A 101,958-nucleotide genomic window follows, 5' to 3' on the forward strand; every position below is an offset into this window, starting at 1 on the left:
GGCCGGCCGATCGCGCCCCCGGCCCCCTCTAACTCGGTGCCGCTCGGCTGGCTGGTCACGCCCGCGTTCCCGTGGCTCGCCTGGCGCCGCGGGCACCGGGTGCCCCGCCGGCGCCGGGACGTCCCGGCCGGCGCCGTCGCTACACTGCCCCGGTGATCGGTCCTCGGCAGGTGCCCGGCTGGTGGCACCGGCTCGACGTCACGGTCCGGGATCTGCCGCTCGGGCTGCTGCTCCTGGCCGGATCGTTCCTGCCTGCCCTGCACGGCAAGGGGACCCAGGTCGGGGACCTGCCGACCCGCCCCTTCGACGCGCTGACCGTCGCGGTGCTCGGCCTGGAGTGCCTGCCGCTGGCCGTGCGCAGGCGGTGGCCGGCTGTCTCGCTCGCCCTGGTCTGCCTCGGCTTCGCCGTCGACCAGCTGCGCGGCTACCACTCGGTCGCGGGCACCGCGCTGCCGCTCGCCCTGATCAGCACCGGCGTCCATCTGGAACGGCACCGGCGGGCCACCGCGCTCGTGTTCTCCGCGGCCTACGTGCCGTTGGCGGTCGCGCTGCACCGGCTGGGCTCGGGGGGCGAGACGCCGGGCGGGTTCATGACGTTCTATCTGGTGCTGGTCCTCGCGTGGGGCATCGGGGCATGGCTGCGCTCCACCCGGGCCGCGGAGGCCGAACACCGGCGGCGGGTCGCCGAGGACACCCGCACCGCCGAGCGCACCCGTATCGCCCGCGAGCTGCACGACGTGGTGACCCACCATGTGACGGCGATGGTTGTGCAGGCGGAGGCGGCCCGGTATCTGACCGCCGCGCCGGAGCGTCTCGACCAGACGCTCACCGCGGTCACCGACACCGGGCGGCGGGCCATCTCCGACCTGCGTCATCTGCTCGACCTGCTCAATCCCGACCACGGCACCGGTGCCGGTACCGGTACCGGTACCGGTACGGGTGGTACGGGGGTCAGGGCGCCGGTCGCCGGCCGGCTGGTCACGCTGGTGGAGCAGACGCGGCGGGCCGGGCAGCCGGTGGAGTTCACCGAGGAGGGCACGCCGACCCCGTCGGCCGGCAGCGCCGACCTGGTGGCCTACCGGGTGGTGCAGGAAGCCCTCACCAACGCCCTCAAGTACGCCCACGGCAGCCGCACTTCGGTGCGGGTGCGCCATGGCGAGAAGGAGATCACCGTGGAGGTCGGCACGGACGGGCCCGGTGCGGCCCCTGCGTCCCGGGGACCCGGCGGGAGCGGGCGCGGGCTCGCCGGTCTGCGGGAGCGGGTGGCCCTGCTGGGCGGCGAGTTCAGCGCGGGCCGGCAGGCGGACGGCGGGTTCGTCGTCCGGGCCCTGATACCCCTGGGGAACCCGGCGTGACCGCCTCGGGCGAGGCGGCACCGATCCGGGTCCTGGTCTGCGACGACCAGGTGCTGATCCGCACCGGCCTTGCGACGATCATCGACGCCCAGCCCGACCTGGAGGTGGCGGGCGAGTGCGGGGACGGGCAGGCCGCGGTCGACCTCGCCGGCCGGCTGCGCCCGGACGTCGTGGTGATGGACGTCCGGATGCCGGTCCTGGACGGCATCGAGGCCACCCGGCTGCTCGCCGGTGCCGGGGTGCCGCATCCGGTGAAGGTGCTCGTGGTGACGACGTTCAACCTGGACGAGTACGTCTACGAGGCGCTGCGCGCGGGCGCCAGCGGCTTCCTGCTCAAGGACGCGCCGCCGGACCGGCTGCTGCACGGCATCCGGACCGTGGCCACCGGCGCGGCCCTGCTGGACCCGGAGGTGACCCGGCAGCTCGTGGGCCGCTATGCCGCCCGCATCCGCCCCGTCGACGGCTCCACTCCGCAGGGCGTTCCGCTGACCCCGCGCGAGCTGGAGGTGCTGCGGCTGATCGCGGACGGCCTCTCCAACGGCGAGATCGCCGCGGCCCTGGTGCTCAGCCCGGAGACCGTCAAGACCTTCGTGTCCCGCATCCTCGCCAAGCTGGGTCTGCGCGACCGCGTCCAGGCCGTCGTCTACGCCTACCGCCAGGGCCTGGTGACCTGACCCGCCGCTACAGCACCCCGCCGGCCTCGTCCTGGAACAGCTCCGTCCAGTAGTGCCAGTCGGCGTCCGTCGTCGCGGGCGTGGGGTCGATGGTCGCGAGGGTGTGGAGCATGGTCGCGGCGAGCTGGTCGTAGGCCTCCGTGGTGAGTTCGTGGTGCAGGTGCTCGTCGATGGTGCGCTCGTGGTGCAGGAGCCAGAGGGTGTAGGCGAGCGTGGAGATGTCCGTGTTGAGGGGGTAGAGGGTCGCCTCGGGCTCGGAGAAGTTGAGGATCGCGCCCGTGGTGCCGTCCACGACGAGGCTGTTGTCCTCGACCAGGTGACCGAGGCGTATGAGCCGGTCGGCGTGGGCCGGGAGGTCGTCCAGGGGGAAGCCGCCCGGGTGGATGTCGGTGAAGTACTCCCGGAGCGTGGGCAGCGGGGCGTCCGGGTCGAGGTGGAAGAGGACCGCGTCCTCCGGGAGGCCGGTCTCACGCAGGAAGCGGCGGGTCGGCTGGTGGGTGAGCGTGGGCGGGAAGTCGACCTCCTCGAAGCGGGCCACCCGGCCCTGCCCGAACTCCTGGTCCAGAAGCCGGGCCGGCAGGTCGACGGCCAGCCCGGAGCCCGTGCCGGGGCCCGCGACCAGGCTGAGCGGGCGGATCAGGGCCGTCGCCTTCCAGTACGGCGGGACGTGGCCGGCCGTGCCCTCCTCGAAGAGCTCCAGGAGCTTGCGGGTCGCCTCGGTCGCCGCCTTGGTGCCGTGAGTCCCGGCGAGGGAGGCGAAACGGCCGCGCAGGCCGGTCAGTTCCTCGGTGACCGCGGCGAAGCGCAGCAGCGTCTCCAGCGAGGGTGCCAGCGGGCGCGGGTCGGTGGGGTCGATCAGGTAGGCCGAGGTGATCTCGCCGGTACCGCCGTCGAGGAGGATCGACTCGGTGTCCAGGCCGACCGGGGCCAGCAGCTCCCCGATCACCAGGCGGTCCCGGAGCTCCTCCGCGAGCCGGGACGGGCCGTCCGTGACGTCCGCCAGGGTGCGCAGGCCGACGGTGCGCAGCGGCTCGAACGTCAGCAGGCCGCCGCTGTCGGGCAGTCCGGGGCCGGTGAGCCAGCTGCGGGTAGGTTCGTGCGTGATGTAGCGGTCCATTTCAGCCTCGGTCAGCGTGATCGTCGCCGCACCGCTGCCGGTCGTGCCGGTCGTGCTGATCGTGCTCATCGCTGCCCCCGCGATCAAAGAGTTCAAGCCGTGCAAGTGGATCAAATGGGTCAGGTGGGTCAGGTGGGTCAAGTGATGCGTCGTGCGTGGAAGTCAGCAGGGCATGGCGGGTTGTCCGGGCTTCCCCTCCGGAACGGCCGTCCCCACTGCCCAGAACACTACGCCGCGGCACTGACAACGCCCCGCAGAAGAGACGTCAGGCGACCCTCGTCCGTTCCGTCCCGGTGAGAATCGCCTCCACCGTCTGTGCCACGGTGAGTGCCGAGGTGTCCAGCCACAGTCCCAACGGCTCGGTGCGCAGGCGTAGTTCCGCGTCCAGGTCGGCGATCGTCCACCCGGCCCCGTAACCGGTCTTCGACCGCCCCGCCTCCCGCCGCGCCACCGCCTCGGGGCTCGGTGCGAGGACGACGACGTGCAGCGGGCGGGTGCGGATCCGCTCGACGTACGACGCCAGCTCCGGCCCGATCAGCACGTCCTGGACGATCGCCGTGAAGCCGGCCTCGGCGTACGCGTCCGCGGTGGCCGCCGACAGCCGGTAGCGGAGGTGGAGCTGGGCCGTGGCCTCCTCGGCGGCGTCGGGGGTGTAGTCCTGGCGCCCCGAGACGATCATGCGGCGGAAGACGTCGCCGCGGACGTGCGCGGCCCGGGGCAGCCGCTCGGCCAGCGCCTGCGCGACCGTGGACTTCCCCGCCGCCATCACTCCGGCGATCACCACGACCCCGGAGAGGCTCACTGGCCGGTGACGACCGCCGCCTGCGGGCGGATCGGGAGGCGGTTGACCGGGCGGCCGGTGGCCGCGCGGACGGCGGAGGCGACGGCCGCCGGGGACGTCACCACCGGCACCGCGCTGACCGACTTGGCGCCGAAGGGGGCGACCACGTCCCGTTCCTCGACGAGCTTGACGATCCGGATGTCGGGCGCGTCGAGGGCGGTCGGCAGGGCGTACCCGGTGAGGTCGGGGTGGCGGATCAGACCGCGCGGAGTGCGCAGGTTCTCCGTCAGGGCGATGCCCACGCCCTGCGTGACCCCGGCCTCGATACGGGCGTTGAGCTGCGCCGGGTTGAGGATCCGGCCGACGTCCTGGGCGACGGCCAGCTCCACCACCCGCACCGACCCCAGCTCGATGTCCACGTCCACCACCGCGCGGATGGCGCAGAAGGCGAGGCCCACGAAGGCGTCGCCCTGGCCGTCGGCGTTCAGCGGCTCGGTCGGATGCGGGCGGCACTGGGCCGTGGCCCACAGCTCCTTGCCGTCCAGCGCCTCGGTGACGGTGGTCGACAGGACGCCGTCGTACGACGTGATCTTGCCGTCGGTGATCTGGAGCAGCTCGGTCGACATGCCGAACTTGTGCGCCAGGGGCTGCAGGAGCTGGGTGCGGACCATCTTGGCGGCGCGTTCGACGGCGCCGCCGGAGACCCAGGTGTGGCGGCCGCGGCAGCCGGCGCCGGCCGGCGGCTGGTCGGTGTCGACGGGCGCGACATGCACCTCGTCGATGCCGAGGGTCTCCTGGACGATCTGGCGGGCCAGCGTGGTGAAGCCCTGGCCGGTCTCCACGGCCGCGCAGAGCACGGTCGCGATGCCGTCGTGGACCTTGACGGTGGCCGTCGAGACCTCGTCGGCGCCCTCCGCGCCGAGCATGTGCACCATGCCGAGGCCGTAGCCGACACCGCGGCGCACCGCGCCCGGCTCGCCCGCGCCCTCGGGGCCGCCGGGCAGCAGCCACTCGTCCTCGGGCGAGTCCTTGGGCAGCGCGGGGAGCGGGAAGTCCCGTACCGCCTGGAGGAGTTCGGCCACCGGGGCCGGGCAGGTCACGGTCTGGCCGATGGGGAGCACGTCCCCGGTGGCGAGGGCGTTGCGCAGGCGGATCTCGGCCGGGTCGAGGCCGAGCTTCTTCGCCAGCTTGTCCATCTGCGCCTCGTAGGCGGCGCACACCTGCATGGCGCCCTCGCCGCGGACGTGGCCGGAGGGCGGGTTGTTGGTGCGGACCACCCAGCCCTCGATGAAGGCGTTCGGGACGACGTACGGCCCGCAGGCGAAGGAGACGGCGGCGGCCAGGGACTCGGCGGAGGTGTCGGCGTACGCGCCCGCGTCGAGCAGGATCTGCGCCTCGACCTTGACCAGCTTGCCCTCGGCGTCGGCGTGGTGCCGGTAGCGGAGCAGGGTGGGGTGGCGGTGCGCGTGGCCCAGGAACGACTCCTCGCGGGTCGCCGTGAGCTTGACGGGGCAGCCGGTCTTCAGGGCGAGCAGGCCGAGCGGCAGCTGGAAGCCCTGGTCCTCGCGGTCGGCGGTGGCGCCGGGCACCCCGGTGACGACGATCTTCACCTGTTCGAGGGACAGGCCGTAGCAGGCGGCGGCCGTGTTGCGGTCGGTGTGCGGGTCGGTGGAGGCCAGGTACAGCTCGACCCCGCCGTCCGGGCGGGGCACGGCGAGTCCGGCCTCGGCGCCGATGGGGGCGGGGTCGGCGCGGCCGATGCGGTACTGGCCCTCGACCACGATCTCGCCGGTCGCGTCCGGGTCGCCGTGCTGGAGCGGGATGTGCCGGATCAGGTTGCCGTCGGGGTGCAGCGGCTCGGCCTCGAAGGACTGCTCGGGGTCGATGACCGGGTCCAGCACCTCGTACTCGACGATGACGGCGGCGGCGGCCATGCGCGCGGTGTCCGGGTGGTCGGCGGCGACGGCCGCGATGGGCTCGCCGTGGTGCCGTACGACCTCGGAGGCGAAGACCGGGCGGTCCGGGGTGCCCCGGCCGTGGCGCGGGGTGCCGGGGACGTCCTCGTGGGTGACGACGGCCCGTACGCCGGGCATCTCGCGCGCGTGGCTGGTGTCGATGGACACGATGCGCGCGTGCGGGTGCGGGGAGCGCAGCACGGCCGCCCACAGCAGGCCCTCGGCCCACAGGTCGGCCGCGTACGGGAAGGTGCCCTCGGTCTTCGCGCCCGCGTCGGCGGCCGGCAGCGACACGCCGAGGCCGTGCGGCAGCGGCTCGGGGGCGGGGACGGGCGTCTCCGCGGCGGTGGTCGTGGTGACGGTCTCGTTGGTCACGCCTGGCCTCCGTCCGGGCCGTAGGGCTGGTCGTCGTAGCTCTGGCTCTGGTCGTCGAACGTCTGGTTTCCGCCGAACGTCTGGTTCCCGCCGTAAGACTGGTCGCCGCCGAACGACTGGTTGCCACCGAACGTCTGGTTCCCGCCGTAAGACTGGTCGCCGCCGAACGACTGGTTGCCACCGTACGACTGGTCGTACGACTGCTCGTGCGGGACCCGGATTCCGGCCCCGAAGGTGCCCGGGGAGTCGAACGCCGACGCGTTGACGCCGCCGGCGCCCGGTCCCGCCTGATGCGGAATACGTGCCTCGTCGCCGTCCGTCTCAGCGTCGGCGGCGGAGTGTGCCTCGCGTTCGGCGACGACCTCGTTGACGGCGTCCAGGACGCCCCGGTAGCCGGAGCAGCGGCAGAGGTTGCCGCACAGGGCCTGGCGGGCCTCCAGTTCGGTGGGGGCCGGGTTGCCCGCCAGCAGGTCGTGGACGGTCATCGCCATGCCGGGGACGCAGAAGCCGCACTGGACGGCTCCGCAGCGGGCCAGCGCGCGCTGGACGTCCGAGGGGCGGCCGTCCTGGGCCAGGCCCTCGACCGTACGGACCTCGCTGCCGGCCGCGGTCACCGCCGGGACCAGGCAGGAGGCCACGAGCCTGCCGTCGACCTGGACGTTGCAGGCGCCGCATTCGCCCTGCGAGCAGCCGTCCTTGGCACCGGCGAGGCCGAGGCGTTCACGGAGGACGTACAGGAGGGACTCGCCGATCCAGGCGTCGGTGACGGGGCGGTCCGCGCCGTTGACGCGCAGGACGTAGGAGGCGAGGGGGTGGTCGTCGACCGCCTCGGCCTCGCCTTCGGCGTGTTGGTTCCCGTCCGCATCGCCCGTGACGGTTTCGTCGTCGGGTGCGGGTGGCCCCTGTGGGGCGGATTCACCGTCGGCGGTCTGCGGGCGGGCCGCCTCGTGGGCCGGGTCGGCTGCGCCGGTATCGAACGCCTCGCCCTCTTCGCCCCTTTCGCCCCCCGTCGGCGCGTCGGCCACAGGCGGCACACCGGCGGCCCCGGAGGCGAGACCGGGGGCTCGCGTGTCGCCGCGGCCCGCGGGGGGCTCAGCGGGCGATCCAGGGGCCTTCGCGGGGTGCTCCCACGCGGGAGCCTCGGTCGCCCAGGGCGCGGACGCCCCGCCCGGCAGGGTCGACGGCGGCGCGCCGCCCCACTGCTCCATGAGCGCGGATGTGGTGAACTCGCCCGATTCGTCCGGAGCGTCGCCGGTCGCGACGGGGATCGACCACTGGCCGGTCACCTCGTGACCGGGCGCGGGCGGCGGCTCCTCGTAGGTCCACTGCTGCGTCGAGGCCGGGTTGTACGTGAACCGGTCGTCGGCGGGCTGCTCCTGCGGGACCGCGTTCGGGTCGGGCCACCGGGTGCCGTCGGCCGGCGCGCCCCAGCCGTCGGTGCCGGGCGCGGCCGTTATCTGCGGCGGCACATAACCGTGCCCGGGCGCGGCCAGGGGGCTGTCGGCGGACAGCAGGGCCTCGATGCCGCCCTCGGGGAGCTTCACGAACGCGGTCGCGCCGTCGTCGTAGTCGCCCTGGGGCAGCGGGTTCCAGCGGCCGCCGCCGCTTGCGGGCGCGCCCTCTCCGTGCTGGTCGTCGGTCATGACAGCGCCCTCCCCAGTGCTCGTCGGGCCAGCGCGGCGACGGTGCGCCGCAGGTGCAGTACGGCGGGCGGAAGCGGCGGCACCGAGCCGTCGGGCTCGGGGGCCGGGTCCGGGATGCAGGCGGCCGCGACGTACTCGCCGAAGGCGCTCAGCGCCTCGGGGACGAGCGCGCGGTCGTTGTCCCAGTCGATCAGCCGGGCCACCCACTGCTCGGCGTCCAGCGGCCTGAGCGGCATCGGCGCTATGGCGCCGACGGCGCATCTGACGCCGCGCCGCGCGGGGTCGAGGACGAGCGCCACGGAGGCCACCGAGCGGCCCGGTCCGGTGCGGCCGGTCGCCTTCAGGAAGACCTGCGGGGCGTGCAGCAGCGGCACCCGCACAAAGCCGATCAGCTCGCCCGCGCGGAGCATCTCCACGCCGGCCAGCAGATGCGACACCGGGATCTCCCGGCGGGATCCGCCCGGCCCCGCGATGATCAGCGTCGCCTCCAGGGCGGCGAGGACCGGCAGCGCATCGCCCGTCGGCGCGGCGGTGGCGATGTTGCCGCCCAGGGTGCCGGCGTTGCGGATGTGCGGGGGGCCGGCGGCGCGGGCGGCGGCGGCGAGCGCCGGGATCAGGGCCGCGAAGTCGGGGCGGCCCATGCGGGCGTGCGTGAGGCCGGCGCCGAGCAGGGCGTTGCCGTCCTGGTACTGCCAGCCGCGGATCTCGCTGATCCGGCCGAGGCCGACCAGGGCGGCGGGCCTGAGCTGTCCGGAGTTGACGGCAGCCATCAAGTCGGTGCCGCCGGCCACCGGGACCGCGGCGGGCATGGCGGTGAGGGCCGCCACGGCTTCGTTCAGCGTCGTGGGCAGCGTGACGGACTGCGCCGCCTGCGGTGCGTGCGTGGTCAAAACCGGCTGCCCCTTCCCGCTGCCCCACCTGGTCCCACCTGTGTGGCCGTACGGTACGTGCTCACAGGGCGGACGTGGCAACTCTGGCACATCTTCGCAAGCCTCGAACGCACGGGTCCGCTAGGAGGCATTCGCCCACCTGATCGGCCACTTGGTCCGTTTCCGCCCGCTATCACCTGTGCACGTCGATTGACACTCTTCGGTGACTCCTGGGGCCTTTTCCCACTACGCGTTCGGAGCGAGGAGAACGACCCGGGAGAGCCCGAAGAGCCCGACCGGAACGACACCGACCAGAGGGCGGACCGAACCGGCGAAAGGCGCGAACGAAACCGACAAAACGCCCGACTCGACCCGAGCCGCCGGGAGGCCAGGGCCGAACCGGCGGAGGACCGGCGCCGAACCGGCGGAACACCAAGGCCGGGCCGACCGAACACCGAAGCCGGACCGGCCAAGGACCCGAGCCGGACAACGACCGAAGACCGAAGCCGAGCAGGTGCAAGGCCGGAGCGGGACCGGCGCAAGGCCAGGGCACGGACCGGCGAAACACCGGAACCGCGCCCGCCCAACACCGAAGCCGAACCGGCCCAACACCGAAGCCTGACCGGCCAAGGACCGAAGTCGAACCGGCAAAGGACCGGAGCCGGGCCGGTCAGGGGGTGGTTGGGGGTCAGCGGTTCGGGGGTGGGCCGGGGAGGGGGCGGCCGGGGACGTCGGGGCGTTGTTGCCAGGGGAGGGGGCCGGTCGGGGGGCGGTAGGCGACGCCCAGGGCGTCGAGTCGCCGGTAGTGCGTGGTCATGCGGCGCTCGAAAGCGGCGAAGTCCCGCTCGCCCGGGGCCGGGAGGGCGCTCCAGGCGACCTCGGCGAAGGCGGCCAGCCGGGGGAAGGCCTGGTAGTCCACGCGCGCGTGGTCCTCCATCACCTCGGTCCAGACGTTGGCCTGGGTGCCCAGGATCCGCTCCGCCTGGGATTCGTCCAGTTCCGGTGGAACGGGCTCGAACCGGTACACGTCCTCCAGGGTGCGGACGTAACCGATCGGCACCGGCTCGTCCGCACCGTCGGCCTGACGGTGATCCAGGTACACGTACTGCTCGGGGCACATGACGACGTCGTGTCCGGCCCGCGCGGCCGCGATCCCGCCGCCGTAACCGCGCCACGACGAGACCGCCGCGCCCTCGGCGATCCCGCCCTCCAGGATCTCGTCCCAGCCGATCAGTCTGCGCCCGCGCGCGGAAAGCCACTTCGCGAAGTGGCCGACGAACCACGCCTGCAACTCGTCCCCGTCGGCGAGCCCGAGTTCCTTGATGCGCGCCTGCGCGGCCGGCGAGACCCGCCACTGGTCCTTGCGGCATTCGTCGCCGCCGATGTGAATGAACTCCGACGGGAAGAGACCGAGCACCTCCTCGAACACCCCCTCGTAGAAGCGCAGGGTGTTGTCGGTGGGGGCGAGTACGTTCGGAGAGATCCCCCAGGAGTCCCAGACGGAGAGGGCTGTGGTGTCGATGACGTCGGTGTTGCCGAGTTCCGGATACGCGGCGATGGCGGCCTGCGAGTGTCCCGGTACGTCGATTTCGGGGACGACCGTGATATGGCGCTCGGCCGCGTAGGCGACGATCTCCCGGATGTCGTCCTGGGTGTAGAAGCCACCGTGCGGCTTCTCCTCCCACAGCGGTGAGGCCCGGTGACCGAATTTCGTACGGGTCCGCCAGGAGCCGACCTCGGTGAGCCGGGGGTGGCGCTCGATGCGGATGCGCCACCCTTGGTCGTCCGTCAGGTGGAAGTGGAAGACGTTCAGTTTGTGCGCCGCCATGAGATCCAGGTAGCGCAGGACGCCTTCCTTCGGCATGAAGTGCCGGGCCACGTCGAGCATGAGGCCGCGCCAGGCGAATCGGGGCGAGTCCTGGATGTGGCTGAGCGGCAGCCGCCAGGAACGGCCGGGCAGCGGGGCACGCCGATACGCGTCCGGACCGAGCAGCTGACGCAGCGTCTGGGCGCCCCAGAAAAGCCCGGCGGGTCCGCCGCCCACCAGATGCACCCCGGTGGGCATGACCGCGAGGCGGTAGCCCTCCGCACCGAGATCCTCGGTGACCGACGCGTCGACGGTCAGCCGGATGACATTGCCGTCCGCGCCTCCGCCGGGCGGCAGCGGCAGGCCGGTGGCCGCCCCCAGGGTGGCCCGCAGCCAGCGCTCCGTACGCTCCGCGCCCTCCCCCGCCGCCAGTTCGGTGTCCGCGCCCAGTTCGAAGAAACCGCCCCCGTAGGACGCCACGTACCGGGGCTCGGGAATCACATCCGCCATGTCAGTCCTTAACCGCTCCGCCCAGTCCCGAGACCAGGCGTCGCTGTACGAGTACGAAGAACACCAGCACCGGAATCGTCATCACCGTGGAGGCCGCCATCACACCGCCCCAGTCGGGGTCGTCGGGCTTGAAGAACACCAGCAGCGCCATCGGCAGCGTGGACTGCGAAGTGTCGCTGATGATGAAGGACTTGGCGAAGAGGAAGTCGTTCCAGGCGGAGATGAAGGAAAACACGCTCGTGGCCACCAGGCCCGGCAGGACGAGCGGGAAAAGGATCTGCCAGAGAAAGCGCGACCGGCTCGCCCCGTCGATGTACGCGGCCTCCTCCAGCGCCTCAGGCACCCCTTTCACGAACCCCCGCAGCATCCAGATCGCGAAGGGCAGCGAGAAGGCGATGTGGGGCAGGATCAGCGAGCCCAGCGTGTTCAGCAGACCGAAGTCCCGCATCTGGAAGAAGAGCGGGATGGTGAGGGCCTCCACGGGCACCATCTGGGCCACCAGAAACATGATCAACAGGGTGGTACGGAAGCGGAACCGGAATCGGGTCACGGCGGTCGCGGCGAGAAAGGCGATCAGCGCCGAGACGATGACCACACTGCCCGCGACGACCAGACTGTTGACGAAGTAACGGCCGAATTCCTGCTGCCCGAACACCCGCCGGAAGGAGTCCAGAGAGGGCGAGAGGGTCCACGGCCGGGGCCGGTCCGACTCGATCTCCCCGGCCGGTTTGAAGGCGCCCAGCACCATCCAGTAGAGCGGGAAGGCGACCAGTACGGCGATCGCCAGCGCCGCCCCCTCGGCGGCCAGCCGCCCCGGCCGCCGTACGAAACCGCGCACAGGATTCACGACGGTCACAGCTCCTCCCCCTGCCGGCGCAGCAGCCGCAGGTAGACCAGGGTGACGGCGAGCAGGACCAGCAGCGTGACGACACCGATGGCGGCGCCAAGACCGTACTGCGAGGAGGCGAAGGCCTGCTGGTAGGCGTACACGTTGAGCACCAGGTTCTGCCCGGCGATCCCGCCCCCGCCGGTCATCACGTAGATCTGCGTGAAGATCTTGAAGTCCCAGATCACCGACTGGACGGTGACGACCGTCAGGATCGGCCGGAGCATCGGCGCCAGCACCGACCGCCAGATCCGCCACTGCGAGGCCCCGTCCAGCGCGGCGGCCTCCAGCACCTCGGACGGTACGGCGCGGATCCCGGCGTACACGGTGACCATGACGAACGGGAAGGAGCACCACACCACTTCGAGCAGCACCAGGAAGAAGGCTGAGTAGCGCCCGTACGTCCAGGAGTGGTCGCCGAGGCCGAGCAGCCGGTTCACCGGCCCGAAGTCCGGGTCGAAGAGGAACAGCCAGACGGTCGACCCGGTCACCGCAGGGGTCGCCCACGCCCCCAGCGCGGCCAGCATCAACGCCAGCCGCGGCAGCGCCCGCACCCGCGTCAGCAGCACGGCGAGCGCACAGCCGACGGCGAGCGTCGACACCACACAGGCGGCGGCGAAGCCGAGGGTGGCCAGCAGCACCGACCAGAACTGGTCGTCGGAGAAGACGTCCGAGTAGTTGCCGAGTCCGACGAAGGCAGTGGGTTCTCCGCCGCTGACCTGAGCCTGGGTGTACCGGAAGACGGAGATCAGCCCGAGTTGGTAGATGGGGTAGACGAGCAGCCCCCCGAGGACCACGAGAGCAGGGGCGAGATACAGCCAAGGGCTCCATCCAGCGCCTCCGAAGGGGCGCTGGGCTGTATTGACTTTGCGGCTACCGCCGCGCGGGCGCGACCAGCCCCCACGCACCCGCAGCCGCGCACGAACCGCGACCCCCGCCCCATTGGGCGTCATCCGGCGGAACCAAACGCCGCGTCCATCTTCTTCGCCGCCTCCTCCGAAGCAGCCGCCACGCTCTTTTTCCCGCTGATGACCTCCTGGAACATCGTCGGCAGCACCAGCGACGAATCGATCTGCGACCACCCGGCAGAGGCCGGCACGAACTTCGTCCCGGCGGACAGGGTCTGTACGAACGGCTTCACGAACGGCTCCTTCGCGGCCGCCTGGTCACGGATGTCCTTGAACGTCGGCAGAAAACCCATCGCGTCGAACATCGCCGCCTGCGTCTTCTTGGAGGTCAGCTCCTCCATCAGCTGGACGGCCAGCGTCCGGTGCGTCGTGCTCTTCAGCACCCCGATGTTGTTGCCGCCCGCGAAGGCCGGCGCGACCGAGCCGGCCGTGGCCCCCGGCAGCGGCACCACCGCGTACTTGCCCTTGACGCTCCCCGCCTCCACGGCCGCATGGCTGAAGTCGCCCCCGATCGCCATGGCCGCCTTGCCGGCCGCGAACGCGGTGACCGTGTCGTTGCCGCCGAAGCCCGCGCACTTGGCGGCCGGGCAGTTGTCGTCGCCGAAGAGGGACGTGTACGCCTTGATGCCCTTCTGCGCGGCCGCGCTGTCGATCGCCGAGGTATACGAGCCGCCCTCGGCGGTGGCCAGTTCGCCGCCGTCGGCCCAGATGAAGGGCATCGCGCCGTAGGTGTAGGCGCCGCCGACGACCAGGCCGTACAGGCCGGGCTTCGCCTTGTGGACGGCGCGGGCGGTGGAGGCCAGTTCCGCCATGGTCGTCGGCGGCTTCAGGCCGAGTTCCCGGAAGACGTCCGTGCGGTAGTAGAGGGCGCGGACGCCGACGTAGAAGGGGGCGCCGTAGACCTTGCCGGCGACGGTGACCGACTGCCTGGCCGTCGGGTCGGTGTCCTTGGCCGCGGGCCAGGCCGCGAACTCCCTGGTGATGTCGAGGAGACCGCCATCGTGGACGTAACCGGCGGTGTCGGTGTTGCCGTACTCCATGACGTCGGGGGCCGAGGCCGGGTCGTTGAAGGCGGCCTTGACGCGCTGCGCGCGCGTGTCGACCGGGATGTACTCCACGTCGACCTTGGTACCGGTGTGCGCCTTCTCGAATGCGGCGACGACCGAGTCGACGACCTTCTGCTTCGGGTGGTTGCCGACCTCCTGGAAGAGCCACACCCGCAGGGTGCCGCTCTTGTCGTCCTTGTCGGAGGCGGAGTTGGAGGAGGTCTGCGGGGCGCAGGCGGCGGCCAGGAACAGGGCGCCGACGAGGAGTGCGGGGACGGGGAGCTTCATGGAGTGACCCTCCGGGAGCGCGCTCAAGCACGGGGTCGTTGCAAGGTATGCAACGGCTGTTTCGCTCTGCACAACATCACGGAGGCTAGGGACTACATGAACACGTCGACAAGAGGTCTCAACCACTCTGTGACCGCGGGACGCACTCCGTGCAACGCGCGGGTACGACAAAGGCCCCGGAGCACGCCAAAGCGTGCCCGGGGCCTCCAAGAGCCGAGCTGTCGGACGGGTGGGTTACTTGTCCTTGCCCTTGCCGTCGCCGTCGCCGCCGGCGCCCATGGACTCGTAGATCTCCTTGCACATGGGACACACGGGGTACTTCTTCGGGTCGCGGCCGGGCACCCACACCTTGCCGCAGAGCGCCACGACGGGGGTGCCGTCGAGCGCGCTCGCCATGATCTTGTCCTTCTGGACGTAGTGGGCGAAGCGCTCGTGGTCGCCGTCGCCGTGGGACACCTGCGGTGTCGGTTCTACGAGGGTCCCCGTACCAGTCCCGCGCTCGGGCTCAAGAGTGCTCATAAATGCCAAGGGTACTGAAGCGTCCGGGCAACGGTTGAGAGAAGGCCCGGCGTCAGTTGAGCGAGGGGTCGTCCGGGTAGGTGGCGACCATCGCGAGCTCGTTGCGCTGGCGGCGCAGCACCGCGCGCCAGAGTCTCTCCGGGGACGGGGAGGAGACGTCGCCGGGTTCGGACTCGACGACGTACCAGGCACCCTCGACCAGTTCGTCCTCCAGTTGGCCGGGGCCCCATCCGGCGTAACCGGCGAAGATTCTCAGGGATCCGAGGGCCGAGGCGAGCAGTTCCGGCGGGGCCTCCAGGTCGACCAGGCCGATCGCGCCGTGCACCCGGCGCCAGCCGAGCGGGGCGCGGTCGCCGTTCGTGCCGCCGGGGATGACCGCCACGCCGAGCGCGGAGTCCAGGGACACCGGGCCGCCCTGGAAGACGACCCCCGGCTCGCCTGCGAGGGAGGCCCAGCCCTCCAGGATGTCGCCGACGTCCACGGGGGTGGGGCGGTTGAGGACGACACCGAGGGAGCCCTCCTCGTCGTGGTCGAGAAGGAGCACCACCGCGCGGTCGAAGTTCGGGTCCGCCAGGGCGGGCGTGGCCACGAGCAGCCGCCCTGTGAGCGAGGACACCTCGGTCATGGCAGACATGATCCCGCATCTTCCCGTCCCGTGGGGAGCCAATCAGGGTGTGGGAGTGAATGCAGCTCAGGGCGGAAGGGAGCGCCCCCGGCGCACGGTGACCGGCGGTGACCCCATGTGCCCGATTAGGCACCGTTCGTGTTGTGACACAGCTATGACGTAGCTGGGTGGTCCTCGGGCTTACGGGAGTGGGCCGATGGGCGATTACTCTGTCTTTCCTGCCCTGCCCAACTCCATGGAACGCGAGATTCATGACCGTCAACGACGATGTCCTGCTTGTCCACGGCGGCACCCCGCTGGAGGGCGAGATCCGGGTCCGCGGTGCGAAGAACCTCGTACCGAAGGCCATGGTCGCCGCCCTGCTGGGCAGTGCACCCAGTCGGCTGCGCAACGTTCCGGACATCCGTGACGTGCGGGTGGTGCGCGGCCTGCTGCAGCTGCACGGGGTGACGGTGCGTCCGGGCGAGGAGCCCGGTGAGCTGGTGCTCGATCCGACGTACGTGGAGAGCGCGAACGTCGCTGACATCGATGCCCACGCGGGGTCCAGCCGGATCCCGATCCTCTTCTGCGGCCCGCTGCTGCACCGGCTCGGCCACGCCTTCATCCCCGGCCTGGGCGGCTGCGACATCGGCGGCCGGCCGATCGACTTCCACTTCGACGTGCTGCGGCAGTTCGGCGCGACCATCGAGAAGCGGGCGGACGGCCAGTACCTGGAGGCGCCGAAGGGGCTGCGCGGCACGAAGATCCGGCTGCCGTACCCGTCCGTCGGCGCGACCGAGCAGGTGCTGCTGACGGCCGTACTCGCCGAGGGTGTCACGGAGTTGTCGAACGCGGCCGTCGAGCCGGAGATCGAGGACCTCATCTGCGTGCTGCAGAAGATGGGCGCGATCATCGCGATCGACACCGACCGCACGATCAGCATCACCGGGGTGGACAAGCTCGGCGGCTACACCCACCGGGCCCTGTCGGACCGTCTGGAGGCCGCGTCCTGGGCGTCGGCGGCGCTGGCGACGGAGGGCAACATCTACGTCCGGGGCGCCCAGCAGCGCTCGATGATGACGTTCCTGAACACCTACCGGAAGGTGGGCGGTGCCTTCGAGATCGACGACGAGGGCATCCGCTTCTGGCATCCGGGCGGCCAGCTGAAGTCCATCGCCCTGGAGACGGACGTGCACCCGGGCTTCCAGACCGACTGGCAGCAGCCGCTCGTCGTGGCCCTCACCCAGGCCACGGGCCTCTCGATCGTCCACGAGACGGTCTACGAGTCCCGCCTCGGCTTCACCTCCGCGCTGAACCAGATGGGTGCTCACATCCAGCTCTACCGCGAGTGCCTGGGCGGCTCGGCCTGCCGCTTCGGCCAGCGCAACTTCCTGCACTCGGCGGTCGTCTCCGGCCCCACCCGGCTCCAGGGCGCCGACCTGGTCATCCCCGACCTCCGAGGCGGCTTCTCCTACCTGATCGCCGCCCTCGCGGCCCAGGGCACCTCCCGCGTCCACGGCATCGACCTCATCAACCGCGGCTACGAGAACTTCATGGAGAAGCTCGTCGAGCTGGGCGCGAAGGTGGAACTGCCGGGCAAGGCCCTCGGCTGACGCCTGGAGGAGACGGTACGACGATGGGGCGGCCCCTGGTGGAGGGGCCGCCCCATCGTCATTTTCGGCGGCATCGGCGAACGCGTCCCGAAGGGGCGCGGGGAACTGCGCGGCCAGCCACGACGGGCCCGCAGTCACCCACGGCGCTCAAGCGAAGCGCCTCGGGCCTACTTGCCCTTGGCGGATTCCTTCAGCTTCGAGCCCGCGGAGACCTTCACGCTGTACCCGGCGGGGATGTTGATCGGCTCGCCGGTCTGGGGGTTGCGCGCGGTGCGAGCGGCACGGTGAGTGCGCTCGAAGGTCAGGAAGCCGGGGATGGTGACCTTCTCGTCGCCCTTGGAGACGATGTCGCCGACGACGTCGGCGAAAGCGGCCAGCACGGCGTCGGCGTCCTTGCGAGTCACCTCGGCACGGTCGGCCAGCGCGGCCACCAGCTCACTGCGGTTCATGTTGTTACTCCCGTGTTCTTCTTGCCATTGAGGCGTGCCACGCGGCGGAGCCGCATGTTGGGCCGGGACGCATCCTGCCCCCACCTGCGGCGGGAACGCCAATCCGGGTGCCGCCAATACCCTACGGGTGGGCCGAAGGGGGGGTTTCACGACGCGCCGGTCGGATGGCGTGGCAAGTTTCACAAACGTTTGCCTGGGGGCTGCTGCCCCCAGACCCCCGCATCATGCGGGTGGGCGTCGTGTTTCGGGTGCCGGCCGGTGGGGGCTGGTCGCGCAGTTCCCCGCGCCCCTGACGGGGCGCTTCCGGCAAGGGCGCTCGTCAGGCGCCCTTCGCGGCCTCCCTGACCGCGCCCGCCACCGCTCCCGCGACCTTCTCGTTGAAGACGCTCGGGATGATGTAGTTCGGGTTCAGCTCGTCCTCCGTGACCACGTCGGCGAGGGCCTTCGCGGCCGCGAGCATCATGTCCGTGTTCACGGTGCGGGACTGCGCGTCCAGGAGGCCTCGGAAGACACCCGGGAAGACCAGCACGTTGTTGATCTGGTTCGGGAAGTCGGAGCGGCCGGTGGCCACCACGGTGGCCGTCTGGCGGGCGATCGCCGGCTCCACCTCGGGGTCGGGGTTCGCGAGTGCGAACACGATCGCGCCCTCGGCCATGGCGGCCACGTCGTCGCCGTCGAGGAGGTTCGGGGCGGAGACGCCGATGAACACGTCGGCGCCGCGCACGGCCTCCTTGAGGGTGCCGGTCAGGTTCTCGTGGTTGGTGTTGTCGGCGATCCAGCGCAGCGGCGAGTCCGCCGGGGCGTCCACCAGGTCCTCGCGGGCGGAGTGCACGACACCGTGGATGTCGGCGACGACGGCGTTCTTCACGCCGGCCGCGAGGAGCAGCTTGAGGATGGCCGTACCGGCCGCGCCGGCGCCGGACATGACGACCCGGATGTTCTCAATCGCCTTGCCGGTGACGCGAAGTGCGTTGGTCAGGGCGGCGAGGACGACGATCGCGGTGCCGTGCTGGTCGTCGTGGAAGACGGGGATGTCGAGGGCCTCGCGGAGGCGGGCCTCGATCTCGAAGCAGCGGGGGGCGGAGATGTCCTCGAGGTTGATGCCGGCGAACCCGGGGGCGATCGCCTTGACGATCTCGACGATCGCGTCGGTGTCCTGGGTGTCGAGGCAGAGGGGCCAGGCGTCGATGCCGGCGAAGCGCTTGAAGAGGGCCGCCTTGCCCTCCATGACGGGCAGCGCGGCCTTCGGGCCGATGTTGCCGAGGCCCAGGACCGCGGAGCCGTCCGTCACGACCGCAACGGAGTTGCGCTTGATGGTGAGGCGGCGCGCGTCCTCGGGGTTCTCCGCGATCGCCATGCACACGCGGGCCACGCCCGGGGTGTAGATCATGGAGAGGTCGTCACGGTTGCGGATGGGGTGCTTGGACTGCATCTCGATCTTGCCGCCGAGGTGCATGAGGAACGTACGGTCCGAGACCTTGCCGAGGGTGACGCCCTCGATGCCGCGCAGCTGCTGGACGATCTGGTCGGCGTGCGCGGTCGAGCTGGCCGCGATGGTGACGTCGATACGGAGCTTCTCGTGGCCGGACGCGGTGACGTCGAGGCCGGTGACCGAGCCTCCGGAGGACTCCACGGCGGAGGTGAGCTGCGAGACGGAGGTTCCGCTCGCGGGCACCTCCAGCCGGATGGTCATCGAGTAGGAGACGCTGGGCGCCGTTGCCATGGCCGACTTCCTTCGTTGTTTCACCGTGTCGCTGGTTTTGCCGTCCGATCGTCGCACCTACCGTCGGGTAGGCGTTAGCCGGGCCTGATTGCGTACGTATTGTTCGCGCAGAAAAGAGGCCCACATCACACGGTGACGTGGGCCTCTTCCTACGTTCATGACACCGACCCGCCATGCTCGCCTCGCGGCAAGTGGTCGCTCGCAGCGACGAAGGTTGGGCCCGGGGGCTTGGATCGGGCCGGTGTCACGACAAGGCTAACAAACGGATCCCGCGCGGCCATTCCCGTCCGCGGACTTCACAGGAAACCTCCGCCGAACGGGCCTGCCGCGGCCGCCGGCACCGGCCCCGCGGTCAGTCCCGGTCAGTCCCCGGTCAGTCCCCCGTCGGTCCCCGCGGTCAGTCCCTGAGCAGGTCCGGGACCCCCGCCGGGTCCGGCTCGTCCCGTTCCCCGGAGACCACCGTCAGCTGCTGGGTCGCCCGGGTGAGGGCCACGTACAGCACCCGCAGCCCGGCCGGGGACTCGTCGGCGATCTCCGCGGGCGAGACGACGACCGTGGCGTCGTACTCCAGACCCTTGGCCTCCAGGCTGCCGAGGGCCACCACCCGGTCGCCGAGCCCGGCGAGCCAGCGGGCGGCCTCGGCGCGCCGGTCCATGGCGACGACCACGCCGACCGTGCCGTCGACCAGGTCAAGGAGCCGCTCGGCCTCGGCGCGCACGGTCTTCTCCAGCGAGTCGCGCACGACGGAGAAACGCGGTTCGACGCCGGTGGAGCGGACGGCCGAGGGGGCCTTGGAGCCGGGCATGGCGAGGGCCAGCACCTTCGCGGCCAGTTCGGCGATCTCGGACGGGTTTCGGTAGTTCACGGTGAGCTCGAAGCGGCGGCGCGGGCGGCTGCCCAGGGCCTCGTCGCGGGCCTCGGCCGCCTCGTCCGGGTCGGACCAGGAGGACTGGGCCGGGTCGCCGACGACCGTCCAGGTGGCGTGCCGGCCGCGGCGGCCGACCATCCGCCACTGCATCGGGGTGAGGTCCTGCGCCTCGTCGACGATGACGTGGGCGTACTCCACCCGCTCCTGGGCGAGCCGCTCGGCGCGCTCGCGCTGCGACTCCTCGCGCACCGGCATCAGCTCCTCCAGGCCGGTGAACTGGTCCAGCGGGTCCGCCTCGCGCTTCTTCCGCGGGCGGGCGGGGGTGCCGAGGATGGCCTGGAGCTCGTCCAGCATGGCGATGTCGTGCACGGTGTGGCCGTCCCGCTTCAGGGAGCGGGCCACCCGGCGGATCTCGCCGGGGTTGAGGACGCGGCGGGCCCAGCGGCCGAGGCGTCTCTCGTCGGTCATGGCCGTGAGCACTGTCCGCGGGGTCAGCTCGGGCCACCAGGCGTCGAGGAACTCGATGAAGGAGTCCTCGGTGACGATGTCCTCGTCGAAGGAGGAGCGCAGCTCGGCGGCGAGCTCCGGGTCGGTGTGCCGGCCGGCCGCGCCGGAGCGGGCCCACAGGGCGTCCAGCAGGAGCTTGCGGGCGCGGGGGCGCAGCAGGTTGACCGGGGCGGTGCCGCCGAGCGCGTTGTGCCGGATCCGGTCCAGCTCCTCGGCCTCCAGCTCGATACGGCGGTTGAAGGCGACGACCCGGAGCCGGGTCGGTGAATCGTTCAGCTCCAGGGCTCCGCGGGCGGCCTTGCGCAGCACCCGGAGCATCCGGGAGGAGCCCTTGGCGCGGGCGGTGGCCGGGGTGTCGTACAGGGTGGCCTCGGCGCCTTCGGCGAGGGAGCCGATGGCGCGGATGGCGACCTGGCCCTCCTCGCCGAGGGACGGCAGCACGCCCTCGGTGTACGCGACAAGGAGCGGGGTCGGGGAGACGATCAGGATGCCGCCCGCGTACCGGCGCCGGTCCTGGTAGAGCAGGTAGGCGGCCCGGTGCAGGGCGACGGCCGTCTTGCCGGTCCCCGGGCCGCCCTCGACGTAGGTCACGGAGGCGGCGGGGGCGCGGATGACCAGGTCCTGCTCGGCCTGGATGGAGGCGACGATGTCCCGCATGGTGTGGCTGCGGGCCTGGCCGAGGGCGGCCATCAGGGCGCCGTCGCCGATGACGGGCAGGGTGTCGCCGTCGAGGAAGGCGGTCAGCTCGGGGCGCATCAGGTCGTCCTCGACCCCGAGGACCCGGCGGCCCTTGGAGCGGATGACCCGGCGTCGTACGACACGCCCGGGATCCACCGGAGTGGACCGGTAGAAGGGCGCGGCGGCCGGGGCCCGCCAGTCGATGACCAGCGGGGCGTAGTCCTGGTCGAGGACGCCGATCCGGCCGATGTGCAGGGTCTCGGCGATGTCGGCGGTGTTGTCGGCGCGGACCGCGCCCTCGGCGGGTTCCACGGCGGTGTAGGCGCCGTCGGGGCCCTTCTTGCCGTCCTTGCCGAGGAGCAGGTCGATACGGCCGAAGAGGAAGTCCTCGAACTCGTTGTTGAGCCGGTTCAGGTGGACGCCCGCCCGGAAGACCTGCGCGTCCCGCTCGGCGAGCGCGCCGGGTGTGCCCACCTGGCCGCGTTTGGCCGCGTCGTTCATCAGGAACTCCGCCTCGTGGATCTTCTCCTCGAGGCGGCGGTACACCCGGTCGAGGTGTACCTGTTCGACGCTGATCTCACGGTCTCGAACGGAGTCCTGGACAAAGTCCTGTGCGGAGTCCTGTACGGCGTCCCGGACGGAGTCCTGTGCGGAACTCCGTTCGGAGCCGTGCGAGCCGACCGCGGATTGCTGAGCCTGAGCGGCCACCGGGCCCCCTTCTGACGTGCTGGGCAGCCGTCAACCGTACGCGAAGGGGGCCCGCCGAAGCTACGCGCTGACCGAGACGAGCTTCTTCCCGTCGAAGGTCATGACTTCGAAGTGGTCGATCTGGTTGGGAGTGAAGGCGGCCCCGCCGTTGACGTAGAGAGGCTCCTTGGCCTTCTCCGTCTTGGCGTCCGCGATGCCGTAACCCCAGGTCGGGACGGACCACGAGGACACCGTCTCGCGCTCGCCGTTCTTGCCCACGGCGATCAGCGAGCACTTCTGCGGGCCGGTGACGTTCTTGAGCTGGAGGACCGCGTGGGTGCCCCAGTCCTTCTTCTCCAGGGCGACGGTCGCCGTGACGTGGCTCGTCGGGTCGGTGGCCGACTTCTTGTCGGTGATGGTCTGGAAGGCGGCCGCGGCCTGCGGGGCCGCCGTCGCCGTGTTCGACGTGTTGTCCGAGCCGCCGCTCGTCGCGAGGACCGCCAGCGGGCCGCCGACGATCAGCGCGATCGAGGCCGCCAGCGCGAAGAGGTTGCGCCGACTGCGGACCTTCCGCTTCTCGGCGACCTCGACGACGAGCTTCTCCACCATCCGCGGACTGGGCTTGGCGGACAGCGACTCACCGATGGACGGTGTGGATCCGGTGCCCGGCAGGTCCGCCAGGGCGGCCAGCATGGGCTCGATTCCGGCCAGCTCGTCGAGCTGCTGGGCGCACCATTCGCACCCGGCCAGATGGGCCTCGAAAGCGGTTGCCTCGGCATCGTCGAGAATCCCAAGCGCATACGCGCCGACGGTCTCGTGCTCATTGGGCACCGGAGATTCCTGCATGGCACCAGACATACCCGACCCACCTGTGCCGAATCCGCCGTGCCCCCCGTACACACTCATCACGCCGTCACCCCCCGCTCCTCCAGAGCCAGCTTCATCGACCTGAGGGCATAGAACACCCGCGAACGCACGGTGCCGCTGGGTATACCCAGCGTTTCGGCAGCCTCGTTGACGGTACGCCCCTTGAAGTACGTCTCGACGAGCACCTCCCGGTGAGCCGGGGTCAGGTCGTCGAGCGCGTCAGACAGCGTCATCAGCCACAGCGCCTTGTCGATCTCGTCCTCCGCGGGGATGACCTCCAGCGGCGACGGATCGACCTCCTGCGGCCGGGCCTGCCGGCTGCGGTGACCGTCGATGACGATGCGGCGAGCGACCGTCACCAGCCAGGGGCGTACCGATCCGGTAGCTCGATTGAGCTGTCCGGCGTTCTTCCAGGCACGGATGAGTGTCTCTTGCACGACGTCCTCGGCGCGTTGCCGATCACCGGCGACCAGCCGAAGGACATACGCAAGGAGAGGTCCGGCGTGCTCTCGGTAGAGGGCACGCATCAGCTCCTCATCAGGCTCCGAGGGCTGGGACATGCGATGTCGGGCCCTCGATCCACGTTCATTGGCCACGGCCGCATCCTTGCGCACGCCCACCTCCGGTGTCCGGGGGTTCCCCCAGTCGGTCGCTCCCCCACCGGTACGGAAGTGACTCGCGGTGTGTTCAACAAGACCCCACATTTTTCCGCGAGGTGACATGACGAGCGGGACATGACCCCACATTCCCACCGCGTGATCTTTACATTTCCGACACAACGTCGAGGGCGGCCGGGCTGCCCCTACTCGCCCGTCACCAAACGGAGTGTTGTCGAAATCACTTTCGCGGAGCTTCGATGAAGATCCGGCAGAAGCCGCGAATGCGACGGAAGTTGGAGTGCGGAGTGACGGCGGTCACACGAGGGTCACACGCGTTCACGCGGGTTCAAGCGCGGGCGAGTGCGGCTCGGCGCCGGTGCCGGGCCACGCGTTCGCGGTTCCCGCAGACCTCGCTGGAGCACCAGCGGCGCCTGCGGCCCCGGGAGGTGTCCAGGTACACGAGGGGGCAGTTGTCGCCCTCGCACTCCCGGATCGCCGCCCGCGCGACCGGGTCGGTGAGCAACTCCACGGTGTCCCGGGCGACGGCGGCGAGCAGCGCGGCGCACTCCGGCGGTCCGGCCAACTCCCGCACGAGGAGTCCGTCTTCGCCGGGTACGGCACGTGGCGCCGGGGGTGCGGCGGCGCGCGCGAGGTCGTTGACGCGGACGAGTGCGAGGTCGTACGGCCGGATTCCCGGGGCGTTCCGGTTGCCCACCAACTGCCCTACGTGTCCCCGCAGTTCGCGGAAGCCGACGAGCCAGCCGGTGTCGGCGTGGGCCAGCGGGGTGCCCGGCGGGACGAGTCCGGATCCGGTGATCCAGGCCCGCAACGGTTCGAGTCCGTCGAGCCGTTCGCCGGGATGCGTGGTCGCGAGCAGATCGAGGCAGATCCGCCCGGCGTCGAAGCGCAGCTCGTACGGGGCCGCGGCCGTACCCAGTGCCATGTGCCTGTCACCGCCTAGGACAGGAGAACCGTTCTGTTCACAGTGCCCGGTGCGACGGGCGGCCGGAAGTCCTCGTACCGGTGTTCCGGTGTTCTGCCCTTCCGCCGTTCCGCTGTTCCGCTGTTCCGCCGTTCCGCTGTTTCGCCGTTCCGCGGGGTTCCCGTGCGACCCCGCGCCGGGCGGGGCCGCCGGAGCCCGGGGCGCGGGCCGTCCCCGTTCGGTCCGGATACCCCGGCAGGCCTCGCCGCCCCCGCTCCGGGCCGTGACCCTGTGTCCTGCGAACGCACAGCGAGCCGCCCCAGGGGGGGGACCCGCGAGGGACGGCGGTTCAGAAAGGACACGTTCATGAGCATGCGCACCCGGGTCGTCGCGATGGCGACGGCCGTACTGCTGGGCGCCGGTGGCCTGGCCCTGGCACCGGCCGCGACCGCCGCCGCGCCGTACCACGGCATCGACGGCGGCGGCTCGGTCCTCGACGACTGGCAGGACGAGGAGAACCTAGGGGTCGACGACTACGCCACGAGCAACGCGACGGCCCTGTGGGAGACCGTCCTGTGGGCCGACGGCGCCGTGTGGCAGGACGACGACGGCGACTCGCACACCTTCAAGAAGAGCCAGATCGACGGCTCGTTCGGGCCCGAGACCGAGTCGGCCACCCAGTGGTGGCAGGAGCACATCGCCGGCCTGGCGGACAACGACGGCGTGGTCGACGAACAGAGCTGGACGTTCGCCCAGCGCCGGCTCACCGGCCCGGCCTCGGGCGGCGTCGTGACCTACCTCGGCTCCGCGCACAACGCCACCCTCAAGCGGGTCAGCGGCAAGTACAAGGTGCGGATCAAGGGCACGGGTTCCTGGAAGATCGCGTACTACGAGCAACTGGGCTGAGCGCGACCCGGGGGCGGGCGGCCGTCCGGTCGTCCGCCCGGACGGGCGCTCGGCCGTCCGCCCTGCGGGGCAGCGCCCACAGCAGTCCGGCGGCCAGCAGCACGGCGAGGGCGGACGCGGCGAGGGCGGCGGCCCGCCACCGCCGCTGCCCTGTCGCGGACCCGGTCGACTCGGCTGTCTCAGCGGGCGCGGCGGGCTCGACCGCCGCCTCCGCCGCCGGCTCCGAGGCGCTCTGCGGCCAGACCTGTTCGGCCAGTTCCCACAGTGCCAGCAGCCGCGCCTGGTCCCCGCCGGCCAGTCGGCACAGCGCCTGCGCGGCCGCCCGCGGCGGCAGTCTGTCTCCGCTCAGATAGCGCTGCCAGGACGACTTGCTGTACGCGGTACGCCGGGCCAGTCCGGCGAGGCTGAGGCCGGTACGGCCCTTCAGGGACCGCAGTTGCTCGACCAGGTGCCGGGCCTCCCGCGGCAGCGTGGTCGGCAAGGGCTGCCAGCGTGTCATGTTCCGTCCCCGTCCCCCGTGTGCCGTGGTCCGGCATGAGCGTGCCGCCCACCCGCCGGGATCCGGCAGAGCGCACACCCGCGGAGCGGGGCACGGACCGTCGCACGTGCGCGGCCGCGCGGAACGCCCGGCGCGCCCGGGAAGGAACGGACCGAAGTGGCGGGCCGGGAGCCGCCCGCTACGGCCCGTTGCCGGGCGGCGCTCCCCAGAACGTCGTACGCCGGTCAGCCGGTCCGCTCGTCGCCGCTGGCGAAGAACCGCCGCACGTACTCCCCCGCCGGCAGCCCGCTCTCCCGCATGAGGGAGAAGACCTCGGCGCCCTCACCCGGCGTGCCGTCGATGCGGAACGTCGTCCAGGCCCATCGGGGAGACCCTCCGTTCAGCCCTCCGGCAGGTCTTCCGGACGGTTCTGGTCTGCTGCGGCGGACCGCGGCCCGTGTGCAGGTGCGAGGGGCAACGGTGGGAGCAGCGCTCGGCGGCGTCGGCGGCTGCGGGTCAAGCTCGGGTCAATCCGCCGGGCGGCCGTACCTCCCTGGCATGTCCCGTGGAAAACTTGCCCAGTTGCGGAAGTTAAACGAGTGGATCGGCCGACGGGGAGTGGATGCTGTGAGCGCGCGGCAAGTACGGAAGATGTTCCAGCTGATGGCCAGTGGCGAGCCCGTCGAGCTCACCAATGCCTGGGCCTCCGTGAAGAAGCTCGCCCGGCTTGCCTTCTTCGCCCAGCAGTTCGGGTACGAGTACGCCGACGCCCGCCACACCGGCTCCCGCAACAACGTCCTCAAGCTGCTGATCGTGCCCGACCACAGCCCGCAGGGGCGGGCGCGCGCCGCGCAGAACTGGGCGCAGTACCCGAACGCCGCCGACGGCGTCTCCCTGCCTCCTCTCGTCCCCGACGCCGTCGAACTCCTCAAGGCCCGCATCCAGTTCGACCTCACCGGCAAGAACGCCGAGAAGCGGATGCTGCTCGGGGCCGGTGGTCTCACCCTCGGGCTGGTGCTGGCCGCGGCGCGGGCCGGCGGGAGCGCCGGTGCCTTCCTCGTCTCCGGTGTCGTGTGGGTCGTCCTGATGGCGGTCCTGGGGCTCGGCTTCTTCGTCACGCGCGGGCGCAACGCCAAGTTCGCGCAGCGGCTCCAGGCCGCCGGGTTCGTGCCGGTGACGGACCAGAGCGGGCGGGTGCGGTACCTGCCACCGGGCGCGCCCATGCCGATGCCCGCGCCCACGCCCATGTCCACGCCCGCGCCGATGCCCGCTCCGGCCCAGCAGCCCTGGCCGCAGCAGCCCGGTCCCTACGGAGCCGGTTACGGATCCGGTTACGGCGCCGGTTACGGTCAGCAGCCGCCCGCGCCCTACGCCCCCGGCCCCTACGCCCCGCCCCAGCAGCCCGCCGGTCCGTACACCGCCCCTCAGCAGCCCGCCGGTCCCTACGCCCCGGGCCCCTACCAGCAGCAGCCCCACCAGCAGTCCCAGCAGCCGCCGTACCCCTCCCGCTGACCCGGGCCCGTCCCCCGACCTCTCACCCGCCCTTCCCCGGGGGTGAGAGCAACGTTCCTTTCCGGTCACCCACAGCCACAGCGCGGAAACGACGCCTCCCTACCTTCGTGGCCTAGTCACTCGTAGCAGACCGAGCACGCGGAGCACCGTGGAGGCGTCATGACAGCCCCAGCCCCTACCTCACGTAGTCGCTGGATCAAGGAGTGGGATCCGGAGGACGAGGCGTTCTGGAACGCGACCGGCGAGAAGGTCGCCCGGCGGAACCTGGTCTTCTCGGTCCTCTCCGAGCACATCGGGTTCTCGATCTGGACCATGTGGTCCGTGCTGGTGCTGTTCATGGGCCCGGAGTACGGGCTCACTCCCGCCGACAAGTTCCTGCTGACCTCGATGGTCACGCTGGTCGGCGCGGTCGTCCGGGTGCCGTACACCTTCGCCGTCGCGATCTTCGGCGGCCGGAACTGGACGATCATCAGCGCCGGGCTGCTGCTCATCCCGACCGTCGCGACGTTCGCCGTGATGAAGCCGGGGACGTCCTTCGACACCTTCCTGCTGGTGGGGCTGCTGGCCGGTATCGGCGGCGGGAACTTCGCCAGCAGCATGACCAACATCAACGCCTTCTTCCCGATGAAGAAGAAGGGGTGGGCGCTCGGGCTCAACGCGGGCGGCGGCAACATCGGCGTGCCCGTCATCCAGCTGGTCGCCCTCGCGATCATCGGGGCGAGCGGCGGGCCGCGGGTGCTGCTCGGCATCTACATCCCGCTGATCGTCGTCGCCGCCGTCCTCGCCGCGCTCTTCATGGACAACCTCGCCACCGTGAAGAACGACACCGGCGCCGCGATCGACGCCGCGAAGGACGCCCACACCTGGATCATGTCCTTCCTCTACGTCGGGACGTTCGGGTCGTTCATCGGGTACGCCTTCGCCTTCGGGCAGGTGCTCCAGGTCCAGTTCGGCCGTACGCCGCTCCAGGCCGCCTACCTCACCTTCATCGGCCCGCTGCTCGGCTCCCTCATCCGGCCCGTCGGCGGCTGGCTCGCCGACCGGTACGGCGGGGCGCGGATCACCCTCTGGAACTACGTGGGCATGGCCGCCGCCACCGCCCTCCTCGTCGTCGCCAGCATGCAGAAGTCGCTCCCCCTCTTCGTCACCGTCTTCGTCGTGCTGTTCGCGCTCAGCGGGCTGGGCAACGGCTCGACGTACAAGATGATCCCCGGCATCTTCCAGGCCAAGGCCCTCGCCAAGGGGCTCACCGGTGACGAGGCCGCGGCCTACGGGCGGCGGCTGTCCGGGGCCTCCATGGGGCTCATCGGTGCGGTCGGCGCACTCGGCGGCGTCGGCATCAACCTTGCCTTCCGGCAGTCGTACCTCTCCTACGGCAGCGGCACCGGGGCCTTCGTCGCCTTCCTGGTCTTCTACGGCCTGTGCTTCGCCGTCACCTGGGCCGTATACCTTCGCCGGCCGGCCGTGCGGGAGCAGGCCACGGCCGCCACCGAGGCAAAGGCGCAGCTCAGCTACGCCAAGGTGTGACGTAACACCGGTGACATCAACCCGAACCGAGCCTGTCACGCACCGTTGACAGGCTCGTTCGGCATGCGGGTCAGCTAGGAGAGCAGCCATGGACGAGGAACAGCAGCAGCGACCGGAGCCCGGTAGGCACGGCCCTCTCGCGGGGTTCACCGTGGGGGTCACGGCCGCGCGCCGCGCCGACGAGCTCGGGGCCCTGCTCCAGCGGCGCGGTGCCGCCGTGCTGCACGCCCCCGCCCTGCGCATCGTGCCGCTCGCCGACGACGGCGAGCTGCTCTCCGCCACCAAGGAGATCATCGACCAGGCGCCGGACGTGGTCGTCGCGACCACCGCGATCGGCTTCCGGGGCTGGATCGAGGCCGCCGACGGATGGGGCTTCGGCGAGCAGCTGCTCGGGCGGCTGCGGGGCGTGGAGCTGCTGGCCCGTGGGCCCAAGGTGAAGGGGGCCATCCGGGCCGCCGGGCTGACCGAGGAGTGGTCGCCGTCCTCCGAGTCCATGGCCGAGGTCCTCGACCGGCTCCTGGAGGAGGGCGTCGACGGCCGCCGGATCGCCGTACAGCTGCACGGGGAGCCGCTGCCGGGGTTCGTGGAGTCGCTGCGGGTGGCGGGCGCGGAGGTGCTGCCGGTGCCGGTGTACCGGTGGATGCCGCCGGAGGACCTCGGGCCGGTGGACCGGCTCCTGGACGCCGTCGTCTCCCGCTCGGTCGACGCGATCACCTTCACCAGCGCGCCCGCCGCGGCCTCGCTGATCTCCCGCGCCGAGCACCGCGGGCTGCTCGCCGACCTGCTCGCCGCCCTCGGTCACGACGTCGTCCCCGCCTGCGTCGGACCGGTGACGGCCCTGCCGCTCCAGGCCCTCGGCGTCGACACGGTCCAGCCGGAACGCTTCCGGCTCGGCCCCCTCGTACAGCTGCTCTGCCAGGAACTCCCGTCCCGGGCGCGGGCGTTGCCCATCGCCGGGCACCGCGTCGAGATCCGGGGGCACGCGGTCCTCGTCGACGGCGCGCTGAAGCCGGTACCGCCGGCCGGGATGTCCCTGCTGCGTGCGCTCTCCCGCCGCCCGGGCTGGGTGGTCGCCCGCGCCGAACTCCTCCGCGCCCTGCCGGGCGCCGGCCGCGACGAACACGCGGTGGAGACGGCGATGGCCCGCCTGCGTACGGCCCTGGGCGCACCGAAGCTGATCCAGACCGTGGTCAAGCGGGGGTACCGGCTGGCGCTGGACCCGGCGGCGGACACGAAGTACGCGGACGCGTGAGAAACCGGCCGGGTCGACCGACCTGGCCGGACCCGCCGACCTGTCTCTCGACTCTCTCGACCTCGGCGACCGGTAGCTTCCCCCGGAGCCGGACCAGCTGGAGTACACCGGGGGCCTCCTCTCGGTGACTCGTGATCGGGCAGCCGTCCCCGTTTGACCTTGACACGGTGACAAGGTCTTCACTGCTTCCCGAGGAGGTGGTCCCGATGACCATGACGGGGCAGGACAGGGATGCGGCACGAGCGCTCCAGGGGCTGGAGGACACGCGTTCGTCCGTGCGGCTGCGGGCGGCTCTGGCGGTCGGGACAGCACCTGACCCGTGCTTCGTCGACAAGCTCGTCGAGCGATGCGCGATCGAGCCCGAGTTCTTCGTCCGGGACATGCTGACCTGGGCGCTCACCCGCCACCCGATGTCCCTGACGCTCCCCGAGCTGCTCCGCGAAGTCCGTTCGGAGTGTGCGCAGGCACGCAGCCAGGCGCTGCACACGCTGTCCAAGATCGGGGACCGGCAGGCATGGCCGGCGATCACCCGGGCACTGTTGTCCGACGCCGACGACGAGGTGGCGAGGAGCGCCTGGCGGGCCGCGGTCGTGCTCGTGCCGGGCGGCGAGGAGTCCGCCTTGGCCGCGGTGCTGGCAACGCAACTCGGGCGCGGAGAGCGGGAGACACAGCTGAGTCTGAGCCAGGCGCTGGTCGCGCTGGGCGAAGTGATCGTGCCGGCGCTGCGTGCCGCGACGACGGTCTCCGACCCGCGTGTACGTGCGCACGCGCTCGCCACACAAAGGCTGCTGCGCGACCCGGACGCCGGGTTCGAGTCGGCGATCGAGGAGGCCAAGCGCGTCGTGGCCCTCACCGGGGCCCCCAAGACAGACGATGAGAACTGTGCTGATCGGTGAGGTGTCGAGACGGTCCGGGGTCAGTGCCCGCATGCTCCGGCACTACGAATTTCTCGGCCTGTTGCGGCCCTCGGGGCGTACGGGATCCGGTTATCGGGAGTACTCCGCGGACGACGTCCGGAGGATCTTCCACGTCGAGAGCCTGCGGTCGCTGGGCCTGTCGCTGCGTGAGATCGGGCGCGCGCTGGACGATCCCGGTTTCACGCCCTCGGCGCTCGTCGGCGACCTCATCCGTCAGACGCGCGACCGCATCGCGGCCGAGACCGAGCTGCTCACGCAGCTCGGCCGGATCCATGCCGCGGACCCCGTCGGCTGGGAGGACGTGCTCCAGATCGTCGCCCTCCTCCAGGCACTGGGGTCGAAGAGCGCCGACGTGCGTCAGCGCGCGGTCCTCTCCTCCGGCGACGAGGTGCCGGTGGAGGCTCTGGTCGAGGCGGCGCTCAGCGAGACGGAGCCGAACGTCGCAGGGGCCCTGCGATGGGCGCTCGCGCGATCGGACAACGGCGCCCAGGCGCTGCTGGCGGAGGGCCTCGGCTCACCCGTGGCCGCGGTGCGGGAACGTGCCGTTCAAGCCCTCGTCGAGATGCCTGGCGATGAAGCTGTCGCCCAGCTGCGGGATGCCCTTGCGAACCCCGACGCCGTGGTCCGCGGGTATGCGGCTCTGGCGCTCGGTACACGTGGTGTGGCCGACGCGGTCCCGGCGCTCATCGACATGGTCGTGGAGGGAAGGAACGACACCGACGCAGCCGATGCACTGGGCGTGCTGGCGTGCGACACCGCAACGGCGGATCAGCTCGCGACCAGGCTCGTCGACCGCCTTGCCGACAGCGCCACCAAGGCACCTGCACGCGGGCGGCTGACCCAGGCACTGGCGGACATTCCGGGGACGACGGCATCACGTGCCCTCGTGGCACTGTCACATGACGAGGACCGCGCGGTTGCGCTGACTGCCGCATACCTTCTTCAACTCCGCGACGCACGGTGACGAATCCCTCCTCGGCCACCCCGCACGAGGCTGGTTCCGGCCGTGACGCCGTGAACTGCCCACTCGACGAGGGACCGCTCCCGCCGTCCTGGAGGGCAGCGGCCGACGCACGCCTGCTCCTGCCGGTTGGCCCGGGCTCAGCCTTGCTGAAGGTGCTCGCTGTACTCGTCTTCGGCGTCTATCTCCTGGTCGGGTCGATCGTCGTGTCCCAGGTGGGATGGATCCTTCCCCCGGGTGTCACCACCCTGGTGGCTGTCTTCGCCATCGGATTCAGTTGGATGCCGCCGGCCGTGACCCCGTGGGAAGAGCTGGGATTGGGAGGCGTTGTCGGAGACCGCTTCACTCACATCGTCCCTTGAACTCCCGCAACCCGAACTGACGGGTTCGCCGGTACGCCGAAGGCGTCGGCGCCTCTTGGCAAGTCGCCTGAAGGGCTGTGCACCACACCGCTCAACGGCCACGCCTCCGTGCCTCCGCGACGGTCACTTCCAGTGCAGCGACTTGGTGACCGCCTCGAACAGATCGACCATGGCGTCGGCGAACATGTCCAGGGGCGTCGAGAAGGTGAGCAGAAGAACGGCTTCGGTACCGGGGACGCCGACGGCGTAGTCGACCACGGTCACGGGTAGTTGGTCACCGGAGGAGTCATCGGCATCCGGGACCGTACGGGTGCGTCGCATGGTCGCCGGGCCGACGAAGGGGAGTTCGACGGTGGCGATCTGCTGAGAACGGCCTCGGGCGTCCAGACGGAAATCCTGCTCTGGAGGGACGACGGTGACCAGGAGCGAGGAGGACAGAGGTACCGGCCCGATGGAAGTCGTAGAGATGTAGAGCTCGACACCACCATTCTCGTAACCCTCTTCGGCACGAGCGAGAAGCGCTTTGCTGAATTCTCGCTTGAGCAGTACGGCGTCGTCCCGACCGTCAAATACCCGTTCGGTCAGTGCTCTGATCGGTCCTTTCCAGCCGTCGGGCTCGAGCGGAATCCGGAACCAGCCGTCCGGAACGACGAGGCCGTAGTCGGCAGGCGGGACGAGTTCGCCATCGGTGAGTCCGCGGGCGACGGCGTCTGGCATTCCTCAGCCTTCCTTGACCTCGGCGAGCTCCAGCGACTCGGCCAGCGTCTGGGCCAGCTCCAGCAATGCTTCACCGAAGACGAGATTCGTCCACGACATGCGGAATACAATGATGTTGTCGGCCTGCGGCGGAATCACCGCGTAAGTAACCGTCTCCATCATCGTCTTCTTCTTGAAGAGCGAGCCGGTCACGACCGAGAGAAGCTCCTGGACACGTACACCGTGACCGGCCGGTAGATTCACCTCGGTCACGCTGCGCCGCTCAGGAGACGTGGGCAGAACATCGCCCAGGAGGTCGGGGAGTCGGTCCACGGAGCGGTACCCGTCCCCGTCGTAGTCATGAACCTCGTAGACGGCGGTCAGCGCTTTGGCCGCGTCGATCACGTAGGCATAGGCGAAGGTGGGGTCGCCCAGGTCAGCCGTCTCCGCCACACGTGCCAGCACCGCGGCCAGTTCGCGAATCTCGCTCCGCGGAGCATCTGCGCCCAGGTATTGCCGGGCGGCCTGCTTGGCCCAGTCCCCGAACTCCGCACTCTCTCCCACGGGAAGTCTGATACTGCCCTCGGGCTCGGAGATCAGGCACTGCCACATCACGTCGTCACTCACTGGGAATTCCTCCTGGCCGTCACGAACCCACCGTCCAAGCGGTCTTCCACTTGTTGTACGGATTATCCCATTCCGTGAGGCCGTGGAGCTTGTCATTCCCGTCGATGACGGTCGCCGCGGCGGTGTAACCGAGCCACCTCTGGCCTGCGGATCGCACATAGTCGGTGAACTTCACACCGCCCATGCTTTCGAACTTGCCGAGGATCGGGACCTCTTTGAGTGCCTTGCTGGACTCGACCCACTCCGGATTACCGAAGGGCCGGGCCCCCCGCCAAGCATCCCTTCCGAAGAGCTTCCCCACGTCTTTGAAGTCCTTGAGGCCCTTCACGGCGTCCACTGTGTCACGGTAGATCACCTGGGGATTCAGGACGTGCTGGAACTCCCGCAGTTTCCCGAAGGCCCCGGGCAAATCCCCAGCGAGTCTCTGCGACGCCTCCTGGGCGGCCTGATTGGCGATCTTGGTGGACTTGCCCTTCAACGTGTTGGCGGCCTTCGCCGATCTACCGGCCAGTGAGTTGGCGGCGAGGAAGTCGGCGCGGGCCGAGCGGCTCGCCGTCTGCACGCCCCGCACGCCCGCCGCAGCCGCCTTGCCGGCGCTCAGCGCGGCGCGCCCCAGCCCGAGCGTGAGCAGGGCCACGCCGTCCAGGACCAGGTCGGCGATGCTCGCGTCTCCTGAGAAGACGAGCACCAAGTGACAGGCAAGGGACACCACCGTTGCGAGCAGAGCGATCGCGTCCAGTACACCCGCCAGCGCCCAGCCGATCACTGGGATCCAGCCCACCAACAGGGAAGCAAGGGCGCAGGCTGTCGCCACCCAGCCCGCGATGTCCGCGATGCTCTTGAGCGCTCCCTTGATGTTCTCCCAGGTGGAGTCTTTCAGTTTGTCGTGGTCGATGAGCGCCTCAAGGGCCCGGGCCGCCTTCTCCCCGGCCCGGTTGCGGGCGTTCTTGGCGGCGTGCACCCGCTGGATGGCGTCCTTGACCCGACCGTCGGCCTCGTCTCGCTTCGAGGTCAGGTCGTGCTTCTTCTGCTCGTAGTCGCCCGCGGACTTGTCCAGGGCGTCGAGCGACTTGTCGAGACGGTCTCGCTCCTCGCAGTCGCGCTCGGCGTCGTTACGGGCCTTGTCCGCCGCCTGCTGGGAGGACGCCAGGACCGAGGCGTACTTCTCATCCGGCAGGTCCGTCTGCTCGCCCAGGAGATCGGCAGCCGTCTCGAAGCGGTCCAGGACCTTCTTCAGCCGTCCAACGGTCCCCTCGGCCGTCTTGCGGAACTCGTCAGCTGCGTCGCTCTGCCAGCCGTCCACTCCACAGAGGGCTTCGATGTTGCCCGTCTGTCTTCTGATGGCATCGGCCACCGAGCGGAATCGCCGGCCCAGCTTCGCCACGGCCTCGGGGTCCCCGGACACCGGATCGGAGTCCAGCTCGACCGGTGACCAGTCCTTCGGTCGGGACATCATCACCCTTAACTCTTGGGCTTCTTCTCCTGCTTGCGGACCGCGTTGGCGAGATCGGTGTCTATCTGCTCGTAGGCCTGTGCCGCTGCCTTCGTGATGGCCGCGAGCTTGGTCAACTCCCCTTCGAGCTTTCCCCGCTTGTAGTCCCAGTTGTCAGCGAAGTCGTTGAGCCGGTCCGTGAGCTCCTCATGGCCGACGACCTCTCGGCTCCAGCCGTACTTGTCCTTGTCATCGAGCCCCTGCAGTTCCTCGACGATCTTCTGGATGCCCGTGGAAACGCTCTTGAGGATGTCGAGATCGTCGATCCTGGTCCTGTCACCCACGGCGCCTCCTACGGCCGGAAAGCTCCGGCCGACTCATCGCTCACCTGTTGACGGACTGGATCTCCTGCACGGTGACATCCTGAGTGGCCCCGAAGGTCCCGTCATCCAGGGGTCCGCCCGTTCCTCCCGTGCCCGTCCAGCTGATCTTCCAGGTGATCGTGGCCTTGAGCGGGTACGAGCCCGTGCCCGAGGACCGCAGGTACTTCACCCCACAGGGTGGCGTCTCGCCGGCCTTCCCCTGGGCGTAGGCCTCACCGATACTGCCGTTCTTGAACTCGCAGACGCCCGAGGCGGGATACGTCACCGCATCCGAGGTCCCAGGATCGATCTTGAGGGAGTACGGGGTGGCGGTGGTCGTGGCACTGATACCCAGCACGGGAACGGACGCAGTGACGGAGACCGGCTTGAACTCGGCACCATCCAGCCAGGCCCAGGTGGGAAGGTTGACCTTCGTCTCGTTCGCCGGGGCCAGGGTCACCTTCGTACCGGGGACACGGATCTCGTTGTAGGCAAGCTGCGAAAGGATCTCCGGAGTGACCGCCTGAGGTATGTCCGCCGGTGGGGCGTCACCCGTGTCCACCCAGAAGATGGGCTTCGTGCAGTCGAGCGCACCGGGGTCTCCCTCACGGCCCTTCGTGACGTACGAATCCCACCAGTAGCCCTTGCCGGCCTTGTCCTTGTTGAAGTCCTTGTACGGCTTCCCGTTGACGTAGCGGTCGCGCTGCTGCGCATCCCACTCGTAGCCCGTCGAGTCGACCGCCCAGATCGGTGTCAGGTAGGCCTCAAGCGCATCAGGTGAGTACTTGGGCGCGTAGTAGCAGGCCGGCGGGGTCCAGGTGGTGGTCGGCGTCACCGCGCCGGTCGATGCCCCGGAACCGTTCTTGGAGAGGTCGTAGACGACGCCTGCCGCCGCCGAGATATCGCCCTTTCCATCGCTTTTGCCGGAAGCATTCGTTTTGGGGTCGCTGTTCGTGCTGCCCCCGGGCCCATAGCCCGCGAATGCCTGGGCCGGACAGGCCAACAGAGCCACTGCGGCAAGTACGACAATTGCCGAGTTCCGGAACTTCATGGCTGGCATACGGAGCTCCCCCGCTGCGACGTCAGCTTCTCAGTGATCCAGACACCCTGCTTGTTGAGTTGAAGCAGGCTGCTGTAAAGGACGTAGTCGCCCTTCGAGGCCTTGGTGACCTCTGTCTTCCCAGTCTTCAAGCTCTTGTTGTAAGCCTTGGTCTGGTCCTCGCAGTAGACAAGACCCGCGGTCCCGTCGTCGTTGATCTGAACCTTGGCATCGAAGTAGCGCTTGGCTCCGGTGACTCGGTCCTTGTAGTCGACAAACCCCTGAATGAACTTCTGGCTACCGGCAGCCGCCAAGCCCTCGGAGTAGAAGCGGTAGGCCTTGTCGAGCGGAGCCTGCTTGGCGATCGCCATGTCCACGGCCTTGATGAACTGCTCGGTGTCGCCGAGGACAGCATCCTTCTTCTCGTTGCCCGTCTTCGCCCATTCAAATGTGTACGTCAGATCCGACGGCAACGTGATCTTCGGACGACCGCCGGTCGCCGCCGAAGCCGAAGCACTCGGCGAAGCCGACGCCGAGCTCCCCGTATCCGCCCCCGCGATCTTGTCGTTCGACTTGGAGCCGCCTCCGCCACCTCCGCCGCAGCCGGCAAGCAGCAATGCGGCCGTCACACCGGCGGTGGCTGTCGTGAGCAGGCGGGAACGGCGGGTCACGGTGGGCTCCTGGTGGGGCGATTGGGGTCTGCGAAGCAGCGAATACGCTAGCGGGGTCCATCCGGAACGCACCAGAGCGATTTGCTGCGACCCCGCCGCACGAAACGTGCATGGCAGATCATAGCCGGGCAACTCAACACCCCCACCTCGGCTTTGGTGCCGTCCCGTGACATGTCCGCAACCCTCAGTTGGCCCCCGCAAAGGGCAATCTGTCAATGTCCCGACAAAACCTGCCTCAGTGCACCAACACACACCCTGAAGGCACTGGTAGCCCCCGGCGACCGATCACGGAGCAACCTTCACTTCGCATTGACGCAACCTGTAACTTCACGTGTGCATAGATTTGTTGATGGGGCGTACGCGACGGGGGTTGCGGGGACATGGCGGGCTACCGACCGGCGGACTGGCATCCACTCGACCTCGACAGGGACCCCACCCCCGGCGACCCGCAACGCGTCCGCACCCTCGCCACCCAGCTGCACGGCTTCGCCGACGACGTCTCGGACGCCCTGCGGCTGGTGAAGGGCATGGCCGGCGAGGACACCCTCCTGCAGTGGGCGGGCAAGTCGGCGGAGGTGTTCAAGGAGCAGTTCAAGGACGTTCCGAAGAACCTGAAGAAGCTGAAGAAGTCCTACGAGCTGTGCGGCGACGCCCTCGCGGACTACTGGCCGAAGCTGGAGCGCGCGCAGGCGCTGGCGGACAAGGCCCTCGCCAAGGCGAAGGAGGCCCAGTCGGACCTGTCCTCCGCCAAGTCCCGCCTGTCCTCGGCCGATTCCTGGGTGACGCGGGCGACGAAGGAAGCGGACAAGTACAAGGACGACCCCACCAGCAGTAAATCGAGCGCGGACAAGCCGGACGAGGGCAAGGTGCGGGCGGCCACCCGGGACGTGCAGAGCGCCAAGTCCGCGCACACCCAGGCCCAGTCGGACGTCACGACCGCGCAGAGTGCGCTGGACGCGGCGAAGAAGATGGCCGAGGACGCCCGGAAGATGCGTGACGACGCGGCGGGTGAGGCGAAGCGGAAGATCGACGAGGCGTCGGATGCCGGTATTCCGAACCGGCACTGGTGGCAGGACGTCGGTCACTGGTTCGAGGACAACTGGGACACCATCGTCACCGTCTGCAAGGTCGTCGTCGCGGTCGTCGGGATCATCGCGATGATCATCGGTGGGCCGATCCTCGGTGCGATCGTGCTGGTGGCGGCGCTCGTGGTGCTCGCGGACACGCTCTACAAATACTCCCAAGGGCAGGCGTCGCTGTGGGATGTCGCGTTCGCGGCGCTGGACTGCATACCCGGCGGCAAGGGCATCACCAGCCTCGGCAAACTCGCCAAGGGCGTGAAGGAGATGAAGTTCCTCAAGGGCGGCCTCAAGGCCATGGCGGAGAGCCTTGGCAAGAAGGGGCTGCGTAAGGAGGCTGACGATGTGCTCGCCAAGAGCAAGCCGGGCAAGGGGCGGTGCCTCAACGGCGACCCCATCGACATGGTCTCCGGCGAGATGTACATGGCCGAGACCGATGTCGAGCTACCCGGGCTGCTTCCGCTTCTCCTACGGCGCACCCATCTGTCCACGTACCGCGCGGGTCGTTCCTTCGGCTCGTCGTGGGCCTGCACGCTCGACGAGCGCCTGGAAGTGGACGACCGAGGCGCCGTCTTCGCCACCGAGGACGGCATGATCCTCGTCTATCCCGTGCCGGAACCCGGGGGTTCGGTAATGCCGGCGGAGGGGCCGCGGTGGCCGCTGGACTGGGACGGCACTCCCGGTGCCCCGGTACGGATCACCGACCCGCTCACCGACGTCACCCGTCATTTCGCCCCGCCGCAGCGGCCCGGGCCGATCGACGAGCCGTTCACCCTGCTGCTCACGGCGATGACGGACCGCAACGGATACCGGATCGACTTCGACCGTGATGCCGACGGCGCACCCGTGGCCGTACGCGACTCGGGCGGCCGGTACGTGTACGTGGACACCACCGACGGCGGACGCGTCACCGGTCTGCGCCTGCGCAATCCTGAGGACGGCCCTGGGGGGACTGTCCTGCGGAGCTTCGACTACAGCTCCGTCGGCGATCTGACCGGGATCCGCGATTCGGGCGAGCTGCCCATGAGCCTCGCCTACGACTCCGGCGGGCGCATCACGTCGTGGACCGACCGCAACGGCTACCGCTACCGCTTCGGCTACGACGGGCTGGACCGCTGCGTCCGGGGCGAGGGTGCCGACGGCAGCCTCGCCTGCGCTGTGGAGTACGACGACGAAGCGCGTGAGACGCGCTACACGGACGCGCTTGGCCAGACCACCACGTACCGCTACAACGAGCTCTACCAACTGGTCGCCGTGACCGACCCGCTCGGGCACACCGAGTTCTCCGAGTGGGACCGTTTCGGACGGCTGGTCGCACGCACCGACCAGCTGGGCCGCACCACTGGCCTCACTCTCGACGCGCACGGCCAGCCCACCCGGATGGACCGGCCGGACGGCTCCGTCATCGAGGTGGCGTACAGCGACGAAGGTCTGCCCGTCGCCGTCACGGAGGCCGACGGAGCGCGCTGGGAGTGCACGTACGACGACCGAGGCAACCTGCTCACCAGCACCGATCCGCTCGGTGCGATGAGCCGCTACACCTATGACGGGCGCGGGCACCGGACCACACGGACCGACGCGCTCGGCAACACCTTCCGTTTCGACACCGACGAGGCGGGGCTGCCGATCCGGGTCGTGGACCCACGCGGCAGCACCGTCGCCGTGCACCGGAACGCGTTCGGCCGCATCGTCCGGATCGATGACGCAGTCGGCGGGACTCTCCGCCAGGGATGGAGCCCGGAGGGCCGGCTGCTGTGGCGCGAGCACGCCAACGGCGGCCGGGAGACATGGTCGTACGACCCGCAGGGCAACCTCAGCGAGCACAGTGACCGCGGCGGGGCCACGACCGCCTTCGAGTACGGCGCGTTCGACCTTCCTCGCGCCAGGACCGATCCGGACGGTACCCGCTACCGCTTCACCCACGACGCCGAACTACGACTGATCGGCGTGACCAATCCGCTCGGCGACATCTGGACGTACCACTACGACGCGGCGGGCCGTCTCGTCGGCGAGACGGACTTCGACGGCCGGACGCTCACCTACGCCCACGATCCCACCGGCCGGCAGACCGAGCGGAGGAACGGCATCGGGCAGACGGTCCGGATGACCCGTGACACCGCCGGCCGCGTGGTGGAGACCCGCACGGACGGCGGCGCCGTCATCTCCCTGCGTTACGACCCGGCCGGCCGGCTGGTCGAGGCCGCGGGCCCGGAAAGCGTGGTCGCTTTCGGCTACGACGCGGTGGGCAGGGTGCTCACCGAAAGCGTCGACGGCCGCACAGTCACCAGCGCGTACGACCCGCAGGGCCGCAGGGTGCGGCGGACCACTCCGTCCGGCGCCACCTCACACTGGTCGTACGACTCCGTGGGCCTGCCCGTCTCACTCGTGACCGCGGCGGGCGAGCTCACCTTCACCCACGACGCGGCCGGCCGGGAAACCGCCCGCGGGCTGGCCGGCGCCGCCACGCTGACCCAATCCTGGGACGCCGGACACCGCTTGGTGGAGCAGATCATCCACTCGGGGACCGGTGCGGGCGGCCCCGGTGCCGGCACCGTGCTGCAGGCCCGCTCCTATGCCTACCGGGGCGACGGATACCTCACCTCGGTCGACGACAGGCTGGCCGGCGCCCGGAGGTTCGACCTGGACCGGGCCGGCCGCGTCACCCGGGTGTCGGCCGCGAACTGGACCGAGACCTACGCGTACGACGAACTCGGCAACCTGACGACCGCGAACCATCCCGGAACCGGGGGACAGGACGCGCAAGGCCCGGTCGGGCGCTCCGGCACGAAGGTCACGTCGGCGGGCCGCACCACGTACGAGCACGACGGTCAAGGACGCGTGGTCCGCATGATCCGGCGCACGCTGTCCGGGCTGCGGCGGATCTGGACCTACGCCTGGGACGCCGACGACCGGCTCGTCGAGGCCGCGACTCCCGACCGGGGCATTTGGCAGTACCGCTACGACGTCCTCGGCCGGCGTACCGCCAAGTGGCGGGTACACGAGGACGGTTCGGTCACCGACGAGACCGCCTTCACCTGGGACGGAGCCAACCTCGCGGAGCAGCAGGCGCTCCGGGACGGTGTGGTGGAGACCGACACGTGGGACTGGGATCCGGGTACCCACCGGGCGGCGGCCCAGACGCGGGGGCGACGCAGCGCCCTCGACGCGGACGAGGTCACCAGGCGGTTCTACGCGATCGTCACCGACTCGGTGGGGACGCCCAGCGAACTCGTCGGCGAGGACGGCACGATCGCCTGGCGGGCCGCCACCAGCCTGTGGGGACAACCCCTGGCCGGCGCCGACGGCGGCCTGTGCCCGCTGGCCTTCCCAGGCCAGTACCGCGACCCCGAAACCGGCCTGCACTACAACCTGGCCCGCTACTACGACCCGGACACCGCGCAGTTCCTCTCGCCCGACCCGCTCGGACTGGTCCCCGCTCCGAACCACCACGCCTATGTGGACAACCCGCTGCGCTGGTCCGACCCGCTGGGACTGGAGGACGAGAGCACCGAGCCCGCCCGCGTATACGACGACTCGACGTACAGCAAGCACGGTTCGGGCAGCAGTTCATCGGCCAAGGGGGAGGTCAGCCGCGCGCCTTCCAACGGTCAGGCAGCCCTGGACCGGTCCATCGCCCTGGGCGACCCGAACAACCCGGACAAGTTCCGGCGAATCGGTGTGGACCACGTCAATAACGAGATCGTGGTCCTTGACCGGCACGAAAAGATCCTGGACAAGGACGGAAACGTCGTCAAGGAGGTCTACCACGGCCACGTCCGAGCCTCCTACCCGTCGGGGGGCATCACCCAGGGCGATCTGACAAAGCTGAAGAGGGCGGGAATGATTGACAACATCAAAAAGCAGCGTGTGCTCCCGCCCAAGTGCGACGCATGACGGACGGAGGGGGAGGAATGGCCATGGCGTCCCGGTGGGACTGGAAAACCGGCGAAGGCGTTTCACATATCGATGACCCTGCCGAGGTGGATGCCGCGTTCGAGCGCGGCGAATGGCCTCTCGGTTCGGCGGTGATCGGACTGGCTTTCAACTGCTCGCCGGAGGATGCCTCGCCTCGGATCGTCAGGGCGATGCACTTGCCGGATCCTGACCAGCGTGGGTTTGCGTTCGTCGCGGCAGGTGCTGTGGCCCGGCTGCATGGAAGGCTCACGCCGGAACTGTATGCGGCGCTGCGAGCCGAGGGGCCCGGCGGCGTTGCGGAGCACCCCATCAGGGACACGCTGGCCTTCGTGTCTTTCCGGGATTTGCCGCCGTGGTTCAAGCGCCGGTGGGTCTATGTCACCGTGCGAGACAAGCTGGAGTACTGGTGGCTGCGCTCCCAGGACGCGGTCGGCGATGCCTGGCGGGCCCTGCGGCGACGCCGCGGCTGAGCCGACCGACAGCGGAGCAGTGCCGCACCCTGGGAACGTTCTTGATCAACTGGATGCGAGAGCGGTGGTGCGGGATGGGGAACCATCGGACCCGGTCCTGGTCCCCGGAGACCGACGGTGTCCTTCGCCGGGCGGGCCGACGACCGGGTCGAGCGGTGCCCACGGACACCTGGGAGTGGATCCTGCGCGAGCGCGGTTCCTTCGTGCCCCACGAGGTCGCTCGGCGTTTCCTCCGCGCCTTCGGCGGGCTGGTGACGTACGGCTGGCCGGCCGATCCAGTCACAATCCGGTCGGCCATCCGGTTCGGTCCTCTCCATGCCGAGTGGGAGGACGAGACGTACGCCCGGACGAGTCGGCAGGCCGGGACATCCCCGTACCCCGTGTGCATCGCGGACGAAAGGGGCAGTCGCCTGGGCATCGCCGAGGACGGGCCGCAATACGTCAGCGACACCTTGGTGTGGGACTCGACGGTGACCTGACGGTCGTAGTAGCGGACGGTTCCGGTGACCGTCAGTCCCGCGTCCACGGAGGACTGCACCCACTTCTGGGCCGCTGCGGCGCCCTCTCCCTCCGTGTAGTACTCCAGGGCGGGAGGCCGCGGATCCTGCGCAACGATGGCCGCATCAAGTGCCCGGACGAACTCCGCGTTGCCCTTGAGGATCGCGTTCTTCGGACGCCCCGACTCGGTCGCCGACGCCGAAGCATCGGCCGAAGGCGAAGCAGACACCGGCGCCCCCCGCGTTCGTGCCCTTGCCGTTCGGCTCGGAGCCACCCCCGTTCCCCTCCCCCGCAGCCGACCGGCAGCAACGTGGCCGTCATGGCGGCGGTGGCGGTCGTGAACAGGTGGAGACGCATCAAGACGGGCTCCTGGCGGGGTGAGTGAGGCCGCAGTTACGTAGCCAGGGGTCCCTGTGCAGAGCAGAAGGCGTTCACTCACGTTCGCCGGCGAACCCGTCCCCGTCGCACCCCGTCCGGCCACACCCGCGCCCTTCTCCCCGCCGCCACGTCCTCCACCCAGCCGAACGCCAGCACCGCCGCCGCGATCAGCGGCCAGACCGCCACGAACATCCAGAAGCCGTACGTCGAGTCCAGCAGGGACGCCGCGCGGTCGGAGGCCATGAACGGCAGGTTGTAGGCCTGGTCGATGATCGGGACCGTTGCCATGATCAGCATGTTGTGCCAGAGGTAGATGGTCACCGCGCGGTTGTTGGACAGGGTGATGAGTCGGTCCCAGCGGCGCAGGCCACCCGGCAGCTCCCGCCAGGACGGGGAGTACTGCAGCAGGATCAGCACGGCCCCGAACGACCAGCACGCCTGCGCCGCCGGGATGTCGTTGAGGTCCCAGCCGTCGGGGCCCTGGTGGCCCGCCGCCCACCACAGGCCCACCGCCATGACCAGGCAGGAGAGGGAGACCGCCGCGTAGCGGGGGACGCGTGCCAGTACGCCCTCGTGGTGGGCGAAGCCCAGGATCCAGCAGCCGCCGTACACCGCGAAGTCGGTGACCGCGTTGCCCGTCTCACCGGGGATCCTCACCAACCCCGTGCCCACCACCGCCGTCAGCGCCAGCGGGGCCAGGACGGTCGGCAGTGGGGCCTTGCGGAATGCCCACAGCAGCGGTGGCGACAGCAGGACGAACCACAGGTAGGCACGGAGGTACCAGAGCGGGCCCGCCGCCTGTTCCGGCCAGGTGTCGTCCAGCAGGCCCGACGCCGAGCCGAGGTGTTCGGGGTACGGCGGGGCGCCGATCGGTAGGACGTAGTCGAGGAGTTGGGAGCAGTTGGTCCAACCGCCGCCCAGGTCCGGGTCCTTCAGCGGGTTCCAGCCGGCCGTGAGCATCATCGTCAGCAGGACCGCGCTGAACAGCCAGAGGGGTGGGAGCAGACGACGGAGTCGGCTCCGGATCACGCTCGGTGCCGGGCGGTTCAGGCTGCGCGCCATCAGTGAGCCGGCCAGCGCGAACATCACGCCCATGGAGGGGAACAGGACGGTGAGCCACGGCCAGCCGAAGAGGTGGTAGACCACCACACGGAGCAGGGCCAGGGAGCGGAGGAGGTCCAGGTAGCGGTCCCGGCCGCCGCCGGCTCCGGCCCGCCCGGGCGCGACCGGGGTCGTCTCTGCCTGTGTCATGCCGCCTGCCTCTCCCCGGTGGTGCCCGGCGCCGCCCCCACCACTCCCGTCCGCCGCAGCTTCTGCCAGCGCAGCCGGCCGCCGGTCAGCGCCGTGATCCAGGACTGGAGCAGGACGACGTACATGAGCTGGCGGTAGAGGATCTGCTGGAGCGGCAGCGAGACGAGGTGGGTCATGCGTTCGCGGTCGAGGTGGAAGGCGTAGGCCGCGCAGGCCGCCTGGACCGCCAGGACCCCCAGCCAGGCGCCGATCGTCTTCTGCGTCGGGCCGAAGACGATGCCGTAGAGGAGGAACGCGTCGATCAGGGGGGCGAGGAGCGGGGCCACCACCATGAACAGCGACACCAGGGGCAGGCCGACGCGGCCGAAGCGGCCGGACGGGCCTCGCTCCAGCATCGCCCCCCGGTGTTTCCAGATCGCCTGCATCGTGCCGTACGACCAGCGGTAGCGCTGGGACCAGAGCTGGGAGACGGACTCCGGGGCCTCCGTCCAGGCCCGGGCCCGTTCCGCGTAGACCACGCGCCAGCCGTCGCGGTGGATCGCCATCGTGATGTCGGTGTCCTCGGCGAGGGTGTCGTCGCTCATGCCGCCGACGCGTTCGAGGGCGGTACGGCGGAAGGCGCCGACCGCGCCGGGGATGGTCGGCATGCAGCGCAGCACGTCGTACATCCGGCGGTCCAGGTTGAAGCCCATCACGTACTCGATGTGCTGCCAGGCGCCGATCAGCGAATCCCGGTTGCCGACCTTGGCGTTGCCGGCGACCGCGCCGACGGCCGGGTCGCCGAAGGGCTGGACCAGCTCCCGTACGGTGGCCGGTTCGAAGACCGTGTCGCCGTCCATCATCACGACGATGTCGTGACGGGCGTTGCGCAGGCCCCGGTTGAGGGCGGCCGGCTTGCCCGCGTTCTCCTGGCGGACCACCCGGACGCCCGGCAGGTGCAGGTTCTCCACGATCCGTGCCGTGCCGTCCGTCGAACCGTCGTCGATGACGAGGATCTCTACGGGGTGTTCGCTCGCGGTCAGTGAACGGACCGTGTTCTCTATGCACTTGGCCTCGTTGTACGCGGGCACGAGCACCGACACCGGTTCGGTCACCGGGCGGCGGCCCCAGCGGAAGCCCTTGCGGCGGACCCTGCGGGTGTGCAGGAAGGAGAGCCAGAGCATCAGGGCGAACCGGGCCAGCACCGACGCGCCGATCACCGCCAGTCCGACCACCAGCACGTCCGTGATGCCGTCCGCCGCCTGGACCAGGAGGATCCAGGCCTTGCCCTGCCAGAGGTCGCGGCCGGTGACCGGGGTGTGCGCGCTCGGTGCGTTCAGGGCCTCGGTGAGGTTGTCGAAGGTGTAGCCCTGCTTCTGCAGGAGGGGGAGCAACCTGTCCAGCGCCTGGACGGTCTGGTGGCGGTCGCCGCCCGAGTCGTGCATCAGGACGATCGCACCCTTGCCGCCGCCCGGGGTGGCGTTGCGGACGATCCGGTCGACGCCCGGTTTGCGCCAGTCCTCGCTGTCCCGGTCGTTGACGACGGTGATGTAGCCGCGGCTGCCGATGTACTCGGTCACCGGCCAGGAGAGGTTGTCCATCGCGTCGGCGGAGGAGGAGTACGGCGGGCGGAAGAGGGAGGTACGGATGCCGGCCGCGCCGGTGATCGCCAGCTGGGTCTGGGACAGCTCCCAGTCGATCCGCTTCTTCGACTGGTACGACAGGTCGGGGTGGCTGAAGGTGTGCACGCCGACCTCGTTGCCCTCGGCCACCATGCGCCGGACCAGCTGCGGATAGCGGGAGGTCATGGTGCCGGTGACGAAGAAGACGGCGTGCGCGTGGTGCTTCTTCAGGACGTCCAGGACCTTCGGGGTCCAGGTCGGGTCGGGGCCGTCGTCGAAGGTGAGGACCACGCGGTGGTCGGGGATGCGCAGGGACGTCGTACGGCCGCCCCGGGTGTCGATGACCGGGCCGCCGTCCAGGATCTTCTCCGGGACCTGGTCGGAGGCGGCCTCGGGGCGGATGCGGTGGTCGGCGAGGAGCTCGCTGTGCACGTAGCCGCGCAGCATCAGCATCGCCATCAGGGCGACGAGGACGAGGACGGGCAGCGTCAGCCGCATGGGCAGGCGGCGGCGGGAGGCGTCGGCGGCGGTCCCGTGGCGCCTGGTGCGGGGCGCCATCAGAGGACGCGGGCGGGAGCGGAGGCGGCGCCGGTGCCGGTGTGCGGGGGCGCGCCCTGCGCGACCGGGCCGCCGGTCGGGGCGGCCGACTCGCTGGGCGAGACCGGTGGCGGCGACGAGGCGGGAGAGGCGGGGGCGTCCGAGGAGGGCGCCACCGCGGACGGCGAGGCGGACGCGGACGACGACCCCGGCTTCGGCGAAGAGCCCGTGCCCCCCGCGGACGACGTCGCACGCGCGGACGCCGACGCACTCGGCCGGGCGGTCGCCCTTCCGGCATCGGGCGCCCGGGAGGAGGTCCCCGCCGACGGGGTCGTACCGCCGCTCGCTGCCGGGCCGGCCACCGAGGCGCCGTCGTCCGAGGACCGGGGCGGGTGCGCGGGCCGCGGCGAGTCGTCGACCTTGCCGGCCGGCCTGTCGCCGTGCTGCCCGGGCACCGGCAGCCAGGGCGCGTCGGAGCTCCCGGAGAGCAGGGTGACGACGATGACGACCGCGTAGACCGCGCAGACGAGGCCGACGGCCATCCCGAACCTGCGGAACCGGCGGCTGCGGCGGCCCGACTCGTCGACGAAGACGGGGACCGGGACGCCGGCAGCGCCGGAGGCGCCGGAGGCTGCGGAAGCACGGGAGGCCTCCGCCGCGGCGGACCGTATCGGGCCTGCCGGCCCGGTCGGCTGTATTCGTACGGCACCCACGTCGTTCTGGACCGTCACCTCGTCGGGGTCGTGGACCAGGTCCGGGGCCGGGTCGTGGACCAAATCCGGGGCCGGGTCGCGCAGGAACACCGGGATCGGCGGCTCGACCACGCTCCACGGGTCCCGTAACGCCCCGGCCCGCAACACCTCGGTCCCCCCGGCGGCCCCGGTCACCCCGGCGGCCCCACTCACCCCGGTCGCCCGGACGCTCTCGCTCGCTCCGGCGACACCGGCGGTTCCGGCCGCTCCGCCGCCCTCGGCGTCCGCAGCGGCCGTCTCCGCCCCGTCGTCCCCCGTCACAGGGATATCCCGGGCATCCAAGGCCACCTGCGGCAATTCGGGTTGGGTTTCTTCTCGCCAACTTTTCACGCGCGTACATCCCCCCACGGGACTGTTCCGGGCGCGTTGACGAACCCGAGCACACGTCACCGGAACGGGCCCCCACCCGCTCCGAACGCCCCCTTCCGGCTCTCCGCGCCCGGGCCCATGAAGCTAGCGCACGGGGCAGAGCCGTGTTTCCGATGTGTCATTTGTGGTCGTCCATCACCTCTTGATCACTGGCCGGAATCCATCCACCGGTCGGCCACTGAAGCCAGCCTTCCGCCCGCCCGATCTCGACGGCCGCCCGTCGCAGCGCGTCGACTCCCGGATGGACCAGCCCCTTTCGCCACACGAGCGACACGGGCGACAACGGGACCGGATCGACCAACGGCCGCGAAACGCTTCCAGGTATGGCCGGAAATCCCACTACCGCGAGAATGGGATACCGATCCTTGGCCATGACTCGCCGGAACTCCTCCTCCCCGACGGCCAGCGGCAGCGGCGGCGCGACCGCGACACCCCGCCCCTCGAAGAGGCGAAAGGCCAGGTCGGTCCATTCCAGGGTGCGTTCGTTCCCGGCGCCGGCGTACACCGTCTCGCCCGCCAGCGCGGCCAGCGGCACCTCTTCCAGCGCCGCGAGCCGGTGATCCGAGGGGAGAATTACGGCCATGGGTTCGAACCGTACGGGCTGTTGTTCGAGCCCGGCCCGCAGCGCCGGATCCAGTCCCGCGAACCGCCCGAAGGACGCGTCGAGCCGTCCCGCGAGGAGTTCGGCCGCCGCTCCGGTGAGCCCGCTCTCGTAACGGGCCATCAGCTCGCAGTCGGGGGCGAGTTCGCGGGCGCGGTGCAGGACCCGGCGGGCGGTCTCCAGGCCCGGGGAGTTGAGGTCCACCAGCAGCGGCCGGGCCTGTCCGAAGGCGGCGAGCAGGGCGTCCTGGGCGGCCAGCACCCGGCGGGCGTACGGCAGCAGCCGGGCGCCGTCGGCGGTGAGGCTGACCTGCCGGGTGCTGCGGAGGAACAGCTCGGCGCCCAGCTCGCGCTCCAGCCGCCGCACATCACGGCTGAGCGCCTGCTGGGCGACGTACAGCCGGGCGGCGGCACGGGTGAAGTGCAGTTCCTCGGCGACGGCGACGAAGACACGCAGGAGCCGGGGGTCGATGTGGGCGGGAGAAGCGGCCATCGGGCGAATTTACCGGTGCCGCACCGGGCACCTCGCCGATGCCCCGTCGGGCAGTCGCCGGTGCACCGGCAGGGACATCACCTGTGCACCATCAGGCACTCTTACCGGCAACGCGGCAGGAAACGGCAACTAGACCAATCCGCAAGCAAGTTGACAACAACGAGACGCCGCGACGCGGCCTGGGCCCGGGCCCGGCGCCAGTACCATCGGCGCCCTGGCGCCGCCGGACGCGTTCGCCACCGCTCTCCTGGAAGGACGCGACAACCGTGCAGTCTCCACTGCCCCGGCGGCCGAAGGGGCCATCGGCCATCGCCGCGGCCTCCGCCTCCCGCACCGCGCCGGGCGCCGGCCCCGGTTCCGGTTCCAAGGGCGACTCCGCCCCTCAGCAGCAACCCGACCCGACCGAGCCGCCGATGTCCGCGGCGGCGGCCGCGTTCGCGGCGGAGAGCGCGGGCGCCGCTCAGCGCACAGCCGTCACGGCCGACCCACCGCGCGTCGGCGGCGAGCGCCCGGAGCAGGAGAGCGAACGGAGCCGGAAGGCCACCGGCACGCCGCCGGACCGGACGGGCGGCCGCACGGCCGAAGCCGCCGCCGGACCGGGGACCGACACCGCTCTGCGGCCCCCGGCCGGTGGCACCACCCGGCGCCGGACGCCCCGCCGGTTGCCCCGGGCGGTGCTCCTGACCGGGGTGTCCGTGGTCGTGGCCGCGCTGATCGGCGGCGCCTTCCTCATCGGCCGCGCCCACGACGACGACAGGCGGTCGTCGGACTCGGCATCCGGCACCGTGCCGGGCACGGCGGGGGACGGCGGCTCGTACGACAGCACGCCGAGCCTGCTCGGCCCACCCCCACCGTCCATATCGCCGTCCGCCTCGCCGTCCGCGTCACCGTCGACGGACGCCACCGGCGCGTCGTCACCGCCACCGGCCACGAAGTCCGCCAAGGGCGGTGGCACCTCCGTCCACGTACAGACCGCGCCGTCCGTCGCCTCGGTGGCCGGCGCCGGTCCGACCCGGGCCGGGTCGGGCGGCAGCGACGACGGTTCCTCCTCCTGCACCTCCGCCGCGGGCTCGGGCGCCATGACCGACTACTCGGTCTGCGTGTCGTCCGGGAAGGTCACCTTCCAGGTCACCTTCCACACCTCGCAGTCCTACTACCACGTCTTCTTCAACACCGACGGCAACACCTCGACCGGCTACCAGCTCCCCTATCCTCGCCCTCGGCCCTCGGCGCCGACTACATGATCGAGAACGGCGGTCTCTACCGGAGCCGGTCGACCGACTGGAGCTGGACCGAGACCGCGACCCGTCCGAAGCGGACGGTCGACGGCTCGACGCAGACCTGGACCCTGCCGCTGAGCGGGATCGGCTCACCGACCGGCGCCCAACGGATCGAGTTCAACGCCGGATCCGACTACACCCCGGTGATCGCCTTCAGCGCGCAGTAGCCCTATTCACAACACCAGTGCGTGAATCGGCGCCGAGCAGGTGTTGGACCTCTTGATCGGCCCGGGGCGACGGTGGTGTCCATGCCACAACCGACCGAACCCGCCGCACCGAACATGCACACCGTCACCGCCGACTCCCTCGTCACCGTCGACTTCGGCCCCCGCTTCCACCGCCGTTCCAGTCTCCGCTCCGGTCCCCGCCGCCACCCGCCCGGCCCCTACCGCCGCCTCTTCGCCCGCCCCGGCGCCCGGGCCTTCACCGCCGGGAACCTGCTGGCCCGCCTTCCCATGGGCATGTTCAGCGTCAGCGCGGTCGTGATGATCGCAGGGTCGCGCGGCTCGTACGCCCTCGCCGGTGCCGTCACCGCGACCGGCCTCGCCGCCACCGGGCTGGCCGGGCCCTGGATCGCACGGCTCGTCGACCGGTACGGGCAGGCCCGGATCGCCGTACCCGCGACCGTCACCGCCGTGCTCGGCAGCCTCGCCCTGCTGCTCTGCGTCCGCTACGGCGCCCCGGACTGGACGCTGTTCGCCGCCTACGCGGCCACCGCCACCACCCCCAACCTCGGCGGCATGTCCCGGGCTCGCTGGGCGCACCTGCTGCGCGACGACCCGGGCGCCCTGCACACCGCGAACTCCTTCGAACAGGCCGCCGACGAGCTGTGCTTCATGCTCGGCCCGGTCCTCGCCTCCTTCCTGACCGGCACCTTCTTCCCGGAGGCCGGCACGCTGGTCGGCGCGGTGCTGCTGCTCACCGGCGCGCTGCTGTTCGCCGCCCAGCGGGCCACCGAGCCGCCGACCCGGGCCGGGACGGGCACCGCGCGCACCCCGCTGCGCGTCGGCCCCCTGCTGGCCTGCTTCGTCGCGACCGGCGCGGTGTTCGGCTCGATGGAGGTCGTCACCATCGCCTACGCCGACGCCCAGGGCCACCGCTCGGCGGCCGGTGCCGTGCTCGCCCTCCAGGCGGCCGGGTCCTGCGCCGCGGGCCTGCTGTACGGGGCGTTCAGGCCGACGGGCCCGGCCGAACGCAGGCTTCCCGTCTGCTTGTCGGCGATGGCGGCGCTGATGTCCCTCCCCCTGCTCGCCGCCCGCGCCTTCGACAGCCTCTGGGCGCTCGCCGCCGCCCTGCTCGCGGCCGGGATGGCGACCGCCCCGACCATGGTCACCGCGATGACCCTGGTCCAGGACCGGGCCCCCGCGGACCGCCTCAACGAGGGGATGAGCCTGGTCGTCACCGCCCTGCTGACCGGCATCGCCTGCGGCTCCGCACTCGGCGGCTGGGCGGCCGAGCACCTCTCCCCGACGGCCGCGTTCACCGCACCGCTCGCCGCGGCGACCACGGCATTCCTCGTCAGCGCCACCCGTCGAATCGCTTCCGGCAATTCCCGCCGCACCCATTGACGCCCTCACAGCCCGCACCTACCGTCCTGCGTCGAAGCGCTTCGACGTCCGGCATCGAACCGATTCGACGCGGGACGAGCACCATGCACCATCCATCCGACTCCCCTGGAGGCACTGGATGTTGACGGCACGAAGGCGCACCGCGACCGCGGCGGCGATCCTCGCGGGATCGCTGCTCCTCGCCTCCTGCGGCGGCTCGGGCGGCAGCACGTCCGACGGGAAGACGCTGCGGCTGTGGCACTACGAGGGTCCGACCAGCGCGATGGGCGTCGCCTGGAACGAGGCCATCAAGGAGTTCGAGGCGACCCACCCGGGCGTCAAGGTGAAGTACGAGGAGAAGAGCTTCGAGCAGATCCAGAAGACCGCGCAGATGGTCCTGAACTCCTCAGACGCCCCCGACATCATGGAGTACAACAAGGGCAACGCGACGGCGGGCCTGCTGTCCAAGCAGGGCCTGCTCACCGATCTGACCGCCGAGGCGACGAAGCGCGGCTGGGACAAGAAGCTCAGCGCGGGCGTGCGCACCACCAGCCAGTACGACGCCGACGGCGTGATGGGCTCCGGCAAGTGGTACGGGGTGCCCAACTACGCCGAGTACACCATGGTTTATTACAACAAGGACCTGTTCGAGAAGTACGGGATCGCCGAGCCGAAGACGTTCGACGACCTGACGGCGGCGATGGACACGTTCGTCGCGAAGGGCATCACCCCGCTCGCCGACTCGGGCTCCGAGTACATGGCCCAGCAGTACCTGTACCAGCTGGCCCTCTCGAAGGCCGACCGCTCATGGGTCGACGCCTACGAGCTGTACCAGGGCAAGGTCGACTTCCATGACCAGGCATGGACGTACGCGGCGACCACCTTCGCGGACTGGGTGAAGAAGGGCTACATCGCGAAGACGTCGTCCGGCACGACCGCCGAGCAGGCCGGGGTCTCCTTCATCCAGGGCAAGTCACCGATCCTGTTCTCCGGCAGCTGGTGGTACGGCCGCTTCCAGTCGGACGCCAAGTTCGGCTGGGGCAGCTTCCTGTGGCCCGGCTCGGACCTCACCCTCGGCTCCGGCGGCAACCTGTGGGTCGTACCGAAGAACTCCGAGAACAAGGACCTCGCCTACGACTTCATCGACATCACCATGTCGAAGAAGATCCAGAACCTGCTCGGCAACAAGGGCGGGGTCCCGGTCGCCGCCGACGCGAGTGCCGTCACCGACCCCAAGTCCAAGGAACTCATCGCCGACTTCAACACCGTGAGCAAGCGGGACGGCCTCGCCTTCTACCCGGACTGGCCGGTCGCCGGCTTCTACGACACCCTCGTCTCCGAGACCCAGAAGCTGATCACCGGCAGCGAGAAGCCGGACGCCTATCTGAGCAACCTCCAGACGGCGTACGACAAGGGCACCAAGTGAGGGTGCGCCGGGACTCGTACGCCCTCTTCCTCCTCCCCGGCGCCCTCGCCTTCCTCGCCGTCGTCATCGTGCCGTTCCTGATGAACACGGGGGTGAGCTTCACCGACTGGCAGGGCGTGGGCAGCCCGCACTGGTCCGGGCTCGCCAACTACCGTGAGCTGCTGCACGATTCCGAGTTCTGGGCGTCGTTCCGGCACAGCCTCTTCATGGTCGTCGCGATGGCGGCGGTCCCGACCGCGCTCGGACTCCTCCTCGCCGCCGCCCTGTTCGACTACATCGGCAAGCACTTCGGCACCCGGATCGCGGCGGTCCTGCGCGCCTGCTTCTACCTCCCCCAGGTCCTGCCGGTCGCGGTCGCCGGCATCGTCTGGAGCTGGATCCTGGCCCCGGACGACGGCTCCCTCAACGCCCTCCTGAAGGCGGTCGGCCTCGGCGGCTGGCAGCAGGACTGGCTCGGCGACCCCGACCTCGCCCTCTACACGGTCATGGGCGTGCTGGTCTGGGTGCAGCTCGGCTTCCCGCTGGTCGTCTTCATGGCCGGGCTCGGCCGGGTCGACCCCCAGCTGTACGAGGCGGCCGAGCTGGACGGCGCCGGCTGGTGGCGCCGCTTCCGGCACGTCACGCTGCCGCAGCTCCGCCCGGAGGTGTACGTCGTCCTGACCTGGTGCACGATCGCCGCGCTGAAGGTCTTCGGCGCGGTGTACGTCCTGACGAAGGGCGGCCCGGGCGGCGCCACCGACGTCCCCTCCTACTTCTCCTTCACCACGTTCTTCGAGAAGACCCAGGTCGGCTACGGCTCGGCGATCTCCACGGTCCTCACCGTCCTCGTCCTGGCCCTGGCCGTGGTGGGCCTGAAGCTGCAGAACCGCGCGGAGGACGCATGACGGCCGTACGCCGCTACCCGGTACTGGTGGCCCTCTGCCTCGCCGCCCTCTTCATGGTCGTCCCCTTCCTGATCGTGACGATGAACGCGGTCAAGTCCCCGGCGGAGTACTCGCAGAACGGCCCGCTCAGCCTCCCGCACGGCCTCTACCTGGACGGCCTCAAGGACTTCTGGCAGCGCGTCGACTACACCCGCAAGCTCGTCAACTCCACCCTCATCAGCGGTTCGGTGGCCCTGCTGGCCACCGCCCTCTCCGTCCTCAACGCGTACGCGATCGGCATCGGCCGGATCCGGGGCCGTACCTGGGTCCTCGCCTTCTTCGTCCTCGCCAACCTGCTGCCGCAGGAGGCGCTGGTCTACCCGCTCTACTACCTGAGCAAGGAGGCGGGCCTCTACGACACCCGGCTCAGCGTGATCATCGTGTTCACGGTGATCCAGTCGGCCTTCGGGACGTACCTGCTCTCCGCCGTCCTCGGTCAGTTCCCGCGCGAGATCGTCGAGGCGGCCCGGATCGACGGCGCGAACAAGTGGCAGATCCTGGTCCGGATCGTCGTACCCGTCAGCCGCCCGACCCTGGGCGTACTGCTGGTCTTCTTCTTCGTCTGGACCTGGAACGAGTTCCTGCTGCCGCTGGTCATGCTGATCTCCAACGACAACCAGACGGTGTCCGTCGCCCTCGGCGTCCTCCAGGGCCAGCGCCTGATGGACGCCACCATGACCAACGCGGCCGCCCTGCTCGGCGTGCTCCCGGCGGTCGTCTTCTTCCTCGTCTTCCAGCGCACGCTCACCCGGGGGATCGCCGTGGGGGCCGTCAAATAGGAGGTTCGTGAGTGAAGTTCACCGACGGCTACTGGCTGCTGCGCGAGGGCGTCACCGCGGCCCACCCGGTCGAGATCCTCGACGTCACGGCCGCGGAAGGCGCCCTGGAGATCCATGCGCCGACCCAGCCCATCCGCCACCGCGGCGACCTGCTGAGGGGACCGGTCGTGACGATCAGCGCGCACACACCGATGCCGAACGTCATCGGCGTCACCTTCACCCACTTCGAGGGCGAGCAGCCACGCGGCCCGCGGTTCGAGCTCCGGAAGGCCGACTTCGCGTCCCAGGTGACGTACGACGACGAGTACGCGACCCTGGTCTCCGGCTCGCTGACGTTGCGGCTGAGCCGTACGGCCCCCTGGCGGCTGGACTTCCTCGCCGGCGGCCGCACCCTGACCTCCAGCGGCCCCAAGGGCATGGGCATCATGCGGGACACCGCCACGGGCGCCCACTACCTGCGCGAACAGCTGGGCCTGAAGGTCGGCACCTCGGTCTACGGCCTCGGCGAACGCTTCGGCCCGCTCGTCAAGAACGGCCAGGTCGTGGACATCTGGAACGCCGACGGCGGCACCGCCACCGAACAGGCCTACAAGAACGCCCCCTTCTACCTCACGGACGCGGGCTACGGCGTCTTCGTCGACCACCCGGGGAAGGTGTCGTTCGAGGTCGGCTCGGAGGCGGTGTCCAGGGTCCAGTTCAGCGTCGAGTCGCAGCAGTTGACGTACTACGTCATCCACGGCCCCACCCCGAAGGACATCCTGCGCACCTACACGGCCCTGACCGGCCGCCCGGCGCTGCCGCCCGCCTGGTCCTTCGGGCTCTGGCTGTCCACCTCCTTCACGACCTCGTACGACGAGAAGACGGTGACGTCCTTCATCGAGGGCATGCGGGAGCGTGAACTGCCGCTGTCCGTCTTCCACTTCGACTGCTTCTGGATGCGGGAGTTCAACTGGTGCGACTTCCGGTGGGATCCGCGGGTGTTCCCGGACCCGGAGGGGATGCTGGGGCGGCTGCACGAGCGCGGGCTGCGGGTGTGCGTGTGGATCAACCCGTACATCGCCCAGCGGTCGCCGCTGTTCGCCGAGGGGAAGGCGCTGGGGCACCTGCTGCGGCGACCGGACGGCAGCGTGTGGCAGTGGGACCTGTGGCAGCCGGGGATGGCACTGGTGGACTTCACGTCCCCGGCGGCCCGTGACTGGTACGCGGGCAAGCTGGCGGCGCTGCTCGACCAGGGGGTCGACTGCTTCAAGACCGACTTCGGGGAGCGCGTCCCGGTGGACGTGGCCTGGTCCGACGGCTCGGACCCCGAGCGGATGCACAACTACTACACCTACCTCTACAACCGGACCGTCTTCGAGGTGCTGCGCAAGCACCGGGGGGAGGAGGAAGCGGTCGTGTTCGCGCGGTCGGCGACGACCGGGAGCCAGAAGTTCCCGGTGCACTGGGGCGGGGACTGCGAGGCGACCTACGAGTCGATGGCCGAGTCGCTGCGCGGCGGGCTCTCGCTGGGCCTGTCCGGCTTCGGCTACTGGAGCCACGACATCGGCGGCTTCGAGGGCACCCCGACGCCGGCGCTGTTCAAGCGGTGGCTGGCCTTCGGGCTGCTGTCCTCGCACAGCAGGCTGCACGGGTCGTCGTCGTACCGGGTGCCGTGGCTGTTCGACGAGGAGTCGGTGGACGTGCTGCGGCACTTCACGCGGCTGAAGCTGAGCCTGATGCCCTACCTGTACGAGGCCGCGCGGACCGCCTCGGCGGAGGGGGTGCCGGTGATGCGGGCGATGGTGCTGGAGTTCCCGGAGGATCCGGGGTGTGCGCATCTGGAGCGGCAGTACATGTTGGGGGCGGATCTGCTGGTGGCGCCGGTGTTCGAGGACGAGGGATATGTGACATATTACTGTCCCGCCGGCACCTGGACCCACTTCCTGACCGGCCACCAAGTCACCGGCCCCCGCTGGGTCCGCGAGCAGCACGGCTTCCTCGGCGTCCCGCTCCTGGTCCGCCCCGGGGCCGTGATCCCGGTCGGCGCGGTGGCGGACCGCCCCGACTACGACCACGCCGACGGGGTGACTCTGCACGCCTTCGGCCTCGGTCGCGGTGACCGGGTCACGGTCCCGGTCGGGGACGTCACCTTCACCGTCGTACGCGAAGGGGACACCCTGCGGGCCTCGTGCAGTGATCCGGCGGCGGCCTGGAACCTGACGGCCGGCGAGCGGACGGCACACGCCCGGGCCGGGACCGGGTTCCTCTCGCTGGAGCTGGGCCGATGGTGAAGATCACGGACGTGGCGCGGCACGCCGGGGTCTCCCCCAGCACGGTGTCCTACGCGCTCAGCGGCAAGCGCCCGATCTCGGACGAGACCCGGCGCCGGATCGAGGCGTCCATCCGCGAGCTGGGCTACCGCCCGCACGCCGGCGCCCGCGCCCTGGCCAGCAGCCGCTCCAACGTCCTCGCCCTGGTGATCCCGCTGCGCGCCGGCATCCACGTCCCGGTGGTCATGCAGTTCGCGGTGTCGGTGGTGACGGCGGCCCGCCGCCACGACCACGACGTGCTCCTCCTCACCCAGGAGGAGGGCGAGGAGGGCCTGCACCGGGTCGCCGACACGGCGCTGGTGGACGCCCTGATCGTGATGGACGTCCAGCTCCACGACCCCCGGCTGCCGCTGCTGCGCGCACTGGAACGGCCGTCGGTACTGATCGGTTTCCCGGCCGCCACCGAGGGCCTGACCTGCGTCGACCTGGACTTCCGGGCGGCCGGTGAGCTGTGCGTGGAGCGGCTCGCGGGGCTGGGGCACCGGGTGGTGGCGCTGGTCGGCTCGCCGCCGGAGGTGTACGTCCGGGAGACGGCGTTCGCCCAGCGGGTCGTCCAGGGCTTCACGACCGCCGCCGACCGCAACGGCATGGCGTCCGCCGTCCACCCCTGCGAGGCCACACCGGCGGCGGCGCGCCGGGTCGCCGAGCAACTGCTGCGTGAACAGCCTGCGTTGACGGGGGTCGTCGTCCACAATGAGGCGGTCCTGGAACCCCTCGTCGACGCCTTCGAGCAACTCGGCCTCCGCGTCCCCACCGACCTGTCGCTCACCGCGATCTGCCCGGACGAACTGGCCGCGGGGCTGCGCGTCCCGGTGACGTCCGTGCCCCTGCCGGCCGCCGAACTCGGCGAACGGGCGACGGAGTTGCTGATGCGCAAGCTCGGCGGCGACCCGGACGTACCCGAGGCGACGCTGCTCGCACCCCGGCTGACGGAGCGGGCGAGCACGGCACCGCGCGAGGCACCCTGACCGCACACACGAAACGGCGTTCCGCCCCGGGAGCCACCCCGGAGCGGAACGCCGTTGGTGCGGAACCGGATCCGCGGGCTACACCTGCCGGTCCCCTTGCCAGGTGACCGACGTCATTGTGGTCAGGCCGCCGTGTGCCACGCCCTTGTAGGTCACTCTGCGGGCGGGGCCGGACTCATGGGCGACGCGTTTCGTCAGTTCCGCGCCCTCGTGGAACAGCCGCTGCCACTCGTCCTCGTACTTGGCCTCGTCCCGGTCCCGCAGATACAGGTTCAGGGTGGTGTCGATGGCCTTCGCCCAGGTGTACAGATCGGCGACGAGGCCGTCGGACAGGGCCAGTCCGGCGGCGGGGTCGTCGGGGAAGAAGTCCCCGAAGCCGTCGGCGCGCAGCGGACCGTACTGGTACTCGCCCTCCACCGTGAGGTCGAGCGGATGCGGCGGGGTGCCGTGTTCGTCGTGCTCCCAGTGCAGGCGGTCACAGCCCCAGCACAGCCATTTCGCCGTCCGGTGCCGCTCGTCCCAGTAGCGCACCGACCACTCCGGCCCGAGCCGCCTGGCCAGCCGCCGGGCGGTCGCCAGCCCCCGCTCGACGTGCTTGCGCAGAGCGGGGCGGGAGCCGGAACCCTCCGGCGGGCGGGACAGCGACCAGGAGCGCAGCTCGTCCGCCAGGTCCGCCGGGAGGGCCAGCCGGTCGTCGTCCAGCGGGACCGCGCGGGTGAATGCGCCGAGGTCGTCGTGGGCCGCCCGGTCCTCCGGCTCGTACAGCGGAGACGGCTCGCCCCGCGCCTGCACGAGCAGGCTCCGTGGTTCTTCGGACGTCATGCGATGTTCGCTCCGATCACGTATCCGTTGTCGCCCACGCTAACGGCGACCCGCTGGGTCCTGCCGTTGAAGACGACCTCGAAGATCGGCCGGCCGGCCCCCTGGGTGCCGACCCTCGTGCCCTCGGTCAGGGCCTTGCTCACGAGCGCCGGGATGTCCTCGATCCGGACGCCTGCGGCGGCGAACTCTCCGGCGTGCCGGAAGATGATGTGGGTCAGGCCCGCGTTGACGTTGCCCTTCTCCAGCCAGGCGAGGTTCACCCCGGGCTTGGCGTACTCGATCACCCAGATGGTCTCCGCCTTCTTGTACTTCACACCCGCCTGGTCGAGCCGGGCCAGCAGCTTGGGGTCGAGGGTGCCCCGGGCGATCTTGGCCCGTTCCGCCACGCCCTTCGCGATGCGCAGCGCGAGTCCCGCCTCGCTGGAGGCGTCGGCGAGCGCCTGGGCGGCACCGGACTCACCGTAGATCTTCTTCAGGTCCGCGAGGACCTCCGCGGCCTTCTCCCCGGTCTTGATGGCCTCCTCGACCCGGGCGGCGAGCTTGACCCCCTCGGCGAGCTTCTCGGCCATCGAGGGCGGGACGGCCATCGCGGCGGCCCAGGCGCAGCTGGACTTGTCGCCGTGGTAGCACCTGGCGACGTCGCCCAGCACGATCTCGTACAGGACCGCGCCGGCCTTGTCCCCGAAGAGGTTCTGCCAGCCGATGCGGGTGATGTCACCGAAGCTGAAGTGGTGCGTCCACTCGTTCTTCTGGTCCTTGAGCGTCACCGTCTTGAGGAAGATCCAGTCCGCCTTGGGGCAGCCTGCCTCGGTGGCGGGGACGTCGGGGTCGGCGCAGTAGTAGTAGCTGGCCGTGACGTTCAGGTGCAGCTCGTACGTCACCGTGCAGCCCTGGGGTACGTAGTCGCACTCGTTGAGCTGCTTGCCCGGCGCCGCCTCGGTGACCTTCTCGATGACGTAGAAGACACCGTCGATTCCGGTTCCGGAACCGGTCGAGACCGTCTGGTTGGCCTGCTCGCGCTCGGCTGCGTCGGCCGCCTGCTGGGCCGAGTCGGCGTACTTCTGGGCGTCCTTGGCCGCCTCCTCGGCCGCGGTGGCCTCGGCGTCGGCGCGGTCGGCCGCGGCGCGGGCGTCCTTCGCCGACTGCTCGGCCTCGGCGGCCGCCGTACGGGCCGCGTCCGCGTCCAGGGCCGCCTGGTCGGCGGAGTCCCGGGCGTCCTTGGCGTAGCCCTCGGCGTTGCCGGCCGCCCGGTCGGCGGCCGCCGCGTCCGCGGTGGCCTGCTGGTCGTACTCGATGGTGCGCGCCAGTGACTTCTGCGCGTCCGCCGCGTACTGCGCCGCCTCGGAGGCGTAACCCAGCGCCTCCTTCGACGACTTGCGGGCGTCCGCCGCGTGACCGGCCGCCTCGGCGGCGATCGTGTACGCGGCCTTCGCGTCGCCGGTCGCCGCGTTCGCGAGGCTCTGTGCCTGCTCGGCGTTCTTCTGCGCGTTGGCGGCGTGCGCCTCGGCGACGGCCTGCTGCTGCTCGGCGATCGTCTTCGACGACTGGCCCGCCAGGACGGCGAGCCCGGCCGCGGAGTCGGTGTCCACGTAGGGCGAGCCGAGCTGGATCGCGTCGTTGGCCGGCGCGGCGACCTGCTGCGCGGAGGCTCCGGCGGCCTCGGCCGCCTGTGCGGTCGTGTACGCGTGACCGGCCGCGTCGGCCGCGCCCGCGACCGCCTTGGCGGCCTCGGCCTTGGCCGCGTCGGCCTGCTTCCTGGAGTCGGCCGCGTGCTGCTCGGCCTCGTCGGCCAGCTTGACCGCGGTACGGGCCGCGGCGGCCGAGTCCTGGGAGGCCTTGATGGCGTCGGCCGCCGCGCTGGTCGCGGTGCGCACCGCCGCGTCGGCCTTCAGCTTGGCCGCCTGGGCGTCGTCCGCGTCGGAACGGGCCCGCTTCGCCGCCGCCTCGGCACGGGTGGCCGCGGCGTCGGCGTCGGCCGCGGCCTGGCCCGCCGCGTCGGCCTCGGTGCGGGCCGAACCCGCCGCCGTCTCCGCGTCGTCGGCCGCCCGGTCCGCGTCGTCCGCCGCCGCCCGGGAATCGGTCGCGGCGTCGTCCGAGTCGTGCGCGTCGGCGTAGGCGTCCTTGGCGTCGGCCTTCGCGCGGGCCGCGTTCGCCTTGCTCTGCGCGTCCCACGCGTCGTCCGACTTGCCCTTGGCACGGTCCCGCGCGGCCTCCGCGTCCTGGCGCTTGGCACGGGCGGTGGACTCGGCGGTGTCCGCCCGGCCCTTGGCCTCGGCGGCGGTCTTCGCGTACCCCTCGGCGTTGGCCTTGTGCTGCGCGGCCTCGGCCTGCTTGGCCGCGGCGGTCTCCTTCTCCGCCTTCGCCGTCTGCTCCTCGGCCTCGGCGGAGAGCCGCTTGGCGTGTGCGGTGGCGGCGGCCGCCTTCGCGTCGGCCTCCGCCTGCTGGGTCTCGCCGAGCTTCGCCTTCGCCGTGTCGCGCGCGGCCTTGGCGGTCTGCGCCTGTACGGCGGCTGCGTCGGCGGCGGCCTTCGCCTGTGCGTTGGCCTCCTGGGCGGCGGCCGTACGGAACGCGGCCTTCGACTGCGCGGCCTGCGTCACCGCGCGGGCGGCGATGGTGGCGCTGTCCCCGGCGGCCGCCTTGGTCGCCGCGTAGGCGGTGTCGCCGGCCTTGGACAGGGCGTCGAGGGCGGCGGCCGACGCCTTGGTGACCTGGGCCTTCTGCTGCCCGACGAGCAGGCCCCGGCCGCGCGGGGCGCCGGCCTGGTCGGCGACGGCGTAGGCGGCCTGGGTGGCGGTGTCCGTGTCGGTGGCGGCCTTCTTCGCCGCGGTCACCTGCGTCTTGAGCAGGTCGAGCTGGGTCTTCGCGGCGGTCTGGGCGTCGGTGACGCCCTTCTTCGCCTTGTCGAACTGGGCCTTGGTCGGATAGTCCAGCTTGTCGGTGCCGTTGTGGCCGGAGGGGGCGAAGTCGAACTTCTGCGGGTCGGTGCCCTTGCAGTCCCACATCCGGGTGTCACGGCCGTTGTCGTAGGTCGCGAGGTCCAGGCAGTTGCCGGTGGCGGGGTTGTACAGGCGGCTGGTCGCGTGGGTGCCGTACTCCCACTTCTGGGCGGTGCTCTTGGTGTTGCAGGTGGCGATCTGCACCACGGTGCCGTTCGCGGCGGCGCCGCCCTTCACCTCCAGGCACTTGCCGGAGTTGACGTTGACCAGCGCGTCGCCGCTGATCGCCCACTTCTGCCCGACCGAGCCGTTGCAGGTGTAGATCTGCACCGGCGTGCCGCTGTCCTTCTTGCCGCCGCCCACTTCGAGGCACTTGTCGGCGGCGCCGTGCGCGTGCACGATCATCGGGCTGTCGCCGATCCAGCCGGGGCCGCCGGCGGACCAGTAGTCCTGCCAGCGGGCGAGGCGGTCGGCGATCCACGACTGGCCGAGCAGTTCGCCCAGCGCCTTGGAGCCGGTGGCGAGGGCCTTGGTGGCGTCGCGGTTCGCGTTGAGGATCCGGTCGCGCTGGGTGCTCTGGGCGGCGATCTCCCGCTGCCACTCGGCGGACGCGTCCGCGACCTCCTTGCCGAGGACCCGGTCCGGGTCGACGGGGCCGCGCCAGTCGCAGGAGGCGAACCGGGTCTTCAGGTCCTCCACGGCGATCCGGTACTCGACGCTGCCCGGCTCGGGCGCGGTGCGCGGGAAACCGCCAAAGGAGAGGAAGACACGGGCGTCGTCGGTGCCCGTCGGCTGCATGGACGAGTTCACCAGGCCGTCCCACGCCTGGTGTTCGGCGTACGCCTGCTGCCACTGCGGGCCGGGGAGCGAGGGGTCCGGGTCACCGCCGTAGAGCGGGGTGCCGAGGTCCTTGACCGCCTTGAGCGCGGCGGCGTCGGCCTTCGGGGTCGGATCTTCGTAGAAGTCGTCCTCCGCCTTCCAGAACTGGGCCTGGATCCACTGGCTCAGGCCGGTCTGGGCGAAGAAGCTCGGGCCGGTGCCGGTGGTCCCCGGCGGCCAGTGGAACCCGGTCTCGGTGAATCCGGCCGGGGTGCTCAGGCCGTCGAGCGGCTTCTTCCACACGTCGACGTACGCGTCGAGGGCGTCGCCCGCCTTGTCGGCGGTGTCCTTGTCCTTGTCGTACGCCGTCGACAGCGGCGTGGTGTTCCAGTACTCGCGGTTCGCCGCGGTGTGCAGCTTGTCCGGGGTCTGGTCGAGCCCGTCCTGGGCGGTGCCGAACATGGCCGCGCCGCCCGTGCGCAGCACCTCCGTCATCAGGCACTGGTCCTGGCGGAGCTGCTCGGCGGCCTTGGCGTCGAAGCCGTCGTAACTGTCGGCCACCGGGCTGAAGTCGGCGGCCCGGTCGTGGGACAGGTCCGGGCGGCCGGCGACCGTGGCGAGGACGGCGAGGGCGAGCACGGAGGGGACGAGTCGTCTGAGACGGCCGGCTTTCCGCGCAGCGGGCATGACAAGCCCGGGTCTGGAACGCAAGAGGACACCCCGTTTTCCATGAGGAGGGCAGACGGGGGCCCGGCTCGAAGAGGTGACGTGTGCCGTGGCGGCGGTCGGACCCGCCTGCCCCTCCCCATGGCGACGACGTTCCCCCGGTCGCTGATGGTCGTGCGCGGCGGCGGAGTGGTCGGCTCGGCCCGGCGCGCGCACTGGACTTTAGTAAACTTATGCGATGTCTGTGAAGAGTTTTTGACCGGCCGGGGTCAATCTTCACAAGAGCGCGCCGTGACCCCGCACACACGACGAGGGCCCGGTGGTCTGTGACCACCGGGCCCTCGCAACATGGAGACTGTGGAGATGGCGGGAATCGAACCCGCGTCCAACGGTGCGGAACCAGGGCTTCTCCGTGTGCAGTTCGCTGTGCTTTTCTCGGCCCCGGCAATCACGCGAACAAGTCGCCGACGGGCCCAGTCACTGTTAGATTTCCCTCTTCACCCCGTGACCGGGATCAAGGTTTAGTCCCCTAGCTGATGCCAGGATCCGGGTCGGGAACAGCCCCGGGCTGACACTCCCGTATAGGAGGCTCGCTGTCGCTACCTGAGATCAGGCAGCGAGGGCGAAGGCCTGCTGGGAGGAATCGCGCTTGGAAGTGGCGATTATTTTTTTCGGCCTGTGGTTTACGAGATCATGGCCGCTTTCTCGACACGCTTCCCCTGCCTCGACATCCGCTGTCGAAACCGATCATCCCCATGTTGATTTTTCAATCTGCACACCGGCTTCCCCCGGTGTTGGTGCCATCGTACGTGACCAACGCACGCCGGTGCCACTACATTCCCGTGGCCTACGCGTCGCGCTGCCGACGCTTCGCGGCCGCGATGGCGCGCCCCGCCTCCCGGCGGTCCTGCTGCTCGCGCAGGGTCTGCCGCTTGTCGTACTCCTTCTTGCCCCGGGCGAGCGCGATCTCCGCCTTGGCGCGGCCGTCCTTGAAGTAGATGGCGAGCGGCACGATCGTGTGACCGGTCTCCTGGGACTTGACCTCCAGCTTGTCGATCTCCTCCCGGTGCAGCAGCAGCTTGCGCTTGCGGCGCACCGAGTGGTTGGTCCAGGTGCCCTGGCTGTACTCGGGAATGTGGGCGTTGTGCAGCCACGCCTCGTTCCCGTCGATCTGCACGAAGCCGTCGGTCAGCGAGGTGCGGCCCTGCCGCAGCGACTTCACCTCGGTGCCGGACAGGACGATGCCGGCCTCGTAGGTGTCGATGATCGCGTAGTCGTGCCGCGCCTTCTTGTTCTGCGCGACGATCTTGCGCTTGCCGCCCTTCTCGCCGTCCCTGGCTTTGGCGGCCGTCCCCTGCTGCTTCTGCTGGGACTCTTTCGGTACGTACATTCCCTTGGCCATAGTGCTCTCCATTTTCGCACTACGGACGGGGTGCGGGGGAAGCGGTTAAAGGGCTTCCCGTGACGCTTCCTACGAAGGGTCCCCGAGGCCGCTCAGCACCGTCTCCGCCCGCTCCAGCGCCCCGGCGGACACCTCCAGGTCGGGAGTGATGCCCCGGCCGTCGACGGTGTGGCCGGAGGGGGTGCGGTAGTGGCCTACGGTGAGCTCGGCGACCGAGCCGTCGGGGAGGCGGGTCGGCATCTGGATGGAGCCCTTGCCGAAGGTGCGGGAGCCGAGGACGACCGCGCGGCCGCGGTCCTGGAGGGCGCCGGTGAGCATCTCGGCCGCGCTCATCGTGCCGCCGTCGACGAGCGCGACCAGGGGTCTCACGGTGTCGCCGCCGGGCTCGGCGTGCAGGGAGCGCTGGACGCCGTCGACGTCATAGGTGGCGACCAGGCCGCCGTCGAGGAAGGCGGAGGCGGCGGTGACCGCCTCGCTGACCAGCCCGCCGGAGTTGCCGCGCAGGTCGAGGACGATGCCGGCGTCGGCCGGGGCCTGCCGTACGGCGGTGCGCACGAGCTCCCCGGAGCCCTTGGTGAAAGCGGAGATCCTGATGACGGTGATGCCGTCGGTCAGTTTGCGGACGGTCACCGAGTCCGTCGACAGCAGTGCCCGGTGCAGGGTCTCGTCCCACGCGCGCGTGCCGCGCTGGAGGCCGAGGGTGACGGTCGTACCGGCGCGGGCGTCGGTGGCGTCACCGCGCAGTAATGAGACGACGTCGGTGACGGGCCGCCCGTCGACGTCCTCCCCGTCCACGCTGCGCAGCCGGTCGCCCTTCCTGATCCCGGCCTCGGCCGCGGGCGAGCCGGCCTGCACCTTGGTCACGTCGATCCGCCCGTCCGCCGCCCGCCGGGCCCACAACCCCACGCCCGTGTACTGGCCGTCGAGCGCTTCCTCGAACTCCTGGTACTCGCCCTCGGAGTAGACCGCGGCCCACCGGTCCCCGCTGCGGCTGACGGCCCGCTCCGCCGCCTCCATGGGGGACTTGCCGTCGGCCATGGCCTCGGCGGCGGCCTTCGCGACATCCTCGTGCCCGGCGGCCGCACGAGCGGCTCCGGCGGGCGTCTTCCGGTCGGACTGCCCGGGGTCGGGGAACGCCCCGGTGGCCGCCCCGGTCACCAACAGCCCTGCGAACACCAACGTCAGAGCCGCCCCCCGGCGAACCCGGCGGGGCTGACAGAACAGCTCTCGGCCTGACATGCCGGTGAGTCTAGGACAAGGCAAGAGGGCCGTACGGGCTGTTGCCCGTACGGCCCTCTTGGCGTGCGTCACACCTTCAGGTACTTGCGCAGCGCGAAGAACGCGGCAAGCGCGGGCATCAGGAGGCTCGTTGCGAGGATGAGCGGGAGCTTGGTCAGCACCGCGTCCCAGCCGATGAAATTGATCAAGTTCAGCTTGTGGGACAGGTCCAGGCCGTGATCGATGATGAAGTACCGGGCGATCACCAGGAATCCGCAGGCGACCGTGCCGCCGATCAGGCCGGCGACGGCGGCCTCCGCGATGAACGGGGCCTGGATGTAGAAGCCGGAGGCGCCGACCAGGCGCATGATGCCGGTCTCCCGCCGACGGCTGAACGCGGAGACGCGCACCGTGTTGACGATCAGCATCAGGGCGACCACCAGCATCAGGGCCATGACCATGCGGGCAGCCCAGTTCATGCCGTTGAGCAGGCCGAAGAGGTTGTCGAGGATGCCCTTCTGGTCCTGGACCGACTGGACCCCGTCACGGCCGTCGAAGGCCGTCGCGACGACCTGGTACTTCTCCGGGTCCTTGAGCTTGATCCGGTACGACTCCTGCATCTGGTCCGGCGTGAGGGAGTCGGCCAGCGGCGAGTCGCCGAACTGCTGCTTGTAGTGCTTGTAGGCCTCGTCCTGCGACTCGTAGGTGACCTTCTCGACCACCGACATCTTGCCCAGGTCGGCCTGGATCTGCTTCTTCTGGTCGTCGGTCACCGCGCCCTTGGCGCAGTTGGGGTCCGACTCGGCGTCGCTCTTGTTGCAGAGGAAGATCGAGACGTTGACCTTGTCGTACCAGTAGCCCTTCATGGTGTTGACCTGGTCGCTCATCAGGAGCGAGCCACCGAAGAGCGCCAGGGACAGGGCGACCGAGACGACGACCGCGAAGGTCATCGTCAGATTGCGGCGGAGACCGACTCCGATCTCCGACATTACGAACGAGGCGCGCATGGCGTCGGGTTATGCCTTTCCGTGGACGGTCGCGGTCAGTGCTGGTAGCCGTAGACGCCTCGGGCCTGGTCCCGGACGAGGCGGCCCTTCTCCAGCTCGATGACGCGCTTGCGCATCTGGTCCACGATGTTCTGGTCGTGGGTGGCCATCACCACGGTGGTGCCGGTGCGGTTGATGCGGTCCAGCAGCTTCATGATGCCGACCGAGGTCTGCGGGTCGAGGTTGCCCGTGGGCTCGTCCGCGATCAGCAGCTTGGGCCGGTTCACGAAGGCGCGCGCGATGGCCACCCGCTGCTGCTCACCACCGGAGAGCTCACCGGGCCTGCGGTCCTCCTTGCCGCCGAGCCCGACGAGGTCGAGCACCTGCGGCACGGACTTGCGGATCTCGCCCTTGGACTTGCCGATGACCTCCTGGGCGAAGGCCACGTTCTCGGCGACCGTCTTGTTGGGCAGCAGGCGGAAGTCCTGGAAGACCGTCCCGAGCTGGCGGCGCATCTGCGGCACCTTCCAGTTGGAGAGACGGGCGAGGTCCTTGCCGAGGACGTGCACCTGGCCGTGGCTGCACCGCTCCTCGCGGAGGATCAGCCGCAGGAAAGTGGACTTTCCGGAGCCGGAGGATCCCACCAGGAAGACGAACTCACCCTTCTCCACTTCCAGGGAGACATCCCTGAGTGCGGGGTGGGTCTGCTTGGGGTAGACCTTGGAGACATTGTCGAATCGGATCACGGATGCACCACGGGTCGCCGGGGGTAGATGAGCGTGACCATACGCGAGTCGGGTGAGGAAGCGCAGGCGCCGGTCACGGTTGGGTGAGGCTTGTGCGCTTTTGTTCCGGGGCAGTCTCTCCGGAGCACCCGGGAGTACCGGGGCGAGGTCTACGGACGGCCGCGCTCTTTCCGGGGGAACCTGGCACAGTGGGAGGGGAACGTTCTCGTTCCGCGGAGCGTTGTGTAGACGATGGCCGGTGCAAGGAGGGCGAGCGCATGACGTACGACCGGTTGGTGTGCGCGAACTGCGCGGCGCCCGTGAGCGAGGGCCGGTGCCCTGTGTGCCGTGCCAACCGCGAGCGTCTTCAGCAGGAGAATTTCCTCGGCGGTCTGAACCCGATGGCGCTGATCGGGCTGCTCGCGGTGCTGATCGCCACGGTGGCGCTGCTGGCGGCGCACCAGACCGCGTAACGAAGCTCACACAAGCAACGCAAGGGCCCGGAGCAGCTGCTCCGGGCCCTTCGCCGTGCGTTGCACATACGCTCCGTGAGCGACCGGCTACCGTCAGGCGGCAGCGCCGCCGCGGCCGCCCATGAGGCGCGGCAGGATGCGGAAGCCGATACCGCCGGCGATCATCGTGGCGGCACCGATGATGAGGAAGGTCGTCTGCGCGGCACCGGTCTCGGCGAGCTGGTCGCCGCCGCCCTGGGCCTGGGTGTTCGACGAGCCGGTGTCGGTGAGGGAGGAGGTGCCCTCCTCCTGCGCGGAGGTGCCGGAGTTGCCGTCGGTGCCGGTGTTGTTGCCACCGGTGCTGCCGCTGCCGCTGGTGCTGCCGTCCGACGGGGAGTCGGTGGTCGGCTCGTCCGTGGGCTCGGTGGGCTCCTGGGTGGGCTGGGTGGGCTCGTCCGAGGGCGTGCTCGACTCGGACGGCTGCGAGCTGCTCGCCGGCGGGCTGGACGGCGGCTCGCTGCTGGCCGGGTCGGTCGGGATCCCGGTGTTACTGCTGCCCGGGTCGGGCGTCTGGCTGCCGTCGAGGTCGGCGTTCACGTGCACGCCGGTCTCGTCGGCTTCGACGCCGATGGAGAGGGCGGAGGCCGCGCCGGCCGCGGTCAGCGAGGCGCCGGCGGCGATCACGGCACCGGCGGCTATCCGCGCGACCCGGATCCGCGTCTTCTTGGTCATCTGGTTGCTACCCCCAGTAGCTGAACGTCAGGATGGCGGCGCTGGGGCCGTGATCGACGGGGAAGGCTACGGATGCGCAAGCCCCCCGGTTCACATGCGCCCCAGAGATACGCATGCCACGCTTCACCCTTCCCATTTTTCAAAGCAACGTCAAGGCCGTTGCGGGCGCGATGTCCAGTTGCGCGCCGAATGCGGGGAGTTGGAGCCTGTGAGTGTGATGTAAAACCCAGACATACGAGAACTGCCGCCACGAGGGCGGCAGTTCCAGATGCGTCGACTCACCGCGGGCAAGTCGACAAAGTTACTTCTCCTGCTGCTTGCGCCAGCGAATACCGGCCTCCAGGAACCCGTCGATCTCGCCGTTGAACACGGCCTCGGGGTTACCCACTTCGTACTCGGTCCGCAGGTCCTTGACCATCTGGTACGGGTGCAGGACGTACGACCGCATCTGGTTGCCCCAGGAGTTGCCGCCGTCGCCCTTGAGGGCGTCCATCTTGGCCTGCTCCTCCTGGCGGCGCCGCTCGAGGAGCTTGGCCTGGAGGACGTTCATCGCGGTCGCCTTGTTCTGGATCTGCGACCGCTCGTTCTGGCAGGAGACGACGATGCCGGTGGGGAGGTGGGTGAGGCGCACCGCGGAGTCGGTGGTGTTCACGCCCTGGCCGCCGGGCCCGGAGGACCGGTACACGTCCACCCGGAGCTCGGACTCGTCGATCTCGATGTGATCGGTCTGCTCAACCACGGGGAGCACCTCGACACCGGCGAAGGAGGTCTGGCGGCGCCCCTGGTTGTCGTACGGCGAGATCCGCACGAGGCGGTGCGTGCCCTGCTCCACGGAGAGCGTCCCGTAGGCGTACGGCACCTGCACGGCGAAGGTGGTCGACTTGATGCCGGCCTCTTCGGCGTACGACGTCTCGTAGACCTCGGTCTTGTAACCCTTCTGCTCCGCCCAGCGCAGGTACATCCGCTGGAGCTTCTCGGCGAAGTCCGCGGCGTCGACGCCGCCGGCCTCCGCGCGGATGTTCACGAGCGCCTCGCGGGCGTCGTACTCACCGCTCAGCAGCGTCCGGACCTCCATCTCGTCCAGCGCCTTCTTGACGGCGGCGAGCTCGGACTCGGCCTCGGCACGGGTGTCCGGGTCGTCCTCCTCCTCGGCCATCTCGAAGAGCACGGCAAGGTCGTCGATCCGGCCGCGCAGCGTGTCGGCCTTCCTGACCTCGGCCTGGAGGTGGCTCAGCTTGCTGGTGATCTTCTGCGCCTCGTCCGGGTTGTCCCACAGGGACGGCGCGGCCGCCTGCTCCTCGAGCACGGCGATGTCTGCCCTCAGCTTGTCGAGGTCCAGAACGGCCTCGATCGACTCCATGGTCGAGGAGAGGGACTTGAGCTCTTCGGATACATCGACGACTGCCACGCCTCCAGCGTAACGGCTCCGCCAAGCGAGGATGGCCGACGGGCATCGCCCACCCACCCACCCGACTCGGCAGGGGGAGGGGCGGGCGCAGGAACGAGGCGGCATCACGGGGGCAGGGGCCGGGAACCCGCTTCCCCTCACGCCCCATCGAGATCAGGCCCCGCTTCCCTTGCTTCCCTTCGGGGTCCGGGGCGGAGCCCCGTGGCGGCGATCCCGTTGCCTACCGAGTCCGGTGGGCGGGTGCGCGGGTGGGAGGAACCCGGCCGAGCCGCCGGCAGGTCACGGTGCCGACGAGCTGTGGGTCTCCTGCGGCGGAGCCGAGTCGTCGCCCGACGTCGCCAGCCATGCGCCGACCCCCACCGCCGCGGCCACCACCACCCCCGCCACCGCGAACGTCACCTTGCGTCGCCGCGCCGCCACCCGATGCCGCGCCGACCCCGGTCTCGGCGCCCCCGACGCCCTCGGCGCCCGCGCCGTACCCCGGGCGCCGCCCGCCAGCTCGTCGGGGCCCGGCACCCTCATCGACGTGTGCGTGTCCCGGTTGGAGTCCGGCTTCGCGCCCGGCACCAGGGAGACGGCCCCCCGGCGCCGTACCCGCTGCTCCTCGGCGGCCGGCGCGGCCGCGGACGGCTCCTCGGCCTCCTCCGGCGCCTCCGTGTCCGGCTCGTCGACGTCCAGCGGCGGCATCCCCGCCAGCATCGGCAGCTGCTCCCGCAGCCGCGCGGCCAGCTCGGACGCCCGCAGCCGGGACGCCGGCGCCTTCGCCAGGCACTGCACGAGCAGCTGCCAGAGCTCCTCGGGGATGCCGGGGAGCGGGACGACGGTCTCGGTGACGTGGCGGCGCAGGACCGCGCCCGGGTGGCCGCCGCCGAACGGGGTGAAGCCCGCGAGGAGCTCGTACAGGACCGTCGCGAGCGCGTAGATGTCCACCGACGCGCGGGGCGGCAGGCCCTCGACGATCTCCGGGGCCAGGTAGTCCGGCGTACCGATGATCTTCGTGGCGCGGGTCCGCTTCGGGGAGTCGATCAGCTTCGCGACGCCGAAGTCGGTCAGCAGGGCGGGGTGGGAGCCGCCCGGCCCCAGCGGGCCCTGCATGTCGAGGAGGACGTTCTCCGGTTTCACGTCCCGGTGGACGACCCCCGCCGCGTGCGCCGCCGCCAGCCCGTCCGCGACGTCCGCGACGATCGCGACGGCCGCCTCGGGCGCGAGCCGCCGCTCCCGGTCCAGGCGGGTGCGCAGATCCGTGCCGCGGACCAGATCCATGACGAGGGCGAGGTCGTTGCCGTCGACGACGAGGTCACGGACGGACACCACATGGGGGTGCTCAAGGCCCAGCAGGGCCGTGCGCTCCTGCACGAAGCGGCCCACCAGCTCCTCGTCGGACGCGAGATCCTCGCGCAGCAGCTTGATGGCGACGGGCCCCTCCGGCCCCTCGCCCAGCCACACCGTGCCGGCGCTGCCCCGCCCCAGGATCTGGTTGGCGGTGTACCGGCTGCCGATCTTCCGTGCCAAGACTGCTCCTACAGACGCGTGTTGCCGACAAAAGTACGCGTCCGATGAGCCAACCTTCACCACGGAGGCGGAAATCACCCGCCAGGTGTCGACAAATCCCCAGAGTCGCGGTCAGTTCCCGGAGCTGCTGCCCAGGTCGCCGATGAAGTTGCTGACCGAGGTCGCCCAGTCCTTCAGCTGGTGCCAGTAGCCCTTGCCCTCCCCCACCCAGGTGTGCACCGGGGTCAGGTCCCAGATCAGCCAGCCCGCGACGAACAGGATGACGACCAGGAACAGGCAGCCCTTGAGGCAGCCGAGCCCGGGGATCCGCATCGGGTTGGCGCTGCGCTGCCGCGGCTCGCGCGGGGCCCGCTGCTGCGGCTCGGCGGGCGGCGCGTAGCGCTGCTGGGGCTGCTGGGGCTGCGGCGGGGCGTACTGCTGCTGCGGCCGACCGCCGCCGTACCCGGCGGGCTGCTGCTGCCCGTACCCACCCTGGCCGCCTTGTCCGCCCGGTCCGCCCTGCCCGTGCGGCTGCGGCCGGCGTACCGGCTGCTGCTGCGGGGCCTGGCGCGGCGGCGGCTGCTGCGGGCGGGCCACCTGCCGCTGCGGGCGGCGGCGCAGCGGGTCCTCGCCCGGGTCGAGGTACTGGACCTGGGTCTGCTCGTTGCGGTCGCGGGCCGCGCGGAGCTGGGTCTGCCAGGGGTGCGGCTGCTCCGGCTGCTGCTGGCCGGGCTGACCCGGCTGGCCCTGGGGCATCGGCGGCATGACGGCCGTCGGGTCGGCCGCGCCGGTGTTCGGCAGCACGGTGGTCGGGTCGGCGGCGCCGAACGGCCCCGGCCCGCCGGTGTGCGGCAGGACACTGGTCGCGGCGTTCGGGTCGTAGGCCCCCATCGGCGCGCCCGTGTTCGGCAGCACCTGGGTCGGGTCGGCCGAGCCCGGCACGGCGGCCGGCGCAGGGTCGGGGGCGAGCAGCGCGCCGACGCCCTCGGCGGCCGCGATCTGCGCGGAGTTCGCGTGCACGCCGACGCCCTCGGCGACGACCCGCAGGCCGCGCGCGAGGTTCTCGGCGCTGGGGCGTTCGGCGGGGTTCTTGCGCAGGCAGCGCTCTATGACCGTCCACAGCGGGTCGGGGACGGTCGAGGGGCGGCGGGGCTCGGCGCTGAGGTGCTGGTGGAGGACTTCCAGGGCACTGCCGCCGGAGAACGGCGGGCGGCCGGTGACCAGCTCGTACAGCAGGATGCCGGCGCCGTAGATGTCGACGGCGGAGGTCTGCGGGCGGCCCTCGGCGGACTCCGGAGCGATGTACGCGGGCGTGCCGACGAACTCGTGGGTGCGGGTCAGGCCCGGGGAGTCGGCGAGGCGGGCGATGCCGAAGTCGGTCAGCATCGGGTGCATCTGGCCGTTGTACTGGGCGAGCAGCACGTTGGCGGGCTTCAGGTCGCGGTGCACGACGCCGTCGGCGTGGCTGGCGGCGAGCGCGTCGGCGACCTGGGCGGTGAGCAGGGCGGCGGCGACGGGCGTGAGGGGGCCGTTCTCCCGCAGGTAGCGGTGCAGGTCGGGGCCGTCGACGAGGTCCATGACGAGAGCAAGGAGATCGCCCTCTACAACGAGGTCCCGGACCCGGACGATGTTCGGGTGGGTGAGCCGGAGCAGGACGGAGCGCTCCCGCAGGAAGCGCATCACGATGTCGGAGTCGTTCGCGAGCTCTTCCTTGAGAACCTTGATCGCGACGGTCTCCCCGGGCTGTCCGGGCACGGCTGCCTCGGCGCCCGCGGTCTCCCGCTGGCGGGCACGCCAGACGGTACCGGTGGCGCCGCGTCCCAGCGGCTCCTCCAGGAGGTACTTGCTGCCTACCGGCCGCACGTCATCCGCTCCCTAGCTGCTTGCTGAATGTCTCCACCCATGTGTCCGAACCACTGTAGTGCCGTGGTGCCTGGGACCGGGCTGTCGTCCGGCTGTGCTTTCCCCTCCCCGGTAGGGAGGCGATAAGCGCTCCCGAAGCGTTCCCGACGTATCCCCATACGTTGGCGTTCCGGCGTGCGTTCGATGGAAAGACGCTTGCTTCGGTCCGCTGGTTGCCGGGCTCGGACGTGACCGATCTCAAGTGATCGCCCGCACAGTATTGGTCAGGCACTTTTAGGGGCAGAGCTGACCAATCAAGATCACTTACCATCGGGACGTGGGCGCGTTGTCAGTGGCAGGTGCGAGGATGCGTTTGACAGCAGAACTGGCCGACGTGCTCGTGGCGGTGGGGGGAATTCCGCGCCCGCGCAGAAGGGACCGCTGACGGCGATGCAGATCCGGCTGACCGTCGTAGACCCGCTGGGCCCTGCCGCGCAGCGGGGCCGGGTCGTGAGCCGGGACGTGCTGGTGACGGCGCCCTCGGGCACGGACCTGGCCGCGGTGGCGTCGGGGCTCGCCTCGGCGGTCACCGGGGACGGCAGCCTGGGCGGCCGGGAGCCGAGCGGTGCCCCGGTCGTGCTCTACGCCGGGACGGAGCGGCTCGACCCCCGCCGCCGCGTCCTGGGCGAGCCCCCGCTGGTCGACGGCGCGGTGCTGTCCCTGGGCGCGCCCGCGGCCCCCGAGCCGCACCCCGAGCTGGACGACGCCCCGACCCAGCTGCACGTGATCGCCGGCCCGGACGCGGGCGGGGTCCACCTGCTGCACGGCGGCCAGATCACCATCGGCCGCTCCGCCGACGCCGACGTCCCGCTCGACGACCCGGACGTCTCCCGGCTGCACTGCGCGGTCACGGTCGCCGCGGACGGCCGGGTCTCGGTCGCCGACCTGCACTCCACCAACGGCACGGCCCTGGACGGCACCCGCGTCACCGACCACCCGGTCCGCCTCGCCCCCGGCTCGCTCCTGCGCATCGGGGAATCGGCCCTGCGGCTTACGCCGTCCGGGGGGCCGGGGGCCCGGGTGGGCACGGCACCGGACGGGGAGGGGTGCGTGCGGGTGCTGACGGGGGACGAGGCGGCCGACGACGGCGGTACGGCCGCCCCCGTCGGCCGTACCCATCACGCCTACGGCACCGCGGGCTGGGGAGCCGCGGGCGGGATGACCGGCGGCCAGGAGCACGGCCCGGTGGAACCACCGGTCGTGCCGGCGCAGGGGGACGCGCCGAGGATCGAGAGCCGGGGCGGCGGGCTGTCGACGGCCGGCCGCGGCGACGGACCACCACGGACCGTACGGACCGCGCGAGGCAGCGGAGCGCCGACCGGGAGCGACGGGCACCCGGGCGCGTTCCCGTCGTCCGCCGGGCACGAGTCGTCCGCCGGGTACGAGGTCGAGCCGCCGTCCGCCGGGCGCGGGGACGACGGCGACCGCCACGGATACCCGCCGGCCGGACATCACGGCACGCTGCCGGGCCCACGCGGCGGTTCCGCCCCGGTCCCCGGACCGGGCACCGCGTACGGTCCGGGCGCCGCATACGGCGCCGCTGGCAGGCACGGTTCAGGCGACACCCATGCCGGCCGCTCCGGAGCGCTCGGCGGCCCGGGCTCCGGCGGCGGTGCCGCAAGCGCCGCCACCCGCCCCACCGCTCCCGCCCCCACCACCACGCACCGCCCGTCACCGCCGGCCGCCACCCCGCCGGCCGGGCACCCGGCCGGCGACACCCCCGCCGACGGCGGCCCCCTCCCCGACACCCGAGCGGACGCCCCCGGGAGACGCAAGGGCACCCCGCTGCGCGGTACCGACGCCCCCGCCCTGCCCGGCGCCCGCAGGCGCGGCGGGCTCGGGGCCTGGGCACGGCGGCTGGCCGGTGGCCGCGGTGAGCCCCCGTCGGCCGCGGGCGAGGAGACCGCGGCGGAGGACGGCGGCGTCATGTCCGCGGACGTTCCCGCCCAGCCGGAGACCTGGCCCGACCCCGCCGCCCTGCTGCTGACCGCGCTCGGCCCCGGCCCCCGCCTCTGGGAGCGCGGCCCCGGCCACCCGGAGGCGCTCACCGTCCGGCTCGGCACCGCGGACCGCCCGGCGCCCGACGGCTCGGGCCTGCTCCCGGCCGTCCCGGTCACCGCCGACCTGCGCGAGGCCGGCGCCCTCGGCCTGGCCGGCCCGCGCACCCGCCTGGCCGGCCTCGCCCGTGCGGTCCTGGCCCAGCTCGCCGCACTGCACTCGCCCGACCTGCTGGAGATCGTGCTGATCAGCGCGGACCGGGCGCGCTCCCTGGAGGAGCGCACGGCCGAATGGTCCTGGCTCGGCTGGCTTCCGCACGTCCGCCCGGGCCACGCCCAGGACTGCCGCCTGCTGCTGGCCTACGACCGGGAACAGGCGGCGGCCCGCGTGGAGGAACTGCTGCGGCGGACCGAGGAGCTGTCCGCCCCCCGAAGGCCGGCCACCCCGTCCGACCGCCCGGCACCGGTGGCTCCCGCACCGTCCCGCACGACAGCGGACGCCCCGCCCCCCGAAGGAACCCATCGCCCCTCCTGGGCCCGCCAGGACCTCGGCGCCGCCGACGACGGCAGGGGCGGCTTCCCGGGGCCGTACACGGTCGTCGTCGTGGACGGCGACCCCGGCGGTTCCGCGCTGCGCGACGCGGTGGCCCGGCTGGCCGTGGCCGGACCGCGGGCCGGCGTGCACGTGATCTGTCTCGCGGAGACGGCCCCCACCTCGCCCTCCGCCCCGGTCGACCGGACCTACGAGGAGGCGTGCGCGGTGACGCCGACGTTCCGGGAGTGCGGGGCGGTGGCCCTGCTCAGCGGGGACGTGGCGACGGCACTGCACCTCATGCGCGTCTCCGCCGGCCACGGCGGCCATGACGGTCACGCCGGCCCGGTCGGCCCCGGCACCCTGGCCGCGGTGGACGCGGTCTCCCCGGCCTGGGCCGAGCGGTTCGCGAGGGCGCTGGCCCCGCTGCGCCCCGACGGCCCGGCCGGTGACCGGCACCCGCGCGTGGCCGCCCCGCTCCCCCAGTCCGCCCGCCTGCTGGACGAGTTGGGGCTGGCGCGGGCCACTCCGGCCTCGCTGATGGCCCGTTGGGCGGACGCGGCCGACGACACCGAGTCGCCGGGCGGCCGGGCCCGGGCGGTGCTCGGCGCCGGACCGCGCGGCCCGCTCACCGCCGACCTGGTGGCCGAGGGACCGCATCTGCTGATCGAGGGCCCGTCCGGCAGCGGCCGTACGGAGCTGCTGCGGGCGGTGGTGGCCTCGCTGGCCGCCGCCGAGCGCCCCGACCGGCTCGGCATCGTCCTGATCGACGGCCGGGACGGCGTCGGCACCGGCGCCGGGCACGGCGAGGGCCTGCGGGTCTGTACGGACATACCCCATGTCACGACCCACCTCACCGCCAACGACCCGGTGCGGATGCGGGAGTTGGCGCAGTCGCTGAGCGCCGAGCTGAAGCGGCGGGCCGAGTTGCTGGGCCGCTCCGACTTCACCGACTGGCATGCGCGGCACGAGATCTCCGGCCGTATCGTCCCGCAGCGCACCCGCCCCGCCGCCTCGGGCGCCGCCGACATAGAGGCCCCGCCGAGTTCGACGCTCCGCCTGCGCCCGTCGGCCGGCGCCGCGGCCCGCGGGCGTACCGAGGCGCCGCCCCCGCTCCCCCGCCTGGTGATCGTGGTCGACGACCTGGACGCCCTGGTCTCCCCCGCCCTCGGTTCGACGGGCCGGCCCGCCGCCGGTTCCGTGATGCGGGCGCTGGAGGCGGTGGCGAAGGAGGGCGACCGGCTCGGCGTGCACCTGGTCGCGGCGGCCGGCACGGGCGGCCGTACGGCGGAGACGGAGCCGGCCCGGCAGGCCACCCTGCGCATCACCCTGGACACCCCGGCCGGCGGCCCCGACGAACCGGCACCGGGCCGCGGCCGCCTGACCACCCCGGACGGCCGGACCACGGCGTTCCAGACGGGCCGCGTCACGGGCCGTATCCCCCGCACGGCGACCCAGCGCCCCACAGTGGTCCCCCTCGACTGGCACCGTATGGGCGACCCCCCGACCCGCCGCCCGGTCCGCGAACTGGGCAACGGCCCGACGGACCTGGCCCTGCTGGCGAGCGCGGTGGAGCGGGCGGCGAAGGAGGTTTCGGCCGCAGAGGTGCCTTCACTTCTGTAGCGAGGGCACTCCTCCCAGCCCGTCCGGCGTTTGAGGACGAGGCCGTTCAGGCCGAAGCGGGGGTCCGGGGGCGGCAGCCCCCGATGACGCCCGCACCCGGCGCCGGTCACCCATCACAACGCGATCACGATCCCCGGCCCTCACCGGCACGCACCCTTGCAGGCCCCGCGGCGCCCGCGTACACCGGAGCGCACGGGACAGAGTTCTGACGTTCAATGAGGAACGACGAACGGGGAAGTGATGCGCGTCATGAGCAACACCATCCGGACACACAGGGCCCTCGCCACGCTCGCCGCACTGCTCGCGGGATCCCTCGCGCTCGCCGCGTGCGGAAGCAACGACAAGAAGTCCGACGGCGACCACAGCACCGGTGCCACCCAGACCAGCACCCTCACCCTCCCGAAGCTCGACGGCACCACCCTCGAAGTGGCCGCCGTCTGGACCGGGCAGGAGCAGAAGAACTTCAAGCAGGTGCTCGCGGAGTTCGAGAAGCGCACCGGCGCGAAGGTCACCTTCGTGCCCGCCCAGGACCCGATCATCAACTTCCTCGGGTCGAAGATCGCCGGCGGTCAGCCGCCGGACATCGCACTGCTCCCGCAGCCCGGCGCGATCAAGCAGGCCGTGCAGAAGGGCTGGGCGAAGCCGCTGAGCGCCGACACGCTCACGGAGGTGCAGAAGAACTACTCGCAGGGCTGGCAGGACATCGGCAAGGTCGACGGCAAGCAGTACGGCGTCTACTACAAGGCCGCCAACAAGTCGCTGGTCTGGTACAACACCAAGGTCTTCGAGAACGCGGGCGCCAAGGAGCCCAAGACCTGGCAGGACCTGCTGACGACGGCGCAGGCGGTATACGACTCGGGCGTCACCCCCTTCTCGATCGGCGGCGCCGACGGCTGGACGCTGACCGACTGGTTCGAGAACGTCTACCTCTCCCAGGCGGGCCCGGAGAAGTACGACCAGCTCGCCCAGCACAAGATCAAGTGGACCGACCCGTCGGTGAAGCAGGCGCTGACCACGCTCGCCCAGATCTGGGGCAAGAAGGGGTACGTCGCGGGCAACGCGTCCGGCGCGCTGCAGACGGAGTTCCCGGCCTCGGTGACCCAGACCTTCACCGGCGGCGACCAGCCGAAGGCGGCCATGGTGTACGAGGGCGACTTCGTGCAGGTCAACATCGGGGAGACCAAGGCGAAGGTGGGCACGGACGCCAAGGTGTTCCCGTTCCCGGCGGTCGGCTCGACCGCGCCCGTGGTCTCCGGCGGTGACGCGGCGGTCATCTTCAAGGACTCCAAGGGCGCCCAGGCGCTGGCGAAGTTCCTGGCCTCCCCGGACGCGGCGACCATCCAGGCGAAGCTCGGCGGCTACCTCTCGCCGAACAAAAGCGTGCCGAACTCGGCCTACCCGAACGAGGTGCAGCGCACGATCGCCAAGTCCCTGATCGCGTCCGGCGACGACTTCCGCTTCGACATGTCCGACCAGGCCCCGCAGGCGTTCGGCGGCACCCCGGGCAAGGGCGAGTGGAAGGACCTCCAGGACTTCCTGCAGAACCCGACGGACGTCGCGGGCACCCAGGCGAAGCTGGAGAAGGACGCGGCGGCCGCCTACGGCAGCGGAAGCTGACCCGGCGATGGCCGCACCCGCAGCCACGGCCCCCGCTTCTCCTCCCGACCGCCGCAAGAGCGTGACCGGCACCCGCAGGACCGTGGCGGTTCTCTTCCTGCTCCCCGCCCTGGTGCTGCTCGGCGCGCTCGTGGTCTACCCGATCGGGTACTCGCTGATCCGCAGCTTCTACAACGCGAACGGCGACGGTTTCGCCGGCTTCGACAACTACAAGGCGATCTTCACGGACGACGGCATCCGTACCGCCCTGAAGAACAACGTGATCTGGGTGGTGTTCGCGCCGACGGTCTCCACGGCGCTCGGCCTGATCTTCGCGGTGCTGACCGAACGGGTGCGCTGGGGCACGGCGTTCAAGCTGGTCGTCTTCATGCCGATGGCGATCTCGATGCTGGCCGCCGGGATCATCTTCCGCCTCGTCTACGACCAGGACCCGGACAAGGGGGTCGCCAACGCGGTCTGGGTCGGCATCCACGACACCTTCGCCCAGTCCTCCGCGTTCCCGAACGCCCACCCGGGCCGCGAGTCGCCCCTGAAGGCGGACCAGGGCGGCTTCATCACCAGCACGACGATCCACACCGGTCAGACCGTCACCCTCCCGCTCGTCGGCGTCGCCCCCGACCAGATGCCCGACGGCGCCAAGAAGGCCGTGGCGGCGAAGCCCGAGAACGGGAAGATCACCGGTACCACCTGGCAGGACTTCACGCGGGGCAAGGGCGTCGGCAGGCTGGGCGCCCCCGACCCGTCCGAGCTCGGCTACGACGGGATGCGGATCGAGGCGGTCAAGGACGGCAAGGTGGTGGCGTCCACCAAGGCCGCGGCCGACGGCACCTTCACCCTGCCCGCAGCCGCGGACGGGGCCCGGCTCCGGCTGCCCGCGAGCAACTTCAAGCAGCCGTACAACGGCGTCGACTGGCTCGGCCCGTCCCTCGTCACACCGGCCATCATCGGGTCGTACGTCTGGATGTGGGCGGGCTTCGCGATGGTGCTGATCGCGGCCGGGCTGGCAGGTGTGCCCCGGGAGCTCCTGGAGGCGGCGCGGGTCGACGGGGCCAACGAGTGGCAGGTGTTCCGCAAGGTCACCGTGCCGCTGCTCGCACCGGTCCTGGCGGTGGTCACCGTCACCCTGATGATCAACGTGCTGAAGGTCTTCGACCTCGTGTACATCATCGCGCCGGGCTCCTCGCAGGACGACGCGAACGTGCTCGCCCTGGAGCTGTACCGCAAGGGCTTCTCGGAGGGCCAGCCGGGCATCGCCAGCGCCATCGCGGTGTTCCTGCTGCTGCTCGTGATCCCGGTGATGTGGTTCAACGTGCGTCGGCTGCGGCGGGAGGAGCGGCGATGAGCTGGCTGCTGGAGAAGATCAACGGCGGTCTGGTGCGGGTCTTCCTGATCGTCGTCGCCCTGTTCTGGCTGGTGCCGACGATCGGGCTGCTCGCGTCCTCGCTGCGCTCGCCGGACGACATGAGCGCGAGCGGCTGGTGGCACGTGTTCAGCAAGCCGTCCCAGCTCACGTTCGAGAGCTACCAGAAGCTCCTGGAGAACAGCGACATCACCAACTCCCTCTGGAACACTGTCCTGATCACCGTCCCGGCGACGGTCCTGGTCGTGGTCATCGGGGCGCTGGCCGGTTACGCGTTCGCGTGGATGGAGTTCCCGGGCCGGGACTGGTGGTTCCTGACCGTGGTCAGCCTGCTGGTCGTGCCGGTCCAGGTGGCGCTGATCCCGATCGCCGAACTCTTCGGCAAGATCGGCCTGTTCGGGACGATCTTCGGGGTGATCCTCTTCCACGTCGGGTTCGGTCTGCCGTTCGCGGTGTTCCTGCTGCGGAACTTCTTCGCGGAGATCCCGCGGGAGCTGCTGGAGGCGGCCCGCCTCGACGGCGCCGGTGAACTGCGCCTGTTCACGCGGGTGGTGATGCCGCTGGGCGGGCCCGCGATCGCGAGCCTGGGCATCTTCCAGTTCCTGTGGGTGTGGAACGACATGCTGGTGGCGCTCGTGTTCACCAAGTCCGGCACCCAGCCGATCACCGTCGCGCTCCAGACCCAGGTACGCCAGTTCGGCAACAACGTCGACGTCCTCGCGCCCGGCGCGTTCATCTCGATGGTGATCCCGCTGGCCGTGTTCTTCGCGTTCCAGCGGCAGTTCGTGACGGGGGTGATGGCGGGAGCGGTCAAATAACCGCACGTCAGACAACCGCACAAGGGCTCCGGAAAAGGGTCGGGGCTGCCATCGGGCCGCCCCGACCCGCTCACGGAGCGTAACCCATATGACGTAGCGAACCGTAACCAAATCACTCCATTGGCCGTTCCCGGGCAGAACGCCCGCGCCGACCGACCCATGGATGTCCCTTGCCCAGGTTCAGTGTCATTGTCCCCGCGTACCAGGTCCAGGCGTATCTGCCCGAGTGCCTGGACTCGGTGCTCTCGCAGTCGTACCCCGATCTGGAACTGATCGCCGTGGACGACTGCTCACCGGACGCCTGCGGCACGATCATCGACGAGTACGCGGCCCGGGACGCGCGCGTGAAAGCCCTGCACCTGCCGGAGAACCAGGGCCTGGGCGGCGCCCGCAACGCCGGGATGGCGCAGGCGCGCGGCGACTACCTGCTCTTCCTGGACAGCGACGACACGCTGACGCCGGACGCGCTGCGGGCGATCGCCGACCGGGTCAAGGAGACCGGCGATCCGGACGTGCTCGTGTACGACTACGCGCGGACGTTCTGGACGGGCCGGGCGGAGCGCAACAAGGTCGCGTCGCAGCTGACCGAGCAGGGCCCGGCGCCGTTCCGGCTCGAGGACCGGCCGGGTCTGCTGCGGGTGCTGATGGTGGCCTGGAACAAGGCGTACCGGCGGGAGTTCGTCGAGAAGAACGGCTTCGCCTTCCCGCCCGGCTACTACGAGGACACGCCCTGGACCTACCCGGCCCTGATGGCCGCCGGGTCGATCTCGACCCTCGACCGGGTCTGCGTGCACTACCGGCAGCGGCGGCAGGGCAGCATCCTCGGCACCCGGAGCCGCCGGCACTTCGACATCTTCGACCAGTACGACCGGGTCTTCGCGTTCATCGAGGAACGGCCCGAACTCGCTGGCTGGCGGCCGGTGTTGTTCCGCCGGATGGTCGACCATTTCACCACGGTGTTCACCAGGCGGGACCGGCTCCCGAAGGGCAGCCGCGCCGAGTTCCTGCGCACGGCCCGCGCCCACTACCGCCGTTACCGGGCCAAGGGCACCCCGGTGCCGCTGCGCACCCGGCTCCGCCACGGCCTCGTCCACTACGGCCTGCACCGCACCTACCGCGCCCTCCAGCTGGCGATGTCCGCCCGCCGCCGCACCCTCAAGGCCGGCGTCAAGTTCGCCCGCGGCCTGCGCTCGGCCCTGCTCCAGCTGCACTACCGCATCCAGCTGCGCCTCCCGCTGCGCGCCGACCGCGCGGTCTTCGCCGCCTACTGGAACCGCGGCCACAGCTGCAATCCGGGCGCGCTCGAGGAGGCGTTCCGTACCCATGCCCCGCATGTCCGCACCGCCTGGATCGCCCGGCCGGAACACCACCACACGATCCCGCCGGGCCCGCGCCGGCTGCGGCCGGGCACCTTCGCCTACTGGACGGCGCTGGCCCGTTCCAAGTACCTGGTCAACAACGTCAACTTCGACCGGCGGCTGAAGAAGCGCCCCGGCCAGGTGTTCGTGCAGACCCAGCACGGCACCCCGCTCAAGCACATGGGCCTGGACCTCCAGGAACACCCGGCGGCCGCCGCCGACATGGACTTCGAGGAGCTCCTGCGGGGGGTCGACAAGTGGGACTACGTCCTGTCCGCGAACCGCCACACCACCCTGACCTGGGAACGCGTCTACCCCGGCGGATACCGGACCCTGGAATACGGCTACCCGCGCAACGACGTCTTCCAGAAGGCCACCTCGGCCGACGTCACCCGGATCCGGGAGTCGCTCGGCGTCCCGGAGGGCACGGTCGCCCTCCTCTACGCCCCGACCCACCGCGACTACCGGCGCACCCAGCGCCCCGCCCTCGACCTGGAGCGGATCGTGCGCCGCCTCGGCCCGCGCTTCGTGATCCTGGCCCGCGCCCACTACTGGCACGGCGGCCCGCTCGCGACCGGGGACCGGGTGATCGACGTCAGCGGCCACCCCAGCGTGGAGTCCCTCTGCCTGGCCGCGGACGCGCTGGTCACCGACTACTCCTCCCTCATGTTCGACTACGCCAACCTGGACCGGCCGATCGTCGTGCACACCGAGGACTGGGACGCCTACAGCGCGGCCCGCGGCACCTACTTCGACCTGCGCTCCAGCCCGCCCGGCGCGGTCGCCCGCACCGAGGACGAGCTGATCGACATCTTCGCCACCGGCCACTGGCGCGGCTCCCGCTCCGCCCAGCTGCGCGCCGCGTTCCGCGAGCGGTTCTGCCGGCACGACGACGGACGCGCCGCCGAGCGGGTCGTCCGGCACGTGGTGCTCGGCGAGACGGCCGGGCTGCCGGAGGTCGTCCCGCTGGAGCAGCGGCACCCGGTGCCCTCGGCGGCCTCGGGGCTCACCCAGTCCCCGTTGGCCACCGTTCCGCAACCTTCCGGCCATCTGCCCGTCACCGAGAGCCGCTGAACGCCGTTTGCCTTGCAGGGAGTTCCCTCGTGCCCCCCAACACCTCGCGGCCCACCCCGTCCCGGCCGTCCACCTGGCGACCGACGGGAAGGCCGGGCCGCATGCACACCTGAGAAAGAGCAGCATGCCCCGCTTCAGCATCATCGTCCCGTCCCACGGGGTCGCCGGCCGGCTGTCCCAGGCGCTGGACTCGGTCCTCGCCCAGTCCTTCGGCGACCTGGAGCTGATCCCGGTCTGCGACGCGCCCGACGCCGCGGCCGCCTCGGTCGCCGCCGCCTACGCCGACCGGGACTCCCGGGTGACCCCGGTGCACTCACCGCCGTCGGCCGGGCTGAGCGGGGCCCGGAACACCGGGATGCGGGCGGCGCACGGCACGTACCTGCTGTTCCTCGACGGCGACGACGTGCTGGTCCCGGGTGCGCTGGCGCTGCTCGACGCCCGGCTCGCCGAGACCGGTGACGTGGACGTCCTGTATGCCGAGCACGAGCGCACGCCCTGGTGGGAGGGCGAACCGACGAACCCGGCGGCGCCTTTGCTGGCGGGCGTCCCGAGCGGCGCGTTCGCCCCGGACCGGGCGCCCCGGCTGACCGGCGTGGCGCTGCCGGCCTGGAGCGCGGTCTACCGCCGGGCCTTCCTGGCCGAACGGCGGCTGAGCTTTCCGGACGGGCACTTCACGGACCTCGGCTGGGGCGGCCTGACCACCGTCGCCGCCGAGCGGATCGCGGTGCTGCGCTCGGTGGTGGTACGGCACCGGCTGCGCCGGCAGGGCAGCCGGCTGAACCTGCCCGGGCCGCACCGGCACGAACTCCTCGACCAGGTGGAGCTGGTGCTGGAACGGGCCGCCGGACTGCCCGGCGAGCGGGCGCGGGCGCTGTTCGAGCAGGTCTTCGCGGTGGTGCTGAAGACGGCCGCGCGGCCGGACCGGATGCCGTCCGGGCACCGCGCGTTCTTCCGGCGGGCCCGACGGCTGCACCGCGCGCACCGGCCCGCCGGGTTCCGGATGCCGGGCGGCAGCGTGGGGGTGCAGCACCGGCTGCTCGCGGCGGGCGCGTACACGGCGTTCCGGGTCCTGCGCGGTACCAACCGGGTCGCGGCCGGGGCGGCCGAACGGCTGCCCCGCCCGCGCATGCCGCTCACCCGGCTGCGCTACGCCCTCGACCTGCGCCGCCCGCTGGACGCGAACCTCGCCGTGTACTGCGCGTACTGGGGGCGCGGTTACGTCTGCAACCCGGCCGCGATCCACGCCGTGGCCCGCGAACTCGCCCCGCACATCCGCTCGGTGTTCCTGGTCGAGGCCGGCCAGGAACACACCGTGCCGCAGGACGTCGAGTACGCGGTGATCGGCAGCCGCCGGTACTGGCAGGTGCTGGCCCGCGCCAAGTACCTGGTCAACAACGCCAACTTCGCCGAGGGGGTCGTCAAGCGGCCGGGCAGCGTGCACGTCCAGACGCAGCACGGCACCCCGCTGAAGAAGATGGGCGTCGACCAGTCGACGTACCCGGTGGTCGCCGCGCAGACCGGCAGCTTCACCAAGCTGCTCGGCCGCGTCGACCGCTGGGACTTCAACCTCTCCGCCAACCGCCACTCCACCCAGATGTGGGAACGCGCCTTCCCCGGCTCGTACCAGACCCTGGAGTACGGCTATCCGCGCAACGACGTCTACTACACGGCGTCCGCCCACGACGTGGTCCGGGCCCGGCGCAGGCTGGGCGTCCCCGACGGCAGGACGGCCGTGCTGTACGCCCCCACCCACCGCGACCACCACACCGGCTTCGAGCCCGGCCTCGACCTGGAGGCGTTCTGCGAGGCGGCCGGCGAGGACGTCGTCGTCCTGCTGCGCGCGCACTACTTCTACGACCGGGGCAGCGGCCGGGGCAGCGGCCGGGTCATCGACGTCACCGCGCACCGCTCCGCCGAGGACGTCTGCCTGGCCGCGGACGCACTGGTCACCGACTACTCCTCCATCATGTTCGACTACGCCAACCTGGACCGGCCGATCGTCGTCTACGCCGACGACTGGGAGGTCTACCGGCAGACCCGGGGCGTCTACTTCGACCTGATGGCCGAACCTCCCGGGCCGATCGCCCACACCCCGGAGGAACTGGCCCGGGTCTTCCGCGACGGCTCCTACCGGGGTTCGGAGTCCAGGGAGCTGCGGGCCCGGTTCCGCGCGCGCTTCTGCCAGTTCGACGACGGGCTGGCCGCCGAGCGGGTGGTACGGCGGGTGTTCCTCGGCCGGCCGCCGCAGGACATCCCGACGGTGATCCCGCTCGCCGAACGTCTGCCCGCCCCGGCCGCGACCCTCGTCAGGAGCTGACCGACCGTGCCCCGACTCAGTGTGATCATCCCCTGTTTCAAGGTGCAGGGCTTCCTGAGGGAGTGCCTCGACTCGGTCCTGGAGCAGTCCTTCCACGACATCGAGGTGATCGCCGTCGACGACCGCTCCCCGGACGGCTGCGGCGCGATCCTCGACGAGTACGCGGCCCGCGACCCGCGCGTGAAGGTCCTGCACCTGCCGGAGAACGTCGGTCTCGGCCGCGCCCGCAACGCCGGACTCCCGCACGCCACCGGTGACTTCCTCCTCTTCCTCGACAGCGACGACACCCTCACCCCGGGCGCGCTGCGCGCGATCACCGACCGGCTGGCGGAGACCGGCGACCCGGACGTGCTGGTCTTCGACTACGCCCGCACCTACTGGTGGGGCGGGACCCGGCGCAACGCCCTCGCCGAGCTGCTCGGCGCGACGTCGGAGGTGTTCACGGCGGCCGAACGCCCGGAGATCCTCGACCTGTTGATGGTGGTCTGGAACAAGGTGCAGCGCCGGGACTTCGTCGAGGAGAACGGCTTCCGGTTCCCGCCGGGCTATTACGAGGACACCCCCTGGACCTTCCCGGTCATGCTCAGCGCGGCCCGGATCGCCACCCTCGACCGGATCTGCCTCAACTACCGCCAGCGCCGGCAGGGCAACATCCTCTCCACCACCAGCCGCAAGCACTTCGACGTCCACGAGCAGTACAAGCGGGTCTTCGCCTTCGTCGACGCCCGCCCGGAACTGGCGGTCTGGCGGCCTTACCTGCACCGGAAGATGGGCGAGCACTGCCTGGACATCCTCGCCAAGCCGGACCGGCTGCCGCCCGCCGCCAAGGGCGAGTTCTTCCGGCGCACGGCGGAGCTGTACCGGGCGTTCCGGCCCGAGGAGACCGGGGCCGACCTCGGTGTGCTGGGCGGGTCGTACGCCTCGTACCGGCTGCGGCAGCTGGCCGGGCGGGCCGGCCGGGAGAGCGGGCGGCAGGCGCTGCGGGCGCGGCGGGCGGCGGGGGCCCGGGGCCGGCGCGCGCTGACCGGGCTGCGCGGCCTGCGTCCCCTGGACGAGGAGCTGGTCCTGTACTCGGCGGCCTCGCACCAGGGGCTGCGGGGCGACCCGGCGGCCGTGTACCGGGCGGCGCGCGAGATCGCCCCGCGGCTGCGCGGCGTCTGGGTGGTGCGGGACGCGGAGGTCGCGGCGGAGCTGCCGGCCGGCGTCGACCATGTGCTGCTGGACTCCCCGGAGTACCTGCGGCTGACCGCCCGCGCGAAGTTCTTCGTCAACGACGTCAACTGGCCCGGCACGCTGGTGAAACGGCCCGGCAGCGTGCACGTCCACACGCACCGGGGCACCCCGCTCAAGTACCTGGGCGCCGACCTGCTGGGCAAGCCCGGCGCCCGGCTCGGTTTCGACGTGCCGCAGATGCTGCGCCGGGCCGACCGCTGGGACCACAGCCTGGTCGCCAACCGCCACTCGGAGCTGGTGTGGGAGCGGGCCTACCCCTGCCACTTCGCGTCGGCCCGCACCGGCAGCCCGCGCAACGACGTCCTGGTCACCGGCGGCCCGACGGACTTCCGGGCCCGGCACGGCATTCCGGCCGACCACACGGTGGTGCTGTACGCGCCGACCCGCCGCGACTACGTCCGGGGCGGCCACGTCGACCGGATCGACCTGGCCCGGTTCGCCGCCGACCTCGGCGCGGGGCACACCCTGGTGGTCCGCCTGCATCCGGCCCTCGCGACCGGACCGGCGCGCGGGATGGGCCTGGCCGAGCTGCACCGGCGCGGAGTCCTCATCGACGCGACCGGCGAACCGCACGTCGAGGAGGTCATGCTGGCCTCGGACGCCCTGGTCACCGACTACTCCTCCGTCATGTTCGACTACGCCAACCTGGACCGGCCGATCGTCGTGCACGCCGACGACTGGCCCGCGTACACGGCGAGCCGGGGCGCCTATCTCGACATCACCGCCGAGGCACCGGGCCATGTCTCCCATTCCTACCGGGAGTTGGCATGGCTGTTCGCCTCGGGGGGCTGGCGCGACGAGGAGTCGGCAGGGCTGCGGGCCGACTTCCGGTCCCGTTTCTGCGAGTTCGACGACGGCCGCGCGGCCGAACGGGTCGTACGGACGCTGCTGCTCGGCGAGCCGATGCCGGAGCGGGCCCGGGTGCCCGGCCCGGCCGGCGCGCCCGGCCTGCCGGCGGCGACGTGAGACCGCGCACCTGGGTGCTGCTGCTGGCCGCCGTCTTCGCGGTGCTGCAACTCGCCACCGTCACCGGCCGGGACACACCCGACTCCAAGAACTACGTGTCGTACGCGCTGACCCTGGCCGGGGCGGGCAAGCGGGAGGCGGCGGCCGAGACGGCGGACTGGGCGTGCGCGGGCGAGGCGTCGGCGGCGGAGCGCGCGCAGCGCGTGGACGTGCTGCGCTTCCACGCGCCGAGTCCGGCCGGCCGGGTGTTCGCCGACTGCCGGGCCGGTGAACTGGGCCGGGTGGAGCGGCGGTTGCGGGCCGGGGGCGCGCAGACGGACGGGCACATCGCGCCGTTCGTGGCCCCCCGGCTGCGGCGGATCTTCGAGGTGCGGCCGGGCTATCCGGTGTTCCTGGTGCCGTTCGTCACCGTGTTCGGGGTGACGTGGGGGGTGTGGCTGGCGAGCGTGCTGGTCGCGGGCGCGGGCGGGGTGCTGGTCTTCCTGGTGCTGCGGACGGTGTCGGCACCGGTGCCGCTCGCGCTGACCGGACAGGCCCTGTACTACGTCCTGCCGGTCGGCACGACCGCGATGCGGCCGATGGCGGAGGGCCTGATGCTGGCCCTGACCCTGACGGCGGTGTGGGGCTGCGCGCTGGCCCTGACCGGGCGGCGGGCGGAGGCGGGGCGGACGGGTACGGGGACGGCGCTGGTGGCGGGCTCGCTGGTCGCGCTGTTCACCGTGAAGCATTCGCAGGCGCTCTTTCTCGGTGCGTGCCTCACCGGGGCCGCCGCGATGGTCGCGCTGTGGCGGCTGCGGCACGGGCGGCGCCCCGGGCGCGGGGTGACCGCGATCGCGGCGGTGGGCTGCGGGGCGGTCGCCGGCACCCTGCTGCTCGCCCGGCTGCTGCACTACCCCGCCGAGGCGGAGAGCGTGCAGGACCTGCTGACCGGCCACTACACCCACCCGGACCGGCCCCACCCCGGGCGGGAGTTCCTCCATCTGGAGTTCGACTTCTGGGCGGAGTGGCTGCGCCGGCAGCTGACGGAACCCCTGTTCCCGGCCGCGCTGGCGGCCGGGGCGTGGGGAGCTCGGCGGCGGCCCGCCTTCGGTGTCTTCCTGCTGGCGGCCGCCGGGACCGGGATCCTCACCCAGGCCGGGCATCCCGACATCACCATCGGCGGCGACCGGCTGATCGTGCTGGCCTGGCTGCTGCCGGTGGTGGGCGTGCCACTGCTCCTCGAACCGCTGGTGCACCGGCCGGTGCCGGTTCCCGCGCAGGGGTCGTCGAGGGCGGTCGGCATCACTCGATGAGGTGATGGACGGCAACGCCGTCGGGGCGGACGGGAACACTTGGCAAATGGTCCGCCCTGTCCGATTCCTCCGGTGAGCACCGGCGCCCTGCTCCGGCGCACCACCCGCGGCTCCACCGCTCTGCGCGGCGGCCGGGTCCGCAGGCTCACCCCGTACCAGGTCTTCGGCCTGCTGTTCTGGCTGCTGATGACCCTGGCGTACTGGCGGGTGCCGCCGTGCTGCGAGGCCGGGCAGCACGCGGCGGCGGTGGCCCGGCTGCGGGCGGGTCTGGCGGGCCCGGCCGTGTCCCCGTACGTGCTGGCGCAGGGTGCGCTGGCGCGGCTGACCGGGCTGAGCGGCTGGCAGCTGCTGCGGGTGTGCGGCCCGCTGAACCTGCTGGTGCTGCTGACGGGTCTCGGCCGGCTGGTCCGCGTGCTCACCCCGCGCCCGTGGGCTCCGGTGCTGGCGCTGGCCTTCGTGTCCGTGCTGTGGGGGACGCGACCGGCGTGGGGCGGGGACTCGCTGGCTTTGCTGCCGCTGACCGGCAGCCTCGGTTACCCGTCGGCGTTCGCCCTCGGCCTCGCCCTCTGGGCCTGGGCCCTGACCGGCGCCCGCGCCCGCGATCTGCGCCGGGTGCGCTATGTCGGCCCGAGCGGCCTGCGCAGCCTGTCCGGGTACGCGGCCCTCGGACTGCTGTACGGGGCGGTGGCGCTGGTCGACCCGGTGACCGGGGTGGGCGCGGCGGCCGGGGCGGTGGCGTTCGTGGCGGGGTGGCAGCGGGGGTGGCGGGGCGGGGTGTGGGGTCGGTGGGCCCTGATGTGCGCGGTCACGGTGGCAGCGCTCGCTGTCGGCACGCACGCGCGCGTGCTGCCACTGTCGCCGTCACCGTACGAGCCGTACCCGTCATACGCGCCGTACGACGGGCTGACCGGGCTGACCGGGTTGGCCGGCCAGTGCTGGCTGGCCCTGCTCGGGGTGCCGGCGCTGTGGCTGCGGGCCCGGCGGGCGGCCGGGTCGGCGGGGCGAGCGGCGGCGGGACCCGGCGCCTGGCGTGATCCGCTCGTACTGCTGTTCGCTCTGGAGTGCCTGGTGCTGGCGTACAGCCGGCTCGTCGGGGTGCTCGGGCTCGCGCTGCTGGCGCCGCAGTGCGCGCTCGCCGTGGAGCTGGCGGCGCAGCGGCCCTGGCCCGGCCGGCGGCGAGCGCTCGGCTGGGCCGCGGCCGGCGGGGTCTGCCTGGGCTTTCTGGCCGCGCAGGCCGGAGCGGTCGTACCGCGCTCGGTGGACCCGGTCGGCTTCGTGCAGCCGCCGCGCTGGCCGTCGTACGACTGGGCGGCCCGGCACATCGGCCCGGGGGAACCGGTGGCCACGGACGCCTACTACGCCGTCCGGCTGCTTCCCGGCTACGGCATCGACCTGGCCGACGGCCACGACCACCGCTCCCGGGTGCGCTGGCTGCTGCTGACGCGGCGGGAGCGGCTGCCCGCGGAGGCGGTGGTCGTGGACTGGAGCAGGCGGACCGGGGAGGTGCTCGCGCGGCTCACCCGGACGGGGGAAGCGTCCCCGACGCCGTTGACTACTCGATGACCAGCTCGACCGGGATGTTGCCCTTGGTGGCCTTGGAGTAGGGGCAGAACTCGTGGGCCTGGTGGACCAGCTTCTCGCCGGTCTCGTTGGCGAGCGCCTCGGGGAGCTCGACGCGCAGGGTGACCTTGAGCGCGAAGCCGCCGTCGGACTCGTCCTTGCCGATGCCGACCTCGGCGGTGACGGAGATCTCGCCGGTGTCGACCTTGGCCTGACGGCCGATGGCGCCGAGGGCGCTGGCGAAGCAGGCGGCGTAACCGGCGGCGAAGAGCTGCTCGGGGTTGGTGCCCTGGCCGTTGCCGCCCAGCGCGGGCGGGAACGCCAGCGTGAGGTCCAGCTGCCCGTCCGAGCTGACCGCCCGTCCTTCCCGGCCGGTGGCGGTGGCGGCTGCCGTGTAGATGGCGTCCATGGAAGACCATCCCTCTCGAAGTACTCGAAGTATCGGTGTTCCGGCGGCTCCCGTTCCGGCCGCCCTCACGACCACAAGTAGAGCACACAACTCAATTGCGCACAACTAAATGACCCGCAAGCGCTACCCTTGAGCCATGAGCGTGACGACCCCGACCCCCAGCCCCGCCGCCGAGGCGGAGTGGCTCCACCTGGACCGCCAGATCTGCTTCTCCCTGCACGCCGCGTCCCGCGCCTTCAACGGCGTCTACCGCGTGATCCTCAAGGACCTCGGGCTCACCTACCCGCAGTACCTGGTGATGCTGGTGCTGTGGGAACAGGGCGACCTGCCGGTCAAGAAGCTCGGCGAACACCTGCGCCTGGACTCCGGCACCCTGTCGCCGCTGCTCAAACGCCTGGAGGCGGCGGGCCTGGTACACCGCGAGCGCAGCACGCGCGACGAACGCTCGGTGGAGGTCCGGCTGACGGAGGAGGGCACCGCACTGCGGGAGCGGGCGCTGGAGGTACCGCGGAGGATCGTGTCGGCGACGGGGTTCGACGTGGAGGAGATCCGGAACTTGAAGGAGCGCCTGGACCAACTGACGGGAACTTTGGATGCGGCGGCCGCGGAGGAAGGGGCGCGCTGAGCGCCCCTTTAGGGGCGCGGGGCTGTTGTCGATGTGCGGCTGCCGCCGCGTGGGCGCGACCAGCCCCCACCCGCCCGCAGCCCGGACTCCTCCGAACCCACCCGAATCGGCCGCACATACAACCTCACAGCAACCCGATCAATCACCATCTCCTCCCGCAGCACGAACTGCTGGTTCAGCACGGCGAACTTGGCCCGCTCCGTAGCGAGCCGCGGCCGATACCCGCGCACCAGCGCGTACTTCTCCATCACGGCCCACACCTCATCCGCCCCCGCCAACCGCCGCCGTAGCGTCCCCGCCCCCACCTCACGCCCGTACAGCGTCCCGGACTCCGCCCCCGGCTCGGCCAGTGCAACGTCCTTCGTGGCCTTGAAGTCGGCGGGATACGCAAGCTCCGCCCCGCGCGCATGGGCCGGCAGGAACAGCACGGGGTCGCCGGGCCGCAGCGTACGGGCCACGGCCGCCGCGACCGCGCCGAGGTCGTCGGGCCGGGTGCCCGGCACCCGGTCCGCCCGCAGCAGCGGCACCTGGTGGGTGAAGGCGAGGGCGATCGCCAGGACCCCGGCCAGGGTGAACGCGGGCGACCGGGGCACGGCCGCGGCGCCCTGGGGCCAGAGCCGGCCGAGTGCCCTGGCGACCCGGTCCGCGCCGAGCGCCACCAGCAGCGGCCCTCCGGCGAGCGCGTACAGCACATACCGGTCGACGTACAGCGGCGTGAGCTGCGAGGCCAGCATCAGGGCCACCGGCGGCAGCACCGCGAGCGGCAGCGCGACCGCCGCGAGGGTCACCTCGCCGCGCCGGCCCACCAGCCGCGTCAGCCCGAGGAGTCCGAGCGCCAGGCACACCCAGTACACCCGGTCGGTCGGTCCGAGGTACTGGCGCAGCAACTCCTGCGCGGTCTCCACGTCCGGCTCCCGCAACCAGGCCACCTGGGCCGACTGCCCGTGCGAGACCACGACCATCGGCAGCAGCGACAGCGCCACGCCCCCGGCCGCGCAGCCCCACCCCCGCCACACCCTTCCCGACGAACGGGCCAGCGCCAGAGTTCCCGCGTGCGCGAGCAGCAGCAGGACGGCGAACTCGTGCAGCCAGCAGGTGACTCCGAGCACGGCGCCGTACCGCCACCAGGCCCGCCGCTCCTCCTCCCGCACCGCCCGGACGAAGAGCAGCGTGGCGCCGGTGGCGCCGGCGGCGACCAGGGCGTACGAGCGGCCCTCCTGCGCGTAGTGGCCGACCAGCGGGGTGACCGCGTACAGCAGCCCGGCCCACAGGCCGACGCGCGGCCGGGCCAGCCGGGTGCCGAGGACGGCCAGCAGGCCCGCGGTGACGGCCGACGCGCACACCGAGGGCAGCCGCAGGACGACCTCTCCGGGGTGGCCGGGATCGGCGGCGAGGACGACGTGCATCAGCAGGTAGTACAGGCCGTGCACCGCGTCCACGCCGTGCAGCAGCCGCCAGATCTGCGGGACCGTGCGCCGGGCCACCTGGTAGGTGACGGCCTCGTCGCGCCACATGCCGCCGCGGTGCAGCCCCCAGAGCCCGACCGCGAGCATCGCCGCCGCCGGGACGGCCACGGCGAGGACCCGGGTGGCCCCCGGCCATCGGGGCGGACCGCCCAACGGGCGCGGCCGACTCCGTGGAGCCGGCCGGCCGTCCTGTGCTGTTCGTGTCGTTCGCGGATGTGCTTTTACGAGAGGCCCGATACTCACCACGGCCCGATCTTTTGCGATTAGCCAACCTTTGCCGGGTATTGACGGCGTATCGGCATGGATACACCATCCGCGCGGCTTACGCTCGCCGTTGATGAATCGCCGCCCGCACTTCCCGCTCCCGCGCGTCCCGTTCGCCCCGGCTGTTCGACTCCCGCGTCTCCGCCGCCCGCCCGGCCTCACGCGTCTCCTCTGCCTCGCCGCCGCCTGGGCCGCCACGCGCACGCTGATGCTGTGGCTCCTCGCCCACAACAACGAGCGACTCCTGGGCCACGGATCGGTCGCGCGCGAAGTGTGGCGGCTGTACTTCCACTGGTACGGCGTGCTGTCGCACGGCGCGTTCCCGGCGCACGACACGTTGTGGCAGTACCCGCCGGGCGCCGGCGCCGTGCTGCTCGCGCCGGGTCTGGTGCCCGGACTGAGCTACTTCCAGGCGTTCGTGGCGCTCACCCTGGCCACCGACGCGCTGATCACGGCGGCGCTCGCCCGCGCGGGCACGCGCCCCGGCCGCACCCTGCTCGGCGCGGCCTTCTGGACCGGCGGCCTGCCCCTGCTGCTGCACCTTCCGCTCGCCCGCTACGACGTGGAGGTCACCGCCTTCGCCGTGCTCTCCCTGCTGGCGCTGTCGCGCTCCACGCGCGCGTGCGGTGCGCTCGCGGCGCTGGGCGCGCTGGTGAAGGTGTGGCCGGCGCTGGTGCTGCTCGGCCTGGAGCGCGGGCGCCCGACGCGCACGGCGTGGCTGTCCGCGGCCCTGACGGGGACGGTGACCCTCGCCGCCTTCGTCATGTCGTTCCGCAACCCGCTCGCGTTCCTCCGTCAGCAGGGCGGCCGGGGTGTGCAGGTCGAGTCGCTCGGCGGGACCGCGCTCAGCCTCGCGCGGCACGCCGGCTGGCCGGGCACGACCCGCTACCAGTACGGCGCCGTCGAACTGGTCGGCCCGCATGTGCGCGCGATCGCGACCGCCTCCCTCGCGCTCACCGCGGCCTCCTTCGCCCTCCTCCTGCTGTGGCGGGTACGGGCCCGGCACTGGACTCCGGCGACCCCCTACGACGCGGCGCTGAGCGCCGTGCTGCTCTTCACCGTCACCAGCCGGGTGATCAGCCCGCAGTACATGATCTGGCTGCTCGGCCTGGCCGCCGTGTGCCTGTCCTCGCAGCACACCAGCCAGCGTCCGGTCGCCGCCCTGATCGCGGCGGCGACCGCGCTGAGTGCCGTCGCCTATCCCGCGTTCTACGCCGAGGTCGTCCACTGCACCTGGACCGGCTGTCTGCTGATGCTCGCCCGCAACGGCCTGCTGGCCACCGCCGCCGTGCTCTCCCTCACCCGCCTGTGGCGCGCCACCCGCCGCCGGGAGAGCACGCCACGTGTCCGCGCGGCCGCGGTGAGCCAGGCCGGCCGTCCACGGATGTCGGCGGCACCTGCTTCACTGAGGGGTGACCGCGGCTGACGAACACCACGGGCCGACCGACGGAGGGGACCTCCATACATGACCTGGCTGATCACCGGCGGCGCTGGCTACATCGGGGCGCATGTCGTACGCGCGATGGCGGCGGCCGGCGAGCGGACGGTGGTGTACGACGACCTGTCCACCGGCATCGCCGAACGCCTGCCGGAGGACGTGCCCCTGGTGACGGGCTCCACGCTCGACGGTGAGAAGGTCGCGCGCGTGCTGGCCGAGCACGAGGTGACCGGGGTCGTGCACCTGGCGGCGAAGAAGCAGGTCGGCGAGTCGGTGGACCGCCCGCTGCACTACTACCACGAGAACGTCGAAGGCCTGCGTGTCCTGCTTCAGGCGGTGACGGAGGCACGGGTCCCGTCCTTCGTGTTCTCCTCCTCCGCGGCGGTCTACGGGATGCCGGACGTCCACCTGGTGACGGAGGAGACGCCGTGCGTGCCGATGTCGCCGTACGGCGAGACGAAGCTCGCGGGTGAGTGGTTGGTCCGCGCGACGGGCCGGGCCACAGGTCTGGCCACGGCCTCGCTCCGCTACTTCAACGTGGCCGGCGCGGCCCGCCCCGAGCTCGCCGACGTGGGCGTCTACAACCTCGTCCCGATGGTCTTCGAGAAGCTCACGGAGAACGCGCCGCCGCGCATCTTCGGCGCCGACTACCCGACGCCGGACGGCACCACCATCCGCGACTACATCCACGTGGTGGACCTCGCCGAGGCCCATGTGGCCGCCGCCCGCGCCCTCCAGGCCGAGCCGGGCCGCACACTGACCCTCAACATCGGGCGCGGCGAGGGCGTCTCGGTCCGGGAGATGATCGACCGCATCAACGCGGTCACCGGCTACGACCTCCCGCCGGTCGTCGCCCCGCGCCGCCCCGGCGACCCGGCCCGCGTGGTCGCCTCCGCCGACCGCATCACCACCGAACTCGACTGGAAGGCCAAGCACGACGTCCAGGACATGATCACGTCGGCCTGGGCAGGCTGGGTACGCCTGCATCCGGAGTCGGCCCGGACCTGACCCGCCTCCGGAAGCGGCCGGGGCCGACCCCGTACCCTGCGGGCATGCCTCGCCCGCTCCGCCGCGACCGCGCCCTGGGCGCCGTCATCGGTTCCGCCGCCGGTGACGCCCTGGGCGCGCCCTTCGAGTTCGGCCCCGAGGGAACCTTCTCCGCACGGTTCCCGACGGCCGGTCACGGCGGCGAGATGTGCGGGGGCGGAGGCTGGGAACCGGGCGAGGCGACCGACGACACGCAGATGGCGGTGCTCGTCGGGGAGTCCCTGGCGGAGTGCGGCGGGCTGGAACTCCCGGACGTCTTCGGGCGGTTCCGGCGGTGGGCGGCGGCCGGCCCGAAGGACATCGGCCTGCAGACCGAGGCCGTGCTGAGCAGCGGCGACCCGTGGGACCTCGCCGCCGCCCTGCACTTCCAGACCAGCCAACGTGCCGCGGGCAACGGCGCGTTGATGCGCGCCGCGACCTCCGGGGTGTACTTCGCACCCCTGGGCCGGGACGGCACGATGGACGCCGGACGGCGGCTGGCCGCGCTCACCCACGGGGACCGGGCCGCCTGGGAGGGCACCGCGATCCTCCACGAACTGCTGCGGGTCGCCCTGGCCGGAGACGACCCGCTGGCCGCCGTACCGGAAGCGCTGGCAGCGGTCCACCCCGACCACCGGGACCGGTACGCCACCGTCCTCGCCCCCGCCTGGCACCCCGACCTGGCGACCGAGTTCAACGGCGCCGTGTGGCCCTGCCTCGGCTCCGCGGTCTGGGCGCTGCGGACCACCTCCTCCTACGAGGACGCCGTCCGGGCGGCCGTCGACCTGGGCGGCGACACGGACACCGTCGCGGCGGTCACCGGCGCCCTGGCCGGTACCGTGCACGGCGTCGGAGCCGTACCGGAACGGTGGACGGAGGTCCTGCACGTGCCGTTGCCGGGGTTCGGTGACCGGGTGCTGCGGACGGCGGGCCTGGCGGCGCTGACCCGGCGGCTGGGGTCGTGAGGTCGCGTCACTCTGGGGTTCTGCGGGCCTGTTTGGCTTCCTCGGCGATGGCCCAGGCGTCCGCCACCGGGCCCACGTGGGCGAGTTTGTCGGGGTTGAGGACCAGGCGGATCGCCTGGACCCGGCCGTCGAGGACGTCGAGGGAGAAGGTCTGGAGGACCCGGCCGTGGCGGTCACGGAAGATCGCGCCGGGCTGGCCGTTGACCTCGTGGCGCTCGCAGGTCACCTCGATCCGGAACAGCAACGGGATGACGGCGGCGAGGAGACGGGCCACGTTCTGGGCGCCCAGCACCGGGTGGGCCAGCTGCGGGGCCTTGCCACCGGCGTCGCTGACCAGCGACACGTCGGCGGCGAGCAGATCCTGCAGGCCGGCCAGGTCGCCTTCGTGGAGGGCCTCGAAGAAGCGGGCGGCCAGTTCGTCGCGTTCCCTGCGGTCCGCCTCGAAGCGGGGGCGGCCCTCGGCCATGTGGCGCCGGGCCCGGACCGCCAGCTGACGGCAGGCGGCCTCCGAGCGGCCCACCGCCGAGGCGACCTCGGGGAAGCCGAAGTCGAACACCTCGCGCAGCACGAAGACGGCGCGTTCCAGAGGGCTGAGCCGCTCCAGGAGCAGCAGGGCCGCCATCGACACCGAGTCGGCCAGCTCCGCCGACCGCACCGGGTCCTCGTAGGGGTCGGCGAGCAGCGGCTCGGGGAACCACGGGCCGACGTACTCCTCGCGCCGGACCCGGGCCGAGCGCAGTACGTCGATCGAGATCCGGGTCACCGCGGCCGACAGGAACGCCTTCGGCGATCTGACCTCGGTCGGCGAGCCGGCGAAGCGCAGCCACGCCTCCTGGACGGCGTCCTCGGCCTCGCCGACGCTGCCCAGGATCCGGTACGCGATCGAGAACAGCAGCGGCCGCAGCTCCTGGAACTCCTCGGTCCTGTTCTTCATGTGTCCCTCCCCCTTGTCCCGTCCCGTCCCGTCAGAACGAGCCCGGGCCGAACCGGCCCACCGCGACGACCAGCGCCAGCGCGAGATACACCAGGTTCAGCGCCACGAACGCCCGCTCACCACGCCGGCCATGGGTGATCATCGCACCGATCATCAGCAGGACCCAGGCGCCGGCGGTCACCGGCACCAGGACCGGTGCGATGCCGCTGACGGCGGGCAGGACCAGGCCCGCCGCGGCCAGGAGTTCGAGGATGCCGAGCGTCCGCACGAAACCGTCGCCGACGTCGCCGGTCCAGCCGCCGCCATGGGCCGCGGCCAGCTTCTCCCGCGGTACGAACGTCTTGCTGATCCCACCGGCCAGTGCCACCGCGGCGAGCAGTCCGGCGGCGATCCACAGCGCGAGGTTCATCGTCCACTCCCTGATCGAGGATGCCTGCGCCTCTACGACGAGACGGCCGCGCCGCCTGTGACATCCCGGGCCGAGTGGGCTTCCCGGCCGACCGGCTCCGCGGCCGACCCGCTCACAGCGCCTTCAGCGCCTCCGTGGTCCCGCGGGCCAGCGCCGCCAGGTAGCCCTTCGGCAGCTTCGGGGTGCGGATCACCACCGAGCGCCAGTACAGCGGGCCGGAGATCAGGTCCATGGCCAGGTCGTCGTCGAGGCTCTCGGCGAGCTCACCGCGCCGCTGTGCCGCCTCGATGATCTTGCTGGCGACGCCCTCCTGGCCCTCGCGCAGCGTCTTCTGCATGGCCTCGGCGATGTCGGGGTTGCGGGCCGCCTCGGCCTGCAGGTCCGGGATGATCTGCGAGGCGACCGGGTGGCGCAGCGCGCGGGAGGTGACCTCGTACAGCAGTCGCAGGTCGCCCTCCAGGGAGCCGGTGTCGGGGACCGGCAGGCCCAGCACGGCGAGGGCCGAGACGACGTCGAGGACCAGGTGCAGCTTGGAGCGCCAGCGGCGGTAGACGGCGGTCTTGCCGACGCCGGCGCGGCGCGCGATGCCCTCGATGGACATCCGGGCATACCCGACCGCCGCGAGCTCCTCGAAGACGGCGGCCCGGATGGCCTCGGTCACGTCCTCTCGGAGGACGGCCGCCCCGGCGGGGGCTCGTCGGCGCGGACGCGTCTGGGACTCCTCGGCGTTCGTCGTCATGCCCCCAGCATAGGGGCGTAACGACGAAACGGTTGCGTTCCGACGACACCTCGACACGAGGCCGCCACCCGAACGCCGCAACGCCGACCTGCTGAACACGCCCCAGCTCACCGCCGTACCGAACACGTGCCCGCACCGCAACGCAACGAATCGGTCCCGCCTCGACCTCGAACGTGTGACGATCCACAGCCACCCGTGACGACGAAACGGTTGCGTTCCGACGCCGAATCGGCCTACGCTCCCGTTGCGACGATACGGTCCCGTCCCGACGTAAGAAAACGTGAAGAGAAGCGTAAGGAAACTTCGGGTGACGGGCCCGGCCCCAGCCGGACGCCGCAGCACCCCCACCCCCCGAGTGAAAGCAGCGGATGTGACCCAGGTTCTCCACACACCGCCCCCGGCCCCGGTCACGGCCGAGGACGACCTCGCGGCGCTCGCCGCCCGGTACGGACTCTCGGTCAGCGGCGCCCGTCCCTCTCTGCCGGCGTACATCCGCCAACTGTGGGCGCGGCGGCACTTCATCGTCGCGTTCGCCACCGCCAAGCTCACCGCCCAGTACGCACAGGCGAAGCTCGGCCAGGTCTGGCAGATCATGACCCCGCTGCTGAACGCCGCGGTGTACTACTTCATCTTCGGCATCCTGCTGGGCACCAAGAAGGGCGTCCCGGACTACATCCCGTTCCTGGTCACGGGCGTGTTCATCTGGACGTTCACGTCGAGCTCGATCATGACCGGCACCCGCGCGATCGCCGGCAACCTCGGTCTCGTCCGCGCCCTGCACTTCCCGCGCGCCGCGCTGCCCATCTCCTTCTGCCTCCAGCAGCTCCAGCAGCTGCTGTTCTCGATGGCCGCCCTGGTCGTCATCCTGCTCTGCTTCGGCGTGCCGGTGGCCGCCTCCTGGCTGCTGGCGATCCCGGTGCTGATCCTGCAGTTCACCTTCAACACCGGCATGTCGCTGATCATGGCCCGCTGGGGCGCCAAGACCCCGGACATCTCCCAGCTGATGCCGTTCGTGCTGCGCACCTGGATGTACATCTCGGGCGTCATGTGGAACATCGACAAGCTGACCAAGAACCACCACGGTCTGCCGAGCTGGGTGAACCCGGTACTCAAGGACAACCCGGCCGCCGTCTACATCGACCTGATGCGCTACGCCCTGATCGACAGCTTCCACTCCAACCAGCTGCCGCCGCACGTGTGGATCGTCGCGACCGGCTGGGCCCTGGTCATGGGCGTCGGCGGGTTCATCTACTTCTGGAAGGCTGAGGAGACGTACGGCCGTGGCTGAGAACGTGAGCGACACCCCCATCCCCACCGTCGTCGTCGACAGCGTCGACATCGTCTACCGGGTCAACGGCACCGGCTCCGGACGCGGCTCCGCCACCGCCGCCCTCAACCGCATGCTGCGCCGCAAGGACGCCGAGAAGGCAGCGGGCACCCGCACGGTGCACGCGGTCAAGAACGTCTCCTTCGTCGCCTACAAGGGCGAGGCGATCGGCCTCATCGGCACCAACGGCTCCGGCAAGTCGACCCTCCTCAAGGCGGTCGCCGGCCTGCTGCCCGTGGAGAACGGCGCCATCTACACCGACGGCCAGCCCTCCCTCCTCGGCGTCAACGCGGCCCTGATGGGCGACCTGACCGGCGAGAAGAACGTCTACCTCGGTGGCCTCGCCATGGGCATGTCCCGCGAGGAGATCAAGGAGCGCTACCAGGACATCGTCGACTTCTCCGGCATCAACGAGAAGGGCGACTTCATCACCCTCCCCATGCGCACCTACTCCTCCGGCATGGGCGCCCGGCTCCGCTTCTCCATCGCCGCCGCCAAGGACCACGACGTCCTCCTCATCGACGAGGCCCTGGCCACCGGTGACGCGTCCTTCCGCATGCGGTCCGAGGAGCGCATCCGCGAGCTGCGCCAGCACGCGGGCACGGTGTTCCTGGTCAGCCACAACAACAAGTCCATCCGCGACACCTGCGAGCGGGTGCTGTGGCTGGAGCGGGGTGTGCTGCGCATGGACGGGCCGACCGAGGACGTCCTCGCGGAGTACGAGGCCTTCACCGGCGACAAGTCCGACAAGACGAAGGCGGCGCCCAAGCAGAAGACCGCGCCGCCGAAGCAGGCCGATGCCCCGAAGGTCGCCCAGCCTTCCTGAGGCGGACCGAGCAGACCGAGCAGGCCTACGACCGTGAGCCGCGCCGTTGCCCTACGG

General features: G+C 71.4%; 79 protein-coding genes and 1 other RNA gene. 36 read left to right on the forward strand and 44 right to left on the reverse strand.

The window, feature by feature from the left end; all coding sequences use genetic code 11:
* The first annotated feature begins 152 nt into the window (after positions 1-152).
* The gene (locus ACWGKQ_RS30395; RefSeq protein WP_453295202.1) at positions 153-1,355 is read left to right on the forward strand and encodes a sensor histidine kinase; all 1,203 of its coding nucleotides are present in this window, start codon (positions 153-155) and stop codon (positions 1,353-1,355) included.
* The gene (locus ACWGKQ_RS30400) at positions 1,352-2,029 is read left to right on the forward strand and encodes a response regulator (RefSeq protein WP_453295203.1); all 678 of its coding nucleotides are present in this window, start codon (positions 1,352-1,354) and stop codon (positions 2,027-2,029) included. The genes ACWGKQ_RS30395 and ACWGKQ_RS30400 overlap by 4 nt, the downstream gene beginning before the upstream one ends.
* Positions 2,030-2,036: 7 nt before the next feature.
* Here the strand turns inward: ACWGKQ_RS30400 and ACWGKQ_RS30405 are convergent, their stop codons facing one another.
* The 11 genes from ACWGKQ_RS30405 to ACWGKQ_RS30455 form a co-directional block, all read right to left on the reverse strand.
* On the reverse strand, positions 2,037-3,215 hold the full coding sequence (locus ACWGKQ_RS30405) for an SUKH-4 family immunity protein (protein ID WP_453295204.1): 1,179 nt from the start codon (positions 3,213-3,215) through the stop codon (positions 2,037-2,039).
* Positions 3,216-3,411: 196 nt separating this feature from the next.
* Positions 3,412-3,912 (reverse strand): AAA family ATPase, encoded by a 501-nt coding sequence (locus ACWGKQ_RS30410; RefSeq protein WP_453295271.1) that lies wholly within the window; start codon positions 3,910-3,912, stop codon positions 3,412-3,414.
* A gap of 32 nt (positions 3,913-3,944) precedes the next feature.
* Positions 3,945-6,257, reverse strand: coding sequence for a xanthine dehydrogenase family protein molybdopterin-binding subunit (locus ACWGKQ_RS30415; protein ID WP_453295205.1), 2,313 nt, complete (start codon positions 6,255-6,257; stop codon positions 3,945-3,947).
* Positions 6,254-7,900, reverse strand: a complete 1,647-nt coding sequence (locus ACWGKQ_RS30420) for a 2Fe-2S iron-sulfur cluster-binding protein (RefSeq protein ID WP_453295206.1) — start codon at positions 7,898-7,900, stop codon at positions 6,254-6,256. The genes ACWGKQ_RS30415 and ACWGKQ_RS30420 overlap by 4 nt, the downstream gene beginning before the upstream one ends.
* Positions 7,897-8,790, reverse strand: a complete 894-nt coding sequence (locus ACWGKQ_RS30425) for an FAD binding domain-containing protein (RefSeq protein ID WP_453295207.1) — start codon at positions 8,788-8,790, stop codon at positions 7,897-7,899. The genes ACWGKQ_RS30420 and ACWGKQ_RS30425 overlap by 4 nt, the downstream gene beginning before the upstream one ends.
* 667 nt (positions 8,791-9,457) lie before the next feature.
* Positions 9,458-11,086, reverse strand: coding sequence for a beta-N-acetylhexosaminidase (locus ACWGKQ_RS30430; RefSeq protein WP_453295208.1), 1,629 nt, complete (start codon positions 11,084-11,086; stop codon positions 9,458-9,460).
* A gap of 1 nt (position 11,087) precedes the next feature.
* Positions 11,088-11,933, reverse strand: a complete 846-nt coding sequence (locus ACWGKQ_RS30435) for a carbohydrate ABC transporter permease (protein WP_453295209.1) — start codon at positions 11,931-11,933, stop codon at positions 11,088-11,090.
* Between the two features lie 5 nt (positions 11,934-11,938).
* The gene (locus ACWGKQ_RS30440) at positions 11,939-12,925 is read right to left on the reverse strand and encodes a carbohydrate ABC transporter permease (RefSeq protein ID WP_453295210.1); all 987 of its coding nucleotides are present in this window, start codon (positions 12,923-12,925) and stop codon (positions 11,939-11,941) included.
* Positions 12,922-14,214 carry an extracellular solute-binding protein gene (locus tag ACWGKQ_RS30445; RefSeq protein ID WP_453295211.1) on the reverse strand — a complete coding sequence of 431 codons (1,293 nt, stop codon included), beginning with the start codon at positions 14,212-14,214 and terminating at the stop codon, positions 12,922-12,924. Before ACWGKQ_RS30445 ends, ACWGKQ_RS30440 begins: the two co-directional genes overlap by 4 nt.
* A gap of 234 nt (positions 14,215-14,448) precedes the next feature.
* Positions 14,449-14,733 (reverse strand): DUF3039 domain-containing protein, encoded by a 285-nt coding sequence (locus ACWGKQ_RS30450; RefSeq protein WP_453295212.1) that lies wholly within the window; start codon positions 14,731-14,733, stop codon positions 14,449-14,451.
* Positions 14,734-14,785: 52 nt separating this feature from the next.
* Positions 14,786-15,358 (reverse strand): YqgE/AlgH family protein, encoded by a 573-nt coding sequence (locus tag ACWGKQ_RS30455; protein ID WP_453295272.1) that lies wholly within the window; start codon positions 15,356-15,358, stop codon positions 14,786-14,788.
* Between the two features lie 251 nt (positions 15,359-15,609).
* On the opposite strand from ACWGKQ_RS30455, the gene murA reads away from it, so the two are divergent.
* The gene (gene murA, locus ACWGKQ_RS30460) at positions 15,610-16,950 is read left to right on the forward strand and encodes a UDP-N-acetylglucosamine 1-carboxyvinyltransferase (protein ID WP_453295213.1); all 1,341 of its coding nucleotides are present in this window, start codon (positions 15,610-15,612) and stop codon (positions 16,948-16,950) included.
* Between the two features lie 167 nt (positions 16,951-17,117).
* Here murA and ACWGKQ_RS30465 read toward each other — a convergent pair whose 3' ends face one another.
* The 6 genes from ACWGKQ_RS30465 to ACWGKQ_RS30490 form a co-directional block, all read right to left on the reverse strand.
* Positions 17,118-17,399, reverse strand: a complete 282-nt coding sequence (locus ACWGKQ_RS30465; RefSeq protein ID WP_089106629.1) for an HU family DNA-binding protein — start codon at positions 17,397-17,399, stop codon at positions 17,118-17,120.
* Positions 17,400-17,718: 319 nt separating this feature from the next.
* Positions 17,719-19,122, reverse strand: a complete 1,404-nt coding sequence (locus tag ACWGKQ_RS30470; RefSeq protein ID WP_453295214.1) for a malic enzyme-like NAD(P)-binding protein — start codon at positions 19,120-19,122, stop codon at positions 17,719-17,721.
* Between the two features lie 397 nt (positions 19,123-19,519).
* A complete protein-coding gene (locus tag ACWGKQ_RS30475; protein WP_453295215.1) occupies positions 19,520-21,883 on the reverse strand; it encodes a HelD family protein in 2,364 nt (787 codons plus the stop codon).
* A gap of 60 nt (positions 21,884-21,943) precedes the next feature.
* Complete coding sequence (locus tag ACWGKQ_RS30480; protein WP_453295216.1) at positions 21,944-22,768, reverse strand: anti-sigma factor family protein; 825 nt, start codon at positions 22,766-22,768, stop codon at positions 21,944-21,946.
* Positions 22,768-23,289 carry a sigma-70 family RNA polymerase sigma factor gene (locus ACWGKQ_RS30485; protein ID WP_010039908.1) on the reverse strand — a complete coding sequence of 174 codons (522 nt, stop codon included), beginning with the start codon at positions 23,287-23,289 and terminating at the stop codon, positions 22,768-22,770. Before ACWGKQ_RS30485 ends, ACWGKQ_RS30480 begins: the two co-directional genes overlap by 1 nt.
* Before the next feature lie 385 nt (positions 23,290-23,674).
* A complete protein-coding gene (locus tag ACWGKQ_RS30490; protein WP_453295217.1) occupies positions 23,675-24,271 on the reverse strand; it encodes a CGNR zinc finger domain-containing protein in 597 nt (198 codons plus the stop codon).
* 345 nt (positions 24,272-24,616) lie between these two features.
* On the opposite strand from ACWGKQ_RS30490, the gene ACWGKQ_RS30495 reads away from it, so the two are divergent.
* Positions 24,617-25,156, forward strand: coding sequence for a peptidoglycan-binding domain-containing protein (locus ACWGKQ_RS30495; RefSeq protein WP_453295218.1), 540 nt, complete (start codon positions 24,617-24,619; stop codon positions 25,154-25,156).
* On the opposite strand, the gene ACWGKQ_RS30500 is transcribed toward ACWGKQ_RS30495, so the two are convergent.
* Positions 25,107-25,655: a helix-turn-helix domain-containing protein gene (locus tag ACWGKQ_RS30500; RefSeq protein WP_453295219.1), complete on the reverse strand. Its 549-nt coding sequence runs from the start codon at positions 25,653-25,655 to the stop codon at positions 25,107-25,109. The two genes, ACWGKQ_RS30495 and ACWGKQ_RS30500, sit on opposite strands and share 50 nt — an antisense overlap.
* A gap of 606 nt (positions 25,656-26,261) precedes the next feature.
* Here ACWGKQ_RS30500 and ACWGKQ_RS30505 point away from each other — a divergent pair.
* From ACWGKQ_RS30505 to ACWGKQ_RS30525, 5 genes are all read left to right on the forward strand, one after another.
* Positions 26,262-27,146 carry a hypothetical protein gene (locus ACWGKQ_RS30505; RefSeq protein WP_453295220.1) on the forward strand — a complete coding sequence of 295 codons (885 nt, stop codon included), beginning with the start codon at positions 26,262-26,264 and terminating at the stop codon, positions 27,144-27,146.
* Between the two features lie 159 nt (positions 27,147-27,305).
* A complete protein-coding gene (locus ACWGKQ_RS30510) occupies positions 27,306-28,673 on the forward strand; it encodes a nitrate/nitrite transporter (protein ID WP_453295221.1) in 1,368 nt (455 codons plus the stop codon).
* Between the two features lie 88 nt (positions 28,674-28,761).
* Positions 28,762-29,925 carry a uroporphyrinogen-III synthase gene (locus ACWGKQ_RS30515; protein WP_453295222.1) on the forward strand — a complete coding sequence of 388 codons (1,164 nt, stop codon included), beginning with the start codon at positions 28,762-28,764 and terminating at the stop codon, positions 29,923-29,925.
* A 206-nt stretch (positions 29,926-30,131) separates the two neighbouring features.
* Positions 30,132-30,821 (forward strand): HEAT repeat domain-containing protein, encoded by a 690-nt coding sequence (locus ACWGKQ_RS30520; RefSeq protein WP_453295223.1) that lies wholly within the window; start codon positions 30,132-30,134, stop codon positions 30,819-30,821.
* The gene (locus ACWGKQ_RS30525) at positions 30,808-31,806 is read left to right on the forward strand and encodes a MerR family transcriptional regulator (RefSeq protein ID WP_453295224.1); all 999 of its coding nucleotides are present in this window, start codon (positions 30,808-30,810) and stop codon (positions 31,804-31,806) included. Before ACWGKQ_RS30520 ends, ACWGKQ_RS30525 begins: the two co-directional genes overlap by 14 nt.
* 482 nt (positions 31,807-32,288) lie before the next feature.
* Here the strand turns inward: ACWGKQ_RS30525 and ACWGKQ_RS30530 are convergent, their stop codons facing one another.
* From ACWGKQ_RS30530 to ACWGKQ_RS30555, 6 genes are read right to left on the reverse strand one after another with little or no spacing between them, the layout of a single operon-like run.
* Positions 32,289-32,882: a hypothetical protein gene (locus ACWGKQ_RS30530; protein WP_453295225.1), complete on the reverse strand. Its 594-nt coding sequence runs from the start codon at positions 32,880-32,882 to the stop codon at positions 32,289-32,291.
* A 3-nt stretch (positions 32,883-32,885) separates the two neighbouring features.
* Positions 32,886-33,488: a hypothetical protein gene (locus ACWGKQ_RS30535; protein ID WP_453295226.1), complete on the reverse strand. Its 603-nt coding sequence runs from the start codon at positions 33,486-33,488 to the stop codon at positions 32,886-32,888.
* Between the two features lie 19 nt (positions 33,489-33,507).
* Positions 33,508-34,944 (reverse strand): putative T7SS-secreted protein, encoded by a 1,437-nt coding sequence (locus tag ACWGKQ_RS30540; RefSeq protein ID WP_453295227.1) that lies wholly within the window; start codon positions 34,942-34,944, stop codon positions 33,508-33,510.
* Between the two features lie 5 nt (positions 34,945-34,949).
* The gene (locus tag ACWGKQ_RS30545) at positions 34,950-35,264 is read right to left on the reverse strand and encodes a hypothetical protein (protein ID WP_453295228.1); all 315 of its coding nucleotides are present in this window, start codon (positions 35,262-35,264) and stop codon (positions 34,950-34,952) included.
* 40 nt (positions 35,265-35,304) lie between these two features.
* Positions 35,305-36,342, reverse strand: coding sequence for a hypothetical protein (locus ACWGKQ_RS30550; RefSeq protein ID WP_453295229.1), 1,038 nt, complete (start codon positions 36,340-36,342; stop codon positions 35,305-35,307).
* Positions 36,330-36,992, reverse strand: a complete 663-nt coding sequence (locus tag ACWGKQ_RS30555) for a hypothetical protein (RefSeq protein ID WP_453295230.1) — start codon at positions 36,990-36,992, stop codon at positions 36,330-36,332. Before ACWGKQ_RS30555 ends, ACWGKQ_RS30550 begins: the two co-directional genes overlap by 13 nt.
* 380 nt (positions 36,993-37,372) lie before the next feature.
* Between ACWGKQ_RS30555 and ACWGKQ_RS30560 the strand changes: the two genes are divergently transcribed.
* The 3 genes from ACWGKQ_RS30560 to ACWGKQ_RS30570 all read left to right on the forward strand — a co-directional run bounded on the left by ACWGKQ_RS30560 (position 37,373) and on the right by ACWGKQ_RS30570 (position 42,935).
* Positions 37,373-41,965 carry an RHS repeat-associated core domain-containing protein gene (locus ACWGKQ_RS30560; RefSeq protein ID WP_453295231.1) on the forward strand — a complete coding sequence of 1,531 codons (4,593 nt, stop codon included), beginning with the start codon at positions 37,373-37,375 and terminating at the stop codon, positions 41,963-41,965.
* A 17-nt stretch (positions 41,966-41,982) separates the two neighbouring features.
* Positions 41,983-42,456, forward strand: a complete 474-nt coding sequence (locus ACWGKQ_RS30565; RefSeq protein WP_453295232.1) for a hypothetical protein — start codon at positions 41,983-41,985, stop codon at positions 42,454-42,456.
* Between the two features lie 74 nt (positions 42,457-42,530).
* Positions 42,531-42,935: an SUKH-3 domain-containing protein gene (locus ACWGKQ_RS30570; protein WP_453295233.1), complete on the forward strand. Its 405-nt coding sequence runs from the start codon at positions 42,531-42,533 to the stop codon at positions 42,933-42,935.
* A gap of 454 nt (positions 42,936-43,389) precedes the next feature.
* On the opposite strand, the gene ACWGKQ_RS30575 is transcribed toward ACWGKQ_RS30570, so the two are convergent.
* From ACWGKQ_RS30575 to ACWGKQ_RS30590, 4 genes are all read right to left on the reverse strand, one after another.
* Positions 43,390-44,583, reverse strand: a complete 1,194-nt coding sequence (locus ACWGKQ_RS30575; RefSeq protein ID WP_453295234.1) for an acyltransferase family protein — start codon at positions 44,581-44,583, stop codon at positions 43,390-43,392.
* Positions 44,580-46,742, reverse strand: a complete 2,163-nt coding sequence (locus tag ACWGKQ_RS30580) for a bifunctional polysaccharide deacetylase/glycosyltransferase family 2 protein (RefSeq protein ID WP_453295235.1) — start codon at positions 46,740-46,742, stop codon at positions 44,580-44,582. Before ACWGKQ_RS30580 ends, ACWGKQ_RS30575 begins: the two co-directional genes overlap by 4 nt.
* Entirely contained in the window at positions 46,742-47,734 is a 993-nt protein-coding gene (locus ACWGKQ_RS30585; RefSeq protein ID WP_453295236.1) for a hypothetical protein, read from the reverse strand. The genes ACWGKQ_RS30580 and ACWGKQ_RS30585 overlap by 1 nt, the downstream gene beginning before the upstream one ends.
* Positions 47,735-47,960: 226 nt before the next feature.
* A complete protein-coding gene (locus ACWGKQ_RS30590) occupies positions 47,961-48,935 on the reverse strand; it encodes a LysR family transcriptional regulator (protein ID WP_453295237.1) in 975 nt (324 codons plus the stop codon).
* 266 nt (positions 48,936-49,201) lie between these two features.
* Between ACWGKQ_RS30590 and ACWGKQ_RS30595 the strand changes: the two genes are divergently transcribed.
* The 8 genes from ACWGKQ_RS30595 (at position 49,202) to ACWGKQ_RS30630 (ending at position 58,167) form a co-directional block, all read left to right on the forward strand.
* Positions 49,202-50,179 carry a hypothetical protein gene (locus ACWGKQ_RS30595; RefSeq protein ID WP_453295238.1) on the forward strand — a complete coding sequence of 326 codons (978 nt, stop codon included), beginning with the start codon at positions 49,202-49,204 and terminating at the stop codon, positions 50,177-50,179.
* Entirely contained in the window at positions 50,176-50,382 is a 207-nt protein-coding gene (locus ACWGKQ_RS30600; RefSeq protein WP_453295239.1) for a hypothetical protein, read from the forward strand. Before ACWGKQ_RS30595 ends, ACWGKQ_RS30600 begins: the two co-directional genes overlap by 4 nt.
* Before the next feature lie 81 nt (positions 50,383-50,463).
* Positions 50,464-51,783 carry an MFS transporter gene (locus ACWGKQ_RS30605; RefSeq protein ID WP_453295240.1) on the forward strand — a complete coding sequence of 440 codons (1,320 nt, stop codon included), beginning with the start codon at positions 50,464-50,466 and terminating at the stop codon, positions 51,781-51,783.
* 118 nt (positions 51,784-51,901) lie between these two features.
* Positions 51,902-53,188 carry an ABC transporter substrate-binding protein gene (locus ACWGKQ_RS30610; protein ID WP_453295241.1) on the forward strand — a complete coding sequence of 429 codons (1,287 nt, stop codon included), beginning with the start codon at positions 51,902-51,904 and terminating at the stop codon, positions 53,186-53,188.
* Positions 53,185-54,072, forward strand: coding sequence for a carbohydrate ABC transporter permease (locus tag ACWGKQ_RS30615; RefSeq protein ID WP_453295242.1), 888 nt, complete (start codon positions 53,185-53,187; stop codon positions 54,070-54,072). The genes ACWGKQ_RS30610 and ACWGKQ_RS30615 overlap by 4 nt, the downstream gene beginning before the upstream one ends.
* Positions 54,069-54,890 (forward strand): carbohydrate ABC transporter permease, encoded by an 822-nt coding sequence (locus ACWGKQ_RS30620; RefSeq protein WP_453295243.1) that lies wholly within the window; start codon positions 54,069-54,071, stop codon positions 54,888-54,890. Before ACWGKQ_RS30615 ends, ACWGKQ_RS30620 begins: the two co-directional genes overlap by 4 nt.
* Positions 54,891-54,901: 11 nt before the next feature.
* The gene (gene yicI, locus ACWGKQ_RS30625; RefSeq protein ID WP_453295244.1) at positions 54,902-57,160 is read left to right on the forward strand and encodes an alpha-xylosidase; all 2,259 of its coding nucleotides are present in this window, start codon (positions 54,902-54,904) and stop codon (positions 57,158-57,160) included.
* Positions 57,154-58,167: a LacI family DNA-binding transcriptional regulator gene (locus ACWGKQ_RS30630; protein ID WP_453295245.1), complete on the forward strand. Its 1,014-nt coding sequence runs from the start codon at positions 57,154-57,156 to the stop codon at positions 58,165-58,167. Before yicI ends, ACWGKQ_RS30630 begins: the two co-directional genes overlap by 7 nt.
* Before the next feature lie 78 nt (positions 58,168-58,245).
* Here ACWGKQ_RS30630 and ACWGKQ_RS30635 read toward each other — a convergent pair whose 3' ends face one another.
* The 7 genes from ACWGKQ_RS30635 to ftsE form a co-directional block, all read right to left on the reverse strand.
* A complete protein-coding gene (locus ACWGKQ_RS30635) occupies positions 58,246-58,989 on the reverse strand; it encodes a hypothetical protein (RefSeq protein WP_453295246.1) in 744 nt (247 codons plus the stop codon).
* Positions 58,986-63,431, reverse strand: a complete 4,446-nt coding sequence (locus tag ACWGKQ_RS30640) for an RICIN domain-containing protein (protein WP_453295247.1) — start codon at positions 63,429-63,431, stop codon at positions 58,986-58,988. The genes ACWGKQ_RS30635 and ACWGKQ_RS30640 overlap by 4 nt, the downstream gene beginning before the upstream one ends.
* Positions 63,432-63,765: 334 nt before the next feature.
* Positions 63,766-64,165, reverse strand: a transfer-messenger RNA (tmRNA) gene (ssrA, locus tag ACWGKQ_RS30645).
* 92 nt (positions 64,166-64,257) lie between these two features.
* On the reverse strand, positions 64,258-64,800 hold the full coding sequence (smpB, locus tag ACWGKQ_RS30650; protein WP_453295273.1) for an SsrA-binding protein SmpB: 543 nt from the start codon (positions 64,798-64,800) through the stop codon (positions 64,258-64,260).
* 81 nt (positions 64,801-64,881) lie between these two features.
* Complete coding sequence (locus tag ACWGKQ_RS30655) at positions 64,882-66,051, reverse strand: S41 family peptidase (protein WP_453295248.1); 1,170 nt, start codon at positions 66,049-66,051, stop codon at positions 64,882-64,884.
* A 68-nt stretch (positions 66,052-66,119) separates the two neighbouring features.
* A complete protein-coding gene (gene ftsX, locus ACWGKQ_RS30660) occupies positions 66,120-67,037 on the reverse strand; it encodes a permease-like cell division protein FtsX (RefSeq protein WP_217545364.1) in 918 nt (305 codons plus the stop codon).
* Between the two features lie 35 nt (positions 67,038-67,072).
* Entirely contained in the window at positions 67,073-67,762 is a 690-nt protein-coding gene (gene ftsE, locus ACWGKQ_RS30665) for a cell division ATP-binding protein FtsE (protein WP_059203505.1), read from the reverse strand.
* Positions 67,763-68,019: 257 nt separating this feature from the next.
* Between ftsE and ACWGKQ_RS30670 the strand changes: the two genes are divergently transcribed.
* A complete protein-coding gene (locus ACWGKQ_RS30670) occupies positions 68,020-68,214 on the forward strand; it encodes a hypothetical protein (RefSeq protein ID WP_453295249.1) in 195 nt (64 codons plus the stop codon).
* 93 nt (positions 68,215-68,307) lie between these two features.
* Here ACWGKQ_RS30670 and ACWGKQ_RS30675 read toward each other — a convergent pair whose 3' ends face one another.
* The 4 genes from ACWGKQ_RS30675 to ACWGKQ_RS30690 form a co-directional block, all read right to left on the reverse strand.
* The gene (locus ACWGKQ_RS30675) at positions 68,308-68,925 is read right to left on the reverse strand and encodes a hypothetical protein (protein WP_453295250.1); all 618 of its coding nucleotides are present in this window, start codon (positions 68,923-68,925) and stop codon (positions 68,308-68,310) included.
* A gap of 301 nt (positions 68,926-69,226) precedes the next feature.
* Positions 69,227-70,333 carry a peptide chain release factor 2 gene (gene prfB, locus ACWGKQ_RS30680; protein ID WP_453295251.1) on the reverse strand — a complete coding sequence of 369 codons (1,107 nt, stop codon included), beginning with the start codon at positions 70,331-70,333 and terminating at the stop codon, positions 69,227-69,229.
* Between the two features lie 279 nt (positions 70,334-70,612).
* Positions 70,613-71,845 (reverse strand): serine/threonine-protein kinase, encoded by a 1,233-nt coding sequence (locus tag ACWGKQ_RS30685; protein ID WP_453295252.1) that lies wholly within the window; start codon positions 71,843-71,845, stop codon positions 70,613-70,615.
* A 111-nt stretch (positions 71,846-71,956) separates the two neighbouring features.
* Positions 71,957-73,687 carry a serine/threonine-protein kinase gene (locus ACWGKQ_RS30690; protein ID WP_453295253.1) on the reverse strand — a complete coding sequence of 577 codons (1,731 nt, stop codon included), beginning with the start codon at positions 73,685-73,687 and terminating at the stop codon, positions 71,957-71,959.
* Between the two features lie 429 nt (positions 73,688-74,116).
* Here ACWGKQ_RS30690 and ACWGKQ_RS30695 point away from each other — a divergent pair, with 429 nt between their 5' ends.
* From ACWGKQ_RS30695 to ACWGKQ_RS30735, 9 genes are all read left to right on the forward strand, one after another.
* A complete protein-coding gene (locus ACWGKQ_RS30695) occupies positions 74,117-77,878 on the forward strand; it encodes an FHA domain-containing protein (protein ID WP_453295254.1) in 3,762 nt (1,253 codons plus the stop codon).
* Positions 77,879-78,118: 240 nt separating this feature from the next.
* Positions 78,119-79,495, forward strand: a complete 1,377-nt coding sequence (locus ACWGKQ_RS30700) for an ABC transporter substrate-binding protein (protein WP_453295255.1) — start codon at positions 78,119-78,121, stop codon at positions 79,493-79,495.
* A gap of 7 nt (positions 79,496-79,502) precedes the next feature.
* Positions 79,503-80,837, forward strand: coding sequence for a carbohydrate ABC transporter permease (locus ACWGKQ_RS30705; protein ID WP_453295256.1), 1,335 nt, complete (start codon positions 79,503-79,505; stop codon positions 80,835-80,837).
* Complete coding sequence (locus ACWGKQ_RS30710; RefSeq protein WP_453295257.1) at positions 80,834-81,673, forward strand: carbohydrate ABC transporter permease; 840 nt, start codon at positions 80,834-80,836, stop codon at positions 81,671-81,673. Before ACWGKQ_RS30705 ends, ACWGKQ_RS30710 begins: the two co-directional genes overlap by 4 nt.
* A 170-nt stretch (positions 81,674-81,843) precedes the next feature.
* Entirely contained in the window at positions 81,844-84,105 is a 2,262-nt protein-coding gene (locus ACWGKQ_RS30715) for a bifunctional glycosyltransferase/CDP-glycerol:glycerophosphate glycerophosphotransferase (RefSeq protein WP_453295258.1), read from the forward strand.
* Positions 84,106-84,229: 124 nt separating this feature from the next.
* Positions 84,230-86,422, forward strand: a complete 2,193-nt coding sequence (locus ACWGKQ_RS30720; RefSeq protein WP_453295259.1) for a bifunctional glycosyltransferase family 2 protein/CDP-glycerol:glycerophosphate glycerophosphotransferase — start codon at positions 84,230-84,232, stop codon at positions 86,420-86,422.
* 6 nt (positions 86,423-86,428) lie between these two features.
* Entirely contained in the window at positions 86,429-88,621 is a 2,193-nt protein-coding gene (locus ACWGKQ_RS30725) for a bifunctional glycosyltransferase/CDP-glycerol:glycerophosphate glycerophosphotransferase (RefSeq protein ID WP_453295260.1), read from the forward strand.
* Positions 88,618-89,913 (forward strand): hypothetical protein, encoded by a 1,296-nt coding sequence (locus tag ACWGKQ_RS30730; protein WP_453295261.1) that lies wholly within the window; start codon positions 88,618-88,620, stop codon positions 89,911-89,913. Before ACWGKQ_RS30725 ends, ACWGKQ_RS30730 begins: the two co-directional genes overlap by 4 nt.
* A 72-nt stretch (positions 89,914-89,985) precedes the next feature.
* On the forward strand, positions 89,986-91,476 hold the full coding sequence (locus tag ACWGKQ_RS30735; RefSeq protein WP_453295262.1) for a hypothetical protein: 1,491 nt from the start codon (positions 89,986-89,988) through the stop codon (positions 91,474-91,476).
* Here ACWGKQ_RS30735 and ACWGKQ_RS30740 read toward each other — a convergent pair.
* Positions 91,466-91,882, reverse strand: a complete 417-nt coding sequence (locus ACWGKQ_RS30740; RefSeq protein WP_391388999.1) for an organic hydroperoxide resistance protein — start codon at positions 91,880-91,882, stop codon at positions 91,466-91,468. The genes ACWGKQ_RS30735 and ACWGKQ_RS30740 overlap by 11 nt on opposite strands.
* A 136-nt stretch (positions 91,883-92,018) precedes the next feature.
* On the opposite strand from ACWGKQ_RS30740, the gene ACWGKQ_RS30745 reads away from it, so the two are divergent.
* Complete coding sequence (locus ACWGKQ_RS30745; RefSeq protein WP_453295263.1) at positions 92,019-92,507, forward strand: MarR family winged helix-turn-helix transcriptional regulator; 489 nt, start codon at positions 92,019-92,021, stop codon at positions 92,505-92,507.
* A gap of 8 nt (positions 92,508-92,515) precedes the next feature.
* On the opposite strand, the gene ACWGKQ_RS30750 is transcribed toward ACWGKQ_RS30745, so the two are convergent.
* Positions 92,516-94,060 (reverse strand): glycosyltransferase family 39 protein, encoded by a 1,545-nt coding sequence (locus tag ACWGKQ_RS30750; RefSeq protein WP_453295274.1) that lies wholly within the window; start codon positions 94,058-94,060, stop codon positions 92,516-92,518.
* 250 nt (positions 94,061-94,310) lie between these two features.
* On the opposite strand from ACWGKQ_RS30750, the gene ACWGKQ_RS30755 reads away from it, so the two are divergent.
* The 3 genes from ACWGKQ_RS30755 to ACWGKQ_RS30765 are packed head-to-tail and all read left to right on the forward strand — an operon-like array spanning position 94,311 to position 97,666.
* Entirely contained in the window at positions 94,311-95,663 is a 1,353-nt protein-coding gene (locus tag ACWGKQ_RS30755; RefSeq protein ID WP_453295264.1) for a glycosyltransferase 87 family protein, read from the forward strand.
* A gap of 39 nt (positions 95,664-95,702) precedes the next feature.
* Complete coding sequence (gene galE / locus ACWGKQ_RS30760; protein ID WP_453295265.1) at positions 95,703-96,683, forward strand: UDP-glucose 4-epimerase GalE; 981 nt, start codon at positions 95,703-95,705, stop codon at positions 96,681-96,683.
* A 44-nt stretch (positions 96,684-96,727) separates the two neighbouring features.
* Complete coding sequence (locus ACWGKQ_RS30765) at positions 96,728-97,666, forward strand: ADP-ribosylglycohydrolase family protein (protein ID WP_453295266.1); 939 nt, start codon at positions 96,728-96,730, stop codon at positions 97,664-97,666.
* A gap of 7 nt (positions 97,667-97,673) precedes the next feature.
* Here the strand turns inward: ACWGKQ_RS30765 and ACWGKQ_RS30770 are convergent, their stop codons facing one another.
* The 3 genes from ACWGKQ_RS30770 to ACWGKQ_RS30780 form a co-directional block, all read right to left on the reverse strand.
* On the reverse strand, positions 97,674-98,600 hold the full coding sequence (locus ACWGKQ_RS30770) for an RNA polymerase sigma-70 factor (protein ID WP_453295267.1): 927 nt from the start codon (positions 98,598-98,600) through the stop codon (positions 97,674-97,676).
* A gap of 31 nt (positions 98,601-98,631) precedes the next feature.
* Positions 98,632-99,009: a DoxX family protein gene (locus ACWGKQ_RS30775; RefSeq protein WP_453295268.1), complete on the reverse strand. Its 378-nt coding sequence runs from the start codon at positions 99,007-99,009 to the stop codon at positions 98,632-98,634.
* 112 nt (positions 99,010-99,121) lie between these two features.
* On the reverse strand, positions 99,122-99,748 hold the full coding sequence (locus ACWGKQ_RS30780) for a TetR/AcrR family transcriptional regulator (protein WP_361288589.1): 627 nt from the start codon (positions 99,746-99,748) through the stop codon (positions 99,122-99,124).
* Between the two features lie 370 nt (positions 99,749-100,118).
* On the opposite strand from ACWGKQ_RS30780, the gene ACWGKQ_RS30785 reads away from it, so the two are divergent.
* Both ACWGKQ_RS30785 and ACWGKQ_RS30790 read left to right on the forward strand, forming a co-directional pair.
* Positions 100,119-101,036: an ABC transporter permease gene (locus ACWGKQ_RS30785; protein WP_453295269.1), complete on the forward strand. Its 918-nt coding sequence runs from the start codon at positions 100,119-100,121 to the stop codon at positions 101,034-101,036.
* Positions 101,029-101,901, forward strand: coding sequence for an ABC transporter ATP-binding protein (locus tag ACWGKQ_RS30790; protein WP_453295270.1), 873 nt, complete (start codon positions 101,029-101,031; stop codon positions 101,899-101,901). Before ACWGKQ_RS30785 ends, ACWGKQ_RS30790 begins: the two co-directional genes overlap by 8 nt.
* The last annotated feature ends 57 nt before the right edge of the window (positions 101,902-101,958 follow it).

It is taken from the genome of Streptomyces sp. NPDC054770, assembly GCF_053611985.1.

Coding starts and splice junctions, on each gene's coding strand:
- ACWGKQ_RS30405 (WP_453295204.1), bottom strand. CDS start 3,215: ATGAGCACGATCAGCACGACCGGCACGACCGGCAGCGGTGCGGCGACG.
- ACWGKQ_RS30410 (WP_453295271.1), bottom strand. CDS start 3,912: ATGGCGGCGGGGAAGTCCACGGTCGCGCAGGCGCTGGCCGAGCGGCTG.
- ACWGKQ_RS30420 (WP_453295206.1), bottom strand. CDS start 7,900: ATGACCGACGACCAGCACGGAGAGGGCGCGCCCGCAAGCGGCGGCGGC.
- ACWGKQ_RS30430 (WP_453295208.1), bottom strand. CDS start 11,086: ATGGCGGATGTGATTCCCGAGCCCCGGTACGTGGCGTCCTACGGGGGC.
- ACWGKQ_RS30440 (WP_453295210.1), bottom strand. CDS start 12,925: ATGACGCCCAATGGGGCGGGGGTCGCGGTTCGTGCGCGGCTGCGGGTG.
- ACWGKQ_RS30445 (WP_453295211.1), bottom strand. CDS start 14,214: ATGAAGCTCCCCGTCCCCGCACTCCTCGTCGGCGCCCTGTTCCTGGCC.
- ACWGKQ_RS30450 (WP_453295212.1), bottom strand. CDS start 14,733: ATGAGCACTCTTGAGCCCGAGCGCGGGACTGGTACGGGGACCCTCGTA.
- ACWGKQ_RS30455 (WP_453295272.1), bottom strand. CDS start 15,358: ATGACCGAGGTGTCCTCGCTCACAGGGCGGCTGCTCGTGGCCACGCCC.
- murA (WP_453295213.1), top strand. CDS start 15,610: ATGACCGTCAACGACGATGTCCTGCTTGTCCACGGCGGCACCCCGCTG.
- ACWGKQ_RS30465 (WP_089106629.1), bottom strand. CDS start 17,399: ATGAACCGCAGTGAGCTGGTGGCCGCGCTGGCCGACCGTGCCGAGGTG.
- ACWGKQ_RS30470 (WP_453295214.1), bottom strand. CDS start 19,122: ATGGCAACGGCGCCCAGCGTCTCCTACTCGATGACCATCCGGCTGGAG.
- ACWGKQ_RS30480 (WP_453295216.1), bottom strand. CDS start 22,768: ATGAGTGTGTACGGGGGGCACGGCGGATTCGGCACAGGTGGGTCGGGT.
- ACWGKQ_RS30485 (WP_010039908.1), bottom strand. CDS start 23,289: ATGTCCCAGCCCTCGGAGCCTGATGAGGAGCTGATGCGTGCCCTCTAC.
- ACWGKQ_RS30490 (WP_453295217.1), bottom strand. CDS start 24,271: ATGGCACTGGGTACGGCCGCGGCCCCGTACGAGCTGCGCTTCGACGCC.
- ACWGKQ_RS30495 (WP_453295218.1), top strand. CDS start 24,617: ATGAGCATGCGCACCCGGGTCGTCGCGATGGCGACGGCCGTACTGCTG.
- ACWGKQ_RS30500 (WP_453295219.1), bottom strand. CDS start 25,655: ATGACACGCTGGCAGCCCTTGCCGACCACGCTGCCGCGGGAGGCCCGG.
- ACWGKQ_RS30510 (WP_453295221.1), top strand. CDS start 27,306: ATGACAGCCCCAGCCCCTACCTCACGTAGTCGCTGGATCAAGGAGTGG.
- ACWGKQ_RS30515 (WP_453295222.1), top strand. CDS start 28,762: ATGGACGAGGAACAGCAGCAGCGACCGGAGCCCGGTAGGCACGGCCCT.
- ACWGKQ_RS30520 (WP_453295223.1), top strand. CDS start 30,132: ATGACCATGACGGGGCAGGACAGGGATGCGGCACGAGCGCTCCAGGGG.
- ACWGKQ_RS30530 (WP_453295225.1), bottom strand. CDS start 32,882: ATGCCAGACGCCGTCGCCCGCGGACTCACCGATGGCGAACTCGTCCCG.
- ACWGKQ_RS30540 (WP_453295227.1), bottom strand. CDS start 34,944: ATGATGTCCCGACCGAAGGACTGGTCACCGGTCGAGCTGGACTCCGAT.
- ACWGKQ_RS30550 (WP_453295229.1), bottom strand. CDS start 36,342: ATGCCAGCCATGAAGTTCCGGAACTCGGCAATTGTCGTACTTGCCGCA.
- ACWGKQ_RS30560 (WP_453295231.1), top strand. CDS start 37,373: ATGGCGGGCTACCGACCGGCGGACTGGCATCCACTCGACCTCGACAGG.
- ACWGKQ_RS30565 (WP_453295232.1), top strand. CDS start 41,983: ATGGCCATGGCGTCCCGGTGGGACTGGAAAACCGGCGAAGGCGTTTCA.
- ACWGKQ_RS30570 (WP_453295233.1), top strand. CDS start 42,531: ATGGGGAACCATCGGACCCGGTCCTGGTCCCCGGAGACCGACGGTGTC.
- ACWGKQ_RS30575 (WP_453295234.1), bottom strand. CDS start 44,583: ATGACACAGGCAGAGACGACCCCGGTCGCGCCCGGGCGGGCCGGAGCC.
- ACWGKQ_RS30580 (WP_453295235.1), bottom strand. CDS start 46,742: ATGGCGCCCCGCACCAGGCGCCACGGGACCGCCGCCGACGCCTCCCGC.
- ACWGKQ_RS30590 (WP_453295237.1), bottom strand. CDS start 48,935: ATGGCCGCTTCTCCCGCCCACATCGACCCCCGGCTCCTGCGTGTCTTC.
- ACWGKQ_RS30600 (WP_453295239.1), top strand. CDS start 50,176: ATGATCGAGAACGGCGGTCTCTACCGGAGCCGGTCGACCGACTGGAGC.
- ACWGKQ_RS30605 (WP_453295240.1), top strand. CDS start 50,464: ATGCCACAACCGACCGAACCCGCCGCACCGAACATGCACACCGTCACC.
- ACWGKQ_RS30610 (WP_453295241.1), top strand. CDS start 51,902: ATGTTGACGGCACGAAGGCGCACCGCGACCGCGGCGGCGATCCTCGCG.
- ACWGKQ_RS30620 (WP_453295243.1), top strand. CDS start 54,069: ATGACGGCCGTACGCCGCTACCCGGTACTGGTGGCCCTCTGCCTCGCC.
- ACWGKQ_RS30630 (WP_453295245.1), top strand. CDS start 57,154: ATGGTGAAGATCACGGACGTGGCGCGGCACGCCGGGGTCTCCCCCAGC.
- ACWGKQ_RS30635 (WP_453295246.1), bottom strand. CDS start 58,989: ATGACGTCCGAAGAACCACGGAGCCTGCTCGTGCAGGCGCGGGGCGAG.
- ACWGKQ_RS30640 (WP_453295247.1), bottom strand. CDS start 63,431: ATGCCCGCTGCGCGGAAAGCCGGCCGTCTCAGACGACTCGTCCCCTCC.
- smpB (WP_453295273.1), bottom strand. CDS start 64,800: ATGTACGTACCGAAAGAGTCCCAGCAGAAGCAGCAGGGGACGGCCGCC.
- ACWGKQ_RS30655 (WP_453295248.1), bottom strand. CDS start 66,051: ATGTCAGGCCGAGAGCTGTTCTGTCAGCCCCGCCGGGTTCGCCGGGGG.
- ftsX (WP_217545364.1), bottom strand. CDS start 67,037: ATGCGCGCCTCGTTCGTAATGTCGGAGATCGGAGTCGGTCTCCGCCGC.
- ACWGKQ_RS30670 (WP_453295249.1), top strand. CDS start 68,020: ATGACGTACGACCGGTTGGTGTGCGCGAACTGCGCGGCGCCCGTGAGC.
- ACWGKQ_RS30675 (WP_453295250.1), bottom strand. CDS start 68,925: ATGACCAAGAAGACGCGGATCCGGGTCGCGCGGATAGCCGCCGGTGCC.
- ACWGKQ_RS30695 (WP_453295254.1), top strand. CDS start 74,117: ATGCAGATCCGGCTGACCGTCGTAGACCCGCTGGGCCCTGCCGCGCAG.
- ACWGKQ_RS30700 (WP_453295255.1), top strand. CDS start 78,119: ATGCGCGTCATGAGCAACACCATCCGGACACACAGGGCCCTCGCCACG.
- ACWGKQ_RS30705 (WP_453295256.1), top strand. CDS start 79,503: ATGGCCGCACCCGCAGCCACGGCCCCCGCTTCTCCTCCCGACCGCCGC.
- ACWGKQ_RS30710 (WP_453295257.1), top strand. CDS start 80,834: ATGAGCTGGCTGCTGGAGAAGATCAACGGCGGTCTGGTGCGGGTCTTC.
- ACWGKQ_RS30720 (WP_453295259.1), top strand. CDS start 84,230: ATGCCCCGCTTCAGCATCATCGTCCCGTCCCACGGGGTCGCCGGCCGG.
- ACWGKQ_RS30740 (WP_391388999.1), bottom strand. CDS start 91,882: ATGGACGCCATCTACACGGCAGCCGCCACCGCCACCGGCCGGGAAGGA.
- ACWGKQ_RS30745 (WP_453295263.1), top strand. CDS start 92,019: ATGAGCGTGACGACCCCGACCCCCAGCCCCGCCGCCGAGGCGGAGTGG.
- ACWGKQ_RS30750 (WP_453295274.1), bottom strand. CDS start 94,060: ATGCTCGCGGTCGGGCTCTGGGGGCTGCACCGCGGCGGCATGTGGCGC.
- ACWGKQ_RS30755 (WP_453295264.1), top strand. CDS start 94,311: ATGAATCGCCGCCCGCACTTCCCGCTCCCGCGCGTCCCGTTCGCCCCG.
- galE (WP_453295265.1), top strand. CDS start 95,703: ATGACCTGGCTGATCACCGGCGGCGCTGGCTACATCGGGGCGCATGTC.
- ACWGKQ_RS30765 (WP_453295266.1), top strand. CDS start 96,728: ATGCCTCGCCCGCTCCGCCGCGACCGCGCCCTGGGCGCCGTCATCGGT.
- ACWGKQ_RS30770 (WP_453295267.1), bottom strand. CDS start 98,600: ATGAAGAACAGGACCGAGGAGTTCCAGGAGCTGCGGCCGCTGCTGTTC.
- ACWGKQ_RS30775 (WP_453295268.1), bottom strand. CDS start 99,009: ATGAACCTCGCGCTGTGGATCGCCGCCGGACTGCTCGCCGCGGTGGCA.
- ACWGKQ_RS30780 (WP_361288589.1), bottom strand. CDS start 99,748: ATGACGACGAACGCCGAGGAGTCCCAGACGCGTCCGCGCCGACGAGCC.